Source organism: Erwinia sp. PPS120 (assembly GCF_047918655.1).
In the GTDB taxonomy this organism is placed as follows: Bacteria; Pseudomonadota; Gammaproteobacteria; order Enterobacterales; family Enterobacteriaceae; genus Erwinia; species Erwinia tasmaniensis_A.
Genome location: NZ_JBLREF010000037.1, coordinates 1 through 104,296 on the forward strand (window position 1 = coordinate 1; position 104,296 = coordinate 104,296).

92 protein-coding genes, 3 tRNA genes and 2 pseudogenes are annotated in these 104,296 nt (G+C 55.1%); 54 read left to right on the forward strand and 43 right to left on the reverse strand.

Going from position 1 to position 104,296, the window contains the following annotated elements; translation table 11 throughout:
- Nucleotides 1-244: 244 nt before the first annotated feature.
- Nucleotides 245-571 carry a YnfA family protein gene (locus tag ACLRGG_RS17305; protein ID WP_416251064.1) on the reverse strand — a complete coding sequence of 109 codons (327 nt, stop codon included), beginning with the start codon at nt 569-571 and terminating at the stop codon, nt 245-247.
- 132 nt (nt 572-703) lie between these two features.
- Here ACLRGG_RS17305 and ACLRGG_RS17310 point away from each other — a divergent pair, with 132 nt between their 5' ends.
- Nucleotides 704-1,063 (forward strand): DUF1283 family protein, encoded by a 360-nt coding sequence (locus ACLRGG_RS17310; protein ID WP_416250936.1) that lies wholly within the window; start codon nt 704-706, stop codon nt 1,061-1,063.
- A 51-nt stretch (nt 1,064-1,114) separates the two neighbouring features.
- Entirely contained in the window at nt 1,115-1,411 is a 297-nt protein-coding gene (locus ACLRGG_RS17315; protein ID WP_416250937.1) for a DUF1161 domain-containing protein, read from the forward strand.
- Between the two features lie 31 nt (nt 1,412-1,442).
- Here the strand turns inward: ACLRGG_RS17315 and ACLRGG_RS17320 are convergent, their stop codons facing one another.
- Complete coding sequence (locus ACLRGG_RS17320; RefSeq protein ID WP_416250938.1) at nt 1,443-2,906, reverse strand: MDR family MFS transporter; 1,464 nt, start codon at nt 2,904-2,906, stop codon at nt 1,443-1,445.
- Nucleotides 2,907-3,200: 294 nt separating this feature from the next.
- Between ACLRGG_RS17320 and ACLRGG_RS17325 the strand changes: the two genes are divergently transcribed.
- From ACLRGG_RS17325 to osmV, 4 genes are all read left to right on the forward strand, one after another.
- Complete coding sequence (locus tag ACLRGG_RS17325; protein WP_416250939.1) at nt 3,201-3,917, forward strand: ABC transporter permease; 717 nt, start codon at nt 3,201-3,203, stop codon at nt 3,915-3,917.
- A 66-nt stretch (nt 3,918-3,983) separates the two neighbouring features.
- Nucleotides 3,984-4,865: a glycine betaine ABC transporter substrate-binding protein gene (locus ACLRGG_RS17330; protein ID WP_416251065.1), complete on the forward strand. Its 882-nt coding sequence runs from the start codon at nt 3,984-3,986 to the stop codon at nt 4,863-4,865.
- Between the two features lie 9 nt (nt 4,866-4,874).
- Nucleotides 4,875-5,522, forward strand: coding sequence for an osmoprotectant ABC transporter permease OsmW (gene osmW, locus ACLRGG_RS17335; RefSeq protein WP_067702166.1), 648 nt, complete (start codon nt 4,875-4,877; stop codon nt 5,520-5,522).
- Entirely contained in the window at nt 5,522-6,658 is a 1,137-nt protein-coding gene (osmV, locus tag ACLRGG_RS17340) for an osmoprotectant ABC transporter ATP-binding protein OsmV (RefSeq protein WP_416250940.1), read from the forward strand. Before osmW ends, osmV begins: the two co-directional genes overlap by 1 nt.
- Nucleotides 6,659-7,094: 436 nt before the next feature.
- Here the strand turns inward: osmV and bioD are convergent, their stop codons facing one another.
- The 3 genes from bioD to ACLRGG_RS17355 form a co-directional block, all read right to left on the reverse strand.
- Nucleotides 7,095-7,760: a dethiobiotin synthase gene (bioD, locus tag ACLRGG_RS17345; RefSeq protein ID WP_416250941.1), complete on the reverse strand. Its 666-nt coding sequence runs from the start codon at nt 7,758-7,760 to the stop codon at nt 7,095-7,097.
- A 162-nt stretch (nt 7,761-7,922) separates the two neighbouring features.
- The gene (gene mlc, locus ACLRGG_RS17350; protein WP_416250942.1) at nt 7,923-9,140 is read right to left on the reverse strand and encodes a sugar metabolism global transcriptional regulator Mlc; all 1,218 of its coding nucleotides are present in this window, start codon (nt 9,138-9,140) and stop codon (nt 7,923-7,925) included.
- A 133-nt stretch (nt 9,141-9,273) separates the two neighbouring features.
- Nucleotides 9,274-10,167, reverse strand: a complete 894-nt coding sequence (locus ACLRGG_RS17355; RefSeq protein ID WP_416250943.1) for a LysR family transcriptional regulator — start codon at nt 10,165-10,167, stop codon at nt 9,274-9,276.
- A 237-nt stretch (nt 10,168-10,404) separates the two neighbouring features.
- On the opposite strand from ACLRGG_RS17355, the gene ACLRGG_RS17360 reads away from it, so the two are divergent.
- Nucleotides 10,405-11,631: an MFS transporter gene (locus ACLRGG_RS17360; protein ID WP_416251066.1), complete on the forward strand. Its 1,227-nt coding sequence runs from the start codon at nt 10,405-10,407 to the stop codon at nt 11,629-11,631.
- Nucleotides 11,632-11,676: 45 nt separating this feature from the next.
- Here ACLRGG_RS17360 and msrA read toward each other — a convergent pair whose 3' ends face one another.
- Together msrA and ACLRGG_RS17370 are read right to left on the reverse strand one after the other, a co-directional pair.
- Nucleotides 11,677-12,210, reverse strand: a complete 534-nt coding sequence (gene msrA / locus ACLRGG_RS17365; RefSeq protein ID WP_416250944.1) for a peptide-methionine (S)-S-oxide reductase MsrA — start codon at nt 12,208-12,210, stop codon at nt 11,677-11,679.
- A gap of 13 nt (nt 12,211-12,223) precedes the next feature.
- Nucleotides 12,224-12,883 (reverse strand): TetR/AcrR family transcriptional regulator, encoded by a 660-nt coding sequence (locus ACLRGG_RS17370; RefSeq protein ID WP_416250945.1) that lies wholly within the window; start codon nt 12,881-12,883, stop codon nt 12,224-12,226.
- 303 nt (nt 12,884-13,186) lie between these two features.
- Between ACLRGG_RS17370 and bhsA the strand changes: the two genes are divergently transcribed.
- From bhsA to tus, 5 genes are all read left to right on the forward strand, one after another.
- Nucleotides 13,187-13,441 (forward strand): multiple stress resistance protein BhsA, encoded by a 255-nt coding sequence (gene bhsA / locus ACLRGG_RS17375; protein WP_416250946.1) that lies wholly within the window; start codon nt 13,187-13,189, stop codon nt 13,439-13,441.
- Between the two features lie 61 nt (nt 13,442-13,502).
- The gene (locus tag ACLRGG_RS17380; RefSeq protein ID WP_416250947.1) at nt 13,503-13,676 is read left to right on the forward strand and encodes a hypothetical protein; all 174 of its coding nucleotides are present in this window, start codon (nt 13,503-13,505) and stop codon (nt 13,674-13,676) included.
- Between the two features lie 508 nt (nt 13,677-14,184).
- Entirely contained in the window at nt 14,185-16,224 is a 2,040-nt protein-coding gene (locus tag ACLRGG_RS17385) for a choline transporter (protein WP_416250948.1), read from the forward strand.
- A gap of 700 nt (nt 16,225-16,924) precedes the next feature.
- Entirely contained in the window at nt 16,925-17,326 is a 402-nt protein-coding gene (locus ACLRGG_RS17390) for an H-NS family histone-like protein (protein WP_067710373.1), read from the forward strand.
- A 168-nt stretch (nt 17,327-17,494) separates the two neighbouring features.
- Nucleotides 17,495-18,427 carry a DNA replication terminus site-binding protein gene (gene tus, locus ACLRGG_RS17395; RefSeq protein ID WP_416250949.1) on the forward strand — a complete coding sequence of 311 codons (933 nt, stop codon included), beginning with the start codon at nt 17,495-17,497 and terminating at the stop codon, nt 18,425-18,427.
- Nucleotides 18,428-18,588: 161 nt separating this feature from the next.
- On the opposite strand, the gene ACLRGG_RS17400 is transcribed toward tus, so the two are convergent.
- The gene (locus tag ACLRGG_RS17400; RefSeq protein ID WP_416250950.1) at nt 18,589-19,248 is read right to left on the reverse strand and encodes a DUF1345 domain-containing protein; all 660 of its coding nucleotides are present in this window, start codon (nt 19,246-19,248) and stop codon (nt 18,589-18,591) included.
- 153 nt (nt 19,249-19,401) lie between these two features.
- The gene (gene fumC, locus ACLRGG_RS17405; protein ID WP_416250951.1) at nt 19,402-20,799 is read right to left on the reverse strand and encodes a class II fumarate hydratase; all 1,398 of its coding nucleotides are present in this window, start codon (nt 20,797-20,799) and stop codon (nt 19,402-19,404) included.
- Nucleotides 20,800-21,140: 341 nt separating this feature from the next.
- On the opposite strand from fumC, the gene manA reads away from it, so the two are divergent.
- Entirely contained in the window at nt 21,141-22,310 is a 1,170-nt protein-coding gene (gene manA, locus ACLRGG_RS17410; RefSeq protein WP_416250952.1) for a mannose-6-phosphate isomerase, read from the forward strand.
- A 148-nt stretch (nt 22,311-22,458) separates the two neighbouring features.
- The gene (locus ACLRGG_RS17415) at nt 22,459-23,967 is read left to right on the forward strand and encodes a YdgA family protein (protein WP_416250953.1); all 1,509 of its coding nucleotides are present in this window, start codon (nt 22,459-22,461) and stop codon (nt 23,965-23,967) included.
- Nucleotides 23,968-23,987: 20 nt separating this feature from the next.
- On the opposite strand, the gene malI is transcribed toward ACLRGG_RS17415, so the two are convergent.
- Nucleotides 23,988-25,019, reverse strand: coding sequence for a Mal regulon transcriptional regulator MalI (malI, locus tag ACLRGG_RS17420; protein WP_416250954.1), 1,032 nt, complete (start codon nt 25,017-25,019; stop codon nt 23,988-23,990).
- A 191-nt stretch (nt 25,020-25,210) separates the two neighbouring features.
- On the opposite strand from malI, the gene malX reads away from it, so the two are divergent.
- From malX to add, 3 genes are all read left to right on the forward strand, one after another.
- A complete protein-coding gene (malX, locus tag ACLRGG_RS17425) occupies nt 25,211-26,800 on the forward strand; it encodes a maltose/glucose-specific PTS transporter subunit IIBC (RefSeq protein ID WP_416250955.1) in 1,590 nt (529 codons plus the stop codon).
- 43 nt (nt 26,801-26,843) lie between these two features.
- Nucleotides 26,844-28,031 (forward strand): MalY/PatB family protein, encoded by a 1,188-nt coding sequence (locus ACLRGG_RS17430; protein ID WP_416250956.1) that lies wholly within the window; start codon nt 26,844-26,846, stop codon nt 28,029-28,031.
- Between the two features lie 99 nt (nt 28,032-28,130).
- Nucleotides 28,131-29,144: an adenosine deaminase gene (gene add, locus ACLRGG_RS17435; protein WP_416250957.1), complete on the forward strand. Its 1,014-nt coding sequence runs from the start codon at nt 28,131-28,133 to the stop codon at nt 29,142-29,144.
- Between the two features lie 1,067 nt (nt 29,145-30,211).
- Here add and ACLRGG_RS17440 read toward each other — a convergent pair.
- From ACLRGG_RS17440 to ACLRGG_RS17460, 5 genes are all read right to left on the reverse strand, one after another.
- The gene (locus ACLRGG_RS17440) at nt 30,212-31,252 is read right to left on the reverse strand and encodes an oxidoreductase (RefSeq protein ID WP_416250958.1); all 1,041 of its coding nucleotides are present in this window, start codon (nt 31,250-31,252) and stop codon (nt 30,212-30,214) included.
- A gap of 109 nt (nt 31,253-31,361) precedes the next feature.
- Nucleotides 31,362-32,255 (reverse strand): arabinose operon transcriptional regulator AraC, encoded by an 894-nt coding sequence (gene araC, locus ACLRGG_RS17445; protein ID WP_416250959.1) that lies wholly within the window; start codon nt 32,253-32,255, stop codon nt 31,362-31,364.
- Nucleotides 32,256-32,269: 14 nt separating this feature from the next.
- Complete coding sequence (gene araH / locus ACLRGG_RS17450) at nt 32,270-33,256, reverse strand: L-arabinose ABC transporter permease AraH (protein WP_416250960.1); 987 nt, start codon at nt 33,254-33,256, stop codon at nt 32,270-32,272.
- 17 nt (nt 33,257-33,273) lie between these two features.
- Complete coding sequence (gene araG, locus ACLRGG_RS17455) at nt 33,274-34,797, reverse strand: L-arabinose ABC transporter ATP-binding protein AraG (RefSeq protein ID WP_416250961.1); 1,524 nt, start codon at nt 34,795-34,797, stop codon at nt 33,274-33,276.
- A 77-nt stretch (nt 34,798-34,874) separates the two neighbouring features.
- On the reverse strand, nt 34,875-35,858 hold the full coding sequence (locus ACLRGG_RS17460; protein WP_416250962.1) for an arabinose ABC transporter substrate-binding protein: 984 nt from the start codon (nt 35,856-35,858) through the stop codon (nt 34,875-34,877).
- Between the two features lie 360 nt (nt 35,859-36,218).
- On the opposite strand from ACLRGG_RS17460, the gene ACLRGG_RS17465 reads away from it, so the two are divergent.
- Nucleotides 36,219-37,910 (forward strand): ribulokinase, encoded by a 1,692-nt coding sequence (locus tag ACLRGG_RS17465; protein ID WP_416250963.1) that lies wholly within the window; start codon nt 36,219-36,221, stop codon nt 37,908-37,910.
- A gap of 1 nt (nt 37,911) precedes the next feature.
- Nucleotides 37,912-39,417 (forward strand): L-arabinose isomerase, encoded by a 1,506-nt coding sequence (gene araA / locus ACLRGG_RS17470; RefSeq protein WP_416250964.1) that lies wholly within the window; start codon nt 37,912-37,914, stop codon nt 39,415-39,417.
- Nucleotides 39,418-39,885: 468 nt separating this feature from the next.
- Here araA and yjfF read toward each other — a convergent pair whose 3' ends face one another.
- The 4 genes from yjfF to ytfQ are packed head-to-tail and all read right to left on the reverse strand — an operon-like array spanning nt 39,886 to nt 44,426.
- A complete protein-coding gene (gene yjfF, locus ACLRGG_RS17475) occupies nt 39,886-40,890 on the reverse strand; it encodes a galactofuranose ABC transporter, permease protein YjfF (protein ID WP_416250965.1) in 1,005 nt (334 codons plus the stop codon).
- Complete coding sequence (gene ytfT / locus ACLRGG_RS17480) at nt 40,887-41,900, reverse strand: galactofuranose ABC transporter, ATP-binding protein YtfT (protein ID WP_416250966.1); 1,014 nt, start codon at nt 41,898-41,900, stop codon at nt 40,887-40,889. The genes yjfF and ytfT overlap by 4 nt, the downstream gene beginning before the upstream one ends.
- Nucleotides 41,893-43,419, reverse strand: a complete 1,527-nt coding sequence (locus ACLRGG_RS17485; protein WP_416250967.1) for a sugar ABC transporter ATP-binding protein — start codon at nt 43,417-43,419, stop codon at nt 41,893-41,895. The genes ytfT and ACLRGG_RS17485 overlap by 8 nt, the downstream gene beginning before the upstream one ends.
- A gap of 50 nt (nt 43,420-43,469) precedes the next feature.
- Entirely contained in the window at nt 43,470-44,426 is a 957-nt protein-coding gene (gene ytfQ / locus ACLRGG_RS17490) for a galactofuranose ABC transporter, galactofuranose-binding protein YtfQ (RefSeq protein WP_416250968.1), read from the reverse strand.
- Nucleotides 44,427-44,925: 499 nt separating this feature from the next.
- Here ytfQ and ydgT point away from each other — a divergent pair, with 499 nt between their 5' ends.
- The 9 genes from ydgT to nth all read left to right on the forward strand — a co-directional run bounded on the left by ydgT (nt 44,926) and on the right by nth (nt 51,942).
- Complete coding sequence (gene ydgT, locus ACLRGG_RS17495) at nt 44,926-45,141, forward strand: transcription modulator YdgT (RefSeq protein ID WP_416250969.1); 216 nt, start codon at nt 44,926-44,928, stop codon at nt 45,139-45,141.
- Nucleotides 45,142-45,239: 98 nt separating this feature from the next.
- Nucleotides 45,240-45,680 carry a DUF2569 domain-containing protein gene (locus tag ACLRGG_RS17500; RefSeq protein ID WP_416250970.1) on the forward strand — a complete coding sequence of 147 codons (441 nt, stop codon included), beginning with the start codon at nt 45,240-45,242 and terminating at the stop codon, nt 45,678-45,680.
- A gap of 125 nt (nt 45,681-45,805) precedes the next feature.
- Nucleotides 45,806-46,387, forward strand: coding sequence for an electron transport complex subunit RsxA (rsxA, locus tag ACLRGG_RS17505; protein WP_067710437.1), 582 nt, complete (start codon nt 45,806-45,808; stop codon nt 46,385-46,387).
- Entirely contained in the window at nt 46,387-46,962 is a 576-nt protein-coding gene (gene rsxB, locus ACLRGG_RS17510; protein WP_067710435.1) for an electron transport complex subunit RsxB, read from the forward strand. The genes rsxA and rsxB overlap by 1 nt, the downstream gene beginning before the upstream one ends.
- Nucleotides 46,955-48,925, forward strand: coding sequence for an electron transport complex subunit RsxC (rsxC, locus tag ACLRGG_RS17515; protein WP_416250971.1), 1,971 nt, complete (start codon nt 46,955-46,957; stop codon nt 48,923-48,925). The genes rsxB and rsxC overlap by 8 nt, the downstream gene beginning before the upstream one ends.
- A complete protein-coding gene (rsxD, locus tag ACLRGG_RS17520; RefSeq protein WP_416250972.1) occupies nt 48,926-49,987 on the forward strand; it encodes an electron transport complex subunit RsxD in 1,062 nt (353 codons plus the stop codon).
- Nucleotides 49,987-50,616, forward strand: coding sequence for an electron transport complex subunit RsxG (gene rsxG, locus ACLRGG_RS17525; protein WP_416250973.1), 630 nt, complete (start codon nt 49,987-49,989; stop codon nt 50,614-50,616). Before rsxD ends, rsxG begins: the two co-directional genes overlap by 1 nt.
- The gene (locus ACLRGG_RS17530; protein WP_345831415.1) at nt 50,609-51,310 is read left to right on the forward strand and encodes an electron transport complex subunit E; all 702 of its coding nucleotides are present in this window, start codon (nt 50,609-50,611) and stop codon (nt 51,308-51,310) included. Before rsxG ends, ACLRGG_RS17530 begins: the two co-directional genes overlap by 8 nt.
- Entirely contained in the window at nt 51,307-51,942 is a 636-nt protein-coding gene (gene nth / locus ACLRGG_RS17535) for an endonuclease III (RefSeq protein WP_416250974.1), read from the forward strand. Before ACLRGG_RS17530 ends, nth begins: the two co-directional genes overlap by 4 nt.
- Before the next feature lie 676 nt (nt 51,943-52,618).
- Here the strand turns inward: nth and betA are convergent.
- From betA to betI, 3 genes are read right to left on the reverse strand one after another with little or no spacing between them, the layout of a single operon-like run.
- Nucleotides 52,619-54,289, reverse strand: coding sequence for a choline dehydrogenase (gene betA, locus ACLRGG_RS17540; RefSeq protein WP_067703641.1), 1,671 nt, complete (start codon nt 54,287-54,289; stop codon nt 52,619-52,621).
- 43 nt (nt 54,290-54,332) lie between these two features.
- Complete coding sequence (gene betB, locus ACLRGG_RS17545) at nt 54,333-55,790, reverse strand: betaine-aldehyde dehydrogenase (protein ID WP_416251067.1); 1,458 nt, start codon at nt 55,788-55,790, stop codon at nt 54,333-54,335.
- Between the two features lie 26 nt (nt 55,791-55,816).
- Nucleotides 55,817-56,413 (reverse strand): transcriptional regulator BetI, encoded by a 597-nt coding sequence (gene betI / locus ACLRGG_RS17550; RefSeq protein ID WP_416250975.1) that lies wholly within the window; start codon nt 56,411-56,413, stop codon nt 55,817-55,819.
- A gap of 675 nt (nt 56,414-57,088) precedes the next feature.
- Here betI and dtpA point away from each other — a divergent pair.
- Nucleotides 57,089-58,570 (forward strand): dipeptide/tripeptide permease DtpA, encoded by a 1,482-nt coding sequence (gene dtpA, locus ACLRGG_RS17555; protein ID WP_416250976.1) that lies wholly within the window; start codon nt 57,089-57,091, stop codon nt 58,568-58,570.
- 169 nt (nt 58,571-58,739) lie between these two features.
- Here the strand turns inward: dtpA and pdxY are convergent, their stop codons facing one another.
- The 5 genes from pdxY to anmK form a co-directional block, all read right to left on the reverse strand.
- On the reverse strand, nt 58,740-59,627 hold the full coding sequence (pdxY, locus tag ACLRGG_RS17560) for a pyridoxal kinase PdxY (RefSeq protein ID WP_416250977.1): 888 nt from the start codon (nt 59,625-59,627) through the stop codon (nt 58,740-58,742).
- Between the two features lie 63 nt (nt 59,628-59,690).
- Nucleotides 59,691-60,965 carry a tyrosine--tRNA ligase gene (gene tyrS, locus ACLRGG_RS17565; RefSeq protein WP_416250978.1) on the reverse strand — a complete coding sequence of 425 codons (1,275 nt, stop codon included), beginning with the start codon at nt 60,963-60,965 and terminating at the stop codon, nt 59,691-59,693.
- Nucleotides 60,966-61,099: 134 nt separating this feature from the next.
- Entirely contained in the window at nt 61,100-61,753 is a 654-nt protein-coding gene (gene pdxH / locus ACLRGG_RS17570; RefSeq protein WP_416250979.1) for a pyridoxamine 5'-phosphate oxidase, read from the reverse strand.
- Between the two features lie 62 nt (nt 61,754-61,815).
- The gene (locus ACLRGG_RS17575; RefSeq protein ID WP_416251068.1) at nt 61,816-62,112 is read right to left on the reverse strand and encodes an MliC family protein; all 297 of its coding nucleotides are present in this window, start codon (nt 62,110-62,112) and stop codon (nt 61,816-61,818) included.
- A 67-nt stretch (nt 62,113-62,179) separates the two neighbouring features.
- Nucleotides 62,180-63,295, reverse strand: coding sequence for an anhydro-N-acetylmuramic acid kinase (gene anmK / locus ACLRGG_RS17580; RefSeq protein ID WP_416250980.1), 1,116 nt, complete (start codon nt 63,293-63,295; stop codon nt 62,180-62,182).
- A gap of 286 nt (nt 63,296-63,581) precedes the next feature.
- Here anmK and slyB point away from each other — a divergent pair, with 286 nt between their 5' ends.
- The gene (gene slyB, locus ACLRGG_RS17585) at nt 63,582-64,049 is read left to right on the forward strand and encodes an outer membrane lipoprotein SlyB (RefSeq protein WP_416250981.1); all 468 of its coding nucleotides are present in this window, start codon (nt 63,582-63,584) and stop codon (nt 64,047-64,049) included.
- Between the two features lie 33 nt (nt 64,050-64,082).
- Here the strand turns inward: slyB and slyA are convergent, their stop codons facing one another.
- Nucleotides 64,083-64,526 carry a transcriptional regulator SlyA gene (gene slyA / locus ACLRGG_RS17590; RefSeq protein WP_416250982.1) on the reverse strand — a complete coding sequence of 148 codons (444 nt, stop codon included), beginning with the start codon at nt 64,524-64,526 and terminating at the stop codon, nt 64,083-64,085.
- 136 nt (nt 64,527-64,662) lie between these two features.
- On the opposite strand from slyA, the gene ACLRGG_RS17595 reads away from it, so the two are divergent.
- The 3 genes from ACLRGG_RS17595 to ACLRGG_RS17605 are packed head-to-tail and all read left to right on the forward strand — an operon-like array spanning nt 64,663 to nt 67,779.
- Nucleotides 64,663-64,899: a DUF1656 domain-containing protein gene (locus tag ACLRGG_RS17595; RefSeq protein WP_416250983.1), complete on the forward strand. Its 237-nt coding sequence runs from the start codon at nt 64,663-64,665 to the stop codon at nt 64,897-64,899.
- 4 nt (nt 64,900-64,903) lie between these two features.
- A complete protein-coding gene (locus ACLRGG_RS17600) occupies nt 64,904-65,761 on the forward strand; it encodes an efflux RND transporter periplasmic adaptor subunit (RefSeq protein WP_416250984.1) in 858 nt (285 codons plus the stop codon).
- Nucleotides 65,758-67,779, forward strand: coding sequence for an FUSC family protein (locus ACLRGG_RS17605; RefSeq protein WP_416250985.1), 2,022 nt, complete (start codon nt 65,758-65,760; stop codon nt 67,777-67,779). The genes ACLRGG_RS17600 and ACLRGG_RS17605 overlap by 4 nt, the downstream gene beginning before the upstream one ends.
- 69 nt (nt 67,780-67,848) lie before the next feature.
- On the opposite strand, the gene ACLRGG_RS17610 is transcribed toward ACLRGG_RS17605, so the two are convergent.
- Nucleotides 67,849-68,088, reverse strand: coding sequence for a DUF1289 domain-containing protein (locus ACLRGG_RS17610; RefSeq protein ID WP_416250986.1), 240 nt, complete (start codon nt 68,086-68,088; stop codon nt 67,849-67,851).
- Nucleotides 68,089-68,320: 232 nt separating this feature from the next.
- Between ACLRGG_RS17610 and eptA the strand changes: the two genes are divergently transcribed.
- From eptA to rnt, 5 genes are all read left to right on the forward strand, one after another.
- Nucleotides 68,321-69,952 (forward strand): phosphoethanolamine transferase EptA, encoded by a 1,632-nt coding sequence (eptA, locus tag ACLRGG_RS17615; RefSeq protein ID WP_416250987.1) that lies wholly within the window; start codon nt 68,321-68,323, stop codon nt 69,950-69,952.
- Between the two features lie 98 nt (nt 69,953-70,050).
- On the forward strand, nt 70,051-70,641 hold the full coding sequence (locus tag ACLRGG_RS17620) for a TetR/AcrR family transcriptional regulator (protein WP_416250988.1): 591 nt from the start codon (nt 70,051-70,053) through the stop codon (nt 70,639-70,641).
- A gap of 42 nt (nt 70,642-70,683) precedes the next feature.
- Entirely contained in the window at nt 70,684-71,787 is a 1,104-nt protein-coding gene (locus tag ACLRGG_RS17625) for an alkene reductase (RefSeq protein WP_416250989.1), read from the forward strand.
- A 103-nt stretch (nt 71,788-71,890) separates the two neighbouring features.
- Nucleotides 71,891-72,298, forward strand: a complete 408-nt coding sequence (gene gloA / locus ACLRGG_RS17630; RefSeq protein WP_416250990.1) for a lactoylglutathione lyase — start codon at nt 71,891-71,893, stop codon at nt 72,296-72,298.
- A gap of 104 nt (nt 72,299-72,402) precedes the next feature.
- Nucleotides 72,403-73,053 (forward strand): ribonuclease T, encoded by a 651-nt coding sequence (rnt, locus tag ACLRGG_RS17635; RefSeq protein WP_416250991.1) that lies wholly within the window; start codon nt 72,403-72,405, stop codon nt 73,051-73,053.
- A gap of 46 nt (nt 73,054-73,099) precedes the next feature.
- Here rnt and ACLRGG_RS17640 read toward each other — a convergent pair whose 3' ends face one another.
- Nucleotides 73,100-73,438: a Grx4 family monothiol glutaredoxin gene (locus ACLRGG_RS17640; protein WP_067703596.1), complete on the reverse strand. Its 339-nt coding sequence runs from the start codon at nt 73,436-73,438 to the stop codon at nt 73,100-73,102.
- A 379-nt stretch (nt 73,439-73,817) separates the two neighbouring features.
- Between ACLRGG_RS17640 and ACLRGG_RS17645 the strand changes: the two genes are divergently transcribed.
- On the forward strand, nt 73,818-74,648 hold the full coding sequence (locus tag ACLRGG_RS17645; protein WP_416250992.1) for a C40 family peptidase: 831 nt from the start codon (nt 73,818-73,820) through the stop codon (nt 74,646-74,648).
- Between the two features lie 52 nt (nt 74,649-74,700).
- Here the strand turns inward: ACLRGG_RS17645 and cydH are convergent, their stop codons facing one another.
- On the reverse strand, nt 74,701-74,790 hold the full coding sequence (gene cydH / locus ACLRGG_RS17650; protein ID WP_416250993.1) for a cytochrome bd-I oxidase subunit CydH: 90 nt from the start codon (nt 74,788-74,790) through the stop codon (nt 74,701-74,703).
- Nucleotides 74,791-75,074: 284 nt separating this feature from the next.
- On the opposite strand from cydH, the gene purR reads away from it, so the two are divergent.
- On the forward strand, nt 75,075-76,100 hold the full coding sequence (gene purR, locus ACLRGG_RS17655; RefSeq protein ID WP_416250994.1) for an HTH-type transcriptional repressor PurR: 1,026 nt from the start codon (nt 75,075-75,077) through the stop codon (nt 76,098-76,100).
- Between the two features lie 17 nt (nt 76,101-76,117).
- Here the strand turns inward: purR and punR are convergent, their stop codons facing one another.
- Nucleotides 76,118-77,035 (reverse strand): DNA-binding transcriptional activator PunR, encoded by a 918-nt coding sequence (gene punR / locus ACLRGG_RS17660; RefSeq protein ID WP_416250995.1) that lies wholly within the window; start codon nt 77,033-77,035, stop codon nt 76,118-76,120.
- 113 nt (nt 77,036-77,148) lie between these two features.
- Between punR and punC the strand changes: the two genes are divergently transcribed.
- Nucleotides 77,149-78,339, forward strand: a complete 1,191-nt coding sequence (punC, locus tag ACLRGG_RS17665) for a purine nucleoside transporter PunC (protein WP_416250996.1) — start codon at nt 77,149-77,151, stop codon at nt 78,337-78,339.
- 412 nt (nt 78,340-78,751) lie between these two features.
- Nucleotides 78,752-79,900, forward strand: a complete 1,149-nt coding sequence (gene cfa / locus ACLRGG_RS17670; protein ID WP_416250997.1) for a cyclopropane fatty acyl phospholipid synthase — start codon at nt 78,752-78,754, stop codon at nt 79,898-79,900.
- A 118-nt stretch (nt 79,901-80,018) separates the two neighbouring features.
- On the opposite strand, the gene ACLRGG_RS17675 is transcribed toward cfa, so the two are convergent.
- Nucleotides 80,019-80,675: a riboflavin synthase subunit alpha gene (locus tag ACLRGG_RS17675; RefSeq protein WP_416250998.1), complete on the reverse strand. Its 657-nt coding sequence runs from the start codon at nt 80,673-80,675 to the stop codon at nt 80,019-80,021.
- A 231-nt stretch (nt 80,676-80,906) separates the two neighbouring features.
- Between ACLRGG_RS17675 and ACLRGG_RS17680 the strand changes: the two genes are divergently transcribed.
- The 6 genes from ACLRGG_RS17680 (at nt 80,907) to ACLRGG_RS17705 (ending at nt 85,071) form a co-directional block, all read left to right on the forward strand.
- A complete protein-coding gene (locus tag ACLRGG_RS17680) occupies nt 80,907-82,280 on the forward strand; it encodes an MATE family efflux transporter (RefSeq protein ID WP_416250999.1) in 1,374 nt (457 codons plus the stop codon).
- Between the two features lie 148 nt (nt 82,281-82,428).
- Nucleotides 82,429-82,505: transfer RNA gene (locus ACLRGG_RS17685), tRNA-Val, on the forward strand.
- Between the two features lie 4 nt (nt 82,506-82,509).
- Nucleotides 82,510-82,586 (forward strand) — tRNA-Val (locus ACLRGG_RS17690).
- Between the two features lie 8 nt (nt 82,587-82,594).
- Nucleotides 82,595-82,671: transfer RNA gene (locus tag ACLRGG_RS17695), tRNA-Val, on the forward strand.
- A 445-nt stretch (nt 82,672-83,116) separates the two neighbouring features.
- Nucleotides 83,117-84,529 carry a pyruvate kinase PykF gene (gene pykF, locus ACLRGG_RS17700; RefSeq protein WP_416251000.1) on the forward strand — a complete coding sequence of 471 codons (1,413 nt, stop codon included), beginning with the start codon at nt 83,117-83,119 and terminating at the stop codon, nt 84,527-84,529.
- A 305-nt stretch (nt 84,530-84,834) separates the two neighbouring features.
- Complete coding sequence (locus ACLRGG_RS17705) at nt 84,835-85,071, forward strand: major outer membrane lipoprotein (RefSeq protein ID WP_016169824.1); 237 nt, start codon at nt 84,835-84,837, stop codon at nt 85,069-85,071.
- 363 nt (nt 85,072-85,434) lie between these two features.
- Here ACLRGG_RS17705 and ACLRGG_RS17710 read toward each other — a convergent pair.
- From ACLRGG_RS17710 to sufA, 7 genes and pseudogenes are all read right to left on the reverse strand, one after another.
- Nucleotides 85,435-85,551, reverse strand: a pseudogene (locus ACLRGG_RS17710) (L,D-transpeptidase family protein); the annotation flags it as partial.
- Between the two features lie 56 nt (nt 85,552-85,607).
- Entirely contained in the window at nt 85,608-86,024 is a 417-nt protein-coding gene (sufE, locus tag ACLRGG_RS17715; protein WP_416251001.1) for a cysteine desulfuration protein SufE, read from the reverse strand.
- Between the two features lie 83 nt (nt 86,025-86,107).
- Nucleotides 86,108-87,331 (reverse strand): cysteine desulfurase SufS, encoded by a 1,224-nt coding sequence (gene sufS, locus ACLRGG_RS17720; RefSeq protein WP_416251002.1) that lies wholly within the window; start codon nt 87,329-87,331, stop codon nt 86,108-86,110.
- Nucleotides 87,328-88,611 carry a Fe-S cluster assembly protein SufD gene (gene sufD / locus ACLRGG_RS17725; RefSeq protein ID WP_416251003.1) on the reverse strand — a complete coding sequence of 428 codons (1,284 nt, stop codon included), beginning with the start codon at nt 88,609-88,611 and terminating at the stop codon, nt 87,328-87,330. Before sufD ends, sufS begins: the two co-directional genes overlap by 4 nt.
- Nucleotides 88,586-89,332, reverse strand: a complete 747-nt coding sequence (gene sufC / locus ACLRGG_RS17730; RefSeq protein ID WP_416251004.1) for a Fe-S cluster assembly ATPase SufC — start codon at nt 89,330-89,332, stop codon at nt 88,586-88,588. The genes sufD and sufC overlap by 26 nt, the downstream gene beginning before the upstream one ends.
- A 57-nt stretch (nt 89,333-89,389) precedes the next feature.
- Nucleotides 89,390-90,880: a Fe-S cluster assembly protein SufB gene (gene sufB / locus ACLRGG_RS17735; RefSeq protein WP_416251005.1), complete on the reverse strand. Its 1,491-nt coding sequence runs from the start codon at nt 90,878-90,880 to the stop codon at nt 89,390-89,392.
- A gap of 5 nt (nt 90,881-90,885) precedes the next feature.
- Complete coding sequence (gene sufA / locus ACLRGG_RS17740) at nt 90,886-91,260, reverse strand: Fe-S cluster assembly scaffold SufA (protein WP_416251006.1); 375 nt, start codon at nt 91,258-91,260, stop codon at nt 90,886-90,888.
- A gap of 392 nt (nt 91,261-91,652) precedes the next feature.
- On the opposite strand from sufA, the gene ACLRGG_RS17745 reads away from it, so the two are divergent.
- Nucleotides 91,653-92,057, forward strand: a complete 405-nt coding sequence (locus ACLRGG_RS17745) for a hypothetical protein (protein WP_416251007.1) — start codon at nt 91,653-91,655, stop codon at nt 92,055-92,057.
- A gap of 133 nt (nt 92,058-92,190) precedes the next feature.
- Here ACLRGG_RS17745 and ACLRGG_RS17750 read toward each other — a convergent pair whose 3' ends face one another.
- Complete coding sequence (locus ACLRGG_RS17750; RefSeq protein ID WP_416251008.1) at nt 92,191-92,622, reverse strand: hotdog fold thioesterase; 432 nt, start codon at nt 92,620-92,622, stop codon at nt 92,191-92,193.
- Complete coding sequence (ydiJ, locus tag ACLRGG_RS17755) at nt 92,622-95,675, reverse strand: D-2-hydroxyglutarate dehydrogenase YdiJ (protein WP_416251009.1); 3,054 nt, start codon at nt 95,673-95,675, stop codon at nt 92,622-92,624. The genes ACLRGG_RS17750 and ydiJ overlap by 1 nt, the downstream gene beginning before the upstream one ends.
- Before the next feature lie 234 nt (nt 95,676-95,909).
- On the opposite strand from ydiJ, the gene ydiK reads away from it, so the two are divergent.
- Complete coding sequence (gene ydiK / locus ACLRGG_RS17760) at nt 95,910-97,034, forward strand: AI-2E family transporter YdiK (protein WP_416251010.1); 1,125 nt, start codon at nt 95,910-95,912, stop codon at nt 97,032-97,034.
- 432 nt (nt 97,035-97,466) lie between these two features.
- Here ydiK and ppsA read toward each other — a convergent pair whose 3' ends face one another.
- Nucleotides 97,467-99,848 (reverse strand): phosphoenolpyruvate synthase, encoded by a 2,382-nt coding sequence (ppsA, locus tag ACLRGG_RS17765; RefSeq protein ID WP_416251011.1) that lies wholly within the window; start codon nt 99,846-99,848, stop codon nt 97,467-97,469.
- Between the two features lie 475 nt (nt 99,849-100,323).
- On the opposite strand from ppsA, the gene ppsR reads away from it, so the two are divergent.
- The 4 genes and pseudogenes from ppsR to ACLRGG_RS17785 all read left to right on the forward strand — a co-directional run.
- Nucleotides 100,324-101,151 (forward strand): posphoenolpyruvate synthetase regulatory kinase/phosphorylase PpsR, encoded by an 828-nt coding sequence (ppsR, locus tag ACLRGG_RS17770; RefSeq protein ID WP_416251012.1) that lies wholly within the window; start codon nt 100,324-100,326, stop codon nt 101,149-101,151.
- Between the two features lie 172 nt (nt 101,152-101,323).
- Nucleotides 101,324-102,370, forward strand: coding sequence for a 3-deoxy-7-phosphoheptulonate synthase (locus ACLRGG_RS17775; RefSeq protein ID WP_416251013.1), 1,047 nt, complete (start codon nt 101,324-101,326; stop codon nt 102,368-102,370).
- A 119-nt stretch (nt 102,371-102,489) separates the two neighbouring features.
- A pseudogene (locus tag ACLRGG_RS17780) lies at nt 102,490-103,030 on the forward strand (IS6 family transposase).
- A gap of 120 nt (nt 103,031-103,150) precedes the next feature.
- Nucleotides 103,151-104,296: esterase/lipase family protein (locus ACLRGG_RS17785; RefSeq protein ID WP_416251014.1), on the forward strand; the 1,146-nt coding region annotated here is incomplete at its 3' end.

Below are 104,296 nucleotides of genomic sequence, written 5' to 3' on the forward strand. Positions count from 1 at the left end.
AGATGTGTATAAGAGACAGAACCTGATCCGATCATGACAGCATTATCTGTCGAAAGTGTTGTAAGCCGGGGCCGGACATGAAGAGGTTTTTAGCAGCGACTACGTAGCCCGAGGCCAGGCGGGGACCGTTGGCTGAGCGGACCGTCGAGCGCAGGGATGCGCGAGCCGAGCCCACACGGACGTGCCTGCGGCGTGTCCGCGTGACAAGGGTCCCCGCAGGGCTTTCCACCCCGTCACCGCAACACTAAGCCCTTCCCCATCCCGCGACGATAATCATCATGCCGCAAAACGCCACGGTCGCGCCCAGCCAGTCATAGAGACTTAATTTCACACCGTCGACAAAACGGAGCCACAGCAGTGCTGTCACGACGTAAACGCCGCCGTAGGCGGCATAAACCCGCCCGCTGGCGGCGGGGTGCAGCGTTAGCAGCCAGACGAACAGCGCAAGACTCAGCGCGGCAGGCAGTAGCAGCCAGGCAGAACCGCCTTTACGCAGCCACAGCCACGGCAGAAAACAGCCGGTAATCTCTGCCAGCGCAGTAATGAAAAACAAAATCGTAGTCTTAAACAGCATGCTGAATCTCTCTGAACACTAAATGACAGGCGTACCCGCTGGTGAGCGCTTGTATGCGGATGATATACTCTGTAAAGCGTTACTCACCGCCCCTCTTCCGGCTACGTGTTTTACTAAAAGGAATCTGAGATGAAAACGAAAATCATACGCTGGCATATACAACTGGGCAAATTGGCTCTGCCCCTGGTGCTATCAGGTAGTCTGTTCAGCGTTCAGCACGCCGCGCAGGCAGACACTAACCGCCTGATCATTCAGGATGGCAATAACGCACTTAGCAATGAGCAGGCACGCCAGGAGAAGGAGCAGTGGGACAACACGCGTCGGTTGCGTAATAAAGTTGATACGCGCGTCGAAAAAGAGTTCGATAAAACTGACCGCGCCTTTGATACCCGCGACGCCTGTAATGAAAGCCTTAACGTAAATGCCTACTGGGAAAACAGTACGCTGCGCTGCCTTGACCGCCGTACAGGTCGTCCGGTTACGCCCTGAACGGCAACAGCTGCTATAGTCATTACTGTTTCATAACATAAGGATGAGAAGATGAAAGGTTTTAGGTGGATATTAACCGCTCTGGTGGTTGCTGCCCCACTGGCAGCCCAGGCATCATGTGAAACGGTAAAAGCAGATATTAATCAAAAGATTATCAGTAACGGTGTTCCTGCTTCCGGATTCAGCCTGGAGATCGTGCCTAACGATCAGGCGGACCAGGCGGGTGGTCAGGTGGTAGGCCACTGCGAAAACGACAGCCAAAAAATTGTCTATAAGCGTAATGGCACCGAGAGCGATACCGCTGAACCTGCCAGCACCGGGACGTCGCAGGACGCACCTTCCTCATAAGATAACTGGGCCGCCCTGAGCGGCCCTTTTATTACCGCGCCTCTTGAGGTTTCCGCCCCGGTATTTTTCGGGCGACCAGCAGACTGAAAAAAGCAATCAGCACCGATACGGCAAAAACCCAGTGCAGTGAAGCTGAAATTTCCGCGATCATCTGATTCAGACTCCCCTGACTCAGCCCCTTACGCTGTGAGTAAGACATAATCTGTTGTACCGGATCGCTGTGTGCAGGCAGTCTTACCATCAGGTTGTAATTCAGTACGGCTCCCATCACCGCAGTACCCAGCGCCGACCCCAGCATGCGGCTGAACATTATTGATGCGGTGCAGATACCGCGAATATGAAATTCAGCGCTATTCTGCACCGCAATCAGGAAGGTCGTGCTGCACATTCCCATCCCTGTTCCAATCACAAACGCCGCCGATCCCGCGCAGATAATCGAGCTGCTGCTGTTCAGCGTCAGCAGAAGAGCCGTTCCCCCAATCAGCAGGAGCGATCCCAGTTGTGCGGTAAAGCGGTAGGAGGTGCGGAGCATCAGCCATCCACTCAGCGTACTGGAGAGCGGCCAGCCAATTGACATCATTGCCAGCGCACTGCCCGCCTGAAGCGCAGTTCCTCCGTTAACACCCTGAATCCAGGTAGGAAGGAAGGCGCTGATGCCCATCATCGCCGCACCAATGATCAGGTTTCCCGCATTACCCGCCATGATGGTCGGATTCTGCCAGACCGCCAGCGGAAAAAGCGGTTCCGCCGAGCGTCGCTCGTGACGCACCAGCGCCCAGGCGGCCATTAAGGCGACAATAAAGAGCACGCTGACCCAGTAGCCCAGGTTTTCTGCCTGTAAAAGCCCGGCAAGCAGCGCCGTCACCGTGAGCATCAGCCAGGCGCTGCCGACCAGATTAAGCTTTTGACCCCCTTCGCTGTGCGATTCGGGAAACCAGCGTGCCAGCATCAGCATTGAAACGACGCCTATCGGTACATTTACCCAGAAAATCAGCGCCCAGTTAACGTGCTGAACAATCCACGCGCCGGTCAGCGGGCCGACAATCGCGGCTACGCCCCAAACGCTGGAGAGCCAGCCCTGTATGGAGGCACGCTCTTCAGGTTCATACACATCAGCAATAATTGTTGCGGTTAGCGGCATAATGGCGCCCGCACCCAGCCCCTGAACGGCACGAAAAAGTATCAGCCAGCCCATCTGTGGCGCGAAGCCACAGAGTATCGAGCCGCAGAGAAACAGGCCGGTGCCGATAAAAAATACGCGCTTCCGCCCCCACAGGTCAGCCAGCCTGCCATAAAGAGGGACGCTGACGGCCTGAGTGAGGAGGTAAATCGAGAATACCCAGCTGAACTGCGAGAATCCTCCCAGCTCCGACACGATGGTCGGCATGGCTGTTGCCACAATGGTAACTTCAATAGCCGCCATAAACATTGCAAGCATCGCGGCGATCAGGATCCAGTGGCGGTGTGGCACCGGATGTTTCGCAAATTCTGTCATAGACCCTTCCTTATTTTCTTTTAGTCTGGCCTGAATTGGGTCGCGCATGGTGTTAATTGTGCTTAAGGCACCATGTGACACTGTAACCTTTAGTCGATGAAAATTTTTTATTGACGCTAACACACTAGCCTGTAAGGAATAACGCTGAATATGCTTAAAAACCAACCTTCTGATTTTATGCATAAAATTTGCCATTTGTGCACATGCTGCTATAGGTTTAACGCGCTATGGGCGCTCGGTGGCGGTTTTACCACCGCGGTAACCCACTAATTATAATCAGGGAGAGTGGAATTTATGCAAAACGCAACGCTGGCCCGGCGTGCCTTACTTGCCGTGCTCTTTATTGCCGTAATTGTTGGCCTGCTGGTTTACGGGCTGGGTCTGGATACAATTCGTTCAAGACGGGTCGACCTGATTTATCTTGGCCAACAGCATATGCTGCTGGTTTTCTGGTCGATGCTGTTAGCATTGCTGATCGGCATTCCCAGCGGCATCTTACTCAGCCGCCCTTTTGCCCGTGGCTGGGCAGAATATGTGATGCAGATTTTTAACGTGGGCAATACCCTGCCGCCTCTGGCCGTTCTGGCGCTGGCAATGATTGTGGTGGGGATTGGCGATCGGCCAGCGGTAGTGGCGCTGTTTCTCGCCTCCCTGCTGCCTATAGTACGCAACACTTATTCCGGCCTGACCTCCGTTCCTCCGGCGCTGACCGAAGCGGCAAAGGGCATCGGCATGACTAAATGGCAGCGGCTCTACCAGGTTGAGCTGCCAAACGCGCTACCGGTCATGCTTTCGGGCATCCGCGTGGCGACGGCAATCAACGTCGGCACAGCCCCGCTGGCGTTTTTAATCGGTGCCAGCAGCTACGGCGAGCTGATTTTCCCCGGCATTTACCTTAATGACTTCCCGTCGCTTATCCTCGGCGCGGCCGCAACGGCACTGTTTGCGCTGATCCTCGATATGCTTCTGGCCGGGTTAGGCCGCCTGCTGAGTCCGCACGCCGCGGTTTAAGAATAAAAGGAAAACCAAATGGCTAAGGCCTGTTTGACCCGCTGGGTCCGCAACACCGCGCTGGCAATGAGCGCAACGCTGGCATTGACCGCCTCCGTCTCCTGCTGGGCTGCAAAGCCTATTGTCATGGCGACCAAGAGCTTTACCGAGATGCATATTCTTTCCGCACTCACCACTCTCTACCTGCGTAAAAAAGGGTTTCAGGTCGAACCTAAAACCAATATCGCGACTGCAATCAGTCGTAATGCGATGATCAATAAACAGATTGATATGATGTGGGAATATACCGGCACCTCGCTGATTATCTTCAATCACATTACTCAACCGATGTCGGCGCATGAGGCGTGGGAAACGGTCAGGCGGCTGGATGCGAAACTGGATCTGATCTGGCTTAATCCTTCTCCGATGAATGATACTTACGCCTTCGCCATGGATCGCAAGCGTGCCGATCGCGATCATATTGATACCATGTCACAGCTGGCAGCAAAAATTGAAGATGTCCGTCAGCACGACCCCGATAACAACTGGCTGCTGGGGCTGGATCTTGAGTTTGCCGGCCGCTCAGACGGTCTGAAACCCTTGCAAAAAGCCTATTCGATGCCGCTGGATCGCCCACAAATCCGCCAGATGGACCCGGGCCTGATTTATAACGCTATCCGCGACGGCTTTGTCAATGTAGGCCTGGTGTATACCACCGACGGGCGCGTAAAGGCATTCGATCTTAAGATCCTCAAGGATGACAGGGGCTTCTTCCCAGGCTATGCCATTACCCCGGTCGTTACGCGACAGGCGCTGGCCGCTCATCCGGGTCTGGCCGACGCGCTGAATACCCTGTCGGCGCAAATTACCGACGAGACGATCACTGAAATGAATAAGCGTGTAGATATCGATCACCAGTCTCCCCAACAGGTGGCTAATGATTTCCTGAAATCTAAAGGCCTGATCTAAGGAGCCCGAATGGACACGATTCATTATATTATTGATAACTGGTCATATATTGCCGGACTAACGCTACAGCATTTGTGGCTGGTGGTGCTGGCGGTAGGGTTGGCTATCATCATTGGCGTGCCGCTGGGCGTACTGATTGTGCGCTACAAATGGCTGGCCACGCCGGTGCTGGGCATTGCTACCCTGGTGCTGACCATTCCCTCGATTGCCCTGTTTGGCCTGATGATCCCGCTGTTCTCCATGATTGGTCAGGGCATCGGCGTCGTACCTGCCATCACGGCAGTTTTTCTCTATTCGCTGCTGCCGATTGTTCGCAATACCCATACCGCGCTGGAAAACCTGCCCGGCGGCCTGCGCGAGGCGGGCATCGGCATCGGCATGACCTTCTGGCAGCGTCTGCGTTGGGTGGAAATCCCAATGGCCCTGCCGGTGATTTTCGGCGGCATCCGCACTGCGGTAGTGATGAACGTTGGCGTTATGGCGATTGCTGCGGTGATCGGCGCGGGTGGGCTGGGCCTGCTGCTGCTTAACGGCATCAGCGGCAGCGATCTCCGTATGCTGATTACCGGTGCGCTGATGATCTGCCTGCTGGCCATTATTCTCGACTGGCTGCTGCACCGTCTGCAGCTGGCCCTGACTCCCAGAGGGATACGATAATGATAAAACTGGAAAATTTGACCAAAACCTTTACCCAGAAAGGCACCACCTTTAACGCGGTGGATAATGTCAGCCTCAACGTGCCGGAAGGTGAGATGTGCGTTCTGCTCGGCCCATCCGGCTGTGGCAAAAGCACTACGCTGAAGATGATTAACCGCCTGATTTCCTCCACCAGCGGAAAAATTTTAATTAACGGAGAGGATACCAGCGGTCTGGATACCGTCACGCTGCGCCGCAATATTGGCTACGTTATTCAGCAGATTGGTCTGTTCCCTAATATGACCATCGAAGACAATATTACCGTAGTGCCGCGTATGCTGGGCTGGGATAAGAAGCGCTGCCGTGAACGCGCCTGCGAGCTAATGAGTATGGTCGCACTGGATCCGAAAACCTTCCTGCAGCGTTACCCGCGTGAACTATCAGGCGGGCAGCAGCAGCGTATCGGGGTGATCCGTGCGCTGGCGGCCGATCCACCGGTGTTGCTGATGGATGAGCCTTTCGGTGCCGTCGACCCGATTAACCGTGAGTCTATTCAGAACGAGTTTTTGGATATGCAGCGTCAGCTTCGCAAGACCGTGATGCTGGTCAGCCATGATATCGATGAAGCGCTAAAGCTGGGCGATCGCATTGCGGTGTTTGGTCAGGGCAAAATTGTGCAGTGCGCCAGCCCCGACGAGCTGCTGGCAAAGCCAGCGAATGAATTTGTCGGCTCCTTTGTCGGTCAGGACCGCACTCTCAAACGGCTGCTGCTGGTGCAGGCGGGAGACGTTACCGATCAGCAGCCAACGATCACGGCGAAGAAAACCACGCCGCTGGCAGAGGCCTTTGGCATGATGGATGATAACGATCTGCGTTCAATTACCGTTGTTGATGATGACGGCAAGCCGCTGGGCTTTGTTAAGCGTCGAGAAGCACGCGGTGCTACCGGCGAGTGCATTGAAAAGCTGAATAAATTCACCGTTACCGGCCGCGCCGAGGAGAATCTGCGCGTGGTGCTTTCCAAGCTTTATGAGCATAACCTGGTATGGATGCCGATCGTTGATGAAGAGGGACGCTATAGCGGTGAGATTTCCCAGGACTACATCGCCGACTATCTCAGTTCCGGTCGCACACGCCGCGCGTTGAACCAGGCGTAACCGCGCCGGGTGCTGCCCCGGCGTACGTTCTGTGGTGCCAGCAGGGATGCTGGCCCAGGGAAGAATCACCTACCCCAGCGGTCCCCACCTGTCCTCAGGCTACGTTGTCGCTGCTAAAAACCTTTCACGTCCAGTCCCGGACTACATAATAGCTGTCGACAGATAACATCACCCCTGTCGGGAGTGGTTTTGACCTTCAGGCCCATATCAAAGGCATGCCACTGAATCAGATTCTGACCCCGGTCTGCGCCAGAATATTAACAGGCCACGCCACAGCCAGAAGGCGGTGTTGCGGAGCAGATTAGCCGGGTCTCTGCCGCAGGGATGCGGCAGTGAAGCCTCCAGGGAAGGATTTACGGCGCTCCGGCGTTCTGATCCGCAACATAGCCCCGTCACCGGAGCCGGTTTTGACCTTCCTGCAAACATCATAGCCGTGTCACCGCAGCAGGCTTAAATCAATATATTTCGCCAAATCTCTTCCCTCCGCACGGGGGAGATAAGGAAGCTCCCCAAGTAGCGGCGCTGGGATTTTCTCCTCCAGCACCGCAATAATCTCCGCATAATGCGCCAGGCCCGGGTTAATGCGGTTTGCCACCCAACCCAGCAGCGGCAGTCCGTCGTTAGCGATCGCCTGCGCCGTCAGCAGTGCGTGACTGATGCAGCCCAGCTTGATCCCCACCACCATAATGACCGGCAGCTTCTCCGTTACCGCCCAGGCAGAAAGCGGTCGCAGATCGTTCATCAGGCTTAGCCAGCCGCCGGTGCCCTCTACCACAACGTGATCCACCTGCCCGGCCAGCAGCGACAGCCCCTGACTCAGCCCGGGATAATCAATTGATGCGTCGCGGCTGGTACTGATTTCGTCATCCAGCAGCGTAATAGGGTTAATGTACGCATACGGCAGCTGCACGGATGAGGAGGCCTGGAGGATCAGCGCATCCTTATTACGTATGCCCTCTGCCGTTTGCTGGCTTCCCTTCGCCACGGGCTTGTATCCAACGGCACGTTTATCTCCTTCTGCCAGTTTTTGCAGGAGAGCACGGCTGACCACTGTTTTACCGACTTCTGTATCCGTACCTGTAACAAACAAACGCTTCAACATGTTCAGCTCCGCTGGGCCTCATCGACCAAATGACAAATAATTATTAACATTTCGTGCGGGCATAGTAAGGCAGGGACAATCAGAAAGGCTTGCGCTAGCGCAATATTTTGTCATTACGCATTATCGACAGGCTGGATGCCGTCTTCTGCAGGAAGCGAAACATTAGCCCTGCAACAGCTTTACCAGAAGCGTACCGTTATAGAGAGCATCCTTGACCAGCGCTGCGCCGGGCATCGTACCCGTATTATGAAAATGCGTGGGTTCCACGCTAATGCTGTGGCTGTAATCGGGCAAAGACTGTCGTCGGATGCAGTCTGCGATTGCCGGATGGAGAATATCCATGGCGCGATTAAGCGGTGAGCCAATCAGGATTTTTTGCGGATGGAACAGATTAACCATGATGGCCACAATGCGCCCGACGCTGTGACCTACATCAATAATCACGTCCCGGGCAAGCGCATCGCCCGTCAGTGCCGCATCGCAGAGGGAATCGAGGGTCAGCGGCCGCTGATGCAACACGGAGTGCGGAGTGGTGCGCATACGCTGGGCCGCCAGTTCCAGCATAGCCGTGGTGCTGGCCACCGTTTCCAGACAGCCATGGTTGCCGCAATAGCACAGTTGTCCATAGGGGTCGACCTGCGTATGCCCTATCTCTATCAGCGTGCCGCTGCCGCCGTGCAGCATCTGCCCACCGGTGATCACCCCCGCCCCGACGTTATGATCGATAACCACCTGGATCACGTCATTTGTATGGCGAGACGCACCAAACAGCGCCTCCGCCAGCGTCCAGGCGCAGATATCGTGATGAATATAAACCGGCAGGCCGGTACGTTGCTCTAAGGCCGGTCCCAGCGGCATGTCGTTGATCGAATAAAAAGGCATGCGATGCACAATGCCCCGCTTCACATCCAGAATTCCCGGCAGGGTGATTGCGATGGCGGTCAGTCTTTCGAGCCGGTGCTGATGGCGGATAAAAAAGGCATCTGTTTCGGCAATAATTCGACTAAGCAGCGGTTCATCGGCCTCGGCGGGCAGTGGGCGCTGCTCTTCGACCACCAGCCTGCTGCTAAGATCGCGCAGGGCCAGCGTCATCTCCCCCTTGCCAATCCGAACGGCGAGATGATGCCAGGCAACAGTATCGAGGATCAGGCCAATGGCTGGTCGCCCCCGACTTCCTGCCTCTTCAAACTCGGTTTCCTGTACCAGATGGGCTTCGAGCATTTCGCGTACGATTTTCGTGATACTGGCAGGCGCAAGGCGTGCCTCGCGGGAAAGGTCAATACGTGAAATAGGGCCATAAAGGTCAATAAGGCGGTACACCGCCCCGGCGTTAATCTGTTTAATCCGATCAATATGACCAGGCTGACCCTCCAATATCATGCTCCCGCTCACACTTATTTTCGCGCCTCAAAATAAACCTGAGGCCATGGTGAAACACTTAAATGTTGTCGTCAAATATTTGGCTGGAATTGTGACTGGCTGCACATAAAGGGCGTGACTGGCAGCCCAAATATCAGTTTTTATGCTGCAAAAGCAGCGCTTTCATCTGCTTAATCGGCGCGCTCAGCTCGCATTTTGCCGACCATACCAGCCACATTTCGGTCCAGGCATCCTGTTCACTCAGGGGGATCCAACAGATATCCTCCAGCTGTACGCGTCGAAAAGAGGCAGGGAGAAGCGACACACCCAAACCGGTCGCCACCAGGCCGAGAATAGTCATGGCTTCTCCTACTTCCTGGGCAATGTCAGGCACGATGCCATACTGCGCCAGCAGCTGCAGAATTTCGGAATACAACGCGGTGCCGACCTGAGGGTCGAAGAAAACAAAGGGTTCCTTTGCCAGCTGGGTTATAGAAATACGCGGTTGGTTCGCCAGGCGGTGGGCGCGATGCACTACCGCACACAGGGGTTCGCGCAGCATAAGCTGATGCTGCAGCCTGTCTGGCAGCGGCGTGTTACGCATCACGCCCAGGTCAAGACGTCCTTTCAGCAGCGGTTCGAGCTGCTGACGTGTATTGATCTCCTGCATCTGAATATGCACCTGCGGGAAGCGCTGACGAAAGGCGAATAGCGCCTCGGACACTGCGGTAACAAAAGGCGCTGAAGAGGTAAAACCAATCCGCAGTACCCCTTCATGCCCACTGTGCAGCCGCTGGGCTTTATCAGCCGCCTGAGCAACACTCTCCATAATCTGGCGGGCATCTGTCAGAAACTGAGCGCCCGCCGCCGTCAGCTGGACGCTGCGGTTAGTGCGCGCAAACAGACGTGCGCCCATTTGCTGTTCCAGAATCTGGATCTGCTGGCTCAGGGGCGGTTGAGAGATATTTAGCCGCTGCGCGGCACGACCAAAATGCAGCTCTTCAGCGACGGCAATAAAATAGCGCAGATGACGCAGCTCAATATTCATATTTTTTAAGTATCTTTCAAGATTATTAATATATTAGACATCATATTAATAGCTCAATAAAGTGAAAGCCGTGAACCTTCATACAAAAATCAGGGAATAGCAGTGAATCACTTATCTCACACCGCCGATCCGGGCAACAGCGATTGCCCTGCTGCGGTTAATACCCGGTCCGATAACGACGCATCCGTGGCCCCCGAGGCGGCTGGCAAAACCGCTTACCTCCTTCACGGCGAAAAAATAAATGCGGGTGTGGAGGCTGCACCGGCTGCGAGCCGCGGCGTTAATCTTTATATCAAACGCGGCACACCACAGTTTATGCGCGTTACGCTGGCGCTTTTTACCGCCGGCCTGGCCACGTTCGCTCTGCTCTACTGCGTACAGCCGATACTGCCGGTGCTTTCGCAGGAGTTTGCCATTTCTCCCGCCGCCAGCAGTATTTCGCTCTCCATTTCCACCGGCATGCTGGCACTTGGATTGCTGGTTACCGGCCCTCTCTCTGATGCCATTGGTCGTAAGTCCGTGATGGTCACCGCCCTGATGCTGGCGGCGATCTTCACCCTGATTTCGGCTACTATGAGCAGCTGGCACGGCATTCTGATTATGCGGGCGCTGACCGGCCTGGCGCTAAGCGGTGTCGCCGCAGTGGGAATGACCTACCTGAGTGAAGAGATCCACCCCAGCGTCGTCGCGTTTTCAATGGGTCTGTACATAAGCGGTAACTCGATTGGCGGAATGAGTGGGCGCCTGCTGAGTGGGGTGATCACCGATTTCAGCTCATGGCGGGTCGCACTGACGGTAATTGGCTGTTTCGCGCTCGGATCGGCGCTGATGTTCTGGAAAATTTTACCGCCTTCGCGCCATTTTCGTCCCATCTCCCTCAGGCCGCGCAGTTTGTTTATTAACTTTCGCCTGCACTGGCGCGACAGCGGCTTACCGCTGCTTTTCGCTGAGGGGTTCCTGCTGATGGGGGCGTTTGTCACGCTGTTTAACTATATTGGCTACCGTCTGCTGGCACCGCCCTATTCTCTCAGTCAGGCCATTGTCGGTCTGCTGTCGGTGGTCTATCTGACCGGCACCTGGAGCTCGCCCAGGGCGGGCGCGATGACGGCCAAATACGGTCGCGGCAGCGTACTGCTTTTTTCAACCTCAATGATGTTATCAGGTGCGGCGATCACCCTGTTCAGCAACCTATGGCTGATTTGCCTTGGTATGATGATATTTGCCGCAGGCTTTTTTGCTGCCCATTCGGTGGCCAGCGGCTGGATTGGCCCCCGGGCAAGGCGGGCTAAAGGCCAGGCATCTTCGCTTTATCTTTTTAGCTACTATCTGGGTTCGAGTCTGGCAGGTACGCTGGGAGGGGTTTTCTGGCATCACTTCGGCTGGAATGGCATTGCAGCGTTTATCATTCTGCTACTGGCCGTGGCGCTTGCCGTGGGAATGCGCTTAAGAAGCAAGGCTATTTAGAGGTAAAAGCGGGCAGCAGGGAGTTGCCTGCTGCCCTGATGCTGATCATGACAGGGTGCGGTCAGCGAAGCGCTTTTTCAGCTTCTGTAGTTTAGGTGGGATAACCGCCATGCAGTAGCGATTCTCCTGACCTTCGCCTGCCCAGTAGTTTTGGTGATAATCCTCAGCCGGATACCACTCCGTCGCCGCTTCAATTGTGGTGACAATCGGGTCACTGTGGTCCAGCTGCGCCCTCGCAATCGCGGCTTTCGCGTCGACAGCCTGGGCTTCATTCAATGGGAAAATAGCCGAACGATACTGCGTGCCGATATCGTTACCCTGACGATTAAGCTGGGTTGGATCGTGCGTGGCAAAGCTGATATCCAGCAAATCACCATAGCTGATTTTTTCCGGGTCAAAGCCAAGGCGGATCGCCTCGGCATGACCGGTATCACCGTTGCACACCCTTTGATAGGTCGGATTCGCCACGTGCCCGCCGATATAGCCGCTTTCGACTGAGACAACGCCGTTGATCTGTTTAAAAACGGCCTCGGTGCACCAGAAGCAACCTCCGGCGATGATTGCGTATTCAGTTGTCATCAGAACTCCTTATTTAGTTTTCGACAATGGCTTTTTCGCAGCCTGTTCGGCTCAGTACAGGCCATTGCAGCATAAGCGTAGCAATAATACTATCCAGCTGGTGACGTGTTGCCCCTTCCCGCGCCTGAACCGACATGCCCTGGAGTATGCAAGCCAAAAAGCTGGTCAGTGCAACAATGTCCGTCTGCGCGTCCAGTTCACCGCTGGCCTGGCGGGCGAGCAGAAAGGCTTTCAGCTGGTTTTCCAGATTTTTATGCCGCGATCGCAGCATATCCGCTACGGCCGTGGAGTCAGCGGAAAGCGCCGTCGAGGTGCAAATAAAAAAACAGCCCGCCGGATTTTTACCGTCGGTAAAGCAGGCGGCCGTGGAGCGGAAGTAGCGCTCTATTCCCTGTGCGACGCTGCTTTCCTTGCAGGACAGCGCGTCCTGACGCTGTACGCCGTAGATTTCAATATAGCGGTCGACCACCGCGCGGAACAATCCCTCTTTATTGGTGAATTCCGCATAGAGCGTAGGCGCCTTTGCGCCTGTTGCTTCCACCAGGTCAGACAAAGAGGTGGCTTCATACCCGTGACGCCAGAACAGATCCAGCGCTTTATCCAGTGCTGCCTGGCGATCGAAGGTTTTCGGTCTTCCCCGACTTTTAGGTGCGCTGGTTTCCCGTTCAGTCATAGCCCCTCTCTCAGCATTTGCGACAGCACAAAATAAATTACCGATCATTATAAAAACATTCTCCTTCGCTGTCGAGTGCTGCGTTCTGAAGCAGACTGGATCTCTCTCTGGCTGTAATCTGCACGCGATTAATAAAAATAATATGACTTTAACAATTGATCAATCAAACGCTTACCCAATTTATTAACGAGCGATAATAAAATAGCATTGACGAAAGCGTCCACCCGGCTTAGCATTTAGTTATTGATCGTTAACTAATGACGTTCAACATCCTTCACCTTTTAACGTACATGAGAACAGACCATGAAAAATCGCACACTGACCCTGGCCGCCCTGCTACTGGCATCGATTTCTTTCGGCAGCTTTGCCGCTAACATCGTGGACTCACAGCCTGGCGCGCAGCAGGCCATTGGCGTTGTATCCGCCTCGGGCAGTAACCTTTCTACGCTGGAGTCACGGCTGTCGGATAAAGCAGACGCCGCGGGTGCATCGGCATTTCGCATCACCTCAACTACCGGCAACAACCGTATGCACGCCACAGCCGTTATTTATCAGTAATCGTTGTGCGGTAGCCTGCGTCAATAACGCAAAATTTTGAGGCTTGATGATGAAAAAGATTATGACAGCAGTAGCCTTCGTGCTGGGCTTCGCCTCCTTTAGCGGCGTAGCGGCTCAGTTAGCGGAAAGTCCCCCCCTCGTTCAGCAGGATGCGGGGGTTGTCTCCACCGGTAGCACCAGCCTTACGCCGCTGGGGGTACAGCTCTCGGAGAAGTCGGTACTGGCGGGCGCCTGATTTTTTCGCATCATTTTGATCTCTGGCCTCAGCAGCCCGTATGGCACCGCCAGTTATAAATTACCGTCCTATTCCTGCCCGCCGCCATACGGAAACGTCTTGGCGGCATTATTTTGCCGATGCCCGTCGCACACGAATAAAATAGCCCCTTCGCCCGGATAATAATTACCCTTCTCCCTTTAAATTTCACTGGCCTTCTATTTGTCTTCTATACTGTTGTGTTCGCAAATAAAACCCCACCGCTCATGTTGGTATTTAGCGACAAATCTTAGTGAAATTATTTTTAATTGAATGCTCAATCAATAAAAACTATGATAGTGGATTATTTACGTGACTTTGCGTGCCGGGGGACAGCAGAAATATGAATTAACTCACTCATTATCATCAAGAAAATTACACCTGATACCTTCCCCAGTGTAATTAGCGGATATACGGCCTTTTTCCCAGTATGCGCTAAGGGACGCTTTGAGAAGATCGGGATCCTCCTTGTGCAATTTTCGGAGACGATATGCCGACGACAGAATTACCTAAAAAACCACAGCAGGACCGCATTAATCCGGTGGTTTTTTATACTTCCGCAGTCCTGATCCTGCTTTTTTCAGTGACCACCATTCTTTTTACCGATTTTGCCGACCGCTGGATTAATAAAACTCTGGCATGGGTTTCTGCCACTTTTGGCTGGTATTACCTGCTGGCCGCTACGGTATATATCGTATTTGTGGTGGTGATTGCCGCCTCGCGATTCGGTTCCATCAAACTGGGTCCGGAACAGTCAAAGCCAGAATTTAGCCTGATGAGCTGGGCCGCCATGCTGTTCGCCGCAGGCATCGGCATTGACCTGATGTTTTTCTCCGTCGCCGAACCCGTCACGCAATATATGATGCCGCCGGAAGGTCAGGGGCAGACTATGGAAGCGGCGCGACAGGCGATGGTCTGGACGCTGTTTCACTACGGCCTGACCGGCTGGGCGATGTACGCTCTGATGGGTATTGCGCTGGGCTACTTTAGCTACCGTTATGGGCTGCCGCTGACCATTCGATCTGCGCTTTACCCTATCTTTGGTAAACGCATTAACGGGCCGATCGGTCACTCAGTTGATATTGCCGCCGTGGTGGGCACCATATTTGGTATCGCCACGACGCTGGGTATTGGCGTGGTCCAGCTTAACTATGGACTGAAAGTGCTGTTTGACATCCCTGAAGGCTTAACGGCACAGGCCGGACTGATTGCGCTATCGGTGATTATGGCGACCATCTCGGTAACCTCCGGCGTGAACAAGGGTATACGTATCCTGTCTGAGATAAACGTACTGCTGGCGCTGGGGCTGATTCTGTTTGTGCTGTTCATGGGTGATACCAGCTTCCTGCTGAATGCACTGGTGCTGAACGTGGGCGACTACATTAGCCGCTTTATGAGCATGACGCTGAATAGCTTCGCCTTCGACCGTCCAACCGAATGGATGAACAACTGGACGCTGTTCTTCTGGGCCTGGTGGGTTGCCTGGTCGCCGTTTGTCGGTCTTTTCCTCGCCCGTATTTCACGCGGAAGAACCATTCGTCAGTTTGTGGTAGGTACGCTTACCATCCCGTTTATCTTCACTCTGCTGTGGCTGTCAGTCTTTGGTAACAGCGCGCTGAATGAAATAATTCACGGTAACCTGGCCCTGGCCCAGGAAACGCTGGCGCATCCTGAACGCGGTTTTTACAGCCTGCTGGCTCAGTATCCGGCCTTTACCTTTAGTGCATCGGTCGCCACCATCACCGGCCTGCTGTTCTATGTTACCTCGGCGGATTCAGGTTCGCTGGTACTGGGGAACTTTACGTCGCAGCTGAGCGATATCAATAATGATGCCCCCAACTGGATACGTATCTTCTGGTCAGTCGCAATTGGGCTGCTGACGCTGAGCATGCTGATGGTCAATGGCGTGAGCGCCCTGCAGAAGACCACGGTGATTATGGGTCTGCCCTTTAGCTTTGTGATCTTCTTTGTGATGGCCGGGTTGTATAAGTCTCTGAAGGTTGAGGATCATCGTCGGGCCAGCAGCGCGGTCAGTACGCCCCCGGTACCGGTGTCACGCGAAGATCGCCTTAACTGGAAGCAGCGTATTTCACGCGTGATGAACTATCCGGGCAGTACGCATACCAAAAAGATGCTGGATACCGTCTGTCGGCCAGCTATGGAAGAGGTGGCGGTTGAGCTGGAGCGCCGCGGTGCCCAGGTACAGGTGAGTGAGTTACCGCCTCTGGAAGACGAGCGTCTGAACCATCTTGAGATGCTGGTCAATCTCGGTGAGGAGCAGAGCTTCCTGTACCAGATCTGGCCGCAACGTTATTCAGTACCGGCCTTTACCTACCGCGCCCGCAGCGGTAAGTCAGACTATTTCCGGCTTGAGACCTTCCTGCTGGAAGGAACGCAGGGTAACGATCTGATGGACTACACCAAAGAGCAGGTGATTAATGACATTCTCGATCAGTACGAGCGTCATCTGACCTTCCTGCATATTCACCGTGAAGCACCCGGTAATACGATGCCCTTCCCCGAGGCATAACTGTCAGTAATCAATCACCAGGGTCAGACTTCAGGTCTGGCCCTTTTTTTATGTAATGCCTGAAAGGTCTTTACCGCCACAGGCGAGCTTAAGTGGGCACTTTATTACAGCGACAGATTGTCTCCTTCTTCAAAAAGTATGTTGTAACTAATGGTGACAGTTAAAAGTAATGACTTATTTTTACGGCGAGGGTTATTAACATTCAGCATTAAGAGGCCTTATTCATCCGCTGAGGCACGTTTTATTAGCCGTGACCAATAATGGAGTGATGCTGCCCGGCAGTGCAGCAATGTCTCGGGCATATGAACGCCTTAACCCGATGGCAGAGAAGAACGGATCACTCTCTCTGCGTGAAACGGGACGCAGTCGGACCGGTAACAAAGTGCGACTGCATTACCCGCATTTATTGCGCGTCAGAGTTAATCTATAATTCAGCCTGGTCAGGTATAATGATAAGCGCCTCCGTCCGCTTAGCTGTATTACCCTCCTCCCTGGCCGCACAATACCAGGAATGTTCTTAATCCCTGCTGAGTAATTACGCATTGGGGTCGGCAGTAAAGGGGCAAAAAAATGCCAAATAAAGAAAATAAAACGGCTATTTTTATATTTAGGTGTTTTTAACTGCTAAATTTATCTGTACACTGGTTTTCGAAACGTACACTGATTAAATTTAAACCACTCTAACACTACGGATCCCTTTATGAGCGAAACCCTGAAAGTACTAAATAACATTCGAACCCTTCGTGCACAGGCTCGTGAAGTTTCATTATCTGAACTGGAAGAGATGCTGGAAAAGCTTGAAGCGGTTGTTAACGAACGTCGCGATGCAGAAGCCGCTATTGCTTCTGAAATCAAAGAAAAAGAAGAGAAGCTGGCAAAATATCGCCAGATGCTGTTAGACGACGGTATCGATTTAAGTGAACTGACGTCAGCTGAAAATACTTCTGGTAAATCTCGTTCCAAGCGTGCACCTCGCCCAGCTAAATACCAGTACAAGGATGAGAACGGCGAAACTAAATCATGGACCGGTCAGGGCCGTACGCCAGCAATTATTAAGCAGGCGCTTGACCAGGGTAAAAAACTGGAAGATTTCCTGATTTAATCTTCTTCCACCGCGCTGGCCCGGCTGGCGCGGTGAGTTTTTCCCTCTGCCCCGCCTGCGCTACCCGATTCCTCCCTGTATTATTTTCCATCTTTCCTTACGCCAGCCCTGTTGATAATATTCCCATTCCTGACGGGTTATTTGCATGTTGTAACGAAGGTAGTTCAGATGAGTCAGTATTATGATGCCGTAGATAATCTTCACCGCTGTGCCGGGGAGCTGGAGGCGGCGCTCTCAAAACTTGCAGCCCTGCTGTCCACGCAGCGCCTGCTGGCTGGCCGCGTGTTTGAGCTTCCCCTGATCAAAAAGGGTGAAGAGCACGAGCCGCTGAGCGAGATCGCCGTGCAGCAGCACCTGGCTCAGCCTGCACTTACTCGCACCCTGGCGCATTATTGCCGGCTGTTTATGCAGCATCAGTCTGAAACCACCAGCACAAAAGCAGCCGTCCGGTTGCCGGGCGTAATATGTCTGGAGGCCTCTGAGGGAATAACATCATTAATCACTGAAAACGTGTCAGCCGTTAATAAACTTAAGCAGCGACTTGAGCAAATTATTACCGTCGAATCCGGCGTAGCCAGCGAAGAACGTTTCGAATTTGTCCATACGCATTTACGGGGGCTAATTACGCTAAATGCTTACCGCACTATCACCCTGCTCCACGCACCCGACTCCGTTCGGTTTGGTTGGGCGAATAAACATATTATAAAAAAGGTAAGCCGCGATGAGATTCTGGCGAAGCTAAAAAAGAGCCTCACGTCTGGCAGAAGCCAGGCGCCGTGGAGCAGGGAGCAGTGGGCTGAAAAAATTGAGCAGGAAATGGCAACAATTAATTCCCTGCCGACTTCAGCGGTGCTGAAGATTAAACGCCCCGTTAAGGTCCAGCCAATTGCCAGAGTATGGAATAAGCAGCAGCAAAAACAAACTCAGCTTGCCTGCCCCTCTCCGCTGCTGGTGCTCTGCCCGGATAGTGCCAGCGTGCCTAAAATAGGTGAACTACTCAATTATGATGTCAGTAGCGTTACGCACCGATTTAAGCCACAGGCTAAACCGCTGTTCCCGGTCATATCCCGCCTGCATCTTTATAGCGACAGATTAGATTGAACAAAAATCACTCTTTCTGACCGTCTCAGATCAGGATAAATAAGGACTCCTGGCTACCCGCGGGTGGGCTGCCAGGAGAGGTAAAGCCCGGCGATAAAATCAGACATAAGCCGGTCTTCCGGAACCTGCCCTGCTTAATCACGGCGTAACGCTCGCGTTTATTAACTTAACAGGCCTGCGCCAACGTTGATCGATAATCCCAGAATCGCAAGATTAAACACAAATGATATTACCGACTGCAGGAGGGCTATTTGTCGCATGTCAGTTGTGCCCGTCCCAACATCGGCTGTTTGTGACGCCACGGCAATGGTAAATGAGAAATAGAGGAAATCCCAATAGCCTGGCTCTGCCGGCTTTTCGGGAAATAGCATGGGTGTCACATTGTCACTGCGGTGCAGATAATGGTGATGGGCATAATGAATGGCGAACGAGGTCGGCAATAATGCCCAGGAGACAATAAGCGTTGCCGCAGTCAGCAGCAGATGTAGCACACGCGCTGTACCGTCAAGATGCTTAAGCGACGCCAGCTCCATCAGAATGGCCATTATGCTGACCAGACAGGTGATCGTGACCATGCTAAGCACTAGCGACGCCCCCTCATCCTGCGTTTTAGCAATATGTGGAATATCCTTCGCCTCGGTACGCAGCATGCGAAACCACAGAAAGGAGAGATACAGCCAGGCCAGCACGTTCCAGCCGATGAGCAGACGCTGTAAAATGCCCAGATGGGCAGGAAGATTAAAAAAACAGATCAGTCCGGCGGCAATGGAAATTAAAAGCCTAAGACGGCCGCGTAGCCAGAGTGGCGAAGAAAAAGTCATGGTTTCAGGCAGCTTAAAGGTAACAGGTAGGTTAACTGTAGCGGATAAATAGCGCGTGCGGGCCATGACCGCTCGGCTTTGCTGCTATAAAACGCCTGATGCCTGCATCAGGCGTTTTGAGAGCCAAAAACCGCATGGCCCACTCGCGGATAATCAGGCCTTCATGCTGCCGACCATCTCTTCGGGACGGACCCACTCATCAAACTGCTCTTCGCTCAGATAGCCCAGCTTCAGGGCCGACGCCTTGAGGGTTAAACCCTCTTTATGCGCCTTTTTCGCGATTTCCGCTGCCTTATCGTAACCGATATGCGTATTCAGCGCGGTGACCAGCATCAGCGATTCGTTTAACAGCTGGCTGATGCGATCGTGGTTAGGTTCGATTCCAGCCGCACAGTGATGATTAAAGCTGTCCATCCCATCAGCGAGCAGGCGTGCCGATTGCAGGAAGTTATGAATAATCATCGGGCGATATACATTCAGCTCGAAGTTACCGGACGCGCCGCCGATGTTGACGGCAACGTCATTGCCCAGCACCTGACAGCAGAGCATCGTCATGGACTCACACTGGGTTGGGTTAACTTTACCGGGCATAATCGAGCTGCCTGGCTCATTTTCAGGGATCGCTATCTCACCGATACCGCAGCGAGGCCCGGAGGATAACCAGCGCACATCGTTAGCAATTTTCATCAGCGAGGCCGCCAGCCCTTTCAGCGAACCGTGTGCGTGCACCAGAGCGTCACAGGTCGCCAGCGCCTCAAACTTGTTTGGCGAAGTCACAAAGGGTAAACCGGTCTGCTCTGCCAGCTCTTTCGCGACCCGCACGGCATATTCAGGATGGGTATTCAGTCCGGTGCCTACCGCTGTACCACCCAGCGCCAGCTCCGCCACGTGAGGCAGGCTCTGTTCGATATGCCTGAGGTTGTGAGTCAGCATGGCGACCCAGCCGGATATTTCCTGACCCAGGGTAAGGGGCGTGGCGTCCTGGAGGTGCGTACGCCCTATTTTCACGATGTCGCTAAAGGCTTTGGCCTTACTATCAAGCGTCGCCTGGAGCGTTTTAAGCTGAGGGATAAGTTTTTCCCGCACGGCCACTACTGCCGCAACGTGCATCGCGGTGGGAAAGACGTCATTTGAGCTCTGGCTCTTGTTGACATCATCATTTGGGTGTACCAGACGGGACATACCCCGCTCACCGTTCAACAGCTCACTTGCACGATTCGCCAGCACTTCGTTCATATTCATATTGGTCTGGGTACCGGAACCCGTTTGCCAGATGGCCAGCGGGAATTCTTCGCTGTGTTTCCCTGCCAGCACTTCATCAGCCGCGCTGATAATGGCATTGGCGCGCTCAGCGGGCAGCAGCCCCAAATCGTTATTCACCTGCGCGGCCGCGCGCTTGGTCAGCGCCAGCGCATGTACCAGCTCAACAGGCATTTTTTCGGTTGAAATACGGAAGTGTTCCAGTGAGCGCTGCGTCTGCGCACCCCAGAGTTTATCTGCCGGAACCTCTATCGATCCCATTGAATCTTTTTCAATGCGTGTGGCGGCCATCACTGTCTCCTTAGCACTCTGTCATTTATCGACTTTACTTTGCCTTCCAGGTAACAACCGGAGCGGCAAAGTTACATACAATAAATTAACATTATCTGCCGCTGCCGTCATTTCCCTGTGGCAGAACTAACATCACCCCGTCCAGCGCCGCGAAAAGCGTCAGGGCAATAACGGCACCTGCCAGGGAGTAAAGCGTGCCGAAAACCAGCGCCCCCTTATCGCTGCCCGGTACGTACCGGATGCTGAAAGCAAAATTCTGTTTCTTGCCTTTAACCTTGTTTTATTTCAGCTGTTTTCTGCTTTAATACGCCCAGAGATAACCAGATTAGGGATGAGTATTGATGAATAAATTAATTAACTCGGTACAAAACTATGCCTGGGGCAGCCCCACGGCGTTAACCGAGCTCTACGGCATCGCCAATCCTCAGGGCGAACCGATGGCTGAACTCTGGATGGGTGCCCATCCTAAAAGCCCCTCCCATATTGAGAGTAACGGCCAGTCCTGCTCCCTGCGGACGGTCATCGAGGCCGATAAAGAGCGGCTTCTGGGCCACAAGGTAGCAAAACAGTTTGGCGAGCTGCCCTTTCTGTTCAAAGTGCTCTGTGCCGACAGGCCCCTCTCCATCCAGGTACATCCCAGCAAAGCCGCCGCAGAAGCCGGCTTCGCCAGGGAGAACGCCGCCGGTATCGATCTCGCAGCGGCCGAGCGTAACTACAAGGATGCTAATCATAAGCCAGAACTCGTCTTCGCCCTGACGCCCTTCAAGGCGATTAACGGCTTTCGCGAACTGCATGAGATTGTCTCACTGCTGCAACCGGTTTCCGGGGCGCACCCCGCAATCGCCCACTTCCTGCTCTCACCGGCGATGAACGGGCTGTCGGCGCTGTTTACCGCCCTGCTGTCGATGAGCGGCGAGGAGAAGCGCCTGGCGCTGGACGTACTGCGAGCCGCAGGTCAGGGCCAGCACGGCGAGCCCTGGGACACCATTCACCTTATTGCGGCTGAATACCCGGAGGATAGCGGTCTGTTTTCCCCGCTGCTGCTAAACGTTATTGAACTCCAGCCGGGCCAGGCGATGTTTCTGTTTGCTGAAACCCCTCATGCCTACCTTCAGGGCGTGGCGCTTGAGGTGATGGCTAACTCAGATAACGTGTTGAGGGCGGGCCTGACGCCTAAGTATATTGATATTCCGGAGCTGACGAGTAACCTGCGCTTTGAAGCAAAACCTTATGCCAGCCTGCTTACGCAGCCGGTGACGGACGGACACACGCGCTATTTCCCGGTACCGGTTGAGGACTTTGCCTTCTCCCTGCATCAGCTTGATGCCTCTGCGCTTACTGTCAGTCAACAGAGCGCCGCGATCCTGTTATGTGTTGAGGGGCAGGCAAGGGTGCAGGCGGGTCAACAGCAGCTTTCGCTGCTGCCTGGCGAGTCCTGCTTTATCCCGGCGGGCGAATCGCCCGTCAGTCTGGCGGGCAGCGGCGTAGTTGCACGCGTTTATAACGAATGAGGCAAATGCGGCTGACGTTAACCGCTGCAATTGCTATAGTTATCCAGATATTAAGCAAAAAACGCCCATGCGGCGTTTTTTATTCGCCGGGCATTTGCCAGCTGAACGGATTTGCCGGCGCCAGTAACCTGAAAGGACGAAGTTACAGATGAAAAAGACAAAGATAGCGGTCGGCGTGGTAGTTGCGCTCGGCGTAATCTGGACAGGCGCTGCCTGGTTTACCGGCAAGCAGCTGGAAAAAAACATGGATCGGCTGGTGCAAAATGCCAACACTCAGCTCAATACGCTCTCTCCTGAGAGCCGTCTGCAATTAAGCTACCAGGATTTCCAGCGCGGCGTGTTCAGCAGCAAAACGCGCCTGGTACTGCAATCCAGTTCGCAGACCGAAGACAACTCGATTATCAAACCCGGTCAGAGCATCGTTTTTGATGAAAAGATCGACCACGGCCCCTTCCCGCTGGCTCAGCTGAAAAAATTTAACCTTATTCCCAGCATGGCCTCCGTCCATACCCAGCTGGAAAATACCGACGCCGTTAAAAAACTGTTTGAGATGACCAAAGGGCAGTCGATCGTTCAGGCTGATACCCGAGTTGGCTACGGTGGTGCGACCGTCTCGGCCATTCATCTGCTGCCGCTGGACTACAACAATGCGCAGACCAGTGAGCGCTTCGCGTCAAACGGCGGCGACTTCAGGGTCAGTGCAGATGACAAAGGCGATAAAGTCAGCGTAAACGGTCAGCTGGACAGCGTGGTATTAACCACGAAAAATCAGCTGAATATGCCGGTCCTCTTTACCGCAAACGGCCTGAAAGTAGATGCTGACAGCCACCTCAGCCCGGAAGGGATGCGCATTGGCGACCAGAGCATTCATCTGCAAAAGCTCTCGGCCGCGGTTAACGGTCAGGAAGCCTTTATCGCGGAAGGCCTGAACGGTAAATCCTCTTTCAATTCTGAAAAGAGCCTGATTTCCGGCAACATTGATTACTCTCTGAATGCCCTGAAGCTGCAAAACCAGAACTTTGGTCAGGGCAAACTGGTGGTTAACCTTTCGCAGTTTGATGCTAACGCCATGAAAGCCTTCTCGGAGAACTACAACAAGCAGGTCCAGGCACTGCTTAACGACCCGGCGGCCAGCAATAATCCTCCGGTTTATCAGCAGCGTATGAGCCAAATCCTCAGTGAAAATCTGCCGCTGCTGTTGAAAGGTGACCCGGTCATCAATATCGCGCCGCTGAGCTGGAAAAACGACAAAGGTGAGAGCAGCTTTAATCTTGCAGTTCACTTTAAAGACCCGGCTACCGGCAGCCAGCCGCAGGATATTGGTCAGGCCGTAGATAACGTGCTGAAAACCCTGGACGGTAAGCTCTCTATTTCGATGGATATGGCCACGGAAATGATGACGCATGTTGCCATGGCTGAAGGGTATAAACAGGATGACGCAGCGAAGCTTGCCGATCAGCAGGTCAAAGGGCTGGCGGCGATGGGGCAAATGTTTAAGCTGACCACGCAGCAGGACAATAACATTGTCACCAGCCTGCAGTATGCTACCGGACAGGTTACCCTGAACGGCGTCAAGACGCCGCTCGACCAGTTCCTGGCCCGCTATATGCTGGGCGCTGGGGGCGCCGTCGCACCTCAGGAAGTGCCGCAACAGTAGTCAGGCATCAGGGGCGCGTTTCAGGCTGAACCGCGCTCAATCAATACCGGCGGCACGATGGTATTTTGTATCGGGCCGCCGGGATCGGCCATTCTTTGCACTAGCTTCCGCGCCGCACTCCGGCCTATTTCACGCGCTGAACTGGTGACGAACGTCAGTGGCGGATCGGTCATCTCAGCCGCGGGCACATCGCCAAATCCCACCAGCGCCACCTGCTGGCCGTAATAACTGTCCACCGCCCCGTTGCCCGGCGTCCTGCCGCTGCGCTGTAAACCGAAGTAGCAACCCAGCGCCACCGTTGCATTGTGGCAAAGAATCGCGGTCAGCGTAGGATGCTGATGCATCAGCCGTTCCGTCAGCGTCGCCATATCCCGCTGCTCAGGCGCAGACTCGATAATCCACTCGTTGCGAAATGGCAGCCCGTACTGCAACAGCGAGGCGCAGTAGCCGCCAATGCGTTCCGCCCGCGTCAGAGAGGAGCCCGCCCCGCCGATCCAGGCTATACAGTGGTGTCCTCGCCTGATCAGATATTCGGTAGCCATTTGGGCCGCATGAAAGTTATCGGGTCGGATAGCGTCCAGCTCATCCAGGCTGCTGGCCCTCGAAGCACAAATCATTGCCATCTCCAGCTCGCGGGCTTTAATCACCAGGTGCGAGGCATTCTCTGCCCCGCCGCCCAGTACAATTCCCTCTGCCCCCTGCGCCACCAGCGTATCAAAACAGCGATCGATATGTTCTCCCCGCTGCCCGCTTTGCGTCAGAAACAGCACCTTGCCCTGCTGTTCCAGCACCTCGCTCAGACCGGCGATCATTTCCGCGTAAAAAGGGTGGCTGATATCCCGGACGATCACGCCAATCACGCCGCTGGTTCCACCACGCAGCATGGATGCTGAACGATTAGGAATAAACCCCAGCATCCTCACCGCCTGGCTAACGCGTTCCGCAGTGGCCGCTGAAATGCGCCCCTTGCCGGAAAGTACCAGCGAAACCGTGGTGACGGAGACGCCAGCCTCATCGGCGACATCATTAATGGTTATTTTCTTTTGTGACATAGCTGGCTGGTTTTGATCGGTTATTCCCTCGCGCCCTCTCCGGCGCACCAGGTGAAACGTTACACCCTGCCGGCGGGGAAGAAAACGTTTGAATGGGTAAATACTGTGATAACTGCCGCATTCAACGTTGGTAAAACGTTTTATCATGCCATTTTCAGCAGCCGCTGAATATTTTCCAGCCAGGAGTCACTATGTCGGCCAGTAAACAAAAAATAACCCTGTGGGAGTTTTTCCAAAGCCTTGGTAAGACCTTTATGCTGCCGGTCGCGCTGCTCTCGTTTTGCGGCATTATGATGGGCATCGGCAGTTCCCTGAGCAGCCACGACGTTATTACGCTGCTGCCCTTTCTGGGCAACCGGGTTTTACAGCTGATCTTTATGTGGATGAGCAGCACCGGTTCTTTCGCCTTTAGCTATCTGCCGGTGATGTTCGCCATCGCAATTCCATTAGGTATGGCGCGCGAGAATAAAGGCGTGGCCGCATTTTCCGGCTTTGTCGGCTTTGCGGTAATGAATCTGGCCGTTAATTTCTGGCTGCATGCCAGGGGTATACTGCCCACCACCGACGCGGCGGTGTTAAAGGCCAACAACATTCAAAATATTATCGGCATCCAGTCGATAGATACCGGGATCCTCGGCGCGGTCTTTGCCGGGATCATTGTTTACTGGCTGCATGAACGTTTTCATACCATCCGCCTGCCTGACGCCCTGGCATTCTTCGGCGGCACCCGCTTTGTGCCCATTATCACTACTCTGGTGATGGGGCTGGTAGGATTACTGATCCCGCTGATTTGGCCAGGCTTTGCCGCCGCCATCGCCGGTCTGGGCTGGGTGATCAACGGTGCCGGGGACTTTGGACCCATGATCTTCGGGACCGGTGAGCGCCTGCTGCTGCCGTTCGGACTGCAGCATATTCTGGTGGCGATAATCCGCTTTACCGACGCGGGCGGCACGCTGGAGGTCTGCGGTCATAGCGTCAGCGGTGCCCTGACCATATTTCAGGCGCAGCTTTCCTGCCCCACCAGCGGTGGTTTTGCGGAGAGCGCAACCCGCTTCCTTTCTCAGGGTAAAATGCCCGCTTTCCTTGGCGGTCTGCCCGGCGCAGCGCTGGCGATGTATCACTGCGCCCGTCCGGAAAATCGCCATAAAATTAAGGGGCTGCTCATTTCCGGCGTGGTCGCCTGCGTGGTGGGCGGCACCACGGAACCACTTGAGTTTCTGTTTCTGTTCGTTGCCCCCTTCCTGTATGTGATCCATGCGCTGCTTACCGGCCTGGGCTTTACGCTGATGGCCGTGCTGGGCGTGACCATCGGCAATACCGACGGCAACGTGATTGATTTCGTGGTGTTTGGCATCCTGCACGGCCTGCAAACGAAATGGTATCTTGTGCCGGTGGTGTCAGCGATCTGGTTCGCGGCCTACTACCTGATTTTCCGCTTTGCCATCCGTCGCTTTGATATTAAAACGCCCGGACGCGACAGGGAGGCGCCGCGAACCGATAAAGGCCCGTCCGCTGCGACGGTGGGGAAATCCGGCTATGACACGCCAGCCATTCTGTCGGCGCTGGGCGGCAGGGAGAATATAACCTCGCTGGACAACTGCCTGACCCGCCTGCGTCTGTCGGTTAAGGATATGAGCCAGGTCGATGACGCCGCGCTAAAGGCTAATCGGGTGATCGGTGTGGTACATCTGAATCAGCATAGTTTGCAGGTGGTGATTGGCCCGCAGGTTCAGTCGGTGAAGGATGAAATGGCCAGTATGATGCAGTCCGCATCAGCCTGAATTGCAACCGGTGGCCTTACCGCCGTATTTAACCGGGGACGTTATGTTTGATTTTGATCGGGTCACGGACCGACATGGCAGCTGGTGCACCCAGTGGGACTTTGTGGCAGATCGTTTTGGTCGCGACGATCTGCTGCCCTTCACGATTTCGGATATGGATTTCCCCACCGCGCCATGCATTATTGCCGCGCTGCAACAGCGCGTGGCGCACGGCGTGCTGGGCTATAGCCGCTGGCAGCACAACGACTTTCTTTCCGCGATTGAGCACTGGTATCAGCAACGCTTCGGCCTAAGCATTGACCGCGAGCAGATTGTCTATGGTCCGTCGGTTATTTATATGATTGCTCAGATGATCCGCAGCTGGTCATTGCCGGGTGAAGGCGTGGTGATCCATACGCCAGCCTACGATGCGTTTTACAAAACTATCGCGGGCAATCAACGCCGGGTGATGGCCATGCCGCTGCAAAAACAGGGCGCAGAGTGGCACTGTGATATGGCGGCGCTGGAAGCGCTGCTGGCGCAGCCGCAGTGCCGGATCCTGCTGTTGTGCAGTCCGCACAATCCGACCGGAAAAGTCTGGTCGCGCACCGAGCTGGAGCAGATGTCGGCCCTGTGCCAGCGCCACAGCGTGCGCGTGATAAGCGATGAGATCCATATGGATATGGTGATGGGCGAGGCGGTACACCTACCCTGGAGCGTGGTGGCAGGCGAGCACTGGGCACTGTTCACCTCGGCTTCAAAAAGCTTTAACATCCCGGCGCTAACCGGGGCCTGGGGTCTTATCAGTGATAAGCAGGACCGCGCGGCCTGGTTTCAGGCCTTAAAAAACGCCGACGGACTTTCCTCCCCAGCTGTGCTGGCGGTAGCCGCGCATATTGCGGCCTACCGTGAGGGCGGTCCGTGGCTGGATGCGCTACGGTGCTATCTGGCTGCCAATCTTCGTCATATTGCGGCTCGGCTTAACCAGGCGTTTCCCGCGCTTAACTGGACACCGCCTCAGGCAACCTATCTTGCGTGGATCGATCTCAATCCGTTGGGGCTGGACGAGCGGCAGCTTCAGCAGGAGTTGATCGATCATCAACAGGTGGCGATGATGCCAGGCTCAACCTATGGCGTCGAAGGAACGGGATTTTTACGCCTGAATGCAGGCTGTCCACGGCGTAAGCTGGATGACGGCCTCGACCGGTTAATCGCGGGGATCACGCGCTGCAGAGCCGCGCCGCACAAATAACCATCATCCGTGGAGCAGTTTGCGCAATTCACTGGCGAAGTTGCGCAAATTGTTTTTATACTGTTATGCACTTTATATGACTTAACTGAGTGCACCCAGATGATCGATTCCCAGCTCCCCCTTACTGATATTCACCGCCACCTTGATGGCAATATTCGTGCACAAACTATTCTGGATCTAGGCCGCGAGTTTAACCTTACCCTCCCCGCCTCTACCCTGGAGACGCTGCGTCCACACGTGCAGGTAACGCAGACCGAGCCGGATTTGGTGAGCTTTTTACAAAAGCTGGACTGGGGCGTGAAAGTTCTGGGTTCGCTGGAGGCCTGCCGTCGCGTGGCGCAGGAGAACGTTGAAGATGCGGCGAAGGCGGGTATCCACTATGCCGAGCTGCGTTTTTCACCGGGCTATATGGCGATGACCCATAATCTGCCGATTGCAGGCGTGGTGGAAGCGGTTATTGACGGTGTCCGCAGCGGCTGTCAGCGGCATGATATTCAGGTGCGACTGATTGGCATTATGAGCCGTACTTTCGGCGAGGAGGCGTGTCTGAGCGAGCTGGACGGTTTGCTGGCCTGTCGCGATGGCATTACCGCACTTGACCTGGCGGGTGATGAGCTGGGCTTCCCCGGCAGCCAGTTTTTGAGCCACTTTAACCGCGCACGCGACGCCGGTCTGCGCATTACCGTTCATGCAGGCGAAGCGGCCGGACCCGAGAGTATCTGGCAGGCCATTCGCGAGCTGGGCGCGGAGCGCATTGGGCACGGTGTTAAAGCGGTAGAAGATCCCGCACTGATGGATTTTCTGGCGGCGCATCAGATTGGCATTGAGTCCTGTCTGACCTCGAATATTCAGACCAGTACCGTTTCCACCCTGGCCCACCATCCGCTGGCCGCGTTTCTCGATCATGGTATTTTGGCAACCATTAATACGGACGATCCCGCCGTGCAGGGTATTGAGCTGGCCTACGAGTACGAGGTTGCTGCGCCAGCGGCCGGTTTGAGTCGCGCTCAGATCCGCACCGCGCAGGAGAACGGCCTGAAGATTGCTTTTCTGAGCGAAGCGGAGAAAGCGGCCATCCGTGCGCGGGTTGTAGGTCAACACCCGCTCCGGTGACGGGGCTATGTTGTTTGCAGGAAGGTCAAAACCGGCCCGGCGACAGGGCTATGTTGCGGGTCAGAACGCCGGGACGCCGTAAACCCATCCCTGGGGGCTTCACTGCCGCATCCCTGCGGCAGAGACCCGGCTTATCTGCTCCGCAACACCGCTTTCTGGCTGCGGCGTGGTCTGCGGGTTCTCTGGCAGTGGCAAAGGTCAAAACCTGATCCGATCATGACAGCCTTATCTGTCGAAAATTTCGTAAGCCGGGGCCGGACATGAAGAGGTTTTTAACAGCGACGACGTAGCCCGAGGCCAGGCGGGGACCGTTGACTTAGCGGACCGTCGAGCGCAGGGATGCGCGAGCCGAGCCCACACGGATGTGCCTGCGGCGTGTCCGCGTGACAACGATCCCCACAGGGCTTTGCACCTTATTATCGCAACGATAATAAACGTTACAGATGCCAGCCAGGTCAAAACCCGCCCAGTGACACAGCTATGTTGTTTGCAGGAAGGTCAAAACCCGCTCCGGCGACACGGCTATGTTGCGGGTCAGAACGCCGGGACGCCGTAAACCCATCCCTGGGGGCTTCACTGCCGCATCCCTGCGGCAGAGACCCGGCTTATCTGCTCCGCAACACCGCTTTCTGGCTGCGGCGTGGTCTGCGGGTTCTCTGGCAGTGGCAAAGGTCAAAACCTGATCCGATCATGACAGCCTTATCTGTCGAAAATTTTGTAAGCCGGGGCCGGACATGAAGAGGTTTTTAACAGCGACGACGTAGCCCGAGGCCAGGCGGGGACCGTTGACTTAGCGGACCGTCGAGCGCAGGGATGCGCGAGCCGAGCCCACACGGATGTGCCTGCGGCGTGTCCGCGTGACAACGGCCCCCGCAGGGTTTTGCACCGTATCACCGCAATGACAGCAAACATCCCAGATGCCAGGCTGGACATGGAGAGATTTTTAACAGCGACTACGTCGCCCGAGGCCAGGCGGGGACCGTTGGCTTAGCGGACCGTCGAGCGCAGGGATGCGCGAGCCCACACGGACGTGCCTGCGGCGGGATGCCCACACCGCCCGAATGGGCCTACTTAAGCGACATCGTCTGACGCTTCTCGGCGGACTGCAAACCCCGCTCGATCAGCTCCATAACCTGAATGGCTTCCTCCGCCGTCACCGGATTCGCCCCCTCACCCTTAATCGCATCACGGACCCCCGCATAGTACGCCGGATAATTCCCCGGCAGGGTCGGCAGCGGCGTCTCCACCAGCCTGTCGCCCTCGACCCGCGTCAACACGCCATCACGACTGTCCTCACCCCAGCCCTCTACCGGCAGACGTACACCTTTTTTAAGGTTCTCCTCCTGAGGATCGAGGCCAAACTTCACAAAACTCCCGCCCGTCCCGTGCACCTGATAACGTGCGGATTCCGCAGCGACCAGCATGCTGGCATGCAGCACCACGCGCCGCTGTGGGTAGGTCAGTACCGCATGGAAATAATCAGTCGTCTGCGCGCCAGGCCGCAGTTCCGCCATATCAACGTTAATCGCCACCGGCGAACCAAAGAGCTGTAACGCCTGATCGATAAGGTGCGGTCCCAGATCGTACCAAATACCGCTGCCCGCACCCTTTTGCTCACGCCAGCGGTTGCGTACCTCCGGACGGAACCGGTCAAAATGCGATTCGAAATAACGCACCTCGCCCAGCGCACCCTCCGCCAGCAGCGTTTTCAACGTCAGGAAATCACTGTCCCAGCGGCGGTTGTGAAATACTGAAAGCAGTAAACCTTTCGCTTTTGCCAGCGCATCAAGCTCATGCGCCTGTGACAACGTCACGGTGAAAGGTTTATCAACCACCACATGCTTACCCGCATTCAGCGCGGCTTTGGCCAGCGGGAAATGGGTTTCATTGGGGGTGGGGATAACAATGAGCTGCAAAGAGGGATCGTCGAATAGCGCCTGGGGCGTGTCAACCGCCGTTATTGATGGCCAGTCGGCGTGAACTTTGTCAGCATCGCTGCTGGAAACAGCGGCCAGTTCCATTCCGGGTGTCCCGGCGATTAGCGGGGCATGGAAAGTCTTACTGGCAAAACCATAGCCGACCAGCCCTACGCGAATTTTATCGTTCATTGAGGGTTCCTCGTTATTCATACCCCGTTGATTTAAGTCGATCAACGGGGTAAGAACAAGCGGGATTTACCTGAAATGCTGATGAAGTTTTAAGCGTCAGCCTGCGCCGTTACCATGTCTCCTGGGCCACCAGGTCATCGCTCGCTTCCAGAGAGCGCCGGCGGAAATTACTGGGGCTGACGCCGACCCGCTTACGGAACACGCGGGAAAAATAGAGCTGATCGTCATAGCCCACCAGCCGGCCAATCGTCGCAATGGGCTCCTGCGTCGTTTGCAGCAGCATTCTGGCGCGGATCACACGCTGATCTTCCCGCCAGCGCAGCAGGTTGACGCCCATCTGATCGCGGAACAGGTGCGCCAGTCGCGAAGGGGAAAGGCAGACGTGATTCGCCACTTCCTCAATTTTTAGCTCGCCAGCCAGGTTACGGGTAACGAACTGGCAGGCCTCAATAACCCGCGGATCGCGTACCTGTTGATGACTGCGGGGATCCTCTTCAATCGCGCGCAGCAGCAGTCGCTCAAGCAGATTCATGGCCAGCTCTTCCGCATAGCGTTGCCCCGACGTATGGGTCTGTTCGATACTGGCAAACAGCTCCTCGAACTCAGTCCGCAGCGTTTCATCCAGCCTGAGTCGCCCCACGCCCTGCTTCTCATCCTGCCAGTCCAGCCAGTCATTCCAGTAGGCGCGCGGACGAAAGTAGACCCAGCGGTGGTGCCAGCAGTCGCTCTCCGGTGACCGCCCGTAATAGTGCTGGGTTTGCGGCTTAAACAGCAGTAAATCCCCGGGTTCACAGTCGAATGCCCGTTCGCCGCTGAATACCTGTCCACGCCCCCGGACGGTAAGGTTAATAATGTAGCCCTTCATACCACCGGGCCTGTCGATAAAAAAATCCAGCGAGTCGCCGGCGTTGACCGGCGTCAGCCCTGCCACCAGCCAGGCGTTAAACTGATAGCCTGGGAGCAGCGGATTCAACTGCGCTACCGGTGCTAAGCGATGATACATGCGCGCCTCCGTTCTCAAGCCACTTTACTTTTCTGTTTGTAGCGGTCAAAAATCACCGCTGCCAGCAGGATCAGCCCCCGCACAACATACTGAGAAAAAGGTGAGATATTAAGAAGATTCATGGCGTTCTCAACCGTGCCAAGTATCAGCACGCCTGCCACAACGTAGGATATTTTGCCAATCCCGCCCTTCAGCGAGACGCCGCCCAGTACGCAGGCCGAAATCACAATCAGCTCATAACCCAGCGAGGTCATGGGCTGACCGCTGGTCATACGTGATGCCAGGATAATACCTGCGGCGGCAGAAACCAGCCCGGAAAGGATAAATATAATAATACGCGTCCGGACGACCGGCACGCCGGCGAGTCGTGCGGCCTCTTCATTGCCGCCGATGGCCAGCGTATTGCGGCCAAAGGTGGTTTTATTTAGCAGGAAGCCAAAAATAATCAGGGTTGCCACGGTCAGCCAGACCGGTGCGGGTACGCCCAGCCAGTTGGTGTAGCCCAGCGCGAAAAAGCGTTCATCCTCGATCCCCACGGCTTTGCCATCCGAGAAGATATAGGCCAGCCCTCGTACGATCTGCATCGTCGCGAGCGTGGTGATCAGCGCATTTATTTTCAGTCTGGCAATCACAAAGCCGTTGACCAGTCCGCAAAGCATACCGAGTAACAAACCGGCGGCGATGCCTAACCACAAACTCTCGCTCAGATTAATCACTACCGCCGTCGTGACGCCTGCACAGGCAATTACCGAGGCAACGGAGAGGTCGAAATCACCTGACGCCAGGCAGAACAGCATGCCACAGGCCACCATACCGGACATGGACATGGCCAGCCCCAGCCCTTTCATATTGATTAGCGTGCCGAAGTTTGGAATAAATATTGTGCAGCCGATAAATAACACGGCAAACACCACCAGCATGCCGAAATTATCCCAGATATGGCCCAGCCTGGCACGCTGTGGCCGCTTTGGCGCAGCGGCGGGAGAGGTTGTTGTGGTCATCAAATTGCTCCTTCCAGTCAGGCCACGACTGCGGCTTGTTGAGTTGTTTTTGGCATGGCCATGCCGAGCGTCAGCGCTTCAGTAGCGTGGTCATGGCTCAGTTCACCGGCTATTTCGCCTTCGCGCATGACGACGATACGATCTGCCAGCCCCATCACCTCAGGCAGGTCGCTGGAGGCAAACAGCACCGTAATGCCCTTCTCCGCCAGCGCGTAGATCAGGCTGTAAATTTCATGCTTTGCACCCACGTCGATGCCTCGCGTCGGCTCGTCGAGCAGGATCACCTTCATCTCTTCCGACAGCCACCGCCCGAGAATGGCCTTCTGCTGATTGCCTCCGGACAGGTTCATGATCGGCTGATCGGCTGAGGGCGTTTTAATGTTCAGGGAACGGATATGGACGGCCGCATTGTGATTTTCCCACTGACGGTCAATCAGGCAGCCCGCTTTGATGTTGTTGCGGCGTGCGCTGATGTTGATATTGTCGCGCACGGAGTGAACAGCAATAATGCCGTCTGCCTTACGATCTTCCGGGCAGAGCAGGATGCCGGCACGGATAGCATGCGCCGGTTCGCGGATTGTTAGCCGCTCGCCGTCAAGCCACAGCTCCCCCCCGATCAGTCGGGTTGCCCCAAATAGCCCCTTCATCAGTTCACTGCGTCCGGCTCCGACCAGACCGAACAGGCCAACGATCTCCCCGGCCCTGACGCTGAGTGAAATCGGCTTCCTTACCCCTTTGGCCTGTACGTTATTAAGTTGCAGGCGGATCTCACCCATTTTACGTGGCCGGTAGCCATAGATATCGCCGATTTCGCGACCTACCATCGCCTCGACCAGCTGGTCATGCGTGGTGTTCGCGACGTCACTGAAGGTACGCACCACGCGCCCGTCCTTAAACACGGTGATGGCATCACTTAGCGCAAAAATCTCCTCCATGCGGTGAGAGACATACAGCACCACCCGCCCCAAATCCCTGAGCTTGCGGATGACGCGGAACAGATTTTCGATTTCCCGGGAAGAGAGAGAACTGGTCGGTTCATCAAAGGCGATGACTTTAGCATTGCGCGCCAGCGCCTTGGCAATTTCCACCATCTGCCACTGACCCAGAGAGAGCGACTTCAGCGGCATATCGGGATCGATATCCATCCCCAGATTTTTGAGTTGCAGCTCTGCTTCGTAGCGCAGCAGTTTGCGGTTCACCAGCCCGGCGCGCTGGGGGAGCTGGCCGAGATAGATATTTTCTGCTACCGACATTTCCGGTATCAGATGCAGTTCCTGATAGATGATGGCCACGCCAGCGTCGAGCGCCGCCGTGGTGTGCGTAAAGCTGACGGGCTTGCCCTGTAGCCGGATCTCTCCGCTGGTCGGCTGATAGCTGCCGCTGAGGATTTTAAGCAGCGTGGATTTCCCTGCGCCATTTTCACCCATCAGCGCATGTATCTGACCGGCGGCGCAGTCGAAGCTGATCTCCTGCAGCGCCTTAACGCCGGGAAAGGTTTTACCGATGGCATGAAAGCTGAGCCAGGCGGGTTGCGTATTCATTGTTAACTCCTGCAAACGTTGCTTTCCACACCCGCGGGAACGGCTGATAACGCTCCCGCTACCGACATGCTTCGCGGCTATTTCAGCCCTTTTTTGGCCAGTTCGGTGGTGAAGTTGTCGCGGGTGATCAGCACGACATCGGTCACTTCGGTGAACTTAGGCGGCTCGGCGCCTTGACTCACCCAGTTATAGAGCATCTGAATGCTTTTATAGCCGTGTACGTCCGGGCTGGGCAGCAGGGAGCCATAAAAGCCGGTCGCATGGCCTTTTGACAGCTCGCTGACGGCATCAACGCCGTTAATGCCGATGCCAATGACGTCGGGTGCCTTAAAGCCCTGGCCTTCCGTCGCGCGCACCCCGCCGAGAACGGTATTGTCGTTCATGCCCAGTATCAGCCAGTGCTTAACGGCAGGATGCTGAACCAGCAGGGAGTTCCCCGCATCGAACGCGCCGGGAATATCGTTAGATTTGGTCGGTACTTTATAAATCTGCGCCGCCGGGAAGCCGGCCGCCCTGAGCGCATCCATTGAGCCGGAGGTACGGCGGCGGGCAGTATCCAGCTCGTCGGCCGTAATCGCCATCACACCGGTCTCTTTAACGTCCCATCCGCGCTTTTGCATCTCTTTATACAGTTCCTGTCCCTGCCGCTCCCCGATCTTCGTGGCCGCCATCATCACCAGCGGTACGCTATCCATCGGCTTTCCTTTTGCGGTAACAAACTGATCGTCAACGGCAATCACCTTCAGATCGTAGCTTTTGGCTTTGGCGATGATCGCTGATCCAAGTTTGGGATCGGGCGTACAGATAACGAAGCCCTTCGCCCCACTGGCGGCCAGGCTGTCAATGGCATTGAGGGTTTTCTCACCGTCGGGTACGGCAATTTTAATTACCTCAAAACCCCTCTCCTTACCGGCTTTATCGGCAAATTTCCATTCCGTCTGGAACCAGGGTTCTTCAGGCTGCTTGACCAGGAAACCCAGCTTCATGGGTTCGGCCATAGCCGAATGTGACATAACGGCGGCAAGTCCAACAGCGGCAAGTACATGGGTCATTTTAAGCATAAGGCTCTCCGGCTCGGTTCCCGCTTTTTGCAGGGTTATCTGAATGTTAACAACATGAAATTATTTTGCTTAAAGGCTTAAAACACCGGCATTTTCGGGACAGATGCCAGCCTGTCTGTTAATGGGCGCTATTTTTATCGGGAACCTTATTCCGAAAGGGAGAGCGCAATCACACCCTGAAATTACGACCAGATAGTCCATATATTCAGCCAAAATCACCCCATTTAAAGTTTTGAACCGCATCACAATCCGCAGCCAGATGACAGAAAAGTGCATATCTACAGCGTCCCTGGTCTAACGCCCAGGGCAGGGAGTTCTTAGGCTATTCACACCGTTCACTCAAACTGCCTGGAGAAGAGAATGCAGTTAGGTGCAATTACATTAGGTCTGGATTTTGGCAGCGATTCAGTTCGGGCCCTGGCGGTTGACTGTGCCAGCGGCAAAGAGCTTCATACGCAGGTCGTCACCTATCCGCGCTGGCAGCAGGGGCAATACAGCCAGAGCAGGATCAATCAGTTTCGCCACCATCCGCAGGATTATATCGATGCGTTTGAAAAAGCCATACGTGACGTTGTCACCCTGCTCACGCCTGAACAGCGCGAGCAGGTGGTGGGGATTGGGGTAGATTCGACCGGTTCAACGCCCGCGCCTATTGACCGGGAAGGCAGAGTACTTGCCCTGCGCCCTGAATTTGCCGATAACCCCAACGCCATGTTTGTACTGTGGAAAGATCACACGGCTATTAAAGAGGCCGAAGAGATCAACACCCTCTGCCACAGCGGGAAATTCAACGACTATTCACGTTACATCGGGGGAATTTATTCATCGGAGTGGTTTTGGGCCAAGATCATGCATGTCAGCCGGGAAGATGCCGCCGTGCGGGAGGCTGCGGTTTCATGGATTGAGCTTTGCGACTGGGTTCCCGCCCTGCTTAGCGGCACAACGGCCCCGGATGCGATTCGCCGTGGCCGTTGCGCCGCCGGGCATAAATCGCTGTGGCATCCCGACTGGCAGGGGCTGCCGGACCGGGAGTTTTTAAATGCCCTCGATCCGCTGCTCACCACCCAGCTCGACTTCCCCCTTTTTACCGATACCTGGACCGCCGACGTGCCCGTTGGCACCCTTACGACAGAATGGGCTGCACGGCTAAATCTGCCTGCGGGCATTCAGATTGCCGGGGGCGCATTTGACTGCCACATGGGTGCAGTAGGCGCGGGCGCCAGACCCTGGACGCTGGTGAAAGTGATTGGCACCTCAACCTGCGACATTCTGATAGCCGATACCGCGCGGGTAGGAAACAGCGCCATCAGCGGGATTTGCGGCCAGGTTGACGGCAGCGTCATGCCGGGTGCTATCGGGCTGGAGGCCGGTCAGTCGGCGTTTGGCGACATGTACGCCTGGTTCAGCCGCCTCCTATGCTGGCCGTTAGAGCAGGCAACCGCCCGCCACCCTCAACTTAAGGAGGAGATCGGCCAGGTTAAGAAAGATCTTCTCAACGATCTGACTCAGGCCTGGGTCAACGATCCGCAACTCGAACATTTGCCGGTGGTGCTGGACTGGTTTAATGGACGCCGTACACCCTTTGCGAATCAGCGGCTGAAAGGTGTTATTACCGATCTTAATCTGGGTACCGATGCGCCCACCCTGTTTGGCGGATTTATCGCCTCAACTGCCTTTGGCGCCCGCGCAATTATGGAGTGCTTTGAACAGCAGGGAATGCCGGTGGAGAACATTCTGACGCTGGGGGGCATTGCCCGTAAGTCACCAGCGATTATGCAGGTCTGCTGCGATGTAATGAATCGTCCGCTGGATATTGTGGCTTCTGACGAATGCTGCGCATTGGGTGCCGCGATTTTTGCCGCCGTTGCCGCAGGCGTTTATCCCGACGTCGCCACGGCCCAGCAGAAGATGGCCAGCCCTGTGGCCGTCACCCTGCAACCCGATCAATCGCGCTTTGCTCGCTATCAGCAGCTGTATCAGCGTTATCTTCAGTGGTGTGACGTCGCCGAACCGCTGTTCGCCTCACGCCCGTCTACTTTTAAAGGAGAATGATATGTCCTCACTCAATGCGCTTAAGGTCTGGTTTGTTATTGGTACGCAGCATTTGTATGGCGCAGAAACGCTTCGTCAGGTAGAGGATCATGCCCGTCAGGTGGTTGACGGCCTGAACCGCGACGGGCAGTTACCCTTCCAGCTTATGCTAAAGCCTCTGGTAAAAAGTCCGGATGAGGCGCTGGCGCTCTGCCGTGAAGCCAATTATGCCGAAGAGTGCCTTGGCATTATCACCTGGCTGCATACCTTTTCTCCGGCGAAAATGTGGATTGGCGGCCTGTCGGTGCTGAATAAACCGTTGTTACAGTTTCATACCCAGTTTAACGCGGAGATCCCGTGGGACAGCATGGATATGGACTTTATGAATCTGAATCAGACGGCGCACGGTGGCCGTGAGTTTGGCTTTATTGGCGCGCGGATGCGCCTACCGCACAGCGTGATCACCGGACACTGGCAGGATAAGACCGCCCGTGAGCGGATTGGCAAATGGATGCGTGCCGCCGCGGCTAAACAGGCCAGCCAGCAGCTGAAGGTGGCGCGGTTTGGCGATAATATGCGCGAGGTGGCAGTAACCGAGGGGGATAAGGTTGCGGCGCAGATCCAGTTCGGCTACGCAGTTAACGGCTGGGGCGTAGGCGATCTGGTCGAGGTGATCAATGGCGTAAGCGACGGCGACGTTAACGCTCTGGTGGATGAGTACGAAAATCTGTACGACTTTACTGCCGCCGCCGCAGTGAATGGCGAGAAACGTCAGAACGTTTTTGATGCGGCGCGTATTGAACTGGGGATCAAAGGTTTTCTGCAGGCCGAGGGCTGCATGGCCTTTACCACCAATTTTCAGACGCTGCACGGGATGACGCAGCTGCCAGGACTGGCGGTGCAGCGGCTGATGCAGCAGGGGTATGGCTTTGCCGGTGAGGGCGACTGGAAGACGGCGGCGCTGCTGCATATCTTTAAGGTGATGTCGACGGGACTGCCCGGTGGCACTTCCTTTATGGAGGATTATACCTACCATTTTTCACCGGGGAATGAGCTGGTGCTGGGCTCGCATATGCTGGAGGTTTGCCCATCTGTCGCGAAGGAGACGCGCCCGGTGATCGACGTTCAATATCTGGGCATTGGCGGCAAAGCCGATCCCGCAAGGCTGATTTTTTCCACCCCGGCGGGCCGCGCAGTCAACGCCAGCGTGATTGATATGGGCGATCGTTTCCGTCTGCTGGTGAATGTCGTGGATGCGATTGAGCAGCCAAAAGCGCTGCCTAAGCTGCCGGTTGCCCGTGCGCTGTGGCGTGCCCAGCCTTCACTGGCAACGGCATCTGAAGCCTGGATTCTGGGCGGCGGCGCACATCATACGGTGTTCAGTCAGGCTCTGACGGTTGAGGATATGCGTCAGTACGGCGAGATGCACGGCATTGAGGTGTTGGTCATTGATGACGAGACTACCCTGCATGGCTTCAAGGATGCGCTGCGCTGGAACGAAGCTTATTACCGGCTGAATCAGCGTTAAATCTTCAGGGCGGAGGGTAACTGGAGCGGGGCCTGATGCCCGGTGATTGTCGCCTGCGGGTGGGGCCCGGTGCTGCACAGGCCTGAGGGGTCGCCTGCGGGTGGGGCCCGTCTGCTCCTTTTGCATCGTGCGGGCTGTGGGTAAGAGCGGTTCCGGATATTCCAGTGAAATCATCGCCTGGCTTGAAAGCGGAAAGAATGATGCAAATAAGAAAACCCATGCGCTAAAGACTTAATGCCTTCTCCTGTCAGTCTGCCTTGCACTGCCTAGGTCCGGGGTATCGCCCACGTGTGGTCCTTTTGCTTTGTGCTGGCTGCGGGTAAAGGCACCACGCAACGCGTGTAGCTGCGACGCCCGGCAACCGCTGGGATTGTCCACCGATAGAGCATATATTGCAGCTGTATAGCAGACCAGCGCTTTAGACCAATCGACAGTCAAAACCAAAGGTAACTCGCGAAGCGTGGCTACTCATTCACCTACGCTTGCCTGAGACGTCACCCGTTTCACCGGCGCGTTCTGCTGGCGGTCCCACATCACCGTCAGCAACCTCTGCAACGCAATAAAAACAAACAGCAGAATCCCGATGGCGATCTTGGTCCACCACGAACTCAGCGTGCCGTCAAAGTTAATCCATGTCTGAATCAGCCCCTGAATCAGCACGCCAAACAGCGTGCCGAGTACGGTACCTACGCCACCCGACAGCAGCGTGCCGCCAATCACCACGGAGGCAATCGCATCCAGCTCCACCCCCATACCTGCAAGGGCATAGCCAGCCGAGGTATAAACAGAAAAAACAATCCCCGCCAGCGTGGCCAGCGCCGAGGAGAGCATATAAATACGTACCGTTGTGCTGCGGGTCGCTATTCCCATCAGCCGCGCTGACGTCGCGTTCCCACCAATCGCATAAACCTCATTCCCGAAGCGGGTGCGGTGAGCCAGTACAATGCCTAACCCCACCACCAGCAGCATAATAACCGCCAGCAGACTTAATCGCCCGCCACCGGGAAGCCTCCATGCCAGGCCCGACAGCGTGCTATACAGCGGGTGGTCGATGGGTATCGAACTCTCCGCTACCAGATAACTGCTGCCGCGCAGAAAAAACATTCCAGCCAGGGTAATAATAAAAGCCGGGATTTTAAGCGCATCAATCAGCCAGCCCATCATCGCCCCAAATGCTGCCCCCATTGCCATCACCAGCGCGAACGCCAGCCAGGGATCCAAATGGTAATCACCTATCGCCCGCGCCAGAAAAACGCCGGTAAAGGCGATCACGGCCCCAACCGACAGATCGATACCGCCAGAGAGAACCACAAATGTCATACCGACCGCAATAATGCCGAGAAAAGCGTTATCCGTCAGGATATTGGCGATAACCCGGGTGGAAGCAAAGCCGGGAAATTGCGCCAGACAAAAAAGATAGCCCACGACAAATACCAGCAAAGTTATCATCAACGGCAAATGACGTTTAATCACCTTTGCCTCCTCTTAAACAAATGAATCACGCGCGGCGTCTGAATCAGCAGCACCACCATCACCACCACGGCTTTCACCACCTGATTCAACTCCGGCGGGAAGCCTGAAAGCAGAATGCCAGTGTTCATCGCCTGAATAATCAGCGCGCCCACCAGCGAGAGCAGCAGGTTAAAGCGGCCACCCATCAGCGATGCTCCGCCAATCACCACCGCCAGAATGGCATCCAGCTCCAGCCAAAGCCCGGCATTATTGGCATCGGCACCACGGATATCTGCCGCAACAATCAGCCCTGCTACCCCCGCGCACAGCCCGCTAATCACATAGGTCGACATTACAACCAGCCAGCCGTTAACGCCGGCATTACGCGCCGCGCGCAGGTTGATCCCCACCGCCTCAATAAACATCCCCAGCGCCGTTTTTCGACAGACCAGCCAGACCAGCAGCGCCACGGCCAGCGTTATCCAGACCGGCACCGGCAGCAGCAGCAGCGTGCCGCTCCCCACCCGCGCCAGCGACTCACTGTCAAACGTGACGATTTGCCCCTGGGTTATCAGCTGCGCAATGCCACGCCCGGCTACCATCAGAATCAGCGTCGCAACAAAGGGCTGAATTCTCAGTAAAGCAACCAGCATGCCGTTCCATAATCCGCAAAGCAGCCCGCTGCCGAGCGTCATCAGAATCACCGTTGCCAGCCCGTGGCCGGAAACGGTCAGCGTGGCCGCCGTGGCACCCGCAATGGCCATTACGGCACCCACGGAGAGATCGATCCCGCCGGTGGCGATCACCAGCGTCATACCGATGGATAGCAGCGCAACCGGGGCGGCGCGGTTTAGGATATCGACCGGGCTACCGAACAGCCTGCCATCCTGCAGGTGGATCGCAAAAAAGTTACTGGCCACCAGGCTGTTGACAATCAGCACCAGAATTAACGCCGCAAGCTGCGGCATCCCCGCAGGCAGCCTGCGTTTATGCGGGTGTGACTCAGCGGGCACAAGAGAAGATTCAGGCATGCTGGCTCCCTCCGGCTGCAATGGCCCCGACGATTGATGAAACCGACAGGTGCTCCAGCCCAATTTCAGCCACCTGCTGACGATCCCTGAGGATCACCACCCGATCCGCATAGCCCACCAGCTCCTCCAGCTCGGAAGAGATAACCAGCAGGGCCAGCCCGTCGGCGCAGAGTGATTCGATCAGGCGGATGATTTCGGCATGCGCGCCGACGTCGATCCCGCGCGTGGGCTCATCCAGGATAAGAAACTGTGGCCGGGTCACCAGCCAGCGCGACAGCAGCACCTTTTGCTGATTGCCGCCGGAGAGCAGTTCAACGGGCTGTTCCGCATCTGGCGTCCTGATGCCCAGGCTTTTGATAAAACGACCGGCAATTTCCTGCTGCTCCCGTTTTTTTATCGGCCTGAGCCAGCCACGCTGTGCCTGCAGGGCGAGGATAATATTTTCACGCACTGAGGCCGCACCGATAATACCTTCAGTTTTACGATCTTCGGGGCAGAAACCGATCCCCAGACGGGACGCCTGCGCTGGCGTGCGGATCGTCCGCTTTTTACCCTTAACGAAAGCGCTACCGCTGTCGGCGCGCCTGATGCCAAACAGCAGCTCGGCGGTTTCGGTACGCCCGGAGCCGAGCAGCCCTGCCAGCCCCACCGCTTCGCCGGGGCGCACGCTGAGGTTGAAGGGCGCAATCGTTCCCTTACGGCCATAATTGTTGAATTCGACCACCGGCTGATTGCTCTTCAGGGTACTGCCCGCGCGCTGGAGGGCCGTTTCCAGCAGTTCATGCCCCAGCATCAGTTTTATCAGGTCAATTTGTGCCAGCCCCTCAGTGTCCCGGCTGGCAACAAACTGCCCGTTGCGTAACACGGTGATGCGGTCGCTGATCCTGTAGACCTGATCGAGGAAATGGGTGACAAAAATCAGACTCATGCCACGTTCCTTTAACTGGCGCATCAGTGTAAAAAGCATTGTCACCTCACTGGCATCGAGGCTGGCGGTCGGTTCATCAAGGATCAGTACCTTAGCCGAGAGATCGATGGCGCGGCAGATAGCAATGATTTGCTGCATCGCCACCGAATACTGCCCCAGAGGACGGGTGACATCCAGTTCAAAGCCATAGCGGTGCAGCAGCGTCCTGGCGTTATGTATCATTTCACGCCGGTTGATAAAACCCAGCCGGCGTGGCTCACGACCAATAAACAGGTTATCGGCGACTGACATATTCGGCAGCAGATTGACTTCCTGATAAACCGTGCCAATGCCCAGGGCCTGCGCATCTGCCGTGCTGTCAGGGCTGATCTCCCGGCCTGATAACAGGATAGCGCCCGCATCACGCTGATAGACACCGGTCAGCACTTTAATCAGCGTGGATTTTCCGGCACCGTTTTCGCCTAGCAGCGCCATAATTTCGCCGGGCCGGATGTCAAAGGAGACGTTATCCAGTGCCTTAACGCCGGGAAAAAGTTTACTGACGCCGCTTATGCTTAGCAGGGGCGGCGGGGAAGAGTGTTGCAGAGTCATACGGCTTCGCCTTAACCATAAAAAACCGCCCTGACAGGGCGGTGCGGGGGTCAGTAACCCATTCCTGTTTTCTTATCCGCCTGCGATTGCGCATCGGCAGGCAGGAAAAGCCGGGATTCCGTTTTAATAATTTTTGGCGGCACGGTGCCCTCTTTTTTGAACTTTTCCAGCGCGTCGAAGGCGGGTCCGGCCATATCCGGCGTCAGTTCAACGTTGGCGTTGGCCTCCCCGGCCAGCATGGCTTTATAAATATCCGGCACGCCGTCAATGGAACCGGTCAGGATATCTTTACCGGGTTTAAGACCCGCTTCCTTAATCGCCTGAATGGCGCCGATCGCCATATCGTCATTGTGCGCAAAGACCATGCAGATATTTTTGCCGTTATTTTCTGCCTTAATAAAGCTCTCCATCACTTCTTTCCCCTTGCTGCGGGTGAAGTCTCCGGACTGTGATCGAACGATTTTGATACCCGGCGCCCCTGTGATGGCCTGCGCAAACCCTTTTTTCCGGTCAATGGCTACGCTGGCCCCAACCGTCCCCTGCAGCTCGACCACATTGCAGGGTTTACCGTTTCTCTCTTTTACCAGCCAGTCGCCAATCAGTTTGCCCTCGTAAACGTTGTCTGCGGTGACCACTGCCATATACAGCGACTTATCTTTAACCACGATGGCCCGATCCAGCAGGAATACGGGAATTTTCGCCTCGCGTGCTTCTTCCAGTACCGGCTCCCAGCCCGTTTGAACCACCGGGGCAATAAAAATTGCATCCACGCCCTGTGCGATAAAGGACCGTACCGCTTTAATCTGGTTTTCCTGCTTCTGCTGACCGTCGGCGATTTTCAGCGTAATACCACGTTTTTTAGCCTCGCTTTTCGCTACGCTGGTTTCTGCCGCACGCCAGCCCGATTCGGAGCCCACCTGCGAAAAACCCACCGTCATCGATTCTGCTGAGGCATAACCCGACAGGCTGGCACTGATAAGCGTGGTTAAAAGTAAACGCTTCCACATGTTTTCTTTCCTCTGAGGGGATGCCATTGTTCCGAATAAAACCCGGCTTAAGCCTGGACTAAAGTCAAAAAAACATTTTCGACAATGCTCACAAAATCCATTCAATAAAGGACGTTAGGTCAGGATGGGGCGAGGTGTTAATCTGCTGCCACTATGGACAAATGCGTCTGCAAGTTTAAGGTAATGTTAAATAAGTGTATTAAAGAGAAGCGCTTATCATTACACACAGTGGAAACGATTACAGATGGAACAGGCGATTTTTATGGGCTTTTTTAGTCAGGCAGGAAGAGGGGTTTTTTCATGTTTTGTGAGCTGTGCCGCAGTGATTACGGCCATCTGAAACCGTAAATGAATAAATAGCCGCCTTCACTGACCAAAATTTCGACCCTGTAGCGGAATTTATACAGAATTTACAGGTGATTGCCCCCTCGCTCTCTGGACAGTCGCCCACCGATCTTTATACTGATTGCCTCTTAATTCTTACCCCATGACGACCATCATGACTGACCACGATTATCTGTTAAAATTTCGTAAAGTTAGCTCGCTGGAGAGCCTGGAAAAACTGTTTGATCATCTGAATTACTCATTGACCAACAGTGCCGACATCGTAAATATGTACCGCGCTGCCGACCATCGACGGGCTGAGCTGGCCTCCGGTGGCCGCCTGTTTGACCTGGGCCAGGTGCCTAAATCCGTCTGGCGCTATGTGGTCTGAGTTTCACCCGCCCATGAACTGGCCTGTTTTAACCTCTGACCCGGCGTTAAGCTGGGGACAGATCGGGGTGCTTATCGCCGTTTTGCTAAGGAAATAGTGTGTCTGATGTGAGTAAAGTGCGAATCTCCGGACTTCTTCTGGTCCCCCTTGCCTGGCTGATTATGACCATGCTCACCAGCGCCCTGATGGTTGCCATGTATCTGAGCGTACTGCTCACGCCGACAATGCGCGCCGCAATTTTCAGTCATACCCATGCGTTCACATTACAGTGGAGTATCTCACTGTTAACGTCGCTAATCGTTTGGGGATACAGCCTCTGGGTGACCTGGATATTCTGCCAACGTTCGCGCCGCCTGCCCCGCCATTATATAATCTGGCTGCTGGTGACCGTGGTGCTGGCAATGAAGTCCTTTGCGTTCTCACCGGTGAGCGACGATGCGGCCCTCCACGCGCTTCTGCTTTCGCTACTGGCAGCGGCGTTCTTTGTGCCCTATTTCAAACGCTCAGAGCGCGTTAAAAACACGTTTATTGAATCCTGATGCGGAAAAAAACGTCAGAATTTTAATCGTCCGTGCGCTAAGAGGATATCCTTAGTGATGAGAGGTTGTTCTGCTGCCGTCTATACACGATAATAGGCGGCTTTTCATTTTTATCAGGCGCAATAATGACCGATTACCTGCTTCTTTTTATTGGTACCGTGCTGGTGAATAACTTCGTTCTGGTGAAGTTTCTCGGCCTTTGTCCTTTCATGGGCGTTTCCAAAAAACTGGAAACGGCTATTGGGATGGGGCTGGCAACCACGTTCGTTATCACCCTGGCCTCTATTTGCGCATGGCTGGTAAACCACCTTATTCTGCTGCCGCTGGATCTCGTCTATCTGCGCACCATGGCCTATATCCTGGTGATTGCGGTGGTGGTTCAGTTCACAGAGATGGTGGTGCGTAAAACCAGCCCCGATCTCTACCGCCTGCTCGGTATTTTCCTGCCGCTGATCACCACCAACTGCGCCGTGCTGGGTGTTCCGCTGTTAAGCGTGAACCTGAACCACACATTTTTGCAGGCCGCACTGTATGGCTTTAGCGCCTCGCTCGGCTTTTCGCTGGTGATGGTCCTGTTCGCCGGGATCCGTGAACGTCTGGTGCTGGCCGATGTACCCGCCCCGTTTAAAGGCTCTTCTATCGCCCTGGTCACGGCGGGTCTGATGGCGCTGGCCTTTATGGGTTTCAGCGGGCTGGTGAAGTTCTGATGAGCGCAGTCTGGATTGCTATTGCCGTACTAAGCGCGCTTGGCCTGCTGTTTGGCGCGCTATTGGGCTACGCCTCACGCCGTTTTAAGGTGGAAGAGGATCCGATTGTTGAGCAGATCGATGCCATCCTGCCGCAGAGTCAGTGTGGTCAGTGTGGCTACCCTGGCTGCCGCCCTTACGCTGACGCCGTGGGCAATAACGGTGAGATGATCAACAAATGCGCGCCCGGCGGAGAGCAAACCATGCTCAAGCTGGCCACGCTGCTGAATGTTGAGCCTCAGCCGCTCGGCGATGAGGCCGCCCGCGAGCCCGAGCGTAAGGTTGCCTGGATCGATGAAGCGAACTGCATTGGCTGTACCAAATGCATCCAGGCCTGCCCGGTTGACGCTATCGTCGGCGCGACCCGCGCCATGCACACCGTGCTCAGCGACGTCTGCACCGGCTGCGATCTCTGCGTTGCCCCCTGCCCTACCGACTGTATTGAGATGAGGCCGGTTGCCACCACCACCGCAAACTGGAAGTGGGATCTGCACAGTATCCCGATCAGGACTATCCCTGTGGAAAACCATGCGTAATCTGTTCAAACTCTTCAAAAAAGAACCGATCTGGGATTTCCAGGGCGGTATTCATCCGCCGGAAATGAAAACCCAGTCAAACGGGTCGCCTCTGCGTCAGCTGCCGCTGCCCGATCGGTTCATCATTCCCATTAAGCAGCATATTGGTCATGAAGGTGAACTGCTGGTCAGCCCCGGCGATCGCGTCCTGCGCGGTCAGCCGCTGACGTTTGGCCGGGGCAGAATGCTGCCGGTGCATGCGCCCACCTCCGGCACCGTTGAGAGCATTGCGCCCCATATTACCGCGCATCCATCCGCGCTGGCCGAGATGTGCATTTTCATTCGCGCAGACGGCGAAGACCGCTGGTGTGAGCGCCAGCCGCTGACCGACTATCGCCAGGCGGAGCGCAGCGCCGTGGTGGAGCGTATTCATCAGGCTGGCGTGGCAGGACTGGGCGGGGCGGGCTTCCCGACCGCAACCAAGCTGAGAGGCGGGCTGCGCGGCGTTAAAACGCTGATTATCAATGCCGCCGAATGCGAACCCTATATTACTGCTGATGACAGGCTGATGCAGGACTGCGCCGAGGAGGTGCTTGAAGGCAGCCGCATTCTCGCCTGGGTACTGCAGTCAGAGCGCGTGCTGATCGGTATTGAAGACAATAAGCCTGAAGCGATAGCCGCGCTGAAAAAAGCGCTGGGCAGCGCCACGGACATGGAGATCCGCGTTGTTCCCACTAAATATCCGTCCGGCGGTGCCAAACAGCTGACTAAAATCCTGACCGGCATTGAGGTTCCCCACGGCGGCCGCTCAACGGATATTGGCGTGCTTATGCAGAATGTTGGCACTGCCTATGCGGTGAAGCGCGCTATTATCGACGGCGAGCCGCTGACTGAGCGCGTGGTCACCCTGACCGGCGAGTCCGTGGGACAGCCGGGTAACGTGTGGGGTCGCATCGGCACGCCGATAGCGCATCTGCTGCATAATGCCGATTTTACCCCTGGCCCCGGTCAGATGGTGGTCATGGGCGGTCCGCTTATGGGCTTTACCCTGCCCGCACTGAACGTGCCGGTGGTGAAAATCACCAACTGCATCCTGGCGCCTTCCGCCAGTGAAATGGGCGACAGCGAACCCGAAAAATCATGCATCCGCTGTAGCGCCTGTGCCGATGCCTGTCCTGCTGCGCTGCTTCCGCAACAGCTTTACTGGTACAGCCGCGGTGGCGATCACGATAAAGCGCGCGAGCACAATATTGCCGACTGCATCGAATGCGGTGCCTGTGCCTGGGTCTGCCCCAGCAATATTCCGCTGGTGCAGTATTATCGTCAGGAGAAAGCTGAAATTCGCGCCATTGATCTTGAGGCTGAGCGTACGGCTCAGGCGAAAATCCGCTTTGAAGCCCGTCAGCAGCGTCTTGAGCGAGAAAAACTGGCGCGTGAAGCCCGACATCAGCAGGCGAAACGTACCGTCAGCGGCAGCGCTCAAAATGACATTGAGGCTGCGATTGAGCGGGTAAATGCGAAGAAGCTGGCTGCCGACGCTGCCACGACGCAGCATGCGACTGGCGAAACGACGTCTGAGTTAGCCAGTATGCAACATGATGCGCGTAAGGCGCAGGCGCGGGCGCATCAGGCTGAGACCCAGGCGGAAACCGAACCCGCCACCCGGCAGGCGCACGATCCGCGCAAGGCCGCCGTTGAGGCTGCCATTGCCCGCGCCAAAGCGAAGAAAGCCGCCGCCGTGGAGCCGCCCGCCGCTTCGGAGGAGATGCCCGTCGATCCGCGCAAGGCCGCCGTCGAGGCTGCCATTGCCCGCGCCAAAGCGAAGAAAGCCGCCGCCGCGGAACCGCCCGCCGCTTCAGGGAATACGGATAATCATACCCGGGGGGCGACAGAACACGCTGACGATCCCCGTAAAGCGGCGGTGGCGGCCGCCATCGCTCGCGCTAAAGCGCGCAAAGCGCAGCATTCTACGCAAGAGGATTAAATGGCTTTTCGCATCGCTAGTTCGCCCTATACTCACAATCAACGCAGTACCAGCACGATTATGATGCTGGTGCTTCTCGCTGCGATCCCTGGCCTTGCCGCACAGTGGTATTTTTTTGGCTGGGGCAACATTATTCAGGTGGTCATTGCCGCTGCGGCAGGGATGGGAGCAGAAGCCATTATTTTGAAACTCCGCCGCCTGCCCCTGGCAAAAACGCTGGGTGATAATTCAGCCTTACTGACCGCCCTGCTTCTGGGCGTCAGTATTCCCCCCCTTGCGCCCTGGTGGATCATCGTTATCGGCACCGTTTTTGCCGTAGTGATTTCTAAGCAGCTCTATGGCGGCCTGGGCCAGAACCCGTTTAACCCGGCGATGGTCGGCTATGTAGTTTTGCTTATCTCATTCCCGGTACAGATGACCAGCTGGCTGCCGCCCGATACGTTGCAGACCATCACCCCCAGCTTTATGGATACCCTGAGTATGATTTTCCACGCCCATACGCTGGATGGTCATAGTATGCAGCAGTTGCAGGCAGGGATTGACGGCATTAGTCAGGCAACACCGCTTGATACCTTTAAAACGGGCCTTCGCGCCGGGCATCATGCTGAACAGCTGCTGGCGCAGCCTGTCTACAGCGGCGTGATTGCTGGCCTGGGCTGGCAGTGGGTAAACGTTGGCTATCTGCTGGGCGGACTGTTTCTGCTGTGGACCAACACCATTCGCTGGCATATTCCGGTTAGCATCGTGCTCTCGCTGGCGCTGTTTTCCACTCTCGGCTGGCTGTTCTCACCTCACAGCCTGGTGTCCCCGGTTATTCATCTGTTTTCCGGCGCGACCATGCTCGGTGCCTTTTTCATCGCCACCGACCCGGTTACGGCTTCGACAACCAATAAAGGCCGACTGGTCTATGGGGTGCTGATTGGCCTGCTGGTCTGGTTGATTCGCAGCTTTGGCGGCTATCCGGACGGCGTAGCCTTTGCGGTGCTGCTGGCGAATATTACCGTACCGCTGATCGACTACTATACGCAGCCACGCGTTTACGGCCACCGCAAGGAGAAATGATGCTGGATGCCATAAGAAAAAACGGCGTGACGCTGGCGTTATTTGCAGCCGTCACTACCGGCCTGACGGCGGTTATTAATGCGGTGACCAAGCCGACCATTGAACACCAGACTGCGGTGCAGCAAAAAATACTGCTCGATCAGGTGGTGCCGCCGGAAATGTACAATAATGCCATTCAGCATGAGTGCTATATCGTGACGAATCCGGCACTGGGTAATGGCCCTCACCATCTCTATCTGGCGCGAAAAGATGACAAGCCCGTGGCCGCAGCGGTTGAGACCACCGCGCCGGACGGGTATTCTGGGGCTATTCAGATGATAGTGGGTGCAGATTTTAACGGCACCGTACTGGGGACCCGGGTGGTGGAGCACCATGAAACGCCGGGTCTGGGTGACAAAATAGAGCTGCGTATTTCTGACTGGATAAACAGTTTTAACGGTAAGCGATTGAATGGTCAGGACGATCCCCACTTTGCGGTTAAAAAAGACGGCGGGGATTTCGACCAGTTTACCGGCGCTACCATTACGCCTCGCGCCGTGGTGAATGCGGTAAAACGCACCACGCTTTATATTGAAACGCTGCCCGAGCAGATAGGCTCGCTGCCAGCCTGTGGAGATTCCAATGAGTGAAGCAAAAACGCTACTTATCGGCGGACTGTGGAAAAATAACTCTGCGCTGGTACAGCTGCTGGGGCTTTGTCCGCTGCTGGCGGTGACATCTACCTCGACTAACGCCCTCGGGCTTGGTCTGGCGACCACGCTGGTGCTGACCTGTACCAACAGCGCTATTTCTGCCTCGCGGCGCTGGGTGCCTGCCGATATCCGCATTCCCATTTATGTGATGATTATTGCCGCGGTGGTCAGCTGCGTGCAGATGCTGATTAATGCCTACGCCTATGGCCTCTATCAGTCTTTAGGCATATTTATCCCGCTGATTGTTACCAACTGCATCGTGGTTGGCCGTGCGGAGGCGGTGGCCTCAAGAAGCAGCGTCCCGCTCTCTGCGCTCGACGGCATGGCGATTGGATTGGGTGCGACCAGCGTAATGGTGGTACTGGGTTCAATTCGCGAAATTATCGGCAACGGCACCATTTTTAACGGCGCCGATCAGCTGCTGGGCCCATGGGCGAAAGTACTGCGCGTCCAGGTTGTGCATTTTGATTCGCCCATGCTGCTTGCCATGCTGCCGCCAGGCGCCTTTATCGGGCTGGGCATGCTGTTGGCCGCTAAGTATCTTATTGATAATAAAATGAAAGCGCGCGCAGCGCTGGCGGCGGAAAAGGAAGCGAAGACGTTGCCTGAAGGAGAAGCGAGCCCGCTGTGAACAAGGATAAACGACAGCAGATTTTGAGTCGGCTACGAGAAAACAATCCCCACCCGACCACTGAACTGGTTTTCACCACCCCTTTTGAACTGCTGATTTCGGTGCTACTCTCCGCGCAGGCCACCGACGTCAGCGTCAATAAAGCCACCGCGAAACTCTATCCGGTGGCGAATACCCCGGCAGCCATACTGGCGATGGGGGTGGATCAGTTAAAAACCTACCTTAAGACTATCGGTCTGTTTAACAGTAAGGCAGAGAATGTCATTAAGACCTGCCGTATTTTGCTGGAAAAGCATCAGGGCGAGGTTCCAGAGGATCGCGAGGCGCTGGAGGCGCTCCCTGGCGTAGGCCGTAAGACCGCCAATGTGGTGTTGAATACCGCCTTTGGCTGGCCGACTATTGCCGTCGATACGCATATTTTCCGCGTGTGTAACCGTACGAATTTTGCTCCCGGCAAAAACGTTGAGCAGGTTGAAGATAAGCTGCTGAAGGTGGTGCCGAAGGAGTTCAAGGTTGACTGCCATCACTGGTTTATTTTGCATGGCCGCTATACCTGTATCGCACGTAAGCCCCGCTGTGGATCATGCATTATCGAAGATCTGTGCGAGTATAAAGAGAAGGTCGAGCTTTAGTTTTAGTGGTGCGGGGGTGTGATATCTGCTGTGCCGGTGGGTTGTTTGGGCTGTAATACCTGCGATACCGGTGGATAATCCCTGCGGTTGCCGGGCATCATGAAGCTGCAATATCGGCTTTTTCGGTGGACAATCCCAGAGTTCGCCGGACGTCCTCGCGCCATGCTTTGCCTGGTGCCTTTGGCTCCGACTCCAGGCCGGACGGCCCGGTCGCGAGCGGGCATCCCTGCCCGCCGCTCCCTGAGTGCAGCATCCCTGCTGCCCTCGCCTGGCCTTCCGTCTGCGCCGCAGCGCTGCGGATTACCCGTCAACCGCTGGGATTGTCCACCTCTCGGGCTGCTGAGCTGCTTTGAGTAAAACCGTTTAGCTCTCCGCAGGTATCATCAGCACGACTTCCAGTTACGCCCTAATAAAACTCAGGCTTTGTAGCCCACCCGGCCCATGTAACCCCCGCAACCGCCTTACCCGCAGCCAGCACAATGCAATAAGCAGACGGGTAGTGCCCGGTGACAGGCAATCCGCAGCGCTGAGTAGAGAGAGGAAGATCCGGATGGGCCAGCAGGGAGGCTGGCACCGGGCACCACCCGTTGGCGACAGCGCTTAACCTTCAGCGCGCCAGGTAACTTTCATCCGCTCTGTGGTACACCGGGCCTCTGACCCGGCTTACAGAAAGGGATTAAACCTGCTCAGCTTCCGCTTTCTCCCGCTTAAGCTGGTAATACTCGGCAGTGGAGACGCTCAATGGTGCACGGCCCCGGATCAGATCGGCCATCTTCTCGGCGATCATTACCGTCGGCGCATTCAGATTACCGGTAGTGATCTGCGGCATAATTGAAGCATCGACCACGCGGAGATTCTGCATTCCGTGCACGCGCCCTTCTGCATCCACAACGGCCATCTCATCGTTACCCATCGCGCAGCTTCCGCACGGATGATAAGCCGTTTCAGCGTGATCGCGGATAAAGGCGTCAATCTGCTCATCGCTCTGCACGGCGGCACCCGGCTGGATCTCTTCACCACAGTATTCTGCCAGCGCGGACTGACGCATAATATCGCGCGTCAGACGAACCGCACTGCGAAACTCTTCCCAGTCCCGCTCTTCGGACATGTAATTAAAGAAGATTGACGGCGCAGCATACGGATGCCTGGAGGTCAGCTTCACGCGGCCCCGGCTTTTTGAACGCATCGGGCCGACGTGGGCCTGGAAACCATGCTCTTTAACCGGGCTGCTGCCATTGTAGTTAATGGCGACCGGCAAAAAGTGATACTGCAAATCCGGCCAGTCCGGCTTATCATCGCTGCGGATAAACCCACCCGCTTCGAACTGGTTGCTCGCGCCAATGCCGGTGCCTTTAAACAGCCACTCAGCACCGATAGCAGGCTGATTCCACCACTGGAGCGATGGATAGAGGCTGACCGGCTTTTTACAACGGAACTGCATATACACTTCCAGATGGTCCTGCAAATTGCGTCCCACACCCGGCAGAGCATGCACAACCGGGATATCCAGCTCGCGTAGCCACTCTTCCGGACCCACGCCAGAGCGCTGCAGGATCTGCGGAGAAGCAATCGCACCACCGCACAGCAGGACCTCGCGCGTGGCCTCAGCCTGCTCTTCTTTACCGTTACGCAGCCAGCAAACACCCGTCGCCGTTTTACCACTGAACAAAATCCGGTCGGTCTGTGCATGGGTAATGATGGTCAGATTGGAGCGCTGTTTCGCCACGTCCAGATAGCCGCGCGCGGTACTGGAACGTCGACCCTGCGCAGTCACGGTTCTGTCCATCGGGCCAAAACCATCCTGACGATAGCCATTCAAATCGTCTGTCTCGTGGTGCCCTGCCTGCTTCGCGGCGTCAATAAAGGCCCGGAACAGCGGATTATTGCCCTTTTTAGGGGTCGTAACGCTCAGGTAACCGTCGCCGCCGTGGTAGTCATTTTCACCGATATCGCGCTTTTCCGCCTTACGGAAATACGGCAGGCAGTTGAGATAGGACCAGTTCTCCAGGCCCTCTTTTTTTGCCCAATTGTCGTAATCCATCGCGTTGCCGCGAATGTAGCACATGCCGTTGATCAGTGAAGATCCACCCAGTCCCTTACCCCGTCCGCACTCCATGCGGCGGTTATTCATTTTCGGCTCTGGATCGGTTTCAAATGCCCAGTTATAGCGTTTACCCTGTAGCGGATAAGCTAAAGCGGCTGGCATTTGGGTACGGAAGTCCAGGCGGTGGTCTTTGCCGCCAGCTTCCAAAAGCAGTACCGATACGTCAGCATCCTCAGTCAGTCGCGTTGCCAGCACATTACCTGCTGAACCTGCCCCAATAATAATATAATCAAATTTCTGCATTAAACCCCCAGATAGCCGCGGCCATACCGGCCGCGGCTATAAATCAGAATGCGGACGGATAGTCGCCCATTTCAATCAGGATCGATTTGGTGCGCGTATAATGGTGCAGCGTTTCCAGCCCATTCTCACGCCCCACGCCCGACTGCTTGTAGCCGCCTACCGGCATCGGCGCCGGTGATTCGCCCCAGCTGTTTACCCAGCAGATGCCAGCCTCAAGCTGATGAATAACACGATGCGCGCGGTTCAGCGAGGTCGTAAATACGCCAGCTGCCAGGCCGTACTGCGTATCATTAGCACGCCCGATGACTTCTTCTTCATCATCAAAGGCAAGGATGCTCATTACCGGGCCGAAGATCTCTTCCTGTACGATGCGCATATCGTCACGGCAGTCGGTAAATACCGTTGGCTCGACGTAACAGCCTTTCGCCATCGCCCCTTCGGTAATGCGTGAGCCGCCGGTCAGCAGGCGCGCGCCCTCTTTTTTACCGAGATCGAGGTAAGAGACCACTTTCTGGCAGTGCTCTTCGCTGACCAGCGGGCCGAAGTTGATCTGCGGATCGGTCGGATCGCCAATATGGATCCCCGCGACCTTCTCTTTCAGACGCTGTTCAAAAGCCGGCAGCAGCGAACGCTGTACGAACACCCGCGTACCGTTGGTGCATACCTGGCCGCTGCTGTAGAAGTTGGCCATCATGGCCCCATCCACCGCACGTTCAAGGTCGGCATCGTCAAACACGATCAGCGGCGATTTCCCACCCAGTTCCATGGTGACTGATTTCAGGTTAGCCAGCGCCGCATCCGCCATTACGCGCTTACCGGTATTCACTTCGCCGGTAAAGGAGACTTTCGCGATCCGCGGATGCTGGCTCAGCCCCTGGCCGACGGCCCCTGCACCCTGTACAACGTTAAATACGCCATCGGGCAGGCCTGCTTCGGTGAAAATTTTCGCCAGCTCGAGTACGCTGAGAGGGGTAACCTCGCTTGGCTTAAAGATCATCGCATTGCCCGTGGCCAGCGCCGGGGCGCTTTTCCACAGCGCGATTTGGATCGGGTAGTTCCATGCGCCAATACCGGCACACACGCCCAGCGGTTCGCGGCGGGTATAAACCAGCGCGCTGTCACGCAGGGGAATGGATTCACCTTCAACGGCTACCGCCAGGCCCGCGTAGTACTCCAGCACGTCAGCACCGGTTACGATATCGACGGCGGTGGTTTCGCTAAGCGGCTTGCCGGTATCCGCTGTTTCCAGCTCGGCCAGCTGTTGATTGCGTTCGCGCAGCAGCGCAACCGCTTTTAACAGCACGCGGCTGCGTTCAACAGGGGTGTAACCGCGCCAGATGCGCTGACCGGCTTCTGCCGTGCTGACCGCACGATCGATATCCTGCTGACTGGCCGAGGTAATTTCTGCAAGAACCTCACCGTTGGCCGGATTGATGGTGGTAAATGTTTCGCCATGACCCGCTTCTTCGCGGCCATTGATGTAAAGTCCACGGCGTTGCATATCTGCCATACCTCCTCCTTAGGGGGTTAGTCTGCCGGGCGGTTAAGCCACAGCGCGAGATTGTGATAACAAAGCGCACGGGCTTTCTCGATGCCCTGCGTCATTGGCTGTGGCGCAAGCGTCATGCGAAGCCACAGCCCATCTATTAGTGCTGCCATGCTGGCCCCTGCATCGCGGGCCTGCTGGAGCGGCAATACCCGGGCAAACTGCGCCGTCAGGTTGGAAAACAGCCGCCGATCGTTAATGCGCTGCAAACGTTGCAGATCCGGCTGATGCAGGCTGTTCGTCCAGAACGCCAGCCAGGTCTTCAGCACCGGCGCAGTGACCTGGGAAACATCGAAGTTACCGTCAATGATTGCCCGGATTTGCGCCTCGGGCTGCTGTCCGGCCTGGCGCCTGTGCGTTTCCACCGCCAGATAAAGTTCGTAAAGTATCCGCCGCATACAGGCATCCAGCAGACCGTTTTTGTCACCAAAGTAGTGACTGACAATCCCCGTCGACACGCCGGCTTCTTTGGCAATCAGAGCCAGACTGGCATCGGCCAGCCCTACCCGGTCAATTACCGTCAGCGTGGCATGGATCAGCTGTGCCTGACGAATCGCTTTCATTCCAACTTTTGGCATGGCTTGATTAGTTTCAACGATTGAATAGAGGTAATTGTAGCGTTTTTATATTGAACGTTCAATCAATAAAAACGCCGCGATCGCATATTTATTCCCCTGACGGATATATGCAACACAACTCAGGGTTAAAAGCGATGGCTCAGACATCGCGAAAATGTCGGCCCCTCAGTGAACCCTTATCCGACCCTTAGCTGCGGGTAAGGTGAGTTATTTTGATAATATTATTAACGTACATTTAAGTGATCTACATCATAAATTACAGGCCACAGGTCAGCCCAACTCTGCATTTGTAGTGATTTTTGCTACTTATATCCGGTTAAATTTCATTTTGCAGAATTTTATATTGGTTAATATTTATCCCATACTATATTAATCTGCCGAAAACAAACAGAAGGGTGTGCTGAACAACAGGTAAACTATCGTCTCATTTAAGCAAATCATACTAATACTCCGTTTTATAACGATATATAACCCCAAAATGTACGGTTTGAACCCCATTCTTATTCCAGGTCACACTCCACAAACAACAGATGAAAAAAGACTTGCCTGAGGCCTGATGATCGGCGAAATTAACCGCCGCTTTTCCCATCTTATAACCATGCGGCGAATGCCCACTTAACTCTGACGGCGACTTAATTTTCCGGTCGAATCAGGATTTGAAATCCAGAGGTATCAGTGTCAACTGCAAACAAACATTCAGAGGCAATCAGCCTTAACGCATTCAAGCAACCAGGATCGTTCTACCTGATTTTTTCAATTGAGCTTTGGGAACGTTTTGGTTACTACGGCCTGCAAGGCATTATGGCGGTCTACCTGGTAAAAATGCTGGGTATGTCTGAAGCCGGTTCCATTACGCTATTCTCCTCTTTTAGCGCACTGGTCTACGGCCTGGTCGCCGTTGGCGGCTGGCTGGGTGATAAGGTGCTGGGGACCAAACGCGTTATCGTGCTCGGTACATTGGTTCTGGCGATTGGTTACGCCCTGGTGGCCTGGTCAGGGCACGATGTATCGATGGTATATATCGGTATGGCGACCATCGCCGTGGGTAATGGCCTGTTCAAAGCGAACCCCTCGTCCCTGCTCTCAACCTGCTATGAGAAGGACGACCCGCGCCTTGATGGCGCGTTCACCATGTATTATATGGCGATCAATATTGGTTCGTTTTTCTCCATGCTGGCTACTCCCTGGCTGGCGGCGCAGTACGGCTGGAGCGTGGCCTTTTCTCTGTCGTTCGTTGGAATGCTGATCACGCTGGTCAACTTTATGCTGTGCCGGAAATGGGTGAAGCACTATGGTTCTAAACCCGACTTCGCCCCCCTGCATATTGGTAAGCTGCTGGCCACGCTGATTGGTATCGCGGTGTTGATCACAATAGCAACCTGGCTGCTGCATAATCAGGATATTGCCCGCGGCGTGCTGGCCGTCATTGCAATTGGTATCCTGCTGGTGTTCGCAAAAGAGACGTTCGCGCTGAAAGGGGCGGCCCGCCGCAAAATGATTGTGGCCTTTCTGATGATGATCGAGGCGATCGTCTTTTTTGTCCTTTATATGCAGATGCCGACCTCGCTGAACTTCTTTGCCATTCGCAACGTGGAACACAGCATTCTTGGCTTCGCCTTCCAGCCCGAGCAGTTTCAGGCACTTAATCCGTTCTGGATAATGCTGTTCAGTCCGCTGTTAGCCGCGCTCTACAATAAGCTGGGCGATCGTATGCCGATGCCGCATAAGTTTGCCTTCGGCATGCTGCTGTGCTCTGCGGCCTTTCTGGTGCTGCCGCTGGGAGCGAAATTTGCCAGCGATCTGGGTATTGTCCCGGTCAGCTGGTTAATTCTCAGCTACGCCCTGCAAAGCATAGGGGAACTGATGATCTCGGGTCTGGGTCTGGCCATGGTCGCGCAGCTGGTGCCTCAGCGCCTGATGGGCTTCATTATGGGTTCCTGGTTCCTGACCACGGCGGGTGCCGCGATGGTCGCCGGTAAAGTAGCCAACCTGATGGCGGTGCCGGGCGATATTACCGATGCCCATCAGTCACTACAGGTTTACGCGCATGTATTTATGCAAATCGGGATTGTGACCGGCGTTATCGCGGTGTTGATGATGCTGATTGCGCCGAAGCTGAATCGCATGACGCAGGGCGTGGAGTCAGAGGTGAGATAAACGCGCCGCTGACGGCTAAGAGAAGGGCGATAGCTTCCGTTATGCGCTCTTCCCTCTTTAAGGGCGATACCGGGTATCGCCCTTTTTTGTGTCTGGCTGGCAGAGTGCAAGTGCTGCCGGAGTTTCACCCCTTTGAAAGCGGCCAGAGTGTTACCGCTCACAAGCGCTGTCAGCGTTTTACTGCATCGAAAAGGTGCGGGAGTCTGACCGCCTCGAAAAGCTGCTGCGGATGGGCAATGCCCTCCTGCGCCGCCACCAGCTGAAGCTCGTATTCGCCCATTTCGTGGGTTTTCAGCATCACCGCATAGACCGCGGCAGTGACATGCTCCAGCGCTTCCCGCAGCGGCCTGCCGTGCAGCAGGTCCACCAGCAGCAGACCACTGGTCAGATCGCCAACGCCGACCGGCTGACGTACGCCAAAATCCACCAGCGGACGGCTGATATGCCAGGCTTCGTTAGCCGTCACCAGCAGCATTTCAAAACGATCGCTGCGCAGACCCGCGCGCGCCAGATGCTTAACCAGCACCACTTTTGGCCCTTTAGCGATAAGCTCGCGTGCGCTGGCGACTGCCTGCTCCAGGTTAGCGACGCTGTTTCCACTGAGCATTTCCAGCTCCAGCAGATTGGGCGCGATAATATCGCTGGCAGGCAGTGAAGAGTGCGTATGAAATTCAGCCACGCCGGGGGCCACAATGCAGCCTTTCTCGGGATGCCCCATCACGGGATCGCAGAAGTACCAGGCGTCAGGATTAGCCGCTTTCACCTGGCGAACGATGTCGAGGATCTCTTCCCCCTGCTCTGCCGAGCCGAGATAGCCGCTCAGCACGGCATCACAGGTTTTCAGGCGATCGATTTCGGCGATACCCTTCACGATATCGGTCAGATGGGTGTCAGGCATTACCATGCCGGTCCAGTGTCCATACTGAGTATGGTTAGAGAACTGGACCGTATTAAGAGGCCAAACGTTTGCGCCCATACGACGCATAGGGAATTCAGAGGCGCTATTGCCCGCATGGCCGAATACGGTGTGCGACTGAACCGAAAGAATATTTTTCATAGCAAAATCCAGACAACCTTACCAAAAATAAAGGCCGGTCAGAAAGACCGGCCAGGGCGCGTTTTATTTCCAGACAATCAGACTGTAATTCTTCTTGCCGCGGCGCAGCAGGGTAAACCTGCCGAAGAGGCGATCCTGTTCGACAAAAGCGTACTCTGCGCTGAGCTGGATCTCTCCGTTGATGCTGACCGCTTTTGAGTCAATCAGCTTGCGGGCCTGACCGCGAGACGGGGCAAGTTCACCGTCCACCATCGCCTGTTGTAGATCCTGACCGCGCTCAAGGGAGATAATCGGCATGCCGTCCTGCGCCAGCTGCTCAAAATCGGCTTCGGTCATATCACTCAGCGCACCGGAGAAAAGACTCGTAGTGATGCGCTGTGCGGCCGCCAGGCCTTCCTCGCCGTGCACCAGTCGGGTGACCTTTTCCGCTAACACATACTGCGCACGCGGCGCTTTACCGCTCGCTTTATCTTCCTGCTCCAGCGCATTGATCTCTTCAATACTCATAAAGGTGAAGAATTTCAGGAAGCGATAAGCATCGGCATCGGCAGTATTGATCCAGAACTGGTAAAACTTGTACGGGCTGGTTTTCTTCGCGTCAAGCCAGACGGCGCCACCTTCGGTTTTACCGAATTTGGTACCGTCCGCCTTAGTGATAAGCGGTACGGTCAGGCCAAATACCTGGTTCTGATGCAAACGACGCGTGAGGTCGATGCCTGAGGTGATATTCCCCCACTGATCGGATCCGCCAATTTGCAGCGCCACGCCGTAACGCTCATTCAGGCAGGCGAAGTCGTAGCCCTGCAGCAGGTTATAGGAGAACTCGGTAAAGGAGATCCCTTGGTCGTCACGGTTCAGACGCTGCTTAACAGCCTCTTTATTGATCATCTGATTGACCGAAAAGTGCTTGCCGATATCGCGCAGAAAGGTCAGCACGTTCATGCTGCCAAACCAGTCATAGTTGTTCGCCGCGATCGCGCTGTTCTCGCCGCAGTCGAAGTCAAGAAAGGGCGCTACCTGATGACGGATTTTATCAACCCATTCATTCACGGTTTCGGCCGTATTCAGTTTACGTTCGTCAGCCTTGAAGCTGGGATCGCCAATCATCCCGGTCGCTCCACCCACCAGCGCAACCGGGCGGTGGCCGGCGTCCTGAAAGCGCTTCAGGCAGAGCAGCGGCACCAGATGGCCCAAATGCAAGCTGTCTGCGGTGGGATCAAAGCCGCAATAGAGTGCGACTGGCCCCTGCGCCAGACGTTCCGCTAACGCCTCTTCATCCGTTACCTGGGCAACCAGGCCCCGCTCTTGCAATTGTTTAATCAGGTTACTGCTGTCCATCTGAGGCTCCATGTAGAAACATCGGTACCTTAACCGGTACACCGCTTTCCGCTGACGTGCGGAGAAAATTAAGGCCTATAGAATAAAGCGCTGAGGCACTCTGTGCCAGCGCTTAACGGGATTATTTCGTCGCTTCAGGGCGCCAGCCGGTCGATTTTCCAGCCCGCTCCGTCCCGCTGGTAGAAAAAGCGATCGTGCAGGCGATGTTCGCCCCCCTGCCAGAACTCCATTGAGTTAATGGTGATGCGATATCCGCCCCAAAAGCTGGGGAGCGGGATCTCGCCCTGCTGAAACTTCTGCTTCAGCTCCAGGAACTTGCCTTCCAGTACGCCGCGCGCGGAGATGCGGCTCGACTGTTTCGAGACCCACGCACCAATCTGGCTTTCGCGCGGGCGGCTATGGAAGTATTTCATCACCTCCAGCATCGACAGCTGTTCTACGCTGCCGAGCACCATGACCTGGCGCTCCAGCATATGCCAGGGAAACAGCAGGCTGATACGCGGATTTTGCGCCAGCTGGTGCGCCTTGCGGCTCCCCAGATTGGTATAGAACACCATACCCTGCGCATCCACGTGCTTAAGCAGCACAATACGCTGATACGGCTGCCCCTGCTCGTCCACCGTTGCCACGCTCATGGCCGTTGGATCGGGCAGACCGGCCTCAACGGCCTGGTTAAGCCACTGCTCAAACAGGGTCAGCGGATCGGCTGGCAAATCCTTACGACGCAGACCACCGCGGGTGTATTCGCGGCGCAGATGGGAAATTTGCTGAAGATTATCTTTATTCATCGCTCAGGCTCGGGTGGCAGGAAAAGGAGCAGGTGCGCTTTCTCCTGCTCAATGTTAATAGATTAACTGCCGGACAGGCGGCAATCGTTGATAATAGGTTTGTCGTTGCGTTCGATAAACGCCTCGTCCCCTTTCGACCAGAAGGTATAGGTGCCATCGCTGTAGCGCGCACCGGAGGCCGACACCTCCTGTTTAAGCGTGACCGGATTGCCATCCAGTATCAGGTTCACTTCTTCCCGCGCATTGTCCAGCACCACCGTTAGCGGCAGGGTTCCGCAGGTATAGTGCAGTGTTTTCTGCTCGTCCGGCCGACTATAAAACATGCTACAGCCCGACAGCAGGACCAGAGTACAGCCCATAAGCCAGTTTTTCACAGGATCTCCTTCTATTTTATCTGTCCAGGCCCGGCTGGAAGGCGGGGCACGGTTATTCGTTTCGGCTGGCCGGGAAAATCGCGCCAATGACCGACGCAGCGCGCGCGCCGGTTACCGAAGGCAGATTGCCTGGCTGGCCGGAAAGCGTACGATAAGCCAGCCAGGCAAAGGCCAGCGCCTCCATATCATCTCCGGGGATCCCCTCTTCGTCGGTAGACATAACCTGCGTCCCGGCCAGATGTACCGCCAGTCGGGTCATAAGCAGCTGATTACGGCTGCCGCCGCCGCAGACCATCAGTCGTTCACAGCCGCCACTGAGCATCACCTGCTCCGCGATGGACAGCGCCGTCACTTCGGCCAGCGTAGCCTGTACATCCTGTGGACGAATGCCCGGGAAAGCGGCGATATGTCGCTCAATCCAGCCCAGATTAAAATACTCTCTGCCGGTTGATTTTGGCGCGGGCAGGGAGAACCACGGATCGCTCATCATCTGCTGTAGCAGCGGTAAGACCACGCAGCCGCCACTCCCCCAGGCGCCATCTTTATCATAACCCACCCCGCGATGACGCCAAATCCAGGCATCAAGCAGCATATTGCCGGGACCGGTATCATAGCCGCCTACGGCTTTCCCGGGGATCAGTAATGAGAGATTGGCGATGCCGCCAATATTCAGTACCATTCGGCGTTCGCCAGGATGCATCAGCACGGCCTGGTGAAAGGCGGGTACCAGCGGTGCGCCCTGCCCGCCCAGCGCCATGTCACGTCGGCGAAAATCCCCTACGACTGTAACCCCCGTTGCGGCCACGATCTGGTTATTATCGCCGATTTGTAGCGTGTTTGGCGCATCGCCCAGAGGCTCATGCCAGACGGTTTGTCCATGGCAACCAATGGCAGTAATATCCTCTTTTTCCAGCCCCTCACGTTTCATCAGTGCATTTACGGCTTCGGCAAAGAGACGGCCGAGTCGGGTGTCAAGCTGACCAAGTTGTGAAAGAGTGAGCGCCTGGCCCTGACATATCGCCAAAACCTGCTGGCGCAAATCCGCCGGAAAGGGGTGGCAGTAGCTGGCCTGGTGCGCCACCATCTGCTTGTCAATGGCCGCCAGTACTACATCAACGCCATCCAGGCTGGTACCGGACATGACACCGATATATCGTCCTGACTTCATCTTTTCTGGCCTTACCCACGGTGGGTTAATGGAGAATCATGGATACAGACTCGCAAAAATAGCCCGGCAATTCTATGATTAACTGTGCGATTTTGTGTAAGCCTGCGAGGCAGGCGTCTGTTTTAGTCTTCTGCGTTTGATTGATTTCTGGTTTAATTTGCCTGCGCTACGCTCACAGGCAGTTTTTTTTTCAGAAATAGCAACCGAGCGTAGCTTGTGCAATATAATAATGTTATCGATTGCTGCCCAGTGGGTGCGGCAGATAAATAAGAATGGAGTTTTAACGATGATAAAGCGTTTATTAATCGTGGCACTGACCGGTGTGACATTAGCAGGATGCACCAATACTGATACGCTGTCCGGTGATGTTTACAGCGCCTCCGAAGCGAAACAGGTTCAAAGCGTGACCTACGGTACGCTGGTGTCCGTAAGACCGGTTCAGATTCAGGGCGGTGATGACAGCAATGTTATTGGTGCTATCGGCGGTGCCGTACTGGGAGGATTCCTCGGAAATACGGTGGGTGGCGGTGCAGGTCGTAGCCTCGCGACCGCAGCGGGTGCCGTTGCGGGTGGCGTAGCCGGTCAGGGCGTTCAGGGGGCGATGAACAAGTCGCAGGGCGTTGAGCTGGAAATTCGCAAAGATGATGGCAACACAATCATTGTTGTGCAGAAGCAGGCAGCGAGCCGCTATGCCGTGGGTCAGCGCGTATCAATGGCGTCAAACGGCAGCCAGATTACCGTCTCCCCTCGTTAAGCACGATATAAAACCGGCAATTGCCGGTTTTTTTTATTCGTCGCGATTTTGCAGTTCAAGTATGTTTTTCTCAAGCCGGGCTATCAGCGTCACCAGCTTTTCAATTTCCTGCGAAGAGATACCGGACAAAATATCATCCCGGGTGGCATCAATCACATTCTCAACCTGAGCAATGATTGGGGCCGCTTCGGTAGTTAACTTAATGCGTTTCGCACGTCGGTCGCTGGCACAGGTCGTACGCGTGATTAAGCCTTTTTCTTCCAGCTGATCGAGCGTCCGTACCAGCGAAGGCTGTTCGATACCAATTGCTTTCGCCAGTTGGATCTGCGACTGCTCGGGTGGAAGCTGATGGATATTGTGCAGCGTAACCCAGTGTGTCTGTGTGAGCTCAAGCGGCTTCAGGCGTTGATCTATCAATGAACGCCATATGCGTACTAATCTTGCGAGATCCGTTCCCAGGGGTGTATCCAATTTCATCTCCTTATAATTAGCTTGCTAGCTATCAAGCTTGATTCTAGACTATTCTGCGAGTTTACAGGACAAATTACAAATTCATCATCGTAACCGTGGTTTCCCGGTTCACCCGTGCGGATCCAGAAGGAAGACTTAATCCGTGAGTAACGTGCTATTTAACCCGACATCGCCCCTGACTGACTTATTGTTCGGCGCCTCTCTCTACTTTCCTCCCCTGTTCAGGGCCGTGCTGCTCGGGTTTTTTATCTGGCTGCTGCTGCATCCCCTCCTGAGGGACTGGATCTATTCGGGAGAAATCTGGCATCCCACTCTTTTAGACCTTTCTCTTTTTATTTTGTGCGTCAGCGGCTCGCAGTGGCTGCTTATCACCTGGTGACACCATGAAATTCGGCACGTTAAAATACTTCTCTACCCTGATCTTTTTTGCCGCCGCCCTCTGCGCTGGCTGGTGGTTGTGGAACTACTATATGCAGTCGCCATGGACCAGAGACGGTAAGGTCCGCGCAGAGCTGGTGAACATTACGCCGCAGGTTTCGGGACGCATTGAACAGCTGTGGGTTAAGGACAATCAGTTTGTCACTCGCGGCACCCGTTTGATGTCACTGGACGATGAGCCTTATCGCATTGCCGTCCTTAACGCCGAAGCGAAGCTTGCAAAGGCGCAGTCCGATCTCTTGAAAGCCCGGCACGAGGCACGTCGCCGCGCCAGTCTGCCGCATAACGTTATCTCCGCTGAAGATCTGGATGCCGTTAACCTGAACGCTCAGGCGATGGCGGCCAGCGCCAACGCGGCTCAGGCGGAGCTGGAGCGGGCAAAATGGAATCTGGCGCAGACGCAGATCCTGGCGCCTGCCGACGGCTGGGTAACCAATCTGACCGTACGTCCCGGCAACTATGCCACCAGCGGTACGCCGGTGTTTGCCATGGTAGACAGCCACTCTTTTTATGTCGTCGGCTACTTCGAAGAAACCAAGCTGCGGCATATTCGCCCCGGCGACAAAGCCTCTATCCGCCTGTACAGCGACGATCGTCCCCTTACGGGCGTGGTTGAAAGCATCGGGCGCGCAATTTATGACCAGAGCGTGGAAACGGACAGCGGGCTGGTAGCCGATATAAAACCTAACGTTCCCTGGGTTCGTCTGGCCCAGCGGGTACCGGTTCGCGTTCGCTTGATCGCTGTTCCAGCCGATTTGCCGCTGGTCGCGGGTACAACCTGTACTCTTTCCATTCAGCCATGAATCTGCGCTGGCTGGAGTGGCAGCAGCTGCCGTGGATAAAAGCCAACGCCGGGCAATGGCGCTATGCGTTGCGAAACAGCCTTGCCATGTGCCTGGCACTCAGCATTGCTTACGGGCTGGATCTGGATGAACCCTACTGGGCAATGACCTCTGCTGCCGTCGTCAGCTTCCCCACGGTAGGCGGTGTCATCAGCAAAAGTCTGGGGCGCATTGTCGGTAGCCTGACAGGCGCGGCGGCCGCGATGCTTATTGCCGGGCATACGCTCAATGAGCCCTGGCTGTTCTCGCTGTCGATTGCCGCCTGGCTGGCCCTCTGCACCTGGATTGCGAATCACTATCAGAACAATGTCGCCTATGCCTTTTCGCTGGCGGGCTATACGGCGGCGATTATTGCCTTTACCACGGTCAACATTACCGATATTACCCAGCTGTGGGTTATCACGCAGGCGCGCGTTTGCGAGGTGATTTCCGGCATTCTCTGCGGGGGGCTGATGATGATGATCCTGCCCAGCACCTCCGATGGCGATACGCTGATCACCTCGCTGAGGCAGATGCATGAGCGGCTACTGGAACACGCCGGTCTTCTGCTGCAACGCGAAACGACCGATAACGTGCGCAGCGCCCATGAGAAGGTGATCGGCCAGATCCTGACGCTTAACCTGCTGCGTATTCAGGCCTTCTGGAGTCATTATCGCTTTCGACGGCAGAACAACGTGCTTAACTATGTTCTGCACCAGCAGCTCCGACTGACCAGCGTAATTTCCAGCCTGCGGCGCATGCTGCTGAACTGGCCGGATGCGCCCTCCGGGCTGTTTAGCGCCCTGCAACAGCTGCTGGACGAGCTGGCAAAGCCAGACTGTGACAAATTTCGCCTGGCGCGCATTCTCCAGTCTGTCGCACCCACCGATCCGGCCGATTATCGCCATCACGCTTTCTGGCGCCGGCTGCGCGACTTCTGCTGGATGTACCAGAACCTCAGCCGCTGGCTGCGACAGTTTGAGCATGCGGATACGGATGTTCGTCTTTCCCCGCCTCCCGTCCCTTCGCTGGCGCGGCACACGGACAGCGCCGAGGCGGGCTGGAGCGCCTTCCGCACCTTTGTGGTGATTATTCTCGGCTGCGCATTTACGCTCGCAACCCAGTGGGAATCGGGCGAGGCGGCCCTGACGCTCGCGGCAATCAGCTGCGTGCTCTACTCCTCCGTAGCCTCGCCCGCCAGCAGCGTCTCGCTACTGCTGAAAACGCTACTGTTGCTGAGCGTGTTCAGCTTTGTGATTAAATTTGGCGTGATGGTACAGATTGATGTGTTGTGGCAGTTTCTGCTGCTGCTTTTCCCTCTGTTGATCACGCTGCAACTCGTTAAGCTCCAGCAAAAACAGCGGGCCGCACTGTGGGGGCAGCTGATTGTGTTTATGGGATCCTTTATCTCCGTGACCAATCCGCCCTCCTGGGATTACCAGCAGTTTATCAATAATAACCTGGCGAAGGTGTGCGGGGTGATGCTGGCATGGCTGGCTTTTCAGATCCTGCGCCCCAGCTCGGATAAGCGACGCAGCCGTCGTCATATTCGCGCGCTGCGCCGCGATTTCCTCGATCAGCTCAGCCGTCGGCCCCGACTCAGCCAGAACCGCTTTGAGTCGCTGATTTACCATCGGGTAAATCAGCTGAGCGCCAGCCGCGACGAAAATGCCCGACTGTGGCTGCTGCGCTGGGGCGTAGTGCTGCTTAACTGCTCACACATTCTCTGGCAGCTCCGGGAGTGGCAAACCGCGTCGGCAGAGTTAAACCGGGAGCGGGAGGCAACGCTCCGGGATTTACAGAGCATTATCAGCGCACGCGGCGTACGTCATCGCTCGCTGGCTGAGACGCTCGCCGGACTGGAGGAGCGCGTTACCACCCTGGCGGCGGAGGGCGGGCGGGAAGAGACGGTGCTGGCGGGGATTATCTGGCGCCTTTACTGCTCACTTTCACAACTACAGCAGGCCCTGCCTGAACAGGCCAGTGGCAACAGCGCATAATCTTATCGGAACCGTTAGCTTCAGCGGCGGCCTGCCCGGGAAGAGTCGCTCCGCGCGAAGTATTCCCGCTCAGAATAACGAAGGTTGTTCAGGCTCGTCGGGTTCGTCACGTTTTCCGGCGCGCTGCGCACGTAAATAGCGCTGACGACAGAGGCGCAGCACTTCACGCTTTTGCGCGTTGCTCATCCGCCCCCAGTTATAGCGTTCGTCGCGGCTGCGCAGGCAGCCAGTGCAATACCCAAGGCGGTCTGCCTGGCAAATACCCCGACAGGGCGAGGGAACGGGAAAGAGTTCCAGCTGTTCTGACACCGTACCTCCTGATGATAAATCTGTCTCAATTGAAGATCGGTTATCGCGGCTACGCAAGCTGCCAGAAAAAATATTCGTAAATCTGATGTTTTTCGCGACCTGACGGGTACAGTCTGCCAGAATGCTACCGCCACTTTTTTATGTCGGGCCTTGTTGTCGCTGGAGATTGGTTAAGGTTTCACTAAGTTTGCAGCGATATTATCCCGGCAGTTTAATTTGTTATCGGATAATCATGAAACTCCTGTCCCGGTTACGTTGTAACGAAAATACCTTTAATGTCTGTGCTGCACTTTTTTTTACCGTCGTGCTTAATGCCCTGTTTATTAGTCATGCCTGGGAAACCATTCCTTATATCACCCTGCATGACTATTTTTTTGCGGCCACGCTGCCGCTGGTGCTGTTTTGCGCCTTTCTGTTTATTTTCAGTCTGATCGCACTGCCCTGGATACGAAAACCGCTGGTGGTGGTGCTGGTGCTGGCCAGCGCGGCGGCCAACTATTTTATATATAGCTTTAGTACCGTCATTGATACCAATATGATCCAGAACGTTTTTGAAACCGACGCTCAGGAGGCAACCGCCCTTTTCACCCTGCGCTATTTGGTGTGGATGGCCGCCTTTGGCCTGCTCCCGGCGGCAATTTTCACCCTGGTGCGTATCAGCACCCGCCGCCCAACCTGGATGAATGCGGTGCATCGCGTGGTCACTGCTCTGGCATCGATTGTTGTTATCCTGCTGGTGGCTGCGCTGTTTTATAAAGACTATGCGTCGCTTATCCGCAATAACAAAGGGCTGGTCAAGATGATTACGCCAGCCAACGTCATTAGCGGCGTCAGCCACTATGCCGATAATCGCTGGTTTGCGGGCGATCAAAAGCTGGTGAGAATCGGCCTGGATGCGCATAAAGGCCCGCTGATTAAGGCGGAGAAAAAGAAAACGCTGGTGATATTTGTCTTAGGCGAGACGGGCCGCGCCGAAGACTTTTCGCTTGGCGGCTATGGCAGGGAGACTAATCCGAAGCTGGCGCATGATAATGTCATCTATTATCCCAATGCCAGCTCCTGCGGCACGGAAACCGCTATATCCGTTCCCTGCATGTTTTCCAATATGCCGCGCGCCCACTATGATGCCAGCCTGGCTCATCATCAGGAGGGCGTACTGGATATTATGGCCCATGCGGGGGTTAACGTTCTGTGGCGCGAAAACGACGGCGGCTGCAAGGGTGCCTGCGACCGCGTACCGCATACCGATATGACGAAATGGAAGGTTAGTGAGCTGTGCCGGAGCAACTTTTGCCTCGACGATGTGCTGCTTCACCGCCTGAATAACTATATCGACAGCGTGAAGGACGATACGGTGATTGTGCTTCATCAGATGGGTAGCCACGGTCCGGCCTACTATCAGCGCTACCCCGCAGAGATGCGCCGGTTTACCCCCACCTGCGACAGCAACCAGATTCAGGACTGCAATCATCAGGCGCTGGTCAATACCTACGACAACTCAATACTTTATACCGATTCCATGCTGGACAGCACTATTACCCTGCTGAAGTCGTGGAGCAGCAAATACAACGTGGCGCTGGTCTACCTCTCCGATCACGGAGAATCGCTTGGCGAGCATGGTATGTATCTGCACGGCACACCCTACGTTTTTGCGCCCAGCCAGCAGACCCACATCCCATTCCTGCTGTGGATGTCTGACGACTATGCCCGCACCTATGACATCAACCAGACCTGCCTGCGGCAGAAAGCAAAGTCTGATGCGGTGTCTCAGGATAATATTTTCCACACGCTGCTGGGGATGATGAATGTGCAGACCGGTGAATATCAGCCAGCGCTGGATATGGTAAAAGCCTGTCAGTCTTAACGTTTGCGCGGGGGCGGATAAATCATTCTCTGCCCCGTCTGCGGATCGGACTTGCAGTCAGGTTTGTAACAGACCGATCGGTCTGTTAAGGTAGAAACATGAAAACGGCCCGACATGACACACGTGAACATATCCTGACCACTGGCGAAGCGCTATGCGTGCAGCGCGGCTTTAACGGTATGGGACTGATTGAGCTGCTGAAAGTGGCTGAGGTGCCAAAAGGGTCGTTTTATTACTATTTCCCCTCGAAAGAGGCCTTTGGCGTGGCCATGCTGGAGCGTTACTTTGCGGCCGGACATGCACACCTGCGCGAGGCGCTTGACGAACAACCGGGCAATCAGCGGCAGTCCGTGCTGGATTATTATTATCATTCCCTGAACCGCAGTCAGGAGAGGGATTTTACCGGCTGTCTGTCAGTGAAGCTTTCTGCCGAGGTGTGCGATCTTTCTGAACCGATGCGTAATGCACTGGATACCGGCTCAAAAGCGCTGATATCTACCCTGGCGGGCGCGCTTGAACGTGCAGTACGTCAGGGCACGCTGTGGCTTGATTATCCTGCCAGAGACTGTGCGCAAAATGTCTTTGCGCTCTGGCTCGGCGCAAGCCTGCAAAGCAAAATTTCCCGCGACAGTGCGCCACTTTTCAGTGCGTGGCAGGAAATGAAAAGAATGCTGCCCGCGCCCACTTAAAAAAAACACCTCAACTAGTCGACCGGTCTACCAGGAGTAATAATGGAACTCAAGAAGCTTTTTACCCCCTTAAAAACCGGCGCGATTACCGTGTCGAACCGCGTATTTATGGCACCGCTGACGCGTCTTCGCAGCATCGAGCCGGGTGATATTCCTACCCCGCTGATGGGCGAGTACTATCGCCAGCGCGCCAGCGCCGGTCTGGTCATCACCGAAGCGACCCAAATCTCCGCTCAGGCAAAAGGCTATGCGGGCGCGCCGGGTTTGCACTCATCTGAACAGATCGCCGCCTGGAAGGATATCAATCAGGGCATCCATCGCCAGGGCGGACACAGCGCCGTTCAGCTGTGGCATACCGGCCGCATCTCTCATCACAGCGTTCAGCCCGGCGACGAGGCACCGGTCTCCTCTTCGGCTATTAATGCCGATACCCGCACCTCGTTACGTGATGAAAAGGGCGCAACCATTCGCGCAGCGACCTCCACGCCACGCGCCCTGACCCTGGATGAAATCCCGGGCATTGTGAATGATTTCCGTCAGGCTGTTATCAACGCCCGGGAAGCCGATTTTGATCTGGTGGAGCTGCACTCTGCCCATGGTTATCTGATCCATCAGTTTCTTTCTCCGGCGTCTAATCAGCGCACGGATGGCTACGGCGGCAGCGTCGAAAACCGCACCCGCTTTGCGCTGGAGGTCGTAGATGCGGCGATTGCGGGCTGGAGCGCCGATCGTATCGGCATCCGCATCTCTCCGCTGGGTCCTTTTAATGGCCTTGATAACGGAGAAGATCAGGAAGAGGCGGCACTGTACTATATTGGCGAACTGGCCAAACGTAAGCTAGCCTACCTGCATATTTCCGAACCTGACTGGGCAGGCGGCAAGCCTTACAGCGAGGCGTTCCGCAAGGCCATCCGCGCCGTCTATCCGGGCGTGATTGTCGGTGCTGGCGCCTATACGGCGGAGAAAGCCGAAACGCTGATTGAACAGGGGCTGATAGACGCGGCTGCTTTTGGCCGCAGCTATATCGCTAATCCCGACCTGGTGGCGCGACTGAAGTCCAGCGCCCCCCTGAACCAGCCCCGCCCGGAGACCTTTTACGGCGGCGGCGCTGAGGGTTATACGGATTACCCTGCGCTCGGGGATTAAAGGCTTTGCCCTCAGGGATGCCTGGATGCCCCCTGGCTGCGAACGCCGCTATACTGAATATTTAATCGTTATCGGATGATAACGCTTACCACAAGAGGATGTTATGCGCTTACTTCACACTATGCTCCGCGTTGGCAATTTGCAGCGTTCAATAGATTTTTACACCAGGCTTCTGGGCATGCGCCTGTTGCGCACCAGCGAAAACAGTGAATACAAATACACGCTGGCTTTTGTGGGCTATGAGGAAGAGAGCGAAGGTGCAGTGCTTGAGCTGACCTGGAACTGGGGCGTTGAAAAATATGACCTCGGCGATGCGTATGGTCACATTGCGCTGGGCGTGGACGACGTGGCCGCCACCTGCGATCGCCTTCGTAAAGCCGGCGGCAGCGTGGTGCGTGAAGCCGGACCGGTAAAGGGCGGCTCAACCATTATTGCTTTTATTGAAGATCCGGACGGATACAAAATCGAGCTGATTGAGAACAAGCACGCCGGCCACGGCCTGGGTAACTAATACCCGCGGGTGCCTTCGGGCACCCACTCCCCCTCTTCCCCTGCTGCATCCCGTACTGAAATTTGCCATAATACGCGCTGCATTTTTTCGCCTGTGAGATCCTGATGTCTGAATCGAACGAACTTAACGCCCTGAGCAGCCGTTTTCGCGGTTTTTATCCGGTCGTCATTGATGTGGAAACCGCCGGGTTTGACGCTAAAACCAATGCGCTACTGGAAGTCGCTGCCGTCACGCTGAAAATGACGGAGGATGGCTGGCTGGAGAAGGACGAGACGCTGCACTTCCACGTTGAGCCGTTTGAAGGATCTGTCCTGATGCCTGAAGCACTGGCTTTTAACGGCATTGACCCTGGCAATCCCCTGCGCGGTGCGGTCAGTGAATATGAGGCACTCCATGCCATTTTTAAAATGGTGCGTAAGGGCATCAAAGAACGGGGCTGCAATCGCGCCATTATGGTGGCCCATAACGCGACCTTCGACCTTAACTTTATGAATGCGGCGGCGGAGCGGTCAGGCCTGAAGCGTAATCCGTTTCATCCTTTCGGCACCTTTGATACCGCTGCGCTAAGCGGGCTGGTGTTGGGACAGACGGTGCTGGCTAAAGCCTGCATTGCTGCCGGTATGCCCTTTGATAGCAGTCAGGCGCACTCCGCGCTGTACGACACCCTGCAAACCGCCGATCTGTTCTGCGAGCTGGTTAACCGCTGGAAGCGACTGGGTGGCTGGCCGCTGCCCATCGCTGACAGCGAGGCATAAAAAAAGCGGGGATCGTCGATCCCCGCTTTTCAAACGCCGCTAAAACTTACTCTGCCGCGTCAGACGGGTATTTTTGCGCCGTCTCTTTAATCAGCTGCAACAGTTCACCGCGCTGATACATCTCGATGATAATATCGCATCCGCCCACCAGCTCACCGTCAATCCACAGCTGTGGAAAGGTCGGCCAGTTAGCGTATTTCGGCAGTTCGGCACGAATATCCGGGTTCTGCAGGATATCAACATAGGCAAAACGTTCGCCACAGGCTGAAAGCGCCTGAACGGCCTGTGCTGAAAAGCCACAGCTTGGCAGTTTTGGAGAACCTTTCATATAAAGCAGGATCGGGTTTTCTGCTATCTGGCGCTCAATTTTTTCAACAGTACTCATAAATGCCTTCCTTAAACGGATACTTCGTGTTTATTTATTGTAGCGACTCTGGCCCCCTGATGAAAACGACATTTTTATCAGGGGGATTTATCCGGGGGATTCTGTGTGGCGAATTACCCGGCAGGGAAACAACAATATAACAGTTGCCTGAGCCTGACGCTGCTGCTGTCCCGGCTTAGCTCGGGTTGATGAGCGCATAACCAGCTGATTATGCTGAAATTGCCAACAATTAATTGTTGTATATCATTGAAACAAAAAAGACCTTACCTTTTGTTAAAGAGTTAGATTAGAATTGCGCTCACTTGTCTGCCGTATAGCAGATATCCTAATTTAGCCGAGCTTCTGCCTCTGGCGGCAGCACAAACAGTTAATGGTAACGATGCGTTTACTTATCACGCTCCTTATGCTGGCCTTCACGCAGCTCTTTTTTAATGTGGCGCACGCATCGCCACATGCTCCGGTTAACGCAAACCACCATAAGGTGGAAGGCAGTGCCGCCCGTGAGGACGATCGCCGTAAGCGGCGACAGGTTAAGACCAGCGCTACAAAAAAAGTCAAAGAGTCAACCCGCAAGTCACGCCGTATCCCCGCTAACCGCCTTAAGAGCAAAAAAACGGTCGCGCAGCAGTCCGCATCGCTCCACTCCCGTAAATCGACGCTCAGACATAAAGCCGCATTGCAGGCCAGCCTGGGTAAAAAACGCTATGGTCATCGTCGTGGCAAAACCGTCGAGCAGGGTGAAGAACTGACCGCCGGGGTGCTTAGCGCCCCGCTAAAAATGAGTAAGGCTCACCGGGCTCGCTACCAGAAAGCGCGTCAGACGGCGATGAACAAGCTGATGGGCCAGCTGGGTAAGCCCTACCAGTGGGGCGGAACATCGCCTAAAACAGGCTTCGACTGTAGCGGTCTGGTCTGGTACGCCTACAAGGATTTGGTGAAGTTTAAGATCCCCCGTACCGCCAATGAGATGTACCACCTGCGCGATGCGGCGAATATTAAACGCGGCGAGCTGGAAAAAGGCGATCTGGTTTTCTTCCGCATTAACGGACGTGGTACGGCCGATCACGTGGGGGTTTATCTTGGCGGCGGGAAATTTATTCAGTCACCTCGCACCGGTAAAGATATTCAGGTTAGCGCGCTGGCTGATGAATACTGGCAGAGCCACTATATCGGCGCACGTCGGGTGATGACCCCCAGAACGATCCGCTAATCTCCACGTCGCAGTGTGAATAAGAAGGCCGATCTGACGATCGGCCTTTTTTTTAGTGCATAACGGCGGCGAGGCTGAAAATAATGATCATTAATAGCGCGCTAACGGTCGTTAGCAGAGAAAATTTCAGATTGGTGTCCACAGATACTCCTTTATACCCTTACAGTTTGTGCCATCATCAATTTTCCCACACCCGGCGGTAAAAATCTCGTTTTCTCTGCTCAGCCTTGTTAGAATTCCCCCTCGTTGCGCAACGGGCTGCGTTCGCGGTCTGAAACCGACGCAACAGGCCTGGCTGTCCGCCCCCTTTTCCTTACTGACGCCACCGAATATCCATTAAAAACGGCGACGGGTTTTGCCGCTTCAGGCAATCGTTTAACAATATACTTATCAGCAAGTTGCGATAGGTGCAGGAGTAATGATTTCATGGCAACAATCAAAGATGTGGCTAAACGTGCTGGGGTGTCGACCACCACAGTGTCCCACGTCATTAATAAAACGCGCTTTGTGGCCGAAGCCACGCGGGAAGCAGTATGGACGGCCATCCGCGAACTGCATTATTCGCCAAGTGCGGTCGCCCGCAGTCTTAAGGTTAACCACACCCGGACCATCGGCCTGCTGGCAACGTCCAGCGAGGCGCCCTACTTTGCCGAAATTATTGAAGCCGTGGAAAACAGCTGCTTTGCCAGCGGCTACACCCTGATTCTGGGCAATGCGCACAACGATCTGGTTAAACAGCAGGCCTATCTGTCAATGATGGCGCAAAAGCGCGTCGATGGCCTGCTGGTGATGTGCTCTGAGTATCCTGATGAACTGATCCAGATGCTTGAAGATAACCGAAATATTCCTATGGTCGTCATGGACTGGAGTGAGTCACGCGGTGATTTTACGGATACGGTGCTGGATAACGCCTTTGAGGGCGGTTATCTGGTTGGCCGCTATCTGATTGAGCGCGGCCATCGCGATATTGGCGTCATTCCCGGTCAGCTGGAGCGTAACACCGGCGGTGGCCGTCATGCCGGTTTTCTTAAGGCGCTATCCGAAGCGGGGATCACCCTGCGCGATGAGTGGCTGGTGCAGGGCGATTTCGAACCCGAATCTGGCTATCGCGCCATGCAGCAAATTTTATCCCAGAAGCAGCGGCCTACCGCCGTATTTTGCGGCGGCGATATTATGGCGATGGGAGCGATTTGTGCCGCTGATGAGATGGGCCTGCGCGTACCCCAGGATATTTCGGTCATCGGCTATGATAACGTGCGCAATGCGCGCTATTTCACCCCGGCCCTGACCACCGTACACCAGCCAAAAGAGAGGCTGGGCGAAACGGCATTTGAAATGCTGCTGGATCGCATTACCAGCAAGCGTGAGGAGCCGCAGACGATTGAAGTTCATCCCAGCCTGATCGAGCGTCGTTCAGTGGCGGACGGTCCCTTTGTCGACTATCGCCGCTAACGCCATTAGCCGCCCGCTCACTCCTCTGCCCCCTCGTTCAGCCACTCATTATTGAGCGTCCCGGTGTCGCCAAGATAGTCAAGCAGCCAGCCCAGCGCGGGGCTGGCCTGCTGCTGCGACCAGCTGACGCAGCAGGGGCTGTCGGGAAATGTCGCCGTCAGCACAAGTTCCGCCATGGCGCCGCTGCTGAGCAGCGGGCGGGCAAAATGCCCTGGCACCATTCCGACGCAAAGTCCGGCCAGCAGGCAGTCTGCTGCACTTTCCCAGTCAGGCACCACCAGCCGTCGCTGATTATCCAGCGTCCAGGTGGTGCGTTTGGGCAGCGCGCGGGAGGTATCCTCCAGCGTCAGGGAGGGCCATTCGCGGATGGCTTCCTCGCTGACCGGTCCTGAGATTTCTGTTAAAGGATGGCGGGCGCTGACCACACAGCGCCAGTTTAGCGCGCCCATATTGCGAAAGGCAAAGCGCCCGCCGACGGGTATCGCCTGAGTTGCGCCAATTGCCACCTCTACCCGGCCGTCCGCCAGCGCATCCCACACGCCGTTGAACACCTCAGGGGAAAGGTGTAATTCCATATCCGGGAAATGACGGTAGAAATCGACAACCAGCTGCCGGGTACGCTGGGGTTTCACTATGCTGTCGACGGCAATATTTAGCTGCCCGCGCCAGCCGTTTGCTACCTGCTGGCACTGACGCCGGGTGGCAAGCATTTTTTTGATTACCCCCCGCCCCTCCTGAATAAAATAGCGTCCCGCCTCGGTCAGTTCGACATCGCGATGGCGGCGCGTGAACAGCGGAACGGCCAGCCACTCTTCCAGCTGACGTACGGTATAGCTAATCGCTGAGGGGACCCGGTGCAGTTCGGCGGCGGCGGCGGTAAAGCTGCCGTTTCGTGCTACTGCATCAATCACTTCGAGGGAATGTTCTGACCACATTTTCTGCCTGCAAATTTTTTGAACGCAATGGACAAATATTAACGTTTCACAACGCCTCTGACACGCATTTACACTCTGCGCGGTTATATTCTTCTGAAATAAAGAGCAAAAAAATGCCTGCAAAACTTTTTACCCTTTACCTCGCGCTGCTTAGCGTCATTGGCTTCCTGGCCACCGATATGTATCTGCCTGCCTTTACGCTGATGCAGCAGGACCTGCAAACCGACGCGGGGGCCATCGGTGCCAGCCTGAGTCTCTTTCTGGCGGGCTTTGCCTGTGCGCAGCTAATATGGGGGCCTCTCTCTGACCGGATTGGCCGGCGTCCCGTGCTGCTGATGGGTCTGAGCCTGTTTGCCATTGGCTGTGCCGGAATGTGGTGGGTGCACAATGCCACCCTTCTGCTGGTGCTGCGCTTTGTACAGGCCATCGGCATCTGTGCGGCCGCCGTGACCTGGCAGGCGCTGGTGATTGACCGCTATTCTGCCACCCAGGCCAGCAAGGTGTTTGCTACTATTATGCCGTTGGTGGCACTCTCTCCGGCGCTGGCTCCCCTGCTGGGTGCGTGGCTGCTCAACCATTTTGGCTGGCGCGCAATTTTTATCGCCCTGATGGTCATTACGCTACTGCTGCTTATTTGCACGCTCTGTTTGAAGGCAACTCCGCGCGTTGCGCCTAAAAAAGGCGATAAAAAGACGGGCTTTATTACTCTGCTTAAGTCTCCTGTCTACAGCGGCAACGTGCTGATGTATGCCGCCTGTTCTGCCAGCTTCTTTGCCTGGCTGACCGGTTCGCCATTTATCTTATCCGCGCTGGGCATGTCGCCTGGCAGTATTGGCCTGAGCTACTTCCCTCAGACGCTGGCTTTTCTGACCGGCGGCTACGGCTGCAGAACACTGCTTAAGCGTATGGAAGGCGGCTCGCTTCTGCCCTGGCTGCTTGGCCTGTACAGCCTGAGCATTATCGCTTTTTTTGTTGCGGCTCAGCAGGCGACACCGTCGGTTTATGCGCTGCTGCTGCCGTTCTGCGGCATTGCTCTGGCAAATGGCGCGCTGTATCCGATTGTGGTGTCGAATGCTCTGCTCCCCTTCCCTCAGGCCAGCGGTAAGGCCGCGGCCTTGCAAAATACGCTTCAACTGGGACTCTGCTGCGTGGCCAGCCTGTTGATCTCCTCATTTCTTACCCGACCCCTGTGGTCTACCTCACTGGTTATGCTGTCCACTGTCATTTTTGCCATAATCGGCTATATTTTACAGCGTACAAAAGCGGCAGAAACGTTACTGCATCGCGCGGAAAGTAGTCGTTAACGTGCTGAACACCCTTAGTTAGCAACCTAACGATAAACATTTGAATATTGTCAGGGGTGAGCATATACTCGTTTCGCTGGGTAAAAAATAACAATTTCCGCCTGATAACCCTCTGCCTTGCTGGCAGATAATGTGCCAGCAGGGTAAAGGATTTCGGGAATACCTGCCAGGCCTCCCAGGCTTTCAGCAAGTCTGACGGCTCAATGGGAAATATAAAGTAAATTTCAATTCTGACAGGGCAGTCTGGGTTTCAATCCTTACTTTCCCGTTGCTCTACTCTGCTAATATTTATTTTCAATCCTCTGTAACGCCGGATATCAGACGTACGCCAGTGCGTGCGTATTCTCAAAATCCTGTAGAAATTGTTTTTTCTATTTCTCGGGTAACAATCACACAGGGTGATGGAGAGACTATGAGTTCATCGTGTATAGAAGAAGTGAGCCTGGAAGAGAATCAGTGGTACAGAATCGTTCAGGAGATGCTACGCAGCGCAGATATCGATATCAATGGTCCCCGCGCATGGGATATTCAGGTCATTAACCCCGCCTTTTTTAAACGCGTTCTGCAGGAAGGGTCGCTGGGGCTGGGTGAAAGTTATATGGATGGCTGGTGGGAGTGTGAAAGAATGGACATGTTCTTTCATCGCGTATTACTGGCGAAGCTCGATGAGAAGCTTCCCCACCATTTCAAAGACACCTTACGTATTGCCGCGGCCAGATTAACCAATCAGCAGTCGAGAAAGCGCGCGTGGATCGTTGGCAAGGAACATTACGATCTTGGAAACGATCTGTTTTCTCTGATGCTTGATTCCCATATGCAATACTCCTGCGGTTACTGGAAGGACGCCCGGACGCTGGAGGATGCGCAGAATGCAAAATTAAAAATGATTTGCGAAAAGCTGCAACTGGCGCCGGGCATGTCCCTGCTGGATATTGGCTGCGGCTGGGGTGGGCTGGCGGAATATGCGGCACGTTACTACGGCGTTCGCGTATCTGGCGTCACTATCTCTGCTGAACAGCAAAAAATGGCTCAGCAGCGCTGTGAAGGGCTGGATGTCACTATTCTGCTGCAGGACTACCGCGACCTGAATGAACAGTACGATCGGATTGTGTCCGTGGGCATGTTTGAACATGTCGGCCCTAAAAACTACGCCACCTATTTCAGCGTAGTGAATCGCAACCTGAAGCCAGATGGCCTTTTCCTGCTACATACTATCGGCTCCAATACCACCGGCGAGAATGTTGACCCCTGGCTGGACAGGTATATTTTCCCCAATGGTCGCCTGCCCTCAGTAAGCCATATTGCTGAGGCCAGCGAACCCTATTTCGTAATGGAAGACTGGCACAATTTCGGCCCGGACTATGACACCACCCTGATGGCGTGGATTGATCGTTTTCTTGCCGTGTGGCCTGAGCTCGCAGAAAAGTACGGTGAGCGCTTCAAACGCATGTTTATTTATTATCTTAATGCCTGCGCAGGCGCCTTTCGCGCACGCCATATGCAGCTCTGGCAGGTGATGTTTACCCATGGCATAGAAGGCGGGCTTCGCGTCCCGCACTAATCCTGGCCCGCTAAAAGGCCGGCGTTAATGACGCCGGCCTTTTTATTGCCTGCCGCAGATGCCCGATGCCCGAAATGACTCAGCGCCCGTTGCCTGCAACAGAGACTTCTCAGGCGGTTTAGCGTAGCTCTGGCGCGTCCTGAGCGACGGCCTCGCTAAGAAGCGCGTCACGCTGCGCCAGAACGCGCTCGACGGTTTCAATGATTGCCTGAGTGTGAGGATCGATTTCAATATTTACCCGCTCCCCCAGACGTTTGCCCCCCAGCGTGGTTCGCGCCAGCGTTTCAGGAATAAGGTGCACGCAGAAACGGGTTTTAGTCACTTCCCCAATCGTCAGGCTTATTCCATCAATACCCACAAATCCTTTATACAGGATATATTTCATCTGCTCCGCATCACGCGGTTTGAACCAGATTTCACGGTTATTTTCTGAGATGAGAATTTTGCAAATCTCTGCCGTGGTCATAATATGGCCAGACATGAGATGACCACCAATTTCATCACTGAATTTCGCTGCCCGCTCAACGTTAATGTAATCGCCAATAGTGAGATCGCCCAGATTAGTGATACGCAGCGTCTCTTTGACCAGATCAAAACTTACCCGATCGCCGTTTATTTCCGTCACCGTCAGACAGCAACCATTATGAGAAACGGACGCACCCAACTCCAGACCTGGCAGCATGTCCGGCGGAAGTCGCACAGTATGGGTGCGGAAATTAGGCTTCTCGTGGATCGCGAGCAGTTCGGCGGTGCCCTGTACAATACCGGTAAACATGGTTATCACCTCAAATAGAGTATTTTGCCTGTCAGTTTGCCCTGGCTTACGCGTAAATCCAAACGCCCCCGGTTATTTTACTCCGACAGTCTGCGCTATTTTTCCGGCTAAGATTGGCTATTTGCTCTGCGATCATTACACTGTTCGGCCAGCCCTGCTGTCAAACGCGGTGTTTAGCGCGCTATTGCGGCAGCCAGGCCCCCTCCTACATAACGATAAACAGGTGTTCGTGTGCAGAAGTACCTTATTGAGGCGCGTCAGTTATTAGCGCTGGCGATCCCAGTGATCTTTGCTCAGGTGGCTCAGTCCGCTATGGGATTCGTCGATACGATTATGGCCGGCGCTGTCAGCGCCACGGATATGGCTGCGGTTGCCGTGGGTACCTCAATCTGGCTGCCTGCCATTCTCTTTGGACACGGTTTGCTGCTGTCACTGACGCCGGTGGTGGCGCAGTATAATGGCTCGGGTCGTCGGGACCGCATTGCGCATCAGGTACGCCAGGCATACTGGCTGGCGGCGGTGGCTGCCGCCGTGGTGATGGTGCTGCTTTATAACGCCGGTTTTGTCATTCGCAGCATGCACAATATTGATCCGACGCTGGCAGATAAAGCGACAGGCTATTTGCATGCGCTGCTGTGGGGCGCGCCGGGCTATCTGTTCTTTCAGGTGGCGCGCAATCAGTGCGAAGGAGTGGCCAAAACCCTGCCCGGCATGATTATTGGCTTCCTGGGTTTAATGGTAAATATCCCGGTTAACTATATTTTTATCTATGGTCATTTTGGCATGCCCGCGCTGGGGGGCGTAGGCTGTGGAGTAGCGACGGCCTCGGTCTACTGGGTAATGTTTCTGGTAATGAAACTCTGGATCCGCCGCGCGCATTCAATGCGTGATATCCGCCTGCCGACGCGCCTGAGCGCGCCAGACAGGTCGGTGCTCTGGCGGCTGTTTACGTTAGGCCTGCCGGTTGCGCTTGCGCTCTTCTTTGAGGTCACACTGTTCGCGGTTGTCGCGCTGCTGGTCTCCCCCATGGGGATTGTCGAGGTTGCCGGGCATCAAATCGCGCTAAACTTCAGTTCACTTATGTTCGTTATGCCGCTTTCACTGGGTGTGGCGACGACGATCCGCGTAGGCTTCCGGCTTGGGCAGGGATCGGCCGGCGCGGCGCGGGTGTCCGCCTGGACGGCACAGGGCGTCGGGATAACCATGGCCTGTGTGACCGCACTGTTTACCGTGATGTTTCGCGAGCAGATAGCACTGCTTTATAACGATAATCCCGCTGTGGTCACTCTGGCCGCTCAGCTGATGCTGCTGGCTGCGGTGTACCAGATTTCCGATTCTATTCAGGTGATTGGCAGCGGCATTCTGCGCGGTTACAAAGATACGCGTTCAATTTTCTTTATCACCTTTACCGCCTATTGGGTGCTCGGCCTGCCGTGTGGATATGTGCTGGCGATGACAGACTGGATGGTGTCACCGCTGGGCCCGGCGGGTTTCTGGATTGGGTTTATCATCGGTCTGACCTCCGCTGCAATCATGATGGTGTGGCGTATTCGTCGCCTGCAGCGTCAGCCGGCCGAGCGAATTCTGGCACGTGCAGCGCATTAATTTTCCGACATTTTTTGTACAGGCATGCTTAAATAAGCTGCGCTTCGCACAGTTGCGCAGCAGTCACACAGAAAAAAGCGGATTCTGCTTGCCAGGCGTTAACGCTGTCGTTAATATTCGTCCCCGCTGTTAGCAATACAGCAATGATGCGTTCTTAGCTCAGTTGGTTAGAGCACCACCTTGACATGGTGGGGGTCGGAGGTTCGAGTCCTCTAGAACGCACCACAGTGCGTCCGTAGCTCAGTTGGTTAGAGCACCACCTTGACATGGTGGGGGTCGGTGGTTCGAGTCCACTCGGACGCACCATCGTTTATGCGTTCTTAGCTCAGTTGGTTAGAGCACCACCTTGACATGGTGGGGGTCGGAGGTTCGAGTCCTCTAGAACGCACCACGCCTGTTAGCCACTTCCTTCATTAATTTTTTCTGTGTTTTCTCCCCCAACGAATTTTCCGCTTTGCACTATGTTAGCCCCTTGCTGTGATGCCCCTGCGCCCGTTTTTAATGCGCAACACCATGCGCTAACGCAATAATTGACTGATAAGATCATGCTTTTTAGTTGGTTTTCGTCTATCTGAGTCGCTATAATCACCGACGTTGTTTCATTTGAATGGTTTCAGCGTATGGTTGGCCCTTTACAAAAAACGATAGCGTCCTGCACTCTTCGCTGCATATGCGCTGAAACTGCGTCTCAACTTCCTCAGCAAACGACCCTACTGTCACCTATTCTTAATCTGTACCGCAGTTTACGACTCAAACAAAAATTCTTGTCCGGGGCTTCTTTACCGGCGCCGGGATTACCGCTCTCACATCCATTACAACTTAATAGATAACTCGTCATGAAAAAGACCAAAATTGTTTGTACTATCGGACCTAAAACCGAATCGGAAGAAATGCTGACTCACCTGCTGGATGCGGGAATGAACGTAATGCGCCTTAACTTCTCTCACGGCGACTATGAAGAGCACGGTAAGCGTATTGCCAATCTGCGTGCCGTAATGAGTAACACCGGGCACCAGGCGGCGATCCTGCTGGATACGAAAGGCCCGGAAATTCGCACCATGAAACTGGAAGGGGGCAATGACGCTGCTCTGAAAGCAGGCCAGACCTTTACCTTTACCACTGACCAGTCTGTGGTAGGTAATACCGAACGCGTTGCGGTCACCTACCCGGGTTTTGCCTCCGATCTCAAAATTGGCAATACCGTGCTGGTAGATGATGGTCTGATCGGCATGGAAGTAGTGGAAGTCACTGAAAACACCGTGGTCTGTAAAGTGCTTAACAATGGCGATCTGGGAGAAAACAAAGGCGTTAACCTGCCAGGCGTTTCTATTCAGCTGCCTGCACTGGCTGAAAAGGACAAGCGTGACCTGATCTTCGGTTGTGAACAGGGCGTTGATTTTGTCGCGGCGTCGTTTATCCGTAAGCGCTCAGACGTACTGGAGATCCGTGAGCATCTTAAGCAGCACGGCGGCGAGCATATTCAGATCATCTCCAAGATTGAAAACCAGGAAGGCCTGAATAACTTCGACGAAATCCTTGATGCGTCCGACGGCATCATGGTTGCGCGTGGCGATCTGGGCGTTGAGATCCCGGTTGAAGAAGTTATCTTCGCTCAAAAGATGATGATCAAAAAATGTAACCGCGCCCGTAAGGTAGTTATCACGGCTACTCAGATGCTTGATTCGATGATCAAGAACCCGCGCCCTACCCGCGCCGAGGCAGGCGACGTGGCTAACGCCATTCTCGACGGCACCGATGCGGTAATGCTGTCGGGTGAAAGCGCGAAAGGACGTTACCCCCTGGAGTCAGTCACCATTATGGCGACCATCTGCGAACGTACCGACCGCGTGATGAAGAGCCGTATCGATTCGCATCATGACAACCGTAAAATGCGCATTACTGAAGCAGTGTGCCGTGGCGCGGTAGAAACGGCAGAAAATCTGGAAGCCCCCCTGATCGTGGTTGCCACAGAAGGCGGTAAATCTGCTAAATCTGTGCGTAAATATTTCCCGAACGCCACCATTCTCGCGCTGACCACCAATGCACTTACTGCTCGTCAGCTGTTGCTGAGTAAAGGCATTGTGACCAGCGTCGTCGACGAAATTGCCTCAACCGATGACTTTTACCGCCTGGGTAAAGAAGCCGCGCTGTCCAGTGGCTATGGTCAAAAAGGCGATGTGGTGGTGATGGTTTCTGGCGCCCTGGTGCCAAGCGGAACAACCAATACCGCATCCGTACACGTTCTGTAATTTCAGATTGTGGTTCGAGATTAAAAAAGCGCCCGAAAGGCGCTTTTTTTATCGTCATCACCTGGAAACACGACGAAACACCCGCCTGAAATTACCCCCTCAAAATTTTCTAAACTTAAGAAGTGTCCGATTAAACGCGCCTGTTTTAGCTAATTTTTTTGTACTTAAGTGCTAAGACGATGCTTCTTTGAGCGAACGATCAAATTTAAGCACCTTCTCATCAAAAATTTATTCTCATTAGAAAATACTTTGTGTAATACTTGTAACGCTACATGGAGATTAACTCAATCTAGAGGGTATAAATAATGAATCGTACTAAACTGGTACTGGGCGCGGTAATCCTGGGTTCAACTCTGCTGGCTGGTTGCTCAAGCAACGCTAAAATCGACCAGCTGTCTACCGACGTTCAGACTCTGAACGCTAAAGTTGACCAGCTGAGCAACGACGTGAACGCAATCCGTTCTGACGTTCAGGCTGCTAAAGATGACGCAGCTCGTGCAAACCAGCGTCTGGACAACCAGGCTCACTCTTACCGTAAGTAAGAGTTCTGGTTATGAAAATGGCGCACATTGTGCGCCATTTTTTTTGTCTGAAATGTCTTTCACTTAAGCCGTCAGCCGGTATTGAGACATCTTAATTTACCGATTATCCCCTGCTTATTATCACCCGGTAACGCCGCGAAGCTTCTTCTCCACCCAGGTCGAAAGGTAGCTGTCACCCTTAACTCGCTTCTTAAGATGGTATCCCCGGCTTAAACGCGCTATAAGCCATGCTCTGCCGTGCCTGTTGCATGCGGTGTCTCAGGGCGTCAATTATGACGGTAATGCGTCTGCATCGGGCCGCAGACGGATACAGCCCGAGCTGACGCGCATACCAATAAAATCCGCATTAGTCCCTTGTATCAGGTAATAGTAGAGGCGCAGTTCGGCGACGTTTACCACTACTCCTTCCCGTCGGGTATCGGGCAGGAGCATCTGCAAGGGAACGGTCAGCTTTGTACCGGGTGCAGGAAGCCAGGGATCGCAGGTGAGAAACCTCCCGGCAGCAGTGCGGGAGGCCTGTCGGAAAGGCGTGATAATTAGCTTAGCGTAGCGGCCTTCTGGCGAATTGCACGGATCATTGCCTCTAACCCCTGGGATCGGGAAGGCGTAAGGTGCTGCGCGAGCGCCAGCTGTTCAAAAAAGGGACGAACGTCAAAGCCAACGATATCAGCAGGCGTCATGTGCTGATAGAGAATAAAAACTACCGCTACCAGTCCTTTCACAATCGCCGCATCACTGTCACCTTCCAGGGTGACGTAACCGCTGTTATCGGTATTCATCATTATCCATACCTGGCTCTGGCAGCCCGATATCGCATTCACGGGCTGATGCAGTGCGTCAGAGAACGCGGGCAGAAGGGCACCCAGCTCGATGATATACAGGTATTTCTCTTCCCAGTTCGCGCAGCGGGTGAAGTTGCGCACCAGTTTCTCTTTATCTGGCAAACTTGCCATTAGTCTCTCCCTTATCGGTGGGCAGCTCTGAATAACTGTGCATAACCGCTGCATGCCGCAGTTATGCAGGCTAAAACAGTTAGTTAGCCGCCCAGCAGACGGTGTATACGTGTCAGGCCTGCTGCCAGTCGATCGGCCTCTTCTTCGCTGTTATACAAAACGAAAGAAGCGCGGCACATTGCCGGTACGCCGTAGTGCGTCATCAGGGGCATCGCGCAGTGGTGGCCCGTGCGAATCGCTATTCCGTAACGATCCAGGAAGCTGCCGACGTCATAGGCGTGGTGCTGGCCCAGGTTGAAAGCGATCACGCCTGAACGCGCCTCAGGACCGTAGATAACCAGATCAGGCACCGAAGACAGCTTATCCAGTGCATAGCGCATCAGCGCCTGCTCGCGCTGGTGGATAACCTCCAGACCCAGTGCGGATACCCAGGAGAGGGCCGCTCCCAGTGCGATAATACCGCCCGTGTTGGGCGTGCCTGCCTCAAAGCGCCACGGGGCAGCGGCGAAGCGCGTGCCTTCCGTCAGGCTGACGGTGGCTATCATCGACCCGCCGCCTTCCCATGGTGGCATCTCATCCAGCAGAGCCTTACGCCCATAGAGGATACCAATACCGGTGGGACCGTAAATTTTATGACCTGAGAAAACGTAGAAGTCACAGTCCAGATCCTGGACGTCGACCTGCTGATGCATTACCGCCTGCGCACCGTCAATCAGCGTGGTCACCCCGGCTGCTTTCGCCCGCGCCACCAGCTCTTTCACCGGATTAACCGTGCCCAGGACGTTAGAAACGTGGGTGACGGCCAGCATACGGGTGCGGCTGTCTATCAGCGTGGAGAGGCTGGACAAGTCCAGCTCACCGGTCCCCGTCAGCGGAATAAAGCGTACTTCTGCGCCTGCACGTTCGGCCAGCATCTGCCAGGGAACGATATTGGCGTGATGCTCCATTCCGGTGATCAGAATATTGTCACCGGCATGCAGCTGACGACTTCCCCAGCTGCTTGCCACCAGGTTGATCCCCTCGGTGGTGCCTTTAACGAAGATAATCTCTTCCGGCGATGCGGCATTCAGAAAACGCGCCGCCTGAATCCGCACGTCTTCCATGGCGGTGGTCGCTTCCGCACTCAGGGTATGAATACCCCGATGCACCGCCGCATAGCCATTCGCGTAGAAATGACTCTCGGCGTCAATGACCGCCTGCGGCTTTTGTGCACTCGCCGCACTGTCGAGATAGGCCAGCGGTTCGCCATTCACTTCTCGCGCCAGAACAGGAAAATCAGCCCTGACGCGTGTCAGGTCAAAACTCATTGAATGCCTCCGGGAAAACGCTGTGCGATACGTTGCATTACCGCCTCTTTCAGCACGTCATCCGTAATGGCTTCGGTTAATTCTGCGGCAAAAGCATAGATAATCATACGCTGCGCTGACGCTTCGCTAATGCCGCGCGCGCGCAGATAAAACATCTGCTCGTCATCAATACGCCCAATGGTGGCACCGTGGCTGCACTTAACGTCGTCAGCGTAGATTTCCAGCTGAGGTTTGGTATCCACCTCAGCCAGCCGGCCCAGCAGCAGGTTGTTGTTGTTCATCTGCCCGTCGGTTTTCAGCGCATGCTTAGCTACTTTTATCAGGCCGTTAAAAACCGCGCGCGCTTTATCACGGACGATAGTTTTATGCAGCTGTCGGCTCTGACAGTAGCCTTTGTTGTGCTCAAGCCAGGTACGGCTGTCACAAACTTCTTTCCCGACCGGCAGCATCAGGCTGTTAATGCCCAGCTCACTGCCCTCACCGTTCAGCTGAACGCTGGTATTGTGCCGGGTCAGACCCGCCCCCAGCAGGAAGCTGTGGCTCTGAACGCGCGCATCGCGGCCAATCACCAGATCGTTATGGGCAAAGTGGAAACTGCTGTTGTGCTCAAAGGCCAGCTTATAGTGCGTCAGCGCGGCGTTGTCGCCCACTTCTGCTGTGAAGCGGCCGCCAGTAAAGTGGCTGGCGTCGTTCAGGCTAACGTAGTGTTCAATAACCGAGGCCTGTGCGCCATCGTCCAGCTGGAGATGGTGACGATAGTGTGACGTGTTCATCTCTGCCTGCGCGCTGCCGCTGCTGATATGCAGCAGGTAAAGCGCGCGCGGAGCCTGTTTCCCGCGCGCCACGCGGATCAGGGTCACTTCTTCTGCCAGACTTTCCGTCAGATGCAGGAATACCTCAGGCTGTAGCGGCGCGTTAAGTTCGCGGCGCTCACCCGCCTGAGAAATCTGGATATCAAACAAATCATAGCGGCTGTCGCTAAGGGTTTTGCTGAGACGCCCGTCGACAAAGACTAATTTGACAGCGTCGATTTCCAGGGCGTGTTCTGCTACATCCGCTGCGCTCAGTTCAGAGGCGTGCGTTTGCACAAAGTTCTGCCCAAACAGACTCTCCAGCGGGGTGTATTTCCAGTTTTCCTGCTTGCGCGTCGGCAGTCCGAGGCGCAATACCTGCTGCCAGTGGTGCTGAGCCTGAAGCGAACGGCTTTCGCCGTGGCTTTCAAACAGGTGATGCCACTGCTGCAGGGTGTTGTCACTACTCCTGGTCGGTAAGCCAGCCATAGCCTTGCTCCTCCAGTTGTTTCACCAGCGTAAAGTCGCCGGATTTGACGATTTTGCCCTGATACAGAACGTGAACGAAGTCCGGCTTGATATAGTCCAGAATGCGCTGATAGTGCGTTACGATAATGAATGCGCGCTTGCCGTCACGCAGCGTGTTAACGCCGTTAGCGACCGTTTTCAGTGCATCGATATCCAGACCTGAGTCGGTTTCATCCAGGATGCACAGCTCAGGTTCAAGCGCTGCCATCTGCAAAATATCATTGCGCTTTTTCTCACCGCCCGAGAAACCAACGTTAACTGAACGCGTCAGCAGGTCTTCCGGCATTTTCAGCAGGTGAATTTTATCTTCAATAAAGTCCTGGAAGTCGAAACGGTCCAGTGCTTCGCTGCCGCGATACTGACGCACCGAGTTCACTGCGGTTTGCAGAAAGAACTGGTTGCTGACGCCAGGGATCTCAACCGGATACTGGAACGCCATAAAGATACCTTCTCCGGCACGCTCTTCCGGAGAGAGTTCAAGCAGATCCTTGCCTTTAAAGCTGACGGAACCACCGGTCACTTCATACTCTTCGCGCCCCGCCAGCGTGGCAGAGAGCGTACTTTTTCCTGAGCCGTTCGGGCCCATAATGGCGTGAACTTCACCCGCTTTTACTTCAAGATCCAGCCCACGCAGGATCTCTTTGTCTTCAATACTAACCTGTAAATCTTTGATACTTAACATAGTGTTTCCCTGGCAGTGCTGTCCAGCACTGCACTCAGTGACCGTACGCGTGGGCCATTAACCCACGCTGTGTTCGAGGCTGATCGCCAGCAGCTTTTGAGCTTCCACCGCAAATTCAAGCGGCAGCTCGGAGAAGACGTCTTTACAGAAGCCGTTAACGATCATCGAAATTGCGTTATCTTCGCTGATGCCGCGCTGCAGGCAGTAAAAGAGCTGGTCTTCACCAATACGTGACGTTGTCGCTTCGTGTTCGAGCTGAGCCGTATTGTTGCGCACTTCGACGTAGGGGAAGGTGTGCGCGCCGCACTCGGCACCAATCAGCATGGAGTCACACTGGGTGAAGTTACGTGCATTGGTTGCCGTCGGCATAATCTTGACCAGGCCCCGGTAAGTATTCTGGCTTTTACCCGCCGAGATCCCCTTGGAGATAATGGTCGATTTGGTGTTTTTGCCGATATGAATCATTTTAGTGCCGGTATCGGCCTGCTGATGTCCGCTGGTCAGCGCTACCGAAAAGAACTCACCGATGGAGTTGTCGCCGCGCAGGATCACGCTGGGGTACTTCCAGGTGATGGCCGAACCGGTTTCTGACTGAGTCCAGGACATTTTACTGTTTTCACCTTCACACAGCGCGCGTTTGGTGACGAAGTTCAGGATACCGCCTTCCGTTTCGCCGCCGGAGAACCAGTTCTGCACGGTGGAATACTTCACTTCGGCATCTTTATGAATGATGACTTCCACCACCGCCGCATGCAGCTGGTAGCTGTCGCGCACTGGCGCAGAGCAGCCTTCGATGTAGCTGACGTAGCTGCCTTCATCGGCTATCAGGATCGTGCGCTCAAACTGACCGGTCTTTGCCGCGTTGATGCGGAAATAAGTCGAGAGCTCCATCGGGCAGCGCACACCTTTAGGGATGTAGACAAAGGTGCCATCGGAGGCGACAGCCGAGTTCAGCGCGGCGAAAAAGTTGTCATTCGCAGGCACGACCGTACCCAGATACTGTTTTACCAGCTCCGGGTGGTCGTGAATGGCTTCACCAAACGAACAGAATATAATGCCCTGCTCTGCCAGCTTGCCGCGATAGGTGGTTGAAACTGAAACAGAGTCAAAAATCGCATCAACCGCGACTTCCTGCCCCTCGCGCACCGGCACACCTAACTGTTTGAAAGCGTTCTCCACTTCTTCCGTCAGGTAGTCGGGCGCCTGTGAACCCGAGGCCTGCATGGCACCCGGCTCGGAGGCACAGCTGTCATCACAGTTGCCGCAGGAGGGCGCGGAATAGTAGCTGTAATCCTGATAGTTCAGCGACTTATAATTGGCTTTCAGCCAGTGCGGCTCTTCCATCTCCAGCCAGGCGGCATAGGCCTTCAGGCGGAATTCAAGCATCCACTCTGGCTCGTTGCGCTTGGCGGAAATGGCGCGCACCACGTCTTCGCTGAGGCCATTTTCGAACTCTTCGGTTTGCAGCTGGGTAAAGAAACCCTCTTTGTACTTCTGGTTTCCTTCCCAGATCTGCACATCATCCGATGTTTCAGTAATTCGGGACATAAAGTTTACTCAACGCCAAAGCTCTCACCACAGCCACAGGCGTGTTGAGCTTTAGGATTATTAAATTTGAAAATCTGATTCAGGCCTTCACGAACAAAATCCAGTTCCGTTCCGTCGATGAAAGGCATTGCCTGTAACGGGACATAAAGATGCGCACCCTGATGAACAAAGACCAGATCGTCTGCGGCTGGCTCTTTCACCAGATCCATGGTGTAGCCAAAGCCAGCACAGCCGGATGTCTTCACACCCAGCTTCAGGCCCTTCACATGTGGGTCATTAGCTGCCAGCGCAATGATTTGCTGAGCAGCACTGTCAGTGAGCGTCAGGCCCTTCCAGACAAAGTCATCCGGTGAAAAAGAAGCAGTAGTTGCTGATGGCATAAAGTTACCTCGCGAGTCGATAGCCCTGCGGGCTAATACCTCTATGTTAGTGATATTGAATATCGCTTCAACCTCTTGTTTTGCAGGGATTAAGGCTAACGGGGCATTTTTAGCCCTTTTTATACAGTTTAGACCCTGTGAAGAGGATGACGATCGGCATTACGCTCCGATTTAACGAAATTATAACACATTGAAAAAAGACCAGTAAATAACGGCCACGCAGCGATGACCGTGAATTATGGATATTTTACCGCTTTCAGACATGCCGCGTATCGTTATTACCAATTTTTATGAGAGGCAGCATTTATGGGTAAAAATTTCTGCCTGAGGCGTTGAATAATGCGTCATTTATAATATGATAATGATTATCATTAGCACGAACGAGCCCTGAGATGAATCTTTCGATAAGCGCCTGGCTGCACAATAAGATTGACGATTACAAGTTTTCGGTTCGCGATATTACCGTTGATTTCTACATGGCTCAGGCCAAACTCAACCGGCCACAGTGCAGCCTCAAACACCTGCGTCGATTCAATGACATTTGCCTGGACATGGCCGAGCTGTGCCAGCTAAACGGCGATGACCGCAGCTACCTGCACGCGCTGGGTAAGCTCCATCATCGCCTGCTGGTCGAGCTGGGTAACCCCGAACGCGACAGGCTGTTTCGGATGCAGGCCTGGCAGCTGGCCCGACACTCCCTTACCCGTCTGTGCCACGAGCTGGCGCTAACCGGCGACTGGGATCGCGCCACCCGCCTGCAGAGCGATTTTGTTAAGCATGCCGCGTGGATAATTTGACAACCGGGCTGCCTTAACCCGATCCGACCTTATCCCGGTGAGCACATCCCGACCTTGCCGCTATTCTGGCCCGGCCCCATGCCTTACCGCTTCCACAGCTGCCCCCCCTCTATTCAGGAGGGGCAACATGATATCACTCTTTGCCCCTGACTGACAAAACTGCGGTGGTGAGTCTGACCGAGCAACACAGCCGCTGTCGGGGGTCGAAAATGTCTATCTGCCAGCGCTGATGGTTACGTCCCAGGTGCAGTGCATAACACACGCCGCGCACCTCCCCTTCCCGTACCGGGCGCAGATGGCTCGCGTTGATCTCCAGTCCCACGATCCGCTCTTCACCCGTCGTACACAAATAACCGGCCACCGACCCCAGCGTTTCAGCTAGCGCTACCGAGGCGCCGCCGTGCAGCAGGCCAAAGGGCTGACGGGTACGTGAATCGACCGGCAGCGTCGCCTCCAGCGTCTCCTCGTTGATCGCGGTAAAGACTATCCCCAACGTTTCCGCAAGGTTTCCCCGCCCCAGCTGGTTAAGCTCTGTCAGGGTCATATCACGTTGCCAGATAGCCATCAGATAATCTCCAGCAGCGCCTGAAGAGGATGCCGCATACCATTCCCCTCTACGCGCTTTACCTGACTGCGGCATGAGTAACCGGTAGCCAGGCAGCGCTGTCTGGGCAGTTTTTGCAGCGCCTGATGCCAGGAAAGTTCATAGATGCCCAGTGAATTTTTCAGATTTTTGGTTTCATGGCCATAGGTTCCGGCCATACCGCAGCAGCCGACGCTGACATTTTCCAGCCTGGCGCCAAAGCGGGCAAATATGCTCTCCCACTGTTTAGTCGAGGCAGGCAGCGCCGTCACTTCCGTACAGTGTCCGAACAGATACCAGCGCTCCCCGCTTTGCGGCTTAAGGCTGCTTTCAGGCAGGGCCTGGAGTAGCCACTCGTGCACCAGCTGGACGTGGAAATCCCCACGCAGCTCGCCCAGGGTCAGGCGGTATTCATCGCGATAGCACAGTACCAGTGCCGGATCGACACCCACCAGCGGTAAGCCGAGTTGCGCAACGCGATTAAGAAAATCAGCGGTTTTCCGTGCCGTGCGTGCAAAGCGTTGCAGGAAGCCTTTAACATGCTGGGCCTTACCATTCGGGGAAAACGGCAGTACCACCGGCTGGTAGCCCAGCTTTTCGATCAGGCTGACAAAATCAGCGACCAGTCGGGCTTCGTAATAGCTGGTAAAGGGATCCTGCACCACCAGCACATAGCGTTCGCGCTGCATGCTGCTCATCGCCTCAAGCTGTTCCAGGGTGGTGGTCACTGCCTGCTGTCCCGCCAGCGCCTTTTTAAGCGACGGTGAGGAGAGCAAGGGCAGGTCCACCATGCCAATATGGTTTCTGCTCAGATCGCGCAGCAGCGGCTGACGCAGAAAAAAGTTAAATACCCTGGGGGCCTTCGCCATCAGCGGGGCATAGCTCTCCACGCTGGCCACCAGATAGTCGCTGGTCGGACGCAGATAGCGGGTATGGTAAAGCTGCAAAAACCGTGACCGAAAGCCGGGCACGTCAATTTTAATCGGGCACTGTGTCGAGCAGGCTTTACAGGCCAGGCAGCCCGACATCGCCTCCTTTACCTCATGCGAAAAGTCATACTCCCCGCGCCGGGCATGCCAGCTATTTCGCGTTCGCGCAATCAATCCGCGCAGGCTGACCTTCTCCTTCGGCAGGTTCTTCTCCAGCGCCACCGGTTCAACCCCCTGCTCGGCCAGCAGACGGAGCCACTCGCGCGTCAGCGTGGCCCGTCCCTTCGGCGAGTGAATACGGTTGCCGGTGATCTTCATTGATGGACACATAGGGCTGCGCACGTCAAAGTTGAAGCACAAACCATTGCCGTTACACTCCATCGCCCCGCGCCAGTCGCTTCTGACGTTAATGGGGATCTGCCGATCCCAGGTGCCGCGTTTGACCGCATCGACGGCCATCATCGGGGCATCAGTGCCAAACGGAGTGCAGATTTTCCCCGGGTTAAGACGGTTGGCCGGATCGAAAGCCGCTTTAATGCGTCTGAGTTCATTGAACAGCGCTTCGCCAAAGAATTCCGGGCTGTACTGCGCACGAAAACCCTTACCGTGCTCGCCCCACAGCAGGCCACCAAAGCGCGCCGTCAGGGCCACGACCTCATCGGAGATCTGCTTCATCATCATCTCCTGCTGCGGGTCGCACATATCCAGCGCAGGGCGAACGTGCAGCACCCCGGCATCCACATGGCCGAACATGCCGTAGCTCAGGCCATGTCCATCCAGCAGGGCGCGGAACTCGGTGATATAATCAGCCAGATACTGCGGAGGTACGCAGGTGTCTTCCACGAAGGGAATGGGCTTGGCACCGCCTTTCGCATTGCCCAGCAGACCTACCGCTTTCTTACGCATGGCATAGATGCGTTCAATGCCGTCCAGATCGTTGCAAATTTGATAGCCAATAACGCCTGCCTCATGGGCGGCGATCAGCGCATCCAGCCGCTGGCAGAGCACCGCGACCTGTTCAGCAATCGCGGCACCGTCGTCACCGGCAAACTCAACAATATTCAGGCCAGCCACTTCGCTGCCGGGCACATCGGCGATCAGTTCGCTCACCGAGTGCCAGACGATATCCTCCCGCGCCAGGTTTAATACTTTCGAATCGACCGTCTCCACCGACAGCGCCTTTGCCTCCACCATAAAAGGCGCGCTACGCAGGGCGGAGTCGAAGGAGTCATATTTGATATTGACCAGCTGGCGCACTTTGGGGATCCGCGTGATATCCAGTCGGGCCTCGGTAATAAAGGCCAGGGTTCCCTCTGAGCCGCACAGCAGTCGCGTCAGGTCGACCTGTTGCAGATCGTCACTCAGCACATGGCGCAGGTCGTATCCGGTCAGGAAACGGTTAATTTTTGGGAACTTATTCAGCACAAGCTGGCGATTATCGCGGCAGCTTGCCAGGACGGTGCGGTAGATTTTTCCTTCTGCCGTCGCCTCCGCTGCCAGCTTTTCTGCCAGTGCGACGGGAATGCTACGCGTATCAAGGATGTCACCGCCCAGCAGAATGGCGCGCAGGGCCAGCACGTGATCGGACGTTTTACCGTATACCAGCGATCCCTGACCCGACGCGTCGGTATTTATCATCCCGCCCAGCGTGGCCCTGTTGCTGGTGGAAAGCTCAGGGGAGAAGAAAAAACCATAGGGTTTGAGAAAGGCATTCAGCTGATCCTTAATCACACCCGCTTCAACCTTTACCCACCCCTGCTCAACGTTGATATCAAGAATGCGGTTCATATGGCGGGACATATCCACCACAATTCCCTGATTAAGCGACTGGCCGTTGGTGCCGGTGCCCCCTCCGCGCGGGGTAAAGATGAGATCGCTAAAGCGTCCCTCTCCCGCCAGGCGGGCTATTAATGCCACATCGGCGGTGGAACGAGGGAAAATAACGGCGTCAGGAAGGAGCTGATAAATGCTGTTGTCGGTAGAGACGCTAAGGCGATCGGCATAGTGGGTAGCGGTATCGCCAGTGAAACCCTGCTGCTCTAACGCCTGCAAAAAATTCAGCACCAGTTGAATCAGGCCTGGCGCCTGAGAAATTTGTGGGATCATTTTCGGGTGACCAAATGTGGATTATGCATTTCTGTTGATTTAACGGTTTTAGCATATTTTTTTATAGCCTGTCGCGGTTTCAAAAAACCGTGGATAAAAGAATCATGCGTTGCATCTGTTGTAAATGCGTTTAATACATCATGATAAGAAAGCGGGTGCAGCGCACTGGCTGCCTGCCGCTGCCCGCACCATTATTCCGCATCGTTCTTATTTTACCCGAGGTAATGTTTACGCATGAAGAACGTAGAAAAAGGCTGGGATTTGCCGCAAATCGTCTTCTCCCTGATGTTTATAACCCTGATGATTGTTGCCTGTTTTTGGGTGGTCCAGCCGTTTGTGCTGGGTTTTGCCTGGGCCAGCATGGTCGTTATCGCCACCTGGCCGCTAATGATTAAGCTGCAGCACTGGCTCTGGGGGCGACGTTCACTGGCCGTGATTGCCATGACGCTAATTTTGATCCTGCTGTTTATTATTCCGATTGGAATTTTGGTCAACAGCCTGATTGAGAACAGTGGCCCGGTGATAGCCTGGGCTACCTCCGGCCATCTGCTGCTGCCGGATATGCACTGGATGACCAGTATTCCCCTGGTTGGCAGAAAGCTTTACTCCGGCTGGCATCATCTGGTTCAGGGCGGCGGCAGCGCGATGATGACCACCATTCAGCCTTATATCGGACGAACCAGCGTGTTTCTGTTCGCGCAGGCAGGACACTTTGGCCGCTTTATGCTGCATCTGGGTCTGATGCTGCTATTCAGCGTGCTGCTCTACGCCAGGGGAGAGCAGGTTGGCCATGGCATCCGCCATTTTGCCTTCCGCCTGGGTTCACGACGGGGTGACGCCGCCGTGCTGCTGGCCGGTCAGGCCATCCGCGCCGTGGCGCTCGGGGTGGTGGTGACCGCGCTGGTTCAGGGCATTCTGGGTGGCATTGGCCTGGCCATATCCGGCATCCCCTACGCAACGATCCTCACGGTCCTGATGATTTTCTCCTGCCTGGTGCAGCTGGGCCCGCTGGTGGTACTGGTTCCCGCCATCGTCTGGCTTTACTGGAGCGGTGATACCACCTGGGGAACGGTACTGCTGATATGGAGCTGCGTGGTAGGCACGCTGGATAACGTGCTGCGTCCGATGCTGATCCGCATGGGCGCCGATCTGCCGATGATTTTAATCCTTTCCGGCGTAATTGGTGGTCTGGTCGCCTTTGGCATGATCGGCCTGTTTATAGGCCCCGTGGTGCTGGCGGTCTCTTACCGGCTGGTTTCGGTATGGGTTCATGATGTCCCCGCGCCCGAAGAAGATCCGCTGGAAGTAGTGGAAGAGCTGGCAGAAATCGAGCACGAAGCTCACGTTAACGCAAAATAGTGTTCACAGGCGGTCATTTATGTGACCGTCTTCACGTCCTGGAAAAATAATCGCCCCCCCATGCTTAGTACGCTTTGATTAAGGGCATTGACCTTTAAACCCCCTTTTTAATCCTTTTCAACTCTTCATTCCCTGTAATGATTACCTTTAGTACAGTTTTATGTGCTTTCTGGTGGGTGACTGGCGACGAAAGATTATCGCTTTTAAACTAATGAGAGGATTCTTAATGACTCACCTGGCCCATCTGAATATTATGAATCATACGCTTACGATCAAGCTGCTGATTTTTAAACAACCTTTTTACCCCGAGTTAAATAAAGAATTGCTGTGTGTAGTCTTTGCCCATCCCATGTGGTGGGCTTTTTTTTTGGCTGCTATCTGCCTGAAAGGCCAGATAATCTGGCCTTTCAGGCGTTTTGGTCGTAAATCGCGCTATTTTTCAGCTATTTCAGCCAGGCTAAGCCAGGTCTGCACCACCGTATCTGGGTTAAGAGACAAACTATCAATTCCCTCATCCATTAGCCACGCGGCAAAGTCTTCGTGATCGGAGGGACCCTGCCCACAGATGCCGACATATTTACCCTGCTTCTTCGCTGCCCGAATCGCCATCGACAGCAGCGCTTTCACCGCGTCATTACGCTCGTCAAACAGCGCCGAGACGACGCCCGAATCCCGGTCGAGGCCCAGCGCCAGCTGTGTCATATCGTTTGAGCCGATAGAGAAACCATCAAAATAGTGCAGGAACTGCTCCGCCAGCAGCGCGTTCGACGGGATTTCGCACATCATAATGATCTTCAGGCCATTTTCGCCCCGCTTAAGCCCCTGGCGCTCCAGCTCCTCAACGACGGCCTTCGCCTGATCCACGGTTCTGACAAAGGGCACCATAATTTCCACATTCGTTAGCCCCATGTCATTGCGCACCCGCCTGACTGCGGCACACTCAAGAGCGAAGCAGTCGCGGAAGCTGTCGGCCACATAGCGACCCGCCCCACGGAAGCCCAGCATCGGGTTTTCCTCTTCGGGTTCGTAGCGTTCCCCCCCCACCAGGTTGGCATACTCATTGGTTTTGAAGTCAGAGAGGCGCACGATAACGCGCTTAGGCGCGAAAGCCGCTCCCAGCGTGGCAATCCCCTCGGTCAGGCGACCGACGTAGAATTCAACCGGATCGTCGAAGCCTTTCATCATTGATCGGATCTGCTGCTGCAGTTCCGGCGTCTGCTGGTCAAATTCCAGCAGCGCTTTGGGATGCACGCCGATCATGCGGTTAATAATAAACTCCAGTCGCGCCAGTCCCACGCCCTCGTTGGGCAGGCAGGCAAAATCAAATGCACGGTCTGGATTCCCCACGTTCATCATGATTTTAAGCGGCAACGGCGGCATTTCGTCGACCTGCGAGCTTTTCACTTCAAAGTCGAGCAGGTCGTTATACACATAACCGGTGTCGCCCTCCGCGCAGGAAACGGTCACCTTATGGCCATCCTTCAGCACGTCGGTTGCATGACCACAGCCTACCACGGCAGGAATACCCAGTTCGCGGGCGATTATGGCGGCGTGGCAGGTTCTGCCGCCGCGATTAGTCACAATCGCGGATGCTTTCTTCATAATCGGTTCCCAGTCCGGGTCGGTCATATCCGTTACCAGCACATCACCTTTTTCGATGCGGTTCATCTCGCTGATATCGTGAATAACCTTAACTTCCCCGGCGCCAATGCGGTGCCCAATCGCGCGTCCTTCAACCACGACCTGACCTTTGCCCTGCAGCGTATAGCGCTCCATCACCTGGCCGTTAGACCTTACGGTTTCAGGACGAGCCTGCACAATAAACAGCTTACCGGTGTGACCGTCTTTCGCCCATTCAATGTCCATTGGCCGCTGGTAGTGTTTTTCTATCTGCACGGCCTGAGCAGCCAGCGCCTCCACCTCTTCCTGAGTCAGGCAGAAACGATCGCGATCCGCTTCAGGCACATCTTCGATTTTGACCTGCTCACCATGTTCCTGAGAATCGGCATAAACCATGCGTATTTTTTTCGAGCCCATGGTACGGCGCACGATGGCTGGGCGACCAGCCGCCAGCGTGGGCTTATGCACATAGAATTCATCCGGGTTGACCGCCCCCTGTACCACCATTTCACCCAGCCCCAGCGCGGCAGTAATAAATACCACCTGATTAAAGCCCGATTCCGTATCAATGGTGAACATCACGCCAGCAGAAGCCAGATCTGAACGCACCATGCGCTGAACCCCCGCAGAAAGTGCGACGCCACGATGGTCATACCCCTGGTGCACACGGTAGGAAATAGCGCGATCGTTAAACAGCGAGGCGTAAACGTGTTTTACCGCGACCAGTACGGCATCGAATCCCTGTACGTTGAGGAAGGTTTCCTGCTGACCGGCAAAGGAGGCGTCGGGCATATCTTCGGCCGTAGCCGATGAGCGCACGGCAAAGGATGCGTCGGCATCATCAGCCGATAACTGCTGGTAGGCCTCGCGGATCGCCTGCTCCAGCGCAGGCTGGAATGGGGTATCCACAATCCACTGGCGGATTTGTTTACCCGCTTTAGACAGTTCGTCAACATCATCAATATCGGTTACATCAAGCAGCGCGTAAATCCGCTGATTAACGCCGCTTTGATCAAGAAACTGATTAAATGCCTCTGCCGTCGTCGCAAAGCCGTTGGGAACGGACACGCCCAGCGAAGACAAATTGGTAATCATTTCTCCCAGAGAGGCATTTTTGCCTCCCACCCGATCAACATCGTTCATGCCAAGCTGGTTATACCAGAGCACGAGCGGCAGTTCGCCTTTATTGGACATCGGAGCAATCCTTTTATATTTAATTAAGATGATGAAGACTGAGTATGACGTCCTCAGCCTGGCACATTCGTACCGCGGAATAAAACTGTTGAATCGATCAAGCAGCCAGAATGTCCATCTTTTCGGAAAACTCCGCGCAAATGACAGGCGTTGCGCAACGGCTAAAATAAATTTTTATATTTTAATCAACAAGATAGGAATACAGGTGATTTCCAGAGAGTCTGATGGTTGCGCAACACATAATAATTCCCTTTACGAATGATATCTTAATAAAGTGCTATTTTTAGGAATGACAATGCGGCTTTTATTAATCAGCCTGAGCTTTTATTGAGATGTCAGGACTATATAAAAACAAATAGTTCACATCAATTTTTTATGAACTATTTGTTTTATTATGTTGTTGTTATCACAATTTGCTTTCTGCTACCGGCTTAATTTAGTCTGCAGTAAGGATAACCACGGGAGAGAAACTGACGTGAATAATGAACGAAGTGTGTTTTATATCTCTGATGGTACGGCTATCACCGCGGAGGTGCTGGGTCATGCGGTTCTTTCACAGTTTCCCGTTGCTATTAACAGCGTGACCCTGCCGTTTGTGCAAAACGTGCAGCGCGCGCAGGCAGTCAAAGCGCAGATCAACGCTTTATATGCCACAAGCGGCGCACGTCCACTGGTTTTTATTTCAATTGTTACGCCCGAAATACGCGAGATCATCCTGCAAAGTGACGGTTTCTGTCAGGATATCGTCCAGTCGCTGGTAGGCCCGCTACAGCAGGAGCTGGGCATTGCGCCTTCGCCCGTCGCCAACCGCACTCATGGTCTGACGGCGGGTAATCTGGGTAAGTACGACGCGCGTATTGCGGCAATTGACTATACGCTGGCGCACGACGACGGGATTTCTTTGCGAGGGCTGGAAGATGCTCAGGTTATTTTGCTGGGCGTATCACGCTGCGGTAAGACGCCCACCAGCCTGTATCTGGCGATGCAGTTCGGTATACGTGCGGCCAACTATCCCTTTATCGCCGATGATATGGATAACCTCAGGCTTCCCCCCGCTCTGAAACCTTTCCAGCATAAACTGTTCGGCCTGACTATCGACCCCGAGCGGCTCGCCGCCATTCGGCAGGAACGCGCGGAAAATACCCGCTATGCCTCGATGCGTCAGTGTCGACTGGAAGTCGGCGAGGTTGAAGCGCTGTTCCGTACCCATAAAATCCGCTACCTCAACAGTACGAACTATTCGGTAGAAGAGATCGCCACCCGCATCCTGGATATCACCGGGCTGACGCGCCGCATGTATTAACGTAGCGGATCAGGATAACTGCCCAGAAGCAGCGGGCTTAAAAAAGTGATATTTATCGCGTTACGCCCGATTAGCCTCCGGTTGCTGTTGAATTCATTGCCATTTGGTTTATTGTGATCGCCATCACTTCCCGGCACTTATGCCGCAGCGAAGACAAAATTCAGAGAGAACCATGAATAAGACAGATGAACTGCGGACCGCGCGCATCGAGAGCCTGATTACGCCTGACGAGCTGGCGCAGCGGCATCCGATCACGCCAGCAATAGCCTCCAACGTTACCGCCTCACGCCAGCGTATCGCCCGGATCCTGTCCGGCGACGATCCGCGACTGCTGGTGGTGATCGGCCCCTGCTCCGTGCACGATCCCAAAGCCGCACTGGACTATGCTTCCAGGCTTAACCTGCTGCGCGAGAAATATCACTCCCAGCTTGAAATTGTTATGCGCACCTACTTCGAGAAGCCGCGTACCGTTGTCGGCTGGAAGGGGTTAATTTCCGATCCTGACCTCGACGGTAGCTATCGGGTAAATCACGGGCTGGAAATCGCACGTAAGCTGCTGCTGGATATTAATGCGCTGGGTTTGCCAACCGCCACCGAATTCCTCGATATGGTGGTGGGTCAGTTTATCGCCGATTTAATTAGCTGGGGCGCGATTGGGGCACGCACTACCGAGAGCCAGATACACCGAGAGATGGCCTCTGCCCTTTCCTGTCCGGTGGGCTTTAAGAACGGTACCGATGGCAATATTCAGATTGCCGTCGATGCTATTCGCGCTGCCCGTGCCAGCCATATGTTTTTGTCCCCCGATAAATACGGTCAGATGACGATTTATCAGACCAGTGGGAACCCCTCGGGGCATATTATTATGCGCGGCGGCAGGCAGCCAAATTATCATGCAGAGGAGGTAACTGCTGCGGCTGCGTTGCTACGTGAGGCCCGGTTACCTGAACAGCTGGTGATAGATTTCAGTCATGGTAACTGTCTTAAGCAGCACCGCCGACAAAAGGAGGTTGCTTCCTCAGTGGCTCAGCAAATCCGCGATGGCTCACGGGCGGTTGCCGGCGTGATGATTGAGAGCTTTTTGCAGGAGGGTACGCAGAAGGTGCAGGCGGGCACTCCACTGGCGTATGGTCAGTCTGTAACCGATCCCTGTCTGGGCTGGGAGGATAGCGAGGAAGTGCTGGCTTTACTGGCCGGGGCCGTCGATTCACGTTTTTGATGGCGCTCGGTTTTACTGATGCACTATTGCAAAGTCAGGGATGAGGCAGCCTTTCGGGCACTGTTGCAAAGATCTGGCGATGGTAAAATGATGCCACTCTTTCGTTGAAAAAGCAGCAAATGAACCCGTTTAAAAGCCGGCATTTTGAGCGCCATATTATCCTGTGGGCCGTCTGCTGGTACTGCAAATATGGCATCAGTTATCGTGAGCTGCAGGAGATGCTGACTGAACGAGGGGTAAAAGTCGATCACACCACGATTTATCGCTGGGTTCAGCATTATGCACCTGAGATGTAAAATCGGCTGCGCTGGTACTGGCGTCAGCCTTCCGGTTTTAGCTCATGGCATCTCGATAAAACCTACATGAAGGTCAACGGACGCTGGGCTTATCTGTACGGCATTGCTGAAGCGGGAAGGTAAATGTCCGCAGCATGTGCGGCACCGGCAGATAAAGTACCGGAATAATATAATCGAGTGCGATCATGGCAAACTGAAACGGATAATCAACGCCACGCTGATCTTCAAGTCAATGAAGACGGCTTACGCCACAATCAAAGGGATTGAAGTGATGCGGGCGCTACGGAAAGGTCAGGCAGAATCGTTCTATTTTGGGCATCCCCTGGGCGAGATGCGTCTGGTGAGCAGGGTCTTTGAAAGATAAGACCTTTCTGTAAGACGAAAGGCTGCCTCATCCCTGACTTTGCAACAGTGCCGGGTTAAGTCCGGCCCGGGGTATAATGGGGCGGCCCCTTTACAACGCCTAATAACAGGAGCTTAGCGCATGGATGACAGCGAAAACAGGGCTTATCACCGGCCAGTGTGGGATGACGACGGGCGGTTTCATTATGAAATCATTCCCCAGGCGAAAGAAAAAAATTACGTGGCGGTCTGCCTCAAGCCGGCCGACAAAGTGATCCCGGTGATTTTTCTTCCGGGGGTGATGGGGTCAAACCTGAAAAATGAGGACGGTGAAGTCTGGCAGTTTAGCGCCCCGTCGCTTAAAAAATGGCCGCTTGCTAACGCAAAAAAAAGAAAGGAGCTTCTGGATCCGAAGACTACGTCGGTTGACGACAGCGGGGATATTTTAAACGACGGGGCGGACGGTAAAAAATTCCCCTCCCGGCGGGAGAGGGGATGGGGAGGCGCCTTTTACAAGAGCTACGGGGAGGCGCTCGACCGGCTGCAGTACCTGCTCAGCGACGACGACATCCTGATGGATAATTACTTCAGGGAGGCGCAGCTGCAGACGGCGCGACAGCGCTTTACCGGCGTCAGGATAGGCGACGAGCTGCCGGAACAGGTGCTGACCGAAGAAGAAACGGCGCACGGCCACCGGTTTTTATACCCGCTGCACGTTTTTGGTTACAACTGGCTGCAATCTAATGCCGACTCGGCGACGCTGCTGGGGACGTACATCCGTAAGGTGCTGGGTGAGTATCACGGCCGTCTGGCGGTGAACAGGGTGATACTGGTCACCCACTCGATGGGGGGGCTGGTTGCCCGTCACTACTCCGAAAACATGAACGGTCGGGAAAATATTCTGGGGATAGTGCACGGCGTGATGCCGGATCTGGGGTCGCCGGCGGCGTACCGGCGGATGAAAACCGGCGAGCGCGGCGTGACGGGGATGATTATCGGGGACAGCGCAGAAAAGCTGATGCCGGTGCTGGCCCAGTCCCCCGGCCCGCTACAGCTGCTGCCGGGCAGGGCTTATGGTCCGGGCTGGCTGAAAATAGAGGGCAGCAGTCAACGCATGTCCCTGCCGGTCGATGACCCGTATAAGGAAATTTATCTGAACAAGGCGGACTGGTGGCGGCTGTGTGAGCAGGATTTACTGTTGGGGGATACGGAAAAAGAGTGGGAGGATTATCAGGATCGGATAAAAGTAGATGTTAAAAAATTCATAGAAGAGTTGAACGGTAAATAC

What these genes read in the sequence shown, in the direction of transcription:
- rsxD (WP_416250972.1), top strand. Translation starts at nt 48,926, where the DNA reads ATGGCTTTTCGCATCGCTAGTTCGCCCTATACTCACAATCAACGCAGT.
- ACLRGG_RS17330 (WP_416251065.1), top strand. Translation starts at nt 3,984, where the DNA reads ATGAGCGCAACGCTGGCATTGACCGCCTCCGTCTCCTGCTGGGCTGCA.
- ACLRGG_RS17705 (WP_016169824.1), top strand. Translation starts at nt 84,835, where the DNA reads ATGAATCGTACTAAACTGGTACTGGGCGCGGTAATCCTGGGTTCAACT.
- malI (WP_416250954.1), bottom strand. Translation starts at nt 25,019, where the DNA reads ATGTCACAAAAGAAAATAACCATTAATGATGTCGCCGATGAGGCTGGC.
- betA (WP_067703641.1), bottom strand. Translation starts at nt 54,289, where the DNA reads ATGCAGAAATTTGATTATATTATTATTGGGGCAGGTTCAGCAGGTAAT.
- sufB (WP_416251005.1), bottom strand. Translation starts at nt 90,880, where the DNA reads ATGTCCCGAATTACTGAAACATCGGATGATGTGCAGATCTGGGAAGGA.
- ACLRGG_RS17485 (WP_416250967.1), bottom strand. Translation starts at nt 43,419, where the DNA reads ATGACTCTGCAACACTCTTCCCCGCCGCCCCTGCTAAGCATAAGCGGC.
- ACLRGG_RS17355 (WP_416250943.1), bottom strand. Translation starts at nt 10,167, where the DNA reads ATGAATATTGAGCTGCGTCATCTGCGCTATTTTATTGCCGTCGCTGAA.
- mlc (WP_416250942.1), bottom strand. Translation starts at nt 9,140, where the DNA reads ATGATATTGGAGGGTCAGCCTGGTCATATTGATCGGATTAAACAGATT.
- ppsA (WP_416251011.1), bottom strand. Translation starts at nt 99,848, where the DNA reads ATGTCCAATAAAGGCGAACTGCCGCTCGTGCTCTGGTATAACCAGCTT.
- ACLRGG_RS17745 (WP_416251007.1), top strand. Translation starts at nt 91,653, where the DNA reads ATGAATCTTTCGATAAGCGCCTGGCTGCACAATAAGATTGACGATTAC.
- ACLRGG_RS17640 (WP_067703596.1), bottom strand. Translation starts at nt 73,438, where the DNA reads ATGAGTACTGTTGAAAAAATTGAGCGCCAGATAGCAGAAAACCCGATC.
- sufD (WP_416251003.1), bottom strand. Translation starts at nt 88,611, where the DNA reads ATGGCTGGCTTACCGACCAGGAGTAGTGACAACACCCTGCAGCAGTGG.
- ACLRGG_RS17370 (WP_416250945.1), bottom strand. Translation starts at nt 12,883, where the DNA reads ATGACTGAACGGGAAACCAGCGCACCTAAAAGTCGGGGAAGACCGAAA.
- ydgT (WP_416250969.1), top strand. Translation starts at nt 44,926, where the DNA reads ATGACTGACCACGATTATCTGTTAAAATTTCGTAAAGTTAGCTCGCTG.
- purR (WP_416250994.1), top strand. Translation starts at nt 75,075, where the DNA reads ATGGCAACAATCAAAGATGTGGCTAAACGTGCTGGGGTGTCGACCACC.
- slyA (WP_416250982.1), bottom strand. Translation starts at nt 64,526, where the DNA reads ATGAAATTGGATACACCCCTGGGAACGGATCTCGCAAGATTAGTACGC.
- betB (WP_416251067.1), bottom strand. Translation starts at nt 55,790, where the DNA reads ATGCAACGCCGTGGACTTTACATCAATGGCCGCGAAGAAGCGGGTCAT.
- ACLRGG_RS17400 (WP_416250950.1), bottom strand. Translation starts at nt 19,248, where the DNA reads ATGACTTTTTCTTCGCCACTCTGGCTACGCGGCCGTCTTAGGCTTTTA.
- ACLRGG_RS17620 (WP_416250988.1), top strand. Translation starts at nt 70,051, where the DNA reads ATGAAAACGGCCCGACATGACACACGTGAACATATCCTGACCACTGGC.
- araH (WP_416250960.1), bottom strand. Translation starts at nt 33,256, where the DNA reads ATGACCACAACAACCTCTCCCGCCGCTGCGCCAAAGCGGCCACAGCGT.
- ydiK (WP_416251010.1), top strand. Translation starts at nt 95,910, where the DNA reads ATGAAGAACGTAGAAAAAGGCTGGGATTTGCCGCAAATCGTCTTCTCC.
- ytfT (WP_416250966.1), bottom strand. Translation starts at nt 41,900, where the DNA reads ATGCCTGAATCTTCTCTTGTGCCCGCTGAGTCACACCCGCATAAACGC.
- pykF (WP_416251000.1), top strand. Translation starts at nt 83,117, where the DNA reads ATGAAAAAGACCAAAATTGTTTGTACTATCGGACCTAAAACCGAATCG.
- manA (WP_416250952.1), top strand. Translation starts at nt 21,141, where the DNA reads ATGAATAAATTAATTAACTCGGTACAAAACTATGCCTGGGGCAGCCCC.
- osmW (WP_067702166.1), top strand. Translation starts at nt 4,875, where the DNA reads ATGGACACGATTCATTATATTATTGATAACTGGTCATATATTGCCGGA.
- ytfQ (WP_416250968.1), bottom strand. Translation starts at nt 44,426, where the DNA reads ATGTGGAAGCGTTTACTTTTAACCACGCTTATCAGTGCCAGCCTGTCG.
- araG (WP_416250961.1), bottom strand. Translation starts at nt 34,797, where the DNA reads ATGAATACGCAACCCGCCTGGCTCAGCTTTCATGCCATCGGTAAAACC.
- pdxH (WP_416250979.1), bottom strand. Translation starts at nt 61,753, where the DNA reads ATGAATAAAGATAATCTTCAGCAAATTTCCCATCTGCGCCGCGAATAC.
- ACLRGG_RS17775 (WP_416251013.1), top strand. Translation starts at nt 101,324, where the DNA reads ATGAATAAGACAGATGAACTGCGGACCGCGCGCATCGAGAGCCTGATT.
- sufE (WP_416251001.1), bottom strand. Translation starts at nt 86,024, where the DNA reads ATGGCAAGTTTGCCAGATAAAGAGAAACTGGTGCGCAACTTCACCCGC.
- rsxA (WP_067710437.1), top strand. Translation starts at nt 45,806, where the DNA reads ATGACCGATTACCTGCTTCTTTTTATTGGTACCGTGCTGGTGAATAAC.
- osmV (WP_416250940.1), top strand. Translation starts at nt 5,522, where the DNA reads ATGATAAAACTGGAAAATTTGACCAAAACCTTTACCCAGAAAGGCACC.
- ACLRGG_RS17320 (WP_416250938.1), bottom strand. Translation starts at nt 2,906, where the DNA reads ATGACAGAATTTGCGAAACATCCGGTGCCACACCGCCACTGGATCCTG.
- add (WP_416250957.1), top strand. Translation starts at nt 28,131, where the DNA reads ATGATCGATTCCCAGCTCCCCCTTACTGATATTCACCGCCACCTTGAT.
- ACLRGG_RS17625 (WP_416250989.1), top strand. Translation starts at nt 70,684, where the DNA reads ATGGAACTCAAGAAGCTTTTTACCCCCTTAAAAACCGGCGCGATTACC.
- ACLRGG_RS17440 (WP_416250958.1), bottom strand. Translation starts at nt 31,252, where the DNA reads ATGAACGATAAAATTCGCGTAGGGCTGGTCGGCTATGGTTTTGCCAGT.
- cfa (WP_416250997.1), top strand. Translation starts at nt 78,752, where the DNA reads ATGAGTTCATCGTGTATAGAAGAAGTGAGCCTGGAAGAGAATCAGTGG.
- rnt (WP_416250991.1), top strand. Translation starts at nt 72,403, where the DNA reads ATGTCTGAATCGAACGAACTTAACGCCCTGAGCAGCCGTTTTCGCGGT.
- ACLRGG_RS17390 (WP_067710373.1), top strand. Translation starts at nt 16,925, where the DNA reads ATGAGCGAAACCCTGAAAGTACTAAATAACATTCGAACCCTTCGTGCA.
- ACLRGG_RS17645 (WP_416250992.1), top strand. Translation starts at nt 73,818, where the DNA reads ATGCGTTTACTTATCACGCTCCTTATGCTGGCCTTCACGCAGCTCTTT.
- sufA (WP_416251006.1), bottom strand. Translation starts at nt 91,260, where the DNA reads ATGCCATCAGCAACTACTGCTTCTTTTTCACCGGATGACTTTGTCTGG.
- ACLRGG_RS17385 (WP_416250948.1), top strand. Translation starts at nt 14,185, where the DNA reads ATGCCGACGACAGAATTACCTAAAAAACCACAGCAGGACCGCATTAAT.
- ACLRGG_RS17415 (WP_416250953.1), top strand. Translation starts at nt 22,459, where the DNA reads ATGAAAAAGACAAAGATAGCGGTCGGCGTGGTAGTTGCGCTCGGCGTA.
- ACLRGG_RS17325 (WP_416250939.1), top strand. Translation starts at nt 3,201, where the DNA reads ATGCAAAACGCAACGCTGGCCCGGCGTGCCTTACTTGCCGTGCTCTTT.
- gloA (WP_416250990.1), top strand. Translation starts at nt 71,891, where the DNA reads ATGCGCTTACTTCACACTATGCTCCGCGTTGGCAATTTGCAGCGTTCA.
- ACLRGG_RS17380 (WP_416250947.1), top strand. Translation starts at nt 13,503, where the DNA reads ATGACAGCAGTAGCCTTCGTGCTGGGCTTCGCCTCCTTTAGCGGCGTA.
- rsxC (WP_416250971.1), top strand. Translation starts at nt 46,955, where the DNA reads ATGCGTAATCTGTTCAAACTCTTCAAAAAAGAACCGATCTGGGATTTC.
- ACLRGG_RS17430 (WP_416250956.1), top strand. Translation starts at nt 26,844, where the DNA reads ATGTTTGATTTTGATCGGGTCACGGACCGACATGGCAGCTGGTGCACC.
- ACLRGG_RS17310 (WP_416250936.1), top strand. Translation starts at nt 704, where the DNA reads ATGAAAACGAAAATCATACGCTGGCATATACAACTGGGCAAATTGGCT.
- ACLRGG_RS17600 (WP_416250984.1), top strand. Translation starts at nt 64,904, where the DNA reads ATGAAATTCGGCACGTTAAAATACTTCTCTACCCTGATCTTTTTTGCC.
- araC (WP_416250959.1), bottom strand. Translation starts at nt 32,255, where the DNA reads ATGTATCATCGCTTAGCACCGGTAGCGCAGTTGAATCCGCTGCTCCCA.
- rsxB (WP_067710435.1), top strand. Translation starts at nt 46,387, where the DNA reads ATGAGCGCAGTCTGGATTGCTATTGCCGTACTAAGCGCGCTTGGCCTG.
- punC (WP_416250996.1), top strand. Translation starts at nt 77,149, where the DNA reads ATGCCTGCAAAACTTTTTACCCTTTACCTCGCGCTGCTTAGCGTCATT.
- tus (WP_416250949.1), top strand. Translation starts at nt 17,495, where the DNA reads ATGAGTCAGTATTATGATGCCGTAGATAATCTTCACCGCTGTGCCGGG.
- ACLRGG_RS17530 (WP_345831415.1), top strand. Translation starts at nt 50,609, where the DNA reads ATGAGTGAAGCAAAAACGCTACTTATCGGCGGACTGTGGAAAAATAAC.
- ACLRGG_RS17575 (WP_416251068.1), bottom strand. Translation starts at nt 62,112, where the DNA reads ATGGGCTGTACTCTGGTCCTGCTGTCGGGCTGTAGCATGTTTTATAGT.
- ACLRGG_RS17460 (WP_416250962.1), bottom strand. Translation starts at nt 35,858, where the DNA reads ATGCTTAAAATGACCCATGTACTTGCCGCTGTTGGACTTGCCGCCGTT.
- fumC (WP_416250951.1), bottom strand. Translation starts at nt 20,799, where the DNA reads ATGGCCGCCACACGCATTGAAAAAGATTCAATGGGATCGATAGAGGTT.
- sufS (WP_416251002.1), bottom strand. Translation starts at nt 87,331, where the DNA reads ATGAGTTTTGACCTGACACGCGTCAGGGCTGATTTTCCTGTTCTGGCG.
- pdxY (WP_416250977.1), bottom strand. Translation starts at nt 59,627, where the DNA reads ATGAAAAATATTCTTTCGGTTCAGTCGCACACCGTATTCGGCCATGCG.
- betI (WP_416250975.1), bottom strand. Translation starts at nt 56,413, where the DNA reads ATGCCAAAAGTTGGAATGAAAGCGATTCGTCAGGCACAGCTGATCCAT.
- eptA (WP_416250987.1), top strand. Translation starts at nt 68,321, where the DNA reads ATGAAACTCCTGTCCCGGTTACGTTGTAACGAAAATACCTTTAATGTC.
- anmK (WP_416250980.1), bottom strand. Translation starts at nt 63,295, where the DNA reads ATGAAGTCAGGACGATATATCGGTGTCATGTCCGGTACCAGCCTGGAT.
- punR (WP_416250995.1), bottom strand. Translation starts at nt 77,035, where the DNA reads ATGTGGTCAGAACATTCCCTCGAAGTGATTGATGCAGTAGCACGAAAC.
- sufC (WP_416251004.1), bottom strand. Translation starts at nt 89,332, where the DNA reads ATGTTAAGTATCAAAGATTTACAGGTTAGTATTGAAGACAAAGAGATC.
- bhsA (WP_416250946.1), top strand. Translation starts at nt 13,187, where the DNA reads ATGAAAAATCGCACACTGACCCTGGCCGCCCTGCTACTGGCATCGATT.
- msrA (WP_416250944.1), bottom strand. Translation starts at nt 12,210, where the DNA reads ATGACAACTGAATACGCAATCATCGCCGGAGGTTGCTTCTGGTGCACC.
- ACLRGG_RS17315 (WP_416250937.1), top strand. Translation starts at nt 1,115, where the DNA reads ATGAAAGGTTTTAGGTGGATATTAACCGCTCTGGTGGTTGCTGCCCCA.
- araA (WP_416250964.1), top strand. Translation starts at nt 37,912, where the DNA reads ATGTCCTCACTCAATGCGCTTAAGGTCTGGTTTGTTATTGGTACGCAG.
- rsxG (WP_416250973.1), top strand. Translation starts at nt 49,987, where the DNA reads ATGCTGGATGCCATAAGAAAAAACGGCGTGACGCTGGCGTTATTTGCA.
- ACLRGG_RS17465 (WP_416250963.1), top strand. Translation starts at nt 36,219, where the DNA reads ATGCAGTTAGGTGCAATTACATTAGGTCTGGATTTTGGCAGCGATTCA.
- tyrS (WP_416250978.1), bottom strand. Translation starts at nt 60,965, where the DNA reads ATGGACAGCAGTAACCTGATTAAACAATTGCAAGAGCGGGGCCTGGTT.
- ACLRGG_RS17605 (WP_416250985.1), top strand. Translation starts at nt 65,758, where the DNA reads ATGAATCTGCGCTGGCTGGAGTGGCAGCAGCTGCCGTGGATAAAAGCC.
- ACLRGG_RS17750 (WP_416251008.1), bottom strand. Translation starts at nt 92,622, where the DNA reads ATGGCTATCTGGCAACGTGATATGACCCTGACAGAGCTTAACCAGCTG.
- malX (WP_416250955.1), top strand. Translation starts at nt 25,211, where the DNA reads ATGTCGGCCAGTAAACAAAAAATAACCCTGTGGGAGTTTTTCCAAAGC.
- ACLRGG_RS17675 (WP_416250998.1), bottom strand. Translation starts at nt 80,675, where the DNA reads ATGTTTACCGGTATTGTACAGGGCACCGCCGAACTGCTCGCGATCCAC.
- ydiJ (WP_416251009.1), bottom strand. Translation starts at nt 95,675, where the DNA reads ATGATCCCACAAATTTCTCAGGCGCCAGGCCTGATTCAACTGGTGCTG.
- bioD (WP_416250941.1), bottom strand. Translation starts at nt 7,760, where the DNA reads ATGTTGAAGCGTTTGTTTGTTACAGGTACGGATACAGAAGTCGGTAAA.
- slyB (WP_416250981.1), top strand. Translation starts at nt 63,582, where the DNA reads ATGATAAAGCGTTTATTAATCGTGGCACTGACCGGTGTGACATTAGCA.